Source organism: Enterovibrio makurazakiensis, assembly GCF_050336585.1.
Taxonomy (GTDB): domain Bacteria; phylum Pseudomonadota; class Gammaproteobacteria; order Enterobacterales; family Vibrionaceae; genus Enterovibrio; species Enterovibrio gelatinilyticus.
Window position 1 is genome coordinate 1 of the sequence record NZ_JAKJSE010000021.1, and the last position, 115,343, is coordinate 115,343.

At 47.0% G+C, this 115,343-nt stretch carries 99 protein-coding genes and 2 tRNA genes (1 of these 101 running past the window's edge); 49 read left to right on the forward strand and 52 right to left on the reverse strand.

The annotated features are described in order from the left end of the window. The first annotated feature begins 4 nt into the window (after window positions 1-4). From L4D06_RS16250 to L4D06_RS16295, 10 genes are all read left to right on the forward strand, one after another. Window positions 5-80 (forward strand) — tRNA-Asn (locus L4D06_RS16250). Window positions 81-725: 645 nt separating this feature from the next. Further along, window positions 726-1,307 (forward strand): electron transport complex subunit RsxA, encoded by a 582-nt coding sequence (gene rsxA, locus L4D06_RS16255; protein ID WP_274165766.1) that lies wholly within the window; start codon window positions 726-728, stop codon window positions 1,305-1,307. Continuing rightward, window positions 1,307-1,888, forward strand: a complete 582-nt coding sequence (rsxB, locus tag L4D06_RS16260) for an electron transport complex subunit RsxB (protein ID WP_274165767.1) — start codon at window positions 1,307-1,309, stop codon at window positions 1,886-1,888. The genes rsxA and rsxB overlap by 1 nt, the downstream gene beginning before the upstream one ends. Beyond that, window positions 1,885-4,539, forward strand: coding sequence for an electron transport complex subunit RsxC (gene rsxC, locus L4D06_RS16265; protein ID WP_429740433.1), 2,655 nt, complete (start codon window positions 1,885-1,887; stop codon window positions 4,537-4,539). Before rsxB ends, rsxC begins: the two co-directional genes overlap by 4 nt. Before the next feature lie 2 nt (window positions 4,540-4,541). Continuing rightward, on the forward strand, window positions 4,542-5,603 hold the full coding sequence (gene rsxD / locus L4D06_RS16270; protein WP_429740434.1) for an electron transport complex subunit RsxD: 1,062 nt from the start codon (window positions 4,542-4,544) through the stop codon (window positions 5,601-5,603). After that, the gene (gene rsxG / locus L4D06_RS16275) at window positions 5,600-6,232 is read left to right on the forward strand and encodes an electron transport complex subunit RsxG (protein WP_274165149.1); all 633 of its coding nucleotides are present in this window, start codon (window positions 5,600-5,602) and stop codon (window positions 6,230-6,232) included. The genes rsxD and rsxG overlap by 4 nt, the downstream gene beginning before the upstream one ends. After that, entirely contained in the window at window positions 6,229-6,921 is a 693-nt protein-coding gene (locus tag L4D06_RS16280) for an electron transport complex subunit E (RefSeq protein WP_274165148.1), read from the forward strand. The genes rsxG and L4D06_RS16280 overlap by 4 nt, the downstream gene beginning before the upstream one ends. Window positions 6,922-6,945: 24 nt before the next feature. Continuing rightward, window positions 6,946-7,587, forward strand: a complete 642-nt coding sequence (nth, locus tag L4D06_RS16285) for an endonuclease III (RefSeq protein WP_429740435.1) — start codon at window positions 6,946-6,948, stop codon at window positions 7,585-7,587. Between the two features lie 84 nt (window positions 7,588-7,671). Then, window positions 7,672-8,088 carry a lactoylglutathione lyase gene (gene gloA, locus L4D06_RS16290; RefSeq protein ID WP_429740436.1) on the forward strand — a complete coding sequence of 139 codons (417 nt, stop codon included), beginning with the start codon at window positions 7,672-7,674 and terminating at the stop codon, window positions 8,086-8,088. Window positions 8,089-8,341: 253 nt separating this feature from the next. Further along, a complete protein-coding gene (locus L4D06_RS16295) occupies window positions 8,342-11,242 on the forward strand; it encodes an HD domain-containing phosphohydrolase (protein ID WP_429740437.1) in 2,901 nt (966 codons plus the stop codon). A gap of 142 nt (window positions 11,243-11,384) precedes the next feature. Here L4D06_RS16295 and motY read toward each other — a convergent pair whose 3' ends face one another. Continuing rightward, entirely contained in the window at window positions 11,385-12,272 is an 888-nt protein-coding gene (motY, locus tag L4D06_RS16300) for a flagellar protein MotY (RefSeq protein ID WP_274165144.1), read from the reverse strand. 167 nt (window positions 12,273-12,439) lie between these two features. Here motY and rnt point away from each other — a divergent pair, with 167 nt between their 5' ends. The 5 genes from rnt to L4D06_RS16325 all read left to right on the forward strand — a co-directional run bounded on the left by rnt (window position 12,440) and on the right by L4D06_RS16325 (window position 20,389). Next, entirely contained in the window at window positions 12,440-13,123 is a 684-nt protein-coding gene (gene rnt, locus L4D06_RS16305) for a ribonuclease T (protein WP_274165143.1), read from the forward strand. A 273-nt stretch (window positions 13,124-13,396) separates the two neighbouring features. Beyond that, window positions 13,397-14,710: an outer membrane protein transport protein gene (locus L4D06_RS16310; protein WP_429740438.1), complete on the forward strand. Its 1,314-nt coding sequence runs from the start codon at window positions 13,397-13,399 to the stop codon at window positions 14,708-14,710. 447 nt (window positions 14,711-15,157) lie between these two features. Further along, window positions 15,158-16,405, forward strand: a complete 1,248-nt coding sequence (locus L4D06_RS16315) for an outer membrane protein transport protein (RefSeq protein WP_274165141.1) — start codon at window positions 15,158-15,160, stop codon at window positions 16,403-16,405. A 23-nt stretch (window positions 16,406-16,428) separates the two neighbouring features. Then, complete coding sequence (locus L4D06_RS16320) at window positions 16,429-18,840, forward strand: VolA/Pla-1 family phospholipase (protein ID WP_429740503.1); 2,412 nt, start codon at window positions 16,429-16,431, stop codon at window positions 18,838-18,840. Window positions 18,841-19,066: 226 nt separating this feature from the next. After that, window positions 19,067-20,389, forward strand: coding sequence for a Na+/H+ antiporter family protein (locus tag L4D06_RS16325; protein WP_429740439.1), 1,323 nt, complete (start codon window positions 19,067-19,069; stop codon window positions 20,387-20,389). Window positions 20,390-20,483: 94 nt separating this feature from the next. Here L4D06_RS16325 and grxD read toward each other — a convergent pair whose 3' ends face one another. After that, entirely contained in the window at window positions 20,484-20,822 is a 339-nt protein-coding gene (gene grxD, locus L4D06_RS16330) for a Grx4 family monothiol glutaredoxin (protein ID WP_274165139.1), read from the reverse strand. A gap of 263 nt (window positions 20,823-21,085) precedes the next feature. On the opposite strand from grxD, the gene sodB reads away from it, so the two are divergent. Next, complete coding sequence (sodB, locus tag L4D06_RS16335; protein WP_274165138.1) at window positions 21,086-21,670, forward strand: superoxide dismutase [Fe]; 585 nt, start codon at window positions 21,086-21,088, stop codon at window positions 21,668-21,670. Window positions 21,671-21,845: 175 nt separating this feature from the next. On the opposite strand, the gene asd is transcribed toward sodB, so the two are convergent. Together asd and L4D06_RS16345 are read right to left on the reverse strand one after the other, a co-directional pair. Then, window positions 21,846-22,964 (reverse strand): aspartate-semialdehyde dehydrogenase, encoded by a 1,119-nt coding sequence (gene asd, locus L4D06_RS16340; RefSeq protein WP_429740440.1) that lies wholly within the window; start codon window positions 22,962-22,964, stop codon window positions 21,846-21,848. Window positions 22,965-23,148: 184 nt separating this feature from the next. Beyond that, entirely contained in the window at window positions 23,149-23,418 is a 270-nt protein-coding gene (locus tag L4D06_RS16345) for a hypothetical protein (RefSeq protein ID WP_429740441.1), read from the reverse strand. A gap of 118 nt (window positions 23,419-23,536) precedes the next feature. Between L4D06_RS16345 and nhaC the strand changes: the two genes are divergently transcribed. The 4 genes from nhaC (at window position 23,537) to L4D06_RS16365 (ending at window position 27,646) form a co-directional block, all read left to right on the forward strand. Beyond that, the gene (gene nhaC, locus L4D06_RS16350) at window positions 23,537-24,985 is read left to right on the forward strand and encodes a Na+/H+ antiporter NhaC (protein ID WP_274165137.1); all 1,449 of its coding nucleotides are present in this window, start codon (window positions 23,537-23,539) and stop codon (window positions 24,983-24,985) included. Between the two features lie 271 nt (window positions 24,986-25,256). Beyond that, the gene (locus L4D06_RS16355; RefSeq protein ID WP_429740442.1) at window positions 25,257-25,982 is read left to right on the forward strand and encodes a nucleoside recognition domain-containing protein; all 726 of its coding nucleotides are present in this window, start codon (window positions 25,257-25,259) and stop codon (window positions 25,980-25,982) included. Then, window positions 25,982-26,443, forward strand: coding sequence for a YjiG family protein (locus tag L4D06_RS16360; protein ID WP_017007679.1), 462 nt, complete (start codon window positions 25,982-25,984; stop codon window positions 26,441-26,443). The genes L4D06_RS16355 and L4D06_RS16360 overlap by 1 nt, the downstream gene beginning before the upstream one ends. A gap of 78 nt (window positions 26,444-26,521) precedes the next feature. Continuing rightward, window positions 26,522-27,646: a M20 family metallopeptidase gene (locus L4D06_RS16365; RefSeq protein ID WP_429740443.1), complete on the forward strand. Its 1,125-nt coding sequence runs from the start codon at window positions 26,522-26,524 to the stop codon at window positions 27,644-27,646. 123 nt (window positions 27,647-27,769) lie between these two features. Here the strand turns inward: L4D06_RS16365 and L4D06_RS16370 are convergent, their stop codons facing one another. The 7 genes from L4D06_RS16370 to yejK form a co-directional block, all read right to left on the reverse strand. Next, complete coding sequence (locus L4D06_RS16370) at window positions 27,770-29,173, reverse strand: TRAP transporter large permease (protein ID WP_274165133.1); 1,404 nt, start codon at window positions 29,171-29,173, stop codon at window positions 27,770-27,772. After that, window positions 29,170-29,727 (reverse strand): TRAP transporter small permease, encoded by a 558-nt coding sequence (locus tag L4D06_RS16375; protein ID WP_274165132.1) that lies wholly within the window; start codon window positions 29,725-29,727, stop codon window positions 29,170-29,172. Before L4D06_RS16375 ends, L4D06_RS16370 begins: the two co-directional genes overlap by 4 nt. Before the next feature lie 54 nt (window positions 29,728-29,781). Beyond that, a complete protein-coding gene (locus L4D06_RS16380; protein ID WP_429740444.1) occupies window positions 29,782-30,768 on the reverse strand; it encodes a TRAP transporter substrate-binding protein in 987 nt (328 codons plus the stop codon). A 367-nt stretch (window positions 30,769-31,135) separates the two neighbouring features. Continuing rightward, window positions 31,136-31,459: a nitrous oxide-stimulated promoter family protein gene (locus L4D06_RS16385; protein ID WP_274165130.1), complete on the reverse strand. Its 324-nt coding sequence runs from the start codon at window positions 31,457-31,459 to the stop codon at window positions 31,136-31,138. A gap of 150 nt (window positions 31,460-31,609) precedes the next feature. Beyond that, the gene (locus tag L4D06_RS16390) at window positions 31,610-34,033 is read right to left on the reverse strand and encodes an ATP-binding protein (protein WP_489685846.1); all 2,424 of its coding nucleotides are present in this window, start codon (window positions 34,031-34,033) and stop codon (window positions 31,610-31,612) included. Between the two features lie 75 nt (window positions 34,034-34,108). Further along, on the reverse strand, window positions 34,109-35,389 hold the full coding sequence (locus L4D06_RS16395; protein WP_429740446.1) for an Hpt domain-containing protein: 1,281 nt from the start codon (window positions 35,387-35,389) through the stop codon (window positions 34,109-34,111). 229 nt (window positions 35,390-35,618) lie between these two features. Then, window positions 35,619-36,632, reverse strand: coding sequence for a nucleoid-associated protein YejK (gene yejK, locus L4D06_RS16400; RefSeq protein ID WP_429740447.1), 1,014 nt, complete (start codon window positions 36,630-36,632; stop codon window positions 35,619-35,621). A 76-nt stretch (window positions 36,633-36,708) separates the two neighbouring features. Here yejK and L4D06_RS16405 point away from each other — a divergent pair, with 76 nt between their 5' ends. The 5 genes from L4D06_RS16405 to L4D06_RS16425 all read left to right on the forward strand — a co-directional run bounded on the left by L4D06_RS16405 (window position 36,709) and on the right by L4D06_RS16425 (window position 41,825). Beyond that, a complete protein-coding gene (locus L4D06_RS16405) occupies window positions 36,709-36,927 on the forward strand; it encodes a YejL family protein (protein WP_028022839.1) in 219 nt (72 codons plus the stop codon). Between the two features lie 54 nt (window positions 36,928-36,981). Then, the gene (locus L4D06_RS16410) at window positions 36,982-38,856 is read left to right on the forward strand and encodes a DUF3413 domain-containing protein (RefSeq protein ID WP_429740448.1); all 1,875 of its coding nucleotides are present in this window, start codon (window positions 36,982-36,984) and stop codon (window positions 38,854-38,856) included. 235 nt (window positions 38,857-39,091) lie between these two features. After that, window positions 39,092-39,168: transfer RNA gene (locus tag L4D06_RS16415), tRNA-Pro, on the forward strand. 93 nt (window positions 39,169-39,261) lie between these two features. Continuing rightward, window positions 39,262-40,020, forward strand: coding sequence for a sulfite exporter TauE/SafE family protein (locus tag L4D06_RS16420; RefSeq protein ID WP_274165125.1), 759 nt, complete (start codon window positions 39,262-39,264; stop codon window positions 40,018-40,020). 209 nt (window positions 40,021-40,229) lie between these two features. Continuing rightward, window positions 40,230-41,825, forward strand: a complete 1,596-nt coding sequence (locus tag L4D06_RS16425; protein WP_429740449.1) for a diguanylate cyclase domain-containing protein — start codon at window positions 40,230-40,232, stop codon at window positions 41,823-41,825. Here L4D06_RS16425 and L4D06_RS16430 read toward each other — a convergent pair. The 3 genes from L4D06_RS16430 to L4D06_RS16440 all read right to left on the reverse strand — a co-directional run bounded on the left by L4D06_RS16430 (window position 41,807) and on the right by L4D06_RS16440 (window position 46,535). Beyond that, entirely contained in the window at window positions 41,807-43,741 is a 1,935-nt protein-coding gene (locus L4D06_RS16430; RefSeq protein ID WP_429740450.1) for a DNA topoisomerase III, read from the reverse strand. The genes L4D06_RS16425 and L4D06_RS16430 overlap by 19 nt on opposite strands. Window positions 43,742-43,852: 111 nt before the next feature. Beyond that, a complete protein-coding gene (locus L4D06_RS16435; RefSeq protein ID WP_429740451.1) occupies window positions 43,853-44,401 on the reverse strand; it encodes an NAD(P)H nitroreductase in 549 nt (182 codons plus the stop codon). A 124-nt stretch (window positions 44,402-44,525) separates the two neighbouring features. Beyond that, a complete protein-coding gene (locus L4D06_RS16440) occupies window positions 44,526-46,535 on the reverse strand; it encodes an FAD-dependent oxidoreductase (protein ID WP_429740452.1) in 2,010 nt (669 codons plus the stop codon). Window positions 46,536-46,697: 162 nt separating this feature from the next. Between L4D06_RS16440 and sppA the strand changes: the two genes are divergently transcribed. Further along, window positions 46,698-48,554, forward strand: a complete 1,857-nt coding sequence (gene sppA / locus L4D06_RS16445) for a signal peptide peptidase SppA (RefSeq protein WP_274165120.1) — start codon at window positions 46,698-46,700, stop codon at window positions 48,552-48,554. Window positions 48,555-48,640: 86 nt separating this feature from the next. After that, the gene (gene ansA, locus L4D06_RS16450; protein WP_274165119.1) at window positions 48,641-49,651 is read left to right on the forward strand and encodes an asparaginase; all 1,011 of its coding nucleotides are present in this window, start codon (window positions 48,641-48,643) and stop codon (window positions 49,649-49,651) included. Window positions 49,652-49,737: 86 nt separating this feature from the next. Here the strand turns inward: ansA and L4D06_RS16455 are convergent, their stop codons facing one another. Together L4D06_RS16455 and L4D06_RS16460 are read right to left on the reverse strand one after the other, a co-directional pair. Continuing rightward, window positions 49,738-50,022 (reverse strand): YeaC family protein, encoded by a 285-nt coding sequence (locus L4D06_RS16455; RefSeq protein WP_274165118.1) that lies wholly within the window; start codon window positions 50,020-50,022, stop codon window positions 49,738-49,740. Window positions 50,023-50,213: 191 nt separating this feature from the next. After that, complete coding sequence (locus L4D06_RS16460) at window positions 50,214-50,357, reverse strand: hypothetical protein (protein ID WP_429740453.1); 144 nt, start codon at window positions 50,355-50,357, stop codon at window positions 50,214-50,216. A 73-nt stretch (window positions 50,358-50,430) separates the two neighbouring features. Between L4D06_RS16460 and L4D06_RS16465 the strand changes: the two genes are divergently transcribed. Further along, window positions 50,431-52,197 (forward strand): calcium-binding protein, encoded by a 1,767-nt coding sequence (locus L4D06_RS16465; protein ID WP_429740454.1) that lies wholly within the window; start codon window positions 50,431-50,433, stop codon window positions 52,195-52,197. A gap of 159 nt (window positions 52,198-52,356) precedes the next feature. Then, entirely contained in the window at window positions 52,357-53,229 is an 873-nt protein-coding gene (locus tag L4D06_RS16470) for a DUF2989 domain-containing protein (RefSeq protein WP_429740455.1), read from the forward strand. A gap of 78 nt (window positions 53,230-53,307) precedes the next feature. On the opposite strand, the gene msrB is transcribed toward L4D06_RS16470, so the two are convergent. Beyond that, entirely contained in the window at window positions 53,308-53,697 is a 390-nt protein-coding gene (gene msrB, locus L4D06_RS16475) for a peptide-methionine (R)-S-oxide reductase MsrB (protein ID WP_274165114.1), read from the reverse strand. Window positions 53,698-54,215: 518 nt separating this feature from the next. Between msrB and gap the strand changes: the two genes are divergently transcribed. The 5 genes from gap to L4D06_RS16500 all read left to right on the forward strand — a co-directional run bounded on the left by gap (window position 54,216) and on the right by L4D06_RS16500 (window position 61,358). Continuing rightward, window positions 54,216-55,211, forward strand: coding sequence for a type I glyceraldehyde-3-phosphate dehydrogenase (gene gap, locus L4D06_RS16480; RefSeq protein WP_274165113.1), 996 nt, complete (start codon window positions 54,216-54,218; stop codon window positions 55,209-55,211). Window positions 55,212-55,306: 95 nt separating this feature from the next. Further along, window positions 55,307-56,170: a D-hexose-6-phosphate mutarotase gene (locus tag L4D06_RS16485; RefSeq protein WP_429740456.1), complete on the forward strand. Its 864-nt coding sequence runs from the start codon at window positions 55,307-55,309 to the stop codon at window positions 56,168-56,170. Window positions 56,171-56,522: 352 nt separating this feature from the next. Next, window positions 56,523-58,457: a PrkA family serine protein kinase gene (locus L4D06_RS16490; RefSeq protein WP_028022854.1), complete on the forward strand. Its 1,935-nt coding sequence runs from the start codon at window positions 56,523-56,525 to the stop codon at window positions 58,455-58,457. Between the two features lie 37 nt (window positions 58,458-58,494). Next, on the forward strand, window positions 58,495-59,766 hold the full coding sequence (locus L4D06_RS16495) for a YeaH/YhbH family protein (RefSeq protein ID WP_429740457.1): 1,272 nt from the start codon (window positions 58,495-58,497) through the stop codon (window positions 59,764-59,766). Between the two features lie 47 nt (window positions 59,767-59,813). Then, window positions 59,814-61,358 carry a SpoVR family protein gene (locus L4D06_RS16500; RefSeq protein WP_274165110.1) on the forward strand — a complete coding sequence of 515 codons (1,545 nt, stop codon included), beginning with the start codon at window positions 59,814-59,816 and terminating at the stop codon, window positions 61,356-61,358. Window positions 61,359-61,559: 201 nt separating this feature from the next. Here the strand turns inward: L4D06_RS16500 and fadR are convergent, their stop codons facing one another. Beyond that, entirely contained in the window at window positions 61,560-62,411 is an 852-nt protein-coding gene (gene fadR, locus L4D06_RS16505; RefSeq protein WP_274165109.1) for a fatty acid metabolism transcriptional regulator FadR, read from the reverse strand. A gap of 676 nt (window positions 62,412-63,087) precedes the next feature. Here fadR and nhaB point away from each other — a divergent pair. Both nhaB and dsbB read left to right on the forward strand, forming a co-directional pair. Next, window positions 63,088-64,668, forward strand: coding sequence for a Na(+)/H(+) antiporter NhaB (nhaB, locus tag L4D06_RS16510; RefSeq protein WP_274165108.1), 1,581 nt, complete (start codon window positions 63,088-63,090; stop codon window positions 64,666-64,668). Between the two features lie 87 nt (window positions 64,669-64,755). Further along, window positions 64,756-65,295 (forward strand): disulfide bond formation protein DsbB, encoded by a 540-nt coding sequence (gene dsbB / locus L4D06_RS16515; RefSeq protein WP_274165107.1) that lies wholly within the window; start codon window positions 64,756-64,758, stop codon window positions 65,293-65,295. 86 nt (window positions 65,296-65,381) lie between these two features. On the opposite strand, the gene L4D06_RS16520 is transcribed toward dsbB, so the two are convergent. Next, the gene (locus L4D06_RS16520; protein WP_274165106.1) at window positions 65,382-65,774 is read right to left on the reverse strand and encodes a (deoxy)nucleoside triphosphate pyrophosphohydrolase; all 393 of its coding nucleotides are present in this window, start codon (window positions 65,772-65,774) and stop codon (window positions 65,382-65,384) included. Continuing rightward, window positions 65,771-66,412 carry a YecA family protein gene (locus tag L4D06_RS16525; protein ID WP_429740458.1) on the reverse strand — a complete coding sequence of 214 codons (642 nt, stop codon included), beginning with the start codon at window positions 66,410-66,412 and terminating at the stop codon, window positions 65,771-65,773. Before L4D06_RS16525 ends, L4D06_RS16520 begins: the two co-directional genes overlap by 4 nt. A gap of 213 nt (window positions 66,413-66,625) precedes the next feature. On the opposite strand from L4D06_RS16525, the gene L4D06_RS16530 reads away from it, so the two are divergent. Further along, the gene (locus L4D06_RS16530; RefSeq protein WP_429740459.1) at window positions 66,626-67,303 is read left to right on the forward strand and encodes a Rossmann-fold NAD(P)-binding domain-containing protein; all 678 of its coding nucleotides are present in this window, start codon (window positions 66,626-66,628) and stop codon (window positions 67,301-67,303) included. A gap of 84 nt (window positions 67,304-67,387) precedes the next feature. Here L4D06_RS16530 and L4D06_RS16535 read toward each other — a convergent pair whose 3' ends face one another. From L4D06_RS16535 to L4D06_RS16555, 5 genes are all read right to left on the reverse strand, one after another. Then, window positions 67,388-68,113 carry a hypothetical protein gene (locus tag L4D06_RS16535; protein WP_429740460.1) on the reverse strand — a complete coding sequence of 242 codons (726 nt, stop codon included), beginning with the start codon at window positions 68,111-68,113 and terminating at the stop codon, window positions 67,388-67,390. Then, window positions 68,110-68,460 (reverse strand): hypothetical protein, encoded by a 351-nt coding sequence (locus L4D06_RS16540; RefSeq protein ID WP_429740461.1) that lies wholly within the window; start codon window positions 68,458-68,460, stop codon window positions 68,110-68,112. The genes L4D06_RS16535 and L4D06_RS16540 overlap by 4 nt, the downstream gene beginning before the upstream one ends. Before the next feature lie 440 nt (window positions 68,461-68,900). After that, window positions 68,901-69,887, reverse strand: coding sequence for a tRNA dihydrouridine(16) synthase DusC (gene dusC, locus L4D06_RS16545; protein ID WP_429740462.1), 987 nt, complete (start codon window positions 69,885-69,887; stop codon window positions 68,901-68,903). Between the two features lie 287 nt (window positions 69,888-70,174). After that, window positions 70,175-71,017, reverse strand: coding sequence for a nucleotidyl transferase AbiEii/AbiGii toxin family protein (locus L4D06_RS16550; RefSeq protein ID WP_429740463.1), 843 nt, complete (start codon window positions 71,015-71,017; stop codon window positions 70,175-70,177). Beyond that, entirely contained in the window at window positions 70,998-72,029 is a 1,032-nt protein-coding gene (locus L4D06_RS16555) for a type IV toxin-antitoxin system AbiEi family antitoxin (RefSeq protein ID WP_429740464.1), read from the reverse strand. The genes L4D06_RS16550 and L4D06_RS16555 overlap by 20 nt, the downstream gene beginning before the upstream one ends. Window positions 72,030-72,329: 300 nt before the next feature. On the opposite strand from L4D06_RS16555, the gene L4D06_RS16560 reads away from it, so the two are divergent. Both L4D06_RS16560 and L4D06_RS16565 read left to right on the forward strand, forming a co-directional pair. After that, complete coding sequence (locus tag L4D06_RS16560) at window positions 72,330-73,079, forward strand: phage integrase (RefSeq protein WP_429740465.1); 750 nt, start codon at window positions 72,330-72,332, stop codon at window positions 73,077-73,079. Window positions 73,080-73,330: 251 nt separating this feature from the next. After that, window positions 73,331-74,212: a hypothetical protein gene (locus L4D06_RS16565; RefSeq protein ID WP_429740466.1), complete on the forward strand. Its 882-nt coding sequence runs from the start codon at window positions 73,331-73,333 to the stop codon at window positions 74,210-74,212. A 165-nt stretch (window positions 74,213-74,377) separates the two neighbouring features. Here the strand turns inward: L4D06_RS16565 and L4D06_RS16570 are convergent, their stop codons facing one another. Then, window positions 74,378-74,818 carry a YcgN family cysteine cluster protein gene (locus L4D06_RS16570; RefSeq protein WP_429740467.1) on the reverse strand — a complete coding sequence of 147 codons (441 nt, stop codon included), beginning with the start codon at window positions 74,816-74,818 and terminating at the stop codon, window positions 74,378-74,380. Between the two features lie 220 nt (window positions 74,819-75,038). Between L4D06_RS16570 and L4D06_RS16575 the strand changes: the two genes are divergently transcribed. Then, window positions 75,039-75,287, forward strand: a complete 249-nt coding sequence (locus L4D06_RS16575) for a YkgJ family cysteine cluster protein (RefSeq protein ID WP_274165151.1) — start codon at window positions 75,039-75,041, stop codon at window positions 75,285-75,287. Here L4D06_RS16575 and L4D06_RS16580 read toward each other — a convergent pair. Next, a complete protein-coding gene (locus tag L4D06_RS16580; protein ID WP_274165092.1) occupies window positions 75,284-75,871 on the reverse strand; it encodes a sugar O-acetyltransferase in 588 nt (195 codons plus the stop codon). The two genes, L4D06_RS16575 and L4D06_RS16580, sit on opposite strands and share 4 nt — an antisense overlap. A gap of 63 nt (window positions 75,872-75,934) precedes the next feature. Here L4D06_RS16580 and L4D06_RS16585 point away from each other — a divergent pair, with 63 nt between their 5' ends. Beyond that, window positions 75,935-77,383, forward strand: a complete 1,449-nt coding sequence (locus tag L4D06_RS16585) for a hypothetical protein (RefSeq protein WP_429740468.1) — start codon at window positions 75,935-75,937, stop codon at window positions 77,381-77,383. Window positions 77,384-77,511: 128 nt separating this feature from the next. On the opposite strand, the gene L4D06_RS16590 is transcribed toward L4D06_RS16585, so the two are convergent. The 6 genes from L4D06_RS16590 to L4D06_RS16615 all read right to left on the reverse strand — a co-directional run bounded on the left by L4D06_RS16590 (window position 77,512) and on the right by L4D06_RS16615 (window position 86,346). After that, on the reverse strand, window positions 77,512-77,970 hold the full coding sequence (locus tag L4D06_RS16590) for an FKBP-type peptidyl-prolyl cis-trans isomerase (protein WP_429740469.1): 459 nt from the start codon (window positions 77,968-77,970) through the stop codon (window positions 77,512-77,514). Between the two features lie 207 nt (window positions 77,971-78,177). After that, a complete protein-coding gene (locus L4D06_RS16595; protein WP_429740470.1) occupies window positions 78,178-78,915 on the reverse strand; it encodes a 3'-5' exonuclease in 738 nt (245 codons plus the stop codon). 8 nt (window positions 78,916-78,923) lie between these two features. Continuing rightward, entirely contained in the window at window positions 78,924-80,807 is a 1,884-nt protein-coding gene (locus L4D06_RS16600; RefSeq protein WP_274165088.1) for a DUF294 nucleotidyltransferase-like domain-containing protein, read from the reverse strand. A 129-nt stretch (window positions 80,808-80,936) separates the two neighbouring features. Next, window positions 80,937-82,544, reverse strand: coding sequence for a BCCT family transporter (locus L4D06_RS16605; protein ID WP_420791223.1), 1,608 nt, complete (start codon window positions 82,542-82,544; stop codon window positions 80,937-80,939). A 561-nt stretch (window positions 82,545-83,105) separates the two neighbouring features. Beyond that, entirely contained in the window at window positions 83,106-84,740 is a 1,635-nt protein-coding gene (locus L4D06_RS16610; protein WP_274165086.1) for a BCCT family transporter, read from the reverse strand. A gap of 298 nt (window positions 84,741-85,038) precedes the next feature. Continuing rightward, complete coding sequence (locus L4D06_RS16615; RefSeq protein ID WP_274165085.1) at window positions 85,039-86,346, reverse strand: dicarboxylate/amino acid:cation symporter; 1,308 nt, start codon at window positions 86,344-86,346, stop codon at window positions 85,039-85,041. A 385-nt stretch (window positions 86,347-86,731) separates the two neighbouring features. On the opposite strand from L4D06_RS16615, the gene L4D06_RS16620 reads away from it, so the two are divergent. Further along, window positions 86,732-87,613: a LysR family transcriptional regulator gene (locus tag L4D06_RS16620; RefSeq protein ID WP_429740471.1), complete on the forward strand. Its 882-nt coding sequence runs from the start codon at window positions 86,732-86,734 to the stop codon at window positions 87,611-87,613. 67 nt (window positions 87,614-87,680) lie between these two features. On the opposite strand, the gene L4D06_RS16625 is transcribed toward L4D06_RS16620, so the two are convergent. The 3 genes from L4D06_RS16625 to L4D06_RS16635 form a co-directional block, all read right to left on the reverse strand. Continuing rightward, the gene (locus L4D06_RS16625; RefSeq protein WP_429740472.1) at window positions 87,681-89,306 is read right to left on the reverse strand and encodes a methyl-accepting chemotaxis protein; all 1,626 of its coding nucleotides are present in this window, start codon (window positions 89,304-89,306) and stop codon (window positions 87,681-87,683) included. Window positions 89,307-89,738: 432 nt separating this feature from the next. Then, a complete protein-coding gene (locus L4D06_RS16630) occupies window positions 89,739-90,581 on the reverse strand; it encodes a LysR family transcriptional regulator (RefSeq protein ID WP_274165082.1) in 843 nt (280 codons plus the stop codon). 174 nt (window positions 90,582-90,755) lie between these two features. Beyond that, window positions 90,756-91,079, reverse strand: a complete 324-nt coding sequence (locus L4D06_RS16635; RefSeq protein WP_274165081.1) for a hypothetical protein — start codon at window positions 91,077-91,079, stop codon at window positions 90,756-90,758. 391 nt (window positions 91,080-91,470) lie between these two features. Between L4D06_RS16635 and L4D06_RS16640 the strand changes: the two genes are divergently transcribed. Continuing rightward, the gene (locus L4D06_RS16640) at window positions 91,471-92,676 is read left to right on the forward strand and encodes a pyridoxal-phosphate-dependent aminotransferase family protein (protein WP_429740473.1); all 1,206 of its coding nucleotides are present in this window, start codon (window positions 91,471-91,473) and stop codon (window positions 92,674-92,676) included. An 18-nt stretch (window positions 92,677-92,694) separates the two neighbouring features. Here the strand turns inward: L4D06_RS16640 and L4D06_RS16645 are convergent, their stop codons facing one another. The 4 genes from L4D06_RS16645 to L4D06_RS16660 form a co-directional block, all read right to left on the reverse strand. Continuing rightward, entirely contained in the window at window positions 92,695-93,729 is a 1,035-nt protein-coding gene (locus tag L4D06_RS16645; protein WP_429740474.1) for a hypothetical protein, read from the reverse strand. Window positions 93,730-94,008: 279 nt separating this feature from the next. Next, a complete protein-coding gene (locus L4D06_RS16650) occupies window positions 94,009-95,400 on the reverse strand; it encodes an EAL domain-containing protein (protein ID WP_429740475.1) in 1,392 nt (463 codons plus the stop codon). 343 nt (window positions 95,401-95,743) lie between these two features. Continuing rightward, complete coding sequence (locus tag L4D06_RS16655; RefSeq protein WP_429740476.1) at window positions 95,744-96,820, reverse strand: hypothetical protein; 1,077 nt, start codon at window positions 96,818-96,820, stop codon at window positions 95,744-95,746. A gap of 128 nt (window positions 96,821-96,948) precedes the next feature. Continuing rightward, window positions 96,949-97,998 carry a hypothetical protein gene (locus tag L4D06_RS16660; protein ID WP_429740477.1) on the reverse strand — a complete coding sequence of 350 codons (1,050 nt, stop codon included), beginning with the start codon at window positions 97,996-97,998 and terminating at the stop codon, window positions 96,949-96,951. Window positions 97,999-98,530: 532 nt separating this feature from the next. Here L4D06_RS16660 and L4D06_RS16665 point away from each other — a divergent pair. From L4D06_RS16665 to L4D06_RS16675, 3 genes are all read left to right on the forward strand, one after another. After that, on the forward strand, window positions 98,531-99,781 hold the full coding sequence (locus tag L4D06_RS16665) for an aromatic ring-hydroxylating oxygenase subunit alpha (RefSeq protein WP_429740478.1): 1,251 nt from the start codon (window positions 98,531-98,533) through the stop codon (window positions 99,779-99,781). A gap of 210 nt (window positions 99,782-99,991) precedes the next feature. Next, window positions 99,992-101,107 carry an FAD-binding oxidoreductase gene (locus L4D06_RS16670; protein ID WP_274165074.1) on the forward strand — a complete coding sequence of 372 codons (1,116 nt, stop codon included), beginning with the start codon at window positions 99,992-99,994 and terminating at the stop codon, window positions 101,105-101,107. 463 nt (window positions 101,108-101,570) lie between these two features. Continuing rightward, the gene (locus L4D06_RS16675) at window positions 101,571-101,717 is read left to right on the forward strand and encodes a hypothetical protein (RefSeq protein WP_274165073.1); all 147 of its coding nucleotides are present in this window, start codon (window positions 101,571-101,573) and stop codon (window positions 101,715-101,717) included. Window positions 101,718-101,853: 136 nt separating this feature from the next. Here the strand turns inward: L4D06_RS16675 and focA are convergent, their stop codons facing one another. Then, a complete protein-coding gene (focA, locus tag L4D06_RS16680; protein WP_274165072.1) occupies window positions 101,854-102,696 on the reverse strand; it encodes a formate transporter FocA in 843 nt (280 codons plus the stop codon). Between the two features lie 295 nt (window positions 102,697-102,991). On the opposite strand from focA, the gene L4D06_RS16685 reads away from it, so the two are divergent. Then, entirely contained in the window at window positions 102,992-104,227 is a 1,236-nt protein-coding gene (locus L4D06_RS16685) for a DEAD/DEAH box helicase (protein ID WP_429740479.1), read from the forward strand. A 138-nt stretch (window positions 104,228-104,365) separates the two neighbouring features. Here L4D06_RS16685 and L4D06_RS16690 read toward each other — a convergent pair whose 3' ends face one another. Further along, on the reverse strand, window positions 104,366-104,848 hold the full coding sequence (locus tag L4D06_RS16690) for a YehS family protein (protein ID WP_274165070.1): 483 nt from the start codon (window positions 104,846-104,848) through the stop codon (window positions 104,366-104,368). Between the two features lie 278 nt (window positions 104,849-105,126). On the opposite strand from L4D06_RS16690, the gene L4D06_RS16695 reads away from it, so the two are divergent. Beyond that, window positions 105,127-105,465 (forward strand): hypothetical protein, encoded by a 339-nt coding sequence (locus L4D06_RS16695; RefSeq protein WP_274165069.1) that lies wholly within the window; start codon window positions 105,127-105,129, stop codon window positions 105,463-105,465. A gap of 79 nt (window positions 105,466-105,544) precedes the next feature. Here L4D06_RS16695 and L4D06_RS16700 read toward each other — a convergent pair whose 3' ends face one another. The 8 genes from L4D06_RS16700 to L4D06_RS16735 all read right to left on the reverse strand — a co-directional run bounded on the left by L4D06_RS16700 (window position 105,545) and on the right by L4D06_RS16735 (window position 113,632). Further along, window positions 105,545-106,363, reverse strand: a complete 819-nt coding sequence (locus L4D06_RS16700) for an outer membrane lipoprotein-sorting protein (protein ID WP_429740480.1) — start codon at window positions 106,361-106,363, stop codon at window positions 105,545-105,547. Window position 106,364: 1 nt separating this feature from the next. Further along, window positions 106,365-108,719: an efflux RND transporter permease subunit gene (locus L4D06_RS16705; protein ID WP_429740481.1), complete on the reverse strand. Its 2,355-nt coding sequence runs from the start codon at window positions 108,717-108,719 to the stop codon at window positions 106,365-106,367. Beyond that, window positions 108,712-109,812 (reverse strand): NAD-dependent epimerase/dehydratase family protein, encoded by a 1,101-nt coding sequence (locus tag L4D06_RS16710; RefSeq protein ID WP_429740482.1) that lies wholly within the window; start codon window positions 109,810-109,812, stop codon window positions 108,712-108,714. Before L4D06_RS16710 ends, L4D06_RS16705 begins: the two co-directional genes overlap by 8 nt. A gap of 87 nt (window positions 109,813-109,899) precedes the next feature. Next, window positions 109,900-110,706 (reverse strand): ferritin-like domain-containing protein, encoded by an 807-nt coding sequence (locus L4D06_RS16715; protein ID WP_274165065.1) that lies wholly within the window; start codon window positions 110,704-110,706, stop codon window positions 109,900-109,902. A gap of 12 nt (window positions 110,707-110,718) precedes the next feature. After that, the gene (locus tag L4D06_RS16720) at window positions 110,719-111,183 is read right to left on the reverse strand and encodes an OsmC family protein (protein ID WP_429740483.1); all 465 of its coding nucleotides are present in this window, start codon (window positions 111,181-111,183) and stop codon (window positions 110,719-110,721) included. Beyond that, the gene (locus tag L4D06_RS16725; protein WP_429740484.1) at window positions 111,174-112,064 is read right to left on the reverse strand and encodes an ATP-binding cassette domain-containing protein; all 891 of its coding nucleotides are present in this window, start codon (window positions 112,062-112,064) and stop codon (window positions 111,174-111,176) included. The genes L4D06_RS16720 and L4D06_RS16725 overlap by 10 nt, the downstream gene beginning before the upstream one ends. A gap of 19 nt (window positions 112,065-112,083) precedes the next feature. Further along, on the reverse strand, window positions 112,084-112,923 hold the full coding sequence (locus L4D06_RS16730; protein ID WP_274165062.1) for a transporter substrate-binding domain-containing protein: 840 nt from the start codon (window positions 112,921-112,923) through the stop codon (window positions 112,084-112,086). A 13-nt stretch (window positions 112,924-112,936) separates the two neighbouring features. Further along, complete coding sequence (locus L4D06_RS16735; RefSeq protein ID WP_429740485.1) at window positions 112,937-113,632, reverse strand: hypothetical protein; 696 nt, start codon at window positions 113,630-113,632, stop codon at window positions 112,937-112,939. Window positions 113,633-113,933: 301 nt separating this feature from the next. On the opposite strand from L4D06_RS16735, the gene L4D06_RS16740 reads away from it, so the two are divergent. Further along, window positions 113,934-114,278 carry an ArsR/SmtB family transcription factor gene (locus tag L4D06_RS16740; RefSeq protein WP_274165060.1) on the forward strand — a complete coding sequence of 115 codons (345 nt, stop codon included), beginning with the start codon at window positions 113,934-113,936 and terminating at the stop codon, window positions 114,276-114,278. A 15-nt stretch (window positions 114,279-114,293) separates the two neighbouring features. Here the strand turns inward: L4D06_RS16740 and L4D06_RS16745 are convergent, their stop codons facing one another. Together L4D06_RS16745 and L4D06_RS16750 are read right to left on the reverse strand one after the other, a co-directional pair. Next, window positions 114,294-114,980, reverse strand: coding sequence for a hypothetical protein (locus tag L4D06_RS16745; protein ID WP_274165059.1), 687 nt, complete (start codon window positions 114,978-114,980; stop codon window positions 114,294-114,296). Window positions 114,981-115,000: 20 nt separating this feature from the next. Continuing rightward, window positions 115,001-115,343 carry the 3' end of a permease gene (locus L4D06_RS16750; protein ID WP_274165058.1) on the reverse strand. Its footprint extends 683 nt past the window's final position, so only the last 343 of its 1,026 coding nucleotides appear in the window; its start codon lies beyond the right edge, outside the window; it ends in the stop codon at window positions 115,001-115,003.

Genomic DNA, 115,343 nt, shown 5'->3' on the forward strand with positions numbered 1-115,343 from the left:
CTGTTCCCCCTTAGTTCAGTCGGTAGAACGGCGGACTGTTAATCCGTATGTCGCAAGTTCAAGTCTTGCAGGGGGAGCCACTTTTCATGGTTTGTTCTAKKAACGAATCATGGGTTTGAGAGTATCGCTTCGCGATATGTCGCAAGCCTAGGCGGCCCCGTTCCAGTCTTCAGGGGGAGCCACATTACAAAGGCCTTGTCGAAAGACGAGGCCTTTTTCGTTTGGGATAATCGCTTCGCGATTTGTCGCAAGCCTAGGCGGCCCCGTTCCAGTCTGCAGGGGGAGCCACTTTTAGAAACCTAGTCTTCGGACTAGGTTTTTTTTCGTCTGTTATTCAGTGCGCTGCACTGATTGTCGCAACCCTAGGCGGGCCCATTCCAGTCTTGCAGGGGGAGCTACTTTGGAAACCCAGCTCTGAACTAGGTTTTTCCGCCTTTCTTTCAGTGTGTCACACTGTAGGAAAGCAAAAAATTGTTTCATAACAGCCATTCAACGAAAACTCGCTGTATAACAAGAACGCTTTTTCCTCCAGATAAACTGATCCCTTTGAAAATCACTCTACGTAACTGTTATTAATGGTTTGCTCACATGTAAATCAACATGCGTTTTTGCTCAAAGATCGCTCGCTATCGGTATTTTGCCTAAAAACCCTGCCGCCTATCTGTTGTTATAGCGGCGTCAAACGCCGATAATACAAAGATCTTTATAAATTTTCGAAGAATGGCATGACTGAGTATTTGTTGCTTCTTGTCGGCACTGTCCTTGTAAACAACTTTGTGTTGGTTAAGTTTCTTGGCCTCTGCCCATTTATGGGTGTCTCCAAGAAACTCGAAACTGCAATCGGGATGGGGCTGGCGACCACCTTTGTATTGACGCTTGCGTCAGTAAGCGCCTATTTGGTCGAGACCTATGTGTTGGCGCCATTAGGCCTTGAGTACTTGCGTACCCTTAGCTTCATTCTCGTGATTGCTGTCGTTGTGCAATTCACAGAAATGGTGGTGCACAAAACCAGCCCGACGCTCTACCGTTTACTCGGTATTTTTCTTCCGCTCATTACGACCAACTGTGCGGTATTAGGTGTTGCGCTATTGAACATCAATGAAAGGCACAACTTTATAGAATCCATCATCTATGGCTTCGGCGCAGCGGCGGGTTTCTCATTAGTACTCATTCTGTTTGCCGCGATGCGTGAACGAATTGCGGCAGCCGATGTGCCACAGCCATTCCGCGGCGCTTCTATCGCGATGATCACCGCTGGCTTGATGTCGCTAGCATTCATGGGCTTTACTGGGTTGGTGAAACTGTAATGACCGGAATTTTAATTGCGGTGCTGGCTATCGCTGTACTTGCCGCTATTTTTGGTATTTTGCTAGGGTTTGCATCTATTCGGTTTAAAGTCGAAGCCGATCCCATTGTTGAACAAATTGATGCAATCCTACCTCAGACCCAATGCGGTCAATGTGGTTATCCGGGTTGTCGACCTTATGCAGAGGCGATTGCCAACGGCGACACCATCAATAAGTGCCCTCCTGGTGGTCAAGCTACCATTGAAAAGCTCGCTAACCTCATGGGCGTTGAAGCGACAGAATCTGCACACGAAGAAGAAGCCGTTAAAACGGTTGCTTTTATTTACGAAGATGACTGTATTGGTTGCACGAAATGCATCCAAGCGTGCCCTGTCGACGCCATTATTGGTAGTACCAAAGCCATGCACACCATCATCAAAGACGAGTGTACTGGTTGCGATTTGTGTGTAGCCCCTTGCCCCACTGACTGTATTGAAATGATCCCTGTAAAAACCACACCTGAAACTTGGAAATGGCAGTTGGAGCAAATTCCTGTTGTTCAACTGTCTGATACGCCGCAGAAGGGAGCTGAGAAAGCATGAGCACCCTTATCGAACAAATAAAACAAGGCCAAGTCTGGGATTTTCATGGTGGTATTCATCCACCAGAAAACAAACGTCAGTCAAGTGAACAAGGTATATTGCCTGCAGAGATTCCGAATGAAATCGTGCTGCCGCTGAAACAACACATCGGAACGACAGGACAAGTATTAGTCAGCGTCGGTGACAAAATACTGAAAGGTCAACCACTGACAAAATCAGACATATTGCAGTGCTGCCCTGTACACGCACCGACATCAGGCGACGTGGTTGCCATAGAACCGCGCACCATCGCGCATGCCTCAGGTTTATCAGAAACCTGCATTGTGATCCGCCCTGATTTTGAAGATGCGTGGTGTGAGAAAACCAGCCTGTCTGATTTCAGCCAAGCCACGCCAGAAACGCTCATTGATCATATTCGGATGATGGGTATTGCAGGTATGGGTGGTGCGGGATTCCCTTCTGCGCGAAAACTACAAACGGCACTCGCACGCACAGAAGTGCTGATCATCAATGGCGCTGAATGTGAACCTTACATCACCGCAGATGATCGTTTGATGCAAGAACGTGCAGAAGAGATCATTCAAGGTGTTGAAGTCCTCCAGCATATTGTAACGCCTCAAATGACAGTTCTCGCGCTGGAGGACAATAAGCCCGAAGCCATTGCAGCACTCAAAACAGCGACGACGGGTAAATCAAACATTTTGGTACAAGTCGTCCCCACCAAATACCCGTCTGGTGGTGAAAAACAACTGATCAAACTCATCACAGGCAAAGAAGTTCCCGCAAAATCTATTCCAGCCGCCATTGGCGTAATGATGCAGAACGTCGGAACGGTTTTTGCGATTAAGCGTGCAGTGATTGATGGTGAGCCATTAATTGAACGTGTGGTGACACTAACTGGCACCACACTTCACGAACAGAGAAACCGCTGGGCTCTGTTAGGAACCCCCGTTCGCTTCCTATTAGACAAACACGGTTACCAACCCGACCCTAAACTCGAGCGGCTGATCATTGGTGGTCCTATGATGGGCTATACCGTTCCGCATGCTGATGTGCCTGTCACCAAAGTGACAAACTGCATTTTAGTGCCGAGCAAGAAAGAAATTGCACCTTCGCAAAGTGAAATGGCGTGTATTCGTTGCAGTGCTTGTGCAGAAGTTTGTCCTGCATCTTTATTGCCTCAGCAACTGCAGTGGTATGCCAAAGATCAAGATTTCGACAAATGCCAAGAATACGACCTCTTTGATTGTATTGAATGTGGCGCTTGCGCTTACGTCTGCCCTAGTGAAATTCCGCTGGTACAATACTACCGACAAGCCAAGGCAGAAATTCGCACGCGTGATGCTGAAAAGCTTGCGGCAGAGAGAGCCCGTGAGCGTTTTGAAGCGAAAAAAATGCGCATGGAGCGTGAAAAGCAGCAACGCGAAGAGCGCCATAAAAAAGCAGCGGAAAATCGCCGCCAAGCCATGGCAAAATCTGACGACGGTGATGCCATCGCCGCAGCTATCGCTCGCGTAAAAGCAAAATCAGAACAAGGTAATGCCGCCACTGCTGTTAAACCCGCCGTTGCTGCTGCGATAGCTAAAGCCAAAGCGAAGCAAGCGGAAGCCGCTGCACAAGGGCTGAGTGAGCCTGACAACAGCGAAATGAAGAAATTGCGTGAAGAGCGCAAACGTCTGGCACGCGAACGAAAAGCATCGGAACAATCAGAGACTGAATCGTCAGCGCCAGAACCTATCGACGCCAACGTCGATCCAAAGAAGGCCGCTGTTGCTGCTGCCATTGCTCGAGCTAAAGCACGTAAAGCGACAGAACAAACCGAAGTTGAGGCCCCAACGGAAGAAGCCTCTGAAGCGGACCCGAAAAAAGCCGCTGTCGCCGCTGCGATTGCCCGAGCCAAAGCACGTAAAGCTGCACAGCAAGCTGAAACCGAAGCACCCGTGGAACACGCACCCGCTGACCAAAGCGCGGCTTCAGAGCCTGAAGTCGCAGACGTTGATCCTAAGAAAGCCGCAGTCGCCGCTGCGATTGCCCGAGCCAAAGCGCGTAAGGCCGCACAGCAAGCTGAAACTGAAGCCCCAGTGGAAGATGTAGTCGCTGACCAAAGCGCGGCTTCAGAGCCTGAAATCACAGACGTTGATCCTAAGAAAGCTGCTGTCGCCGCTGCGATTGCCCGAGCCAAAGCGCGTAAGGCCGCACAGCAAGCTGAAACTGAAGCCCCAGTGGAAGGTGTAGTCGCTGACCAAAGCGCGGCTTCAGAGCCTGAAATCACAAACGTTGATCCTAAGAAAGCTGCTGTCGCCGCTGCTATTGCCCGAGCCAAAGCGCGTAAGGCTGCACAGCAAGCTGAAACTGAAGCCCCAGTGGAAGATGTAGTCGCTGACCAAAGCGCGGCTTCAGAGCCTGAAATCACAGACGTTGATCCTAAGAAAGCCGCTGTCGCCGCTGCTATCGCCCGAGCCAAAGCGCGTAAGGCTGCACAGCAAGCTGAAGCTGAAGCCCCAGTGGAAGATGTAGTCGCTGACCAAAGCGCGGCTTCAGAGCCTGAAATCACAGACGTTGATCCTAAGAAAGCTGCTGTCGCCGCTGCTATCGCCCGAGCCAAAGCGCGTAAGGCTGCACAGAATAATACTAATAATGAGGATGAGTAACCGTGGCCTTTTTTATTGCCAGTAGTCCACACAGCCATAACCGTAAAAGCACCAGCGATATCATGATGCTGGTGCTGCTATGCACTTTACCCGGTATTGCTGCACTCTGTTATTTCTTTGGCTGGGGCGTACTTTTTCAAGTTGCCATTGCGTCAGTGACTGCCATACTCGCCGAAGCTGCTATCGTTGCCCTTCGAAAGCGTCCTATAAAGCGTTATTTGCAAGATAACTCAGCGCTGTTGACTGGCTTGTTAATCGGTATTTCCATTCCACCCTTCGCGCCTTGGTGGATAGCGGTCATTGGTAGCTTGTTTGCCATTGTCATCGCAAAGCACCTATACGGCGGTCTAGGGCAAAACCCATTCAACCCGGCCATGGTTGCCTACGTTGTCCTATTGATTTCCTTCCCTGTTCAGATGACAACATGGTTACCACCGGTTTCCCTCATCGCACAGCCACTGGGCATCATGGACAGTGCTTCAAGCATATTTACAGGTTTGAGTACTGACGGTTTTAGCGTTAACCAACTTCGCGTTGCCGCCGATGGCATGACCATGGCAACACCTTTAGATACCGTAAAGACTGCTTTGTTGGCAGGTAATACCGTCTCAGAAGCAGTGCAACTCCCCGTTTTCGACACCTTTGCAGGTATTGGCTGGGGCTGGGTTAACCTTGCGTTCCTCGTCGGCGGACTGGCACTGATAAAGCAGCGCATTATTCAATGGCAAATCCCAACCGCCATGTTAGGTTCGCTATTAGTTTTAAGCACGATCGGGTACGCAATCAGCCCCGATGCTGTTATATCTCCTGTTCTGCATCTGTTTTCCGGTGCCACCATGTTAGGGGCATTCTTCATTGCCACCGATCCAGTATCAGCCTCTACGACAACCAAAGGTCGTTTGGTGTTTGGTGCAATGATCGGCACGCTCGTCTATTTGATCCGCACCTTCGGCGGGTTCCCAGATGGCGTGGCCTTTGCCGTTCTCATCGCCAACATGTGCGTACCGTTGATAGACTACTACACCAAACCCACCGCTTACGGCTACAAGAAGGAAAGCAAATGATCCGCGCAATGCGAAACAATGGAGCCATTCTGGCTCTGGCAGCGCTGCTTTCAACAGGCTTAGTGGCTGTAACCAACACACTGACAAAAGACACCATTGCTGAACAAGAACGCATCCAATTGTTGCAGGTTCTTAATCAAGTCATTCCCAAGGGCTTGCATGACAATGCACTCGCGAAACAATGCACCTTAGTGCAAGATACTCGCTTGGGGACAGACGCCCCAATGCCGGTTTACATCGCGACCAAAGAGGGAAAAACTACCGCGCTCGCAATCGAAGCTATTGCGCCAGACGGTTACAATGGTGCGATTAAAGTATTGGTCGGCATCGACACCAATAACACTGTGCTTGGTGTTCGTGTGCTTAAGCACGCCGAAACACCCGGTTTGGGTGACAAGATTGACCTAAATGTGTCAGATTGGATTCTGTCCCTCAGTGACAAATCGGTCGAAAGTGCTGATGATAAACGTTGGGCTGTCTACAAAGACGGTGGACAGTTTGACCAATTTACAGGGGCAACCATCACCCCCCGAGCGGTTGTCAGTGCTGCTCGAAATGCAGCGTGGTATGCCATGCAAAATATTGACACGATTACTCGTCAGCCGCTTAATTGTGGAGATGCATCATGAGCCAAAACAATGAGCTAATGAAAAATGGACTGTGGCTGAATAACCCAGCTCTGGTTCAACTGCTTGGCCTATGTCCGCTGTTGGCGGTATCGGCTACGGTGACAAACGCATTAGGACTCGGCCTTGCAACCTTACTGGTACTGGTTGGATCAAACCTAATCGTGTCATTAGTACGTGAATGGGTACCCAAAGAAGTACGCATTCCAATCTTCGTGATGATCATCGCCTCTCTGGTTACGTGTGTCCAGTTACTGATGAATGCTTATGCCTTTGGCTTATATCAATCACTGGGTATTTTCATTCCCCTTATCGTGACCAACTGCATCATTATTGGTCGTGCCGAAGCCTTTGCCTCTAAAAACACACCGTTGCCAGCAGTGCTAGATGGCTTCTGGATGGGCATGGGGATGACTGCAGCACTCGTTGTTTTAGGCGCTTTCCGTGAAATCATGGGAAACGGCACCTTATTTGACGGTGCCGATCGCTTACTCGGTGATTGGGCGGCAGGGCTTCGCATTGAGGTGTTTCACTTTGACAGCCCATTCTTGCTCGCCATGTTGCCACCGGGCGCATTTTTGACGGTTGGATTTATTATTGCAGCCAAGAATGTCATTGATGAACGCCAAGCCAAAAAGCAACCTAAAGAGAAAACGGTTATTGAACGTGCCCGCATCACGTCCGCCGACTAACTCCACCTTTTCAATGGATGAAAAATGAATAACGAAAAACGTATTCAGATTTTGGAGCGATTACGAGCAGAAAACCCGCATCCAGAAACCGAGCTCAAATGGAGTTCGCCGTTTGAACTGCTGATCGCGGTATTGCTTTCTGCTCAAGCCACGGATGTCAGCGTCAATAAAGCCACGGATAAGCTCTACCCCGTTGCAAATACGCCGCAGGCGATACTGGATCTTGGTGTGGACGGCGTGAAGTCATACATCAAGACCATCGGTTTGTTTAACTCAAAAGCCGAAAATGTCATCAAGACTTGTCGAATTTTAGTCGAGCAACACGGTGGCGAAATACCCGAGGATCGCGCGGCATTAGAAGCACTGCCCGGTGTAGGCCGAAAAACTGCAAATGTCGTATTGAACACGGCATTCGGATGGCCAACTATCGCCGTAGATACGCATATTTTCCGCGTCTCCAATCGCACCAAATTTGCGATGGGTAAAAACGTCGATCTGGTAGAAGAAAAGCTGCTGAAAGTCGTACCAAAAGAATTCAAGGTTGACGTTCATCACTGGCTGATCCTACATGGGCGCTATACCTGTGTCGCTCGAAAACCCCGCTGTGGCAGTTGTATTATCGAAGATCTTTGCGAGTTCAAAGATAAAATCTACCCCGACGAGTAGTCCGAATTTCTGTAAAATTCTATCGATTAAAATGGCAGCATCAAACTGATTCAGCCTGCCAGAAACCCCTTTAAGGAGAGCAACATGAGCAATGGTCGTATTCTGCATACTATGCTTCGCGTTGGCGATTTAGATCGTTCGATTCGTTTTTATACTGATGTTATGGGCATGGAATTGCTGCGTAAGAGCGAGAACCAGCAGTACGAATATACTCTTGCATTCGTTGGCTACGGTGATGAATCTACCGGCGCTGTGATTGAGTTAACTTACAACTGGGGAACCACTCAATACGAGCAGGGTTCTGCATTTGGCCATATTGCCATTGGTGTTGATGATATTTACACGACCTGTGATGCGCTGCGCGCTGCGGGCGCAAACATCACTCGCGAGCCAGGCCCGGTTAAAGGTGGCTCTACAGAAATCGCATTCGTTGAAGACCCTGATGGCTATAAGATTGAACTTATTCAAAATAAAAGTGCATCTGCTGGGTTAGGTAACTAATCCAGACCTTCAACAACATACCCTGTGGGCTGTTATCACTACGTACTTGCAGCCCACGATTTCTATTCTTGCCTGACTGTTTTCCTCTCTCATTGAATCTGTACATCGCACGATTCCAAAATATTGTGGCTCGACCGCGATACATCCATTTCACGATTTCGTGATGACATTCAAACGATTAAACGAATTCATCCTGTCTAAAAAATGTTCTGGTATGCTCTAGTCAATATCTCACATTTAAGACATGGCAAATATGACTAAGCGTCGCTATACGCTCCAACTGCACATCGCAGGTATTTTCTTCATCATTGTCTCTATTCTCTCAGTATTCTTGATTGTGATGAGTTATCAAAACTCTAAAGCCCTTAACGAACAACTCGCGCAGGACAGAACTGAACAGAGTGCAGAGCGTGTGAAACTGGCATTTCAAAAGTTGGTTGCTCCTGTCACAACCGCGTTAGATGCTTTAGCAGTTTCAGAATATGGTCAGAGGTTCCATGCATCAAATGACCAAGGTTGGCTTGGCACCGTTGATGCAATCATGAAAAGAAACCCCGATGTTCTCTCTATTTACCTTGGCCACCCTGACGAAAATTCTGCCTTTATAAGGTCAACCAGCGCAGCATTTATGCGCAAACAATTTGAAACGCCAGATAACAGCCACATCATGGTCGATATCAACGATGCCAGTGGCACACAGCTAAGAACGTATTACGATAGCCGCCTGAAATTTATCAGTAGAGACGTAAATTCGATTAAATATCGCCCTACTACGCGACCTTGGTTTAAAGTTGCCCCCAGAGACGGAAGCATCTACATCACGGACCCCTACTTCTACTTCTTTATACAGCGAATGGGAATCACACTATCTCGACAACTGCCTGATAATTCTGGTGTTATCGCAGCAGATATTACGCTGGCTTCTCTATCTAACTTCCTAACTGACCTCTCAGATTCAGACGACACACAACTTCTCCTGCTAGACGATAATAGAAACATCATCGCCCACAACGGCTTCTTATCAAATGCCACAGGGGATTCACAAAATGAGTTATCCAATGCACTAGAGTTATCCCCCCTTAACCAACTTTACGTGGCATCTGAACTCAATGAAATAACGACCAATGTAGAGTCATTGGACCAAACATGGATGCTTAACCTTGTTCGTATTCCGTTTACGGAGGAAAGAGGGTTGTGGTTAGCAAAAGCGATTCCAGAGCAACAACTCATTGGCAGCGCATTGGATGCAAAAAACAACCAGATCATTATCAGTGCATTAGTGTTACTTCTGGGGACACTGATGGTGCTAGGTGCTTCTGCACGAATCGCAAAACCACTAAAAGCCATAGGTAAAGAAACTCAGAAAATCAAAAACCTAGATTTTGCCAACATCACACTTCCCACATCGCCGATAGCGGAAGTCACGGCATTGTCGGAATCTATTGGTGTCATGGCTGACACCATTAGCGGTTTTTTAGAAACACTTCACCGCGTATCAAATAGTTCCAACTTCGATGAACTGCTTAAAGACATCGTCTCTCACTGCCACCAAGCTTCTGGGGCAGACTATGTATTGATGTGGACAACCTCGTCCGAGAACAACGATTCACAGTTATCACTAACGGCCAGTTACCCTGAACATGCGAACAAAGCGACCATCAACGTCTCCAAACTACTGGCAGAGTCACCGCAAATGGTAAGTGCGCTCTCTCGACAGAAGTTCTTCAGCTTTACCCCTTCATCAACTGACATTCAGCGTGGTTTGCTTCCCGTTGACCTAAAACGTGCTTGGGTATTGCCTTTAAATAACCGCGACAATGAAAACGTGGGATATGTGTTCCTTGGTTTCAATCAGCACACACCTGATCATCAAGAAGAAAAAATTCATTTTATTACCCAGTTTTTGGGATTTGCTTCCCTCATCAAAGAAAACTGGGATCAGGTGGCCGCTCAAAAGCACCTGTTCAAGTCATTTGTTGAGCTGATGGCATCCGCCATCGATACCAAATCTCCGTATACAGGCGGACATTGCCAACGTGTTCCGGAACTCACCTTCATGCTCGCTGATGCGGTGAGCAAAGATACAGAGCATTTTCCCGATTTCTCTCTCAATGAACATAATCAAGAGGCGCTGTACTTCGCTGCCTGGCTTCATGATTGCGGCAAAGTCACGACGCCTGAATATGTGGTCGACAAAGCGACGAAGCTCGAAACCATCTACAATCGCATTCACGAAGTACGAACGCGCTTCGAAGTACTCAAACGCGATGCGGAAATCAGCTATTGGAAGCAGCGTGTTGGTGGAAAAGAAGTAGAAGCTTTGGATGCTTGGTTAAGCAATGAGCAAAAAACGCTTGATGACGACTTTGCCTTTATCGCCAAATGCAATCTTGGTGGTGAATTCATGGACACCAAAAACATTACACGTTTAGAAGAGATAGCTTCTCGCACTTGGTATCGCACCATCGATGATGTTCAAGGTTTGTCTTGGGAAGAAGAAGACCGTCGAAAACAACGAGGTGATATCGCACTTCCATCAAAAGAAAGCGTGCTCTCAGATTCTGTCGATCATGAGATCCCTTGGTTGCCACAACAACTCGAGACTTTCAAAGATTGGGAGTTTAAGCTTGCAGTCCCTAAACTCCAGTACAATCGCGGTGAGTTATATAACCTTTCCATTCAGCGCGGTACATTGAACGATGAAGAACGATTCATCATCAACGATCACATCATACAAACCATTAAAATGTTAAGAAAGTTACCGTACCCTAAACATCTTGCTCATGTACCCGATATCGCAGGCGGTCATCACGAGAAATTAGATGGTAAAGGCTACCCTTATGGTTTAGATGAAACAAACCTCTCTGTTGACGCACGAATCATGGCTATCGCCGATATTTTTGAAGCACTCACCGCCAGTGACCGCCCTTACAAAAAGGCTAAAACACTGAGTGAGGCACTTAAGATTCTGGCATTTATGGCAAAAGACAAGCATGTTGATGCCAAGCTTTTCCGCCTCTTCATTGAGCAGAAAATCTACCTGCAATACGCAGAATCTTTCTTGCCAGACTCTCAGCAAGATACCGTCGACGAGCAGGCGTTACTAGCGATGATCGCACCCAAGAAAGCCACCTCCTCAGCAGAGGTTTCTTAATACCACCCTAGGTGGATACGAATAAACTGGCAGCAACAAACAAAAAGCCCCGACGTTATTACGCGGGGCTTTCTTCTATCCAGAAGCTCGTTCCCAGATGTTAATTTAATCTGTCTGCGCTTAAGTGCCTGTATTATGTTTATCAGATAATGGTTCGACCGAGAGAAATGACCACACGTCGGTTTTTATTTCTACCGATAGGGCTATCATTATCAGCAATCGGTCGACGCTCACCAAACGCTTCCACTTGAATACGATCTTTCGGCAGGCCTAAGGACATGAAGTACTCTTCGAGATTCTTAGCTCGAATCTCTGACATTCGTTGATTTGCCGCTTTCGCACCACGACCATCCGTGTAGGTGGCCATCAATACCAAATCGATATCTGGGCTATATCGAACAAACTCTGCGATTTGAGCCAACTTTGCCATTGATGGTTTGTTGAGATCGTCGCCGTTATCATTGTAATGCAAAACGGTGAAAGCAATATCTTCAAACGAATACGGTAACAAACGAGAAATGCAGCTGCTAAATTCATTGTAAGGTTGCTGGAACGAAACGGCTGATAGGGCTACATCAACGCGCTTTCCACGGCTTTGCCATTCTTGAAAATTGAAGGTAGGGAATCGTCCACCTTCTAACTCAGCCAACATACCCCATGCAGTTTGGCCATCAACGTACCCATCAAACTGCTTAAAGAACCTCAATCTATCAATGTATTCCGCCGCTTCACCCGGTCTCCAAACCGCAGGCATAGACACCAGAGATACATTTTCTGTTTTTCCCATTGGCCGACGCATTTCTAGCTCAAAATCCAAATTGATTTTTTTGCTTGCTCGCGACGTAAACGTCGCCATCCCATAGTTCGGGATCATGTGTTCAATACGACATTCAATAGGTGTATCCACGGTCACCTGCCACAAAGACTCTGTTGGTTTTGCGCCATAGAATTTGCTGGCATTCGCCGACAACGGCAACACACTTGCAGCAATGAAAAATGTCAGCAGTGGAGAGGAAGTAACTCTCTTCATGGCAGGGCAGTTTCCTGTTTCTAATGTTGGATAACGCTATTTACCATATCGGTCAGTGACGTCATATCTTTAGTGTTTATTTTAATGCCGTTGAGCCAAAGTAGAAAATGAAAATGCCTCGCGCTTCTGCCATAATGCACGCCTGATTTTTACTAGTTGCACGAGACATGACTCAAGAAACCAACCTTAACACGCTTAAAGCACGATTCCGCGGATACTTTCCAGTTGTTATCGATGTCGAAACGGCTGGATTTAACTCGAACACAGACGCCTTGCTGGAAATTTGTGCCGTCACGCTAAAAATGGACGACGATGGTTGGTTGTCTCCCGATAAAACGATCCACTTTCATGTCGCACCTTTCGAAGGCGCAAACCTAGTCAAAGAGGCACTCGAATTCAACGGTATTCGCGACCCATTTAGCCCTCTGAGAGGTGCGGTTGACGAAGAGCATGCTCTGAAAGAAATCTTCAAACTCATCAGAAAAGAGCAAAAAGCATCTGGCTGTCAGCGCTCAATCATGGTGGCGCATAATGCGACATTCGACCATAGCTTCGTCATGGCAGCAGCGGGACGCACACACTTAAAGCGTAATCCTTTCCACCCTTTTGCCACCTTTGATACCGCAGCACTAAGTGGACTGGCATTAGGCCAAACCGTACTTGCCAAAGCGTGCAAAACAGCAGGTATCGCCTTTGACAACCGCGAAGCCCACTCAGCATTGTACGACACCGAACGTACTGCCGAGTTGTTCTGTGAGATCGTAAACCGCTGGAAAAAACTTGGCGGTTGGCCTGTTCTTGAGGTTGAAACTGCAGAGGAAGATGATTCCGCACACACCGCAGAAGAATAATTCGAGCCCTACCATCGACATTCATGGCGGCGCTGCACAAATAATCCGGCAGCCCGTCATCGTTTCAACAAAGACCACGTCAATTTTGGAAAAAGCCCCCAGCTGCACCCATGCATAAATATCCGGTTTGCTCCCCCTCAAACTATTGATAACAAACCAGCTATATCTCAAGTCTGTGCCTATACTGCTTAAGACCAACCCGTTCATGCACTAAAGTGCATAAAGCAAACCAGAGGCGGGAACTTACAAGGCAGTGACAAAGAGGCAAAATAGATGAAACCAATCACCCAACGTACTCTACTTGCAACCGCTGCGGCTTTAGCCGCTTTTCAGGCACATAGCGCAGGCTTTCAGATCAGTGAACACTCCGCAAGTGGCTTAGGCCGCGCATTTGCTGGCGAAGCAGCAATTGCAGATAACGCCGCCGTAGCAGTTCGAAACCCTGCTGCCATGACCATGTTTGACTCCGCTCAGGTTTCTGGTGGTTTGTCATTTATTCAGCCTGACGTAGATGGAAAGGTAAATACTGCTTCAGGCGTTGATACTAGCAATCCCGCATTTACAGGGATGAGTGCGGATCATAAAGATGTCGCTCCAGACGCTATCGTCCCTTACCTGCATTACATACGCCCGATTGACGAAAAAATGGCAATCGGCTTTTCGACCTATTCAAATTTTGGCCTATCAACAGAGTATCCGACTGATTCAGTCGCAGGTTCAATCGCTGGGCAAACCGAACTCACTACGGTCGATTTCAATCTCAATTTTGCTTATAAAGTCGCACCGCAATGGAGCTTGGGTCTTGGGCTGAACGCCGTTTATGCCGAAGCTGAACTAAACCGACAAGCTGGCGCTGCACTCTCAACACTAAATAGTGTGGCTACATACCTCACATCACCTACAGATAACGTCGCTCATCTTAAAGGAGACGGCTGGGGGTTTGGTTGGAATGCTGGTGCGTTGTGGGAGATTGATGAAAATAATCGTTTGGGTTTAGGCTACCGTTCTGAAGTTGATATTACGCTCGAAGGCGATTATAGAGGGATTTCAACAGCCTTAACCAAGCCTCAACAAACAGTCGCTGGAGAGCTTGAACTAAATCTTCCAGATATTTTCGAGATTTCTGGCTTTCATCAATTAAACTCAAGCTGGGCGCTGCATTATAGTGCGATGAGAATTGGCTGGAGTAGCTTTGAGGAGCTAAAAGCGACAAGTTCTGATTGTACAAATTGGACAGTTTCTCCTGCTGAAACTGGAGAATGTTTGCAGAAAGATGAAAAATGGGAAGATAGCTGGCGCTATGCTGTTGGTGCTACCCATTACCTAAACAGTCAATGGACACTTAGAACTGGTGTTGCATATGATGAAAGTCCAGTAAAGGAAGAATACCGAACTCTCAGTATTCCTGACTCTGATCGTACTTGGTATAGCATTGGAGCAACATATGCGAGCTCTGACGCTTTGACTATTGACGCTGGCATTGCATACCTGAGCGGTGATAGCGTAACGGGATCTGAAGATGGCTTCACATTTGAAGCGGGCGGTGACGCTTATATCGTCTCTATCGGTGCAAACTATAACTTCTAACCATATGTTTCATATATAAGAAAAGCCGACGGTTGTTTGTCGGCTTTTTTGTCAGATATCACAAAAGTGAAATGTTACGTCCCTCCTATGTGACACAAAAAACTCTGCGCTTTCCGGCTATTTCAAACGCTCGTTCACTTATCACCCATTTCATTTCTAATTGTAAATGCCTAATAACAAGCCATGCGGGGGCGTGAGCTTCTATTTAGTGCTTTTACTTAAAACATGGGTTTTAAAACATTGTCAGAACCTCCGCCACATAACCGACCACCAGCACAATTAACAGGTATTTAACATTATTCAACAACGTGACATATTAACGATTGTAATGATCCGACCAGATTGGATTGAAGCTTGCTTTAAACTGTAATGTTTTTTTTCAAACCACTGATAATAATGGACTTTAGTTTATTAATAACTAAAAGCTCAATTTGGATGAGAGGCTGTATGTCAAAAAAACTATCAAGAAGCGCGATAGCTATCGCTGTCGCTTTATGTGCACCTAGCGCTTGGAGTGCGGGTTTTCAGGTTTCCGAACATTCTGCTAGCGGCTTAGGTCGAGCCTATGCAGGTGAAGCTGCCATGGCGGATAACGCTTCTGTCATGGCGCGTAACCCAGCATCCATGGCACTTTTCACTGAAACACAAATGTCCGGTGCCCTTCATGTCGTCAACCCTGAAATTGACATTACAGATAAAACCACAGGCCAAAAAGCTTCTGACGTTGCACCTATGCAAGTTGTTCCGGCATCGTATTATGTCAACCCATATGACGATAAATGGGCATTTGGCGTGGGTCTTTACACCACTTATGGAGTAGGTACCGATTACCCTGACGCATTTAATGCTGGCGATCTTGCTGGTGATACGTCTCTACTTTCAGTGAACTTAAATCCAGCCGCCTCGTATCGCGTTAATGAACAATTCAGTGTAGGGGCAGGCCTTAACATCGTTTATGCAATGGCTGAGTTGAATCGTCACTACGGCATCTCCTCTGTTGCGGTTTCGAACGATTTCAGCGACAAGCTTATCAGCATGGAAGGCGACACATGGGGATTCGGTTGGAACGTGGGCGCTCTATACGAAGTCGACGACAAAAATCGTTTTGGTATTGCATACCGATCTACTGTCGATCTTGAGTTTAATGGCGACTTCACTGATAACTCGGGCAATATTATCCCAGGCGGCGGCAAGACAAGTGGCGATCTTAACGTTCCTCTTCCTGCCATCGCAGAATTTTCGGGTTTTCATCAGCTTAATCAAACATGGGCAGTCCACTACAGTGTGATGTGGTCACAATGGAGTGAGTTCAAGGAGTTAAAAGCCACGGGCTCGGGCTGTTCACTCACCAATGGAATTTGTTTCCAAAAAGACGAAAAATACGATGATGCATTCCGGTACTCAGTCGGCACAACTTATACACTTGATGAAGCATGGACCCTCCGTACTGGATTCGCCTTTGATGAGCAAGGTGGCAAGTCGACACTGAGTATCCCAGACACAGATCGCTACTGGTTCTCAGGTGGGGCAACCTACCAATACTCGCCAGAACTCTCCTTCGATGCTGGTTTGACATACATCTACAGTAAGTCCAACAGCTTCAAAGAAAGCAGCAGTGTTTCAAATATCGACTTTACCTTCGATGGTAAAGGCGCTGCATATCTTGCTGCAGTTCAAGCCAACTACACCTTTTAAACATCAGTCGAGGGAGATGAATGATGTATCTACAATTAAACACAACTAAAACCCGCCTTGCCTTGATGTTATCAGCTGCTATTGGACTAACAGCATGTGGCGGCGACGCCGAATTGAGCGGCAATACCGAATCTAGCGTTTTTCAAGAAGGTTATATTCAAGAAAGCCTGAAAGCGCCAACAAAAATCAGCTTTAACCTATCCGGTAGTAACGCAACAATTCCAGGGCCAAGCTTTCTACTTATGGATACCAACGACGGTACGTTGAACATCCCAACCAGTGATGCTAGCGCGACGAAGGCAAGTCTGAGTTCTGGTAACCGAGCTTCGTTAGCCGCCAACCTTGCAGACCCAAGGGCGGCCATGGGCACAATGGACGGCTGGCCAGTTTCTATGCCAATCATCATGCCATTTACTGGAGCAGGGTTGGCAGATGGCGTGCTGACATCCGGTGTCGTCGTTGCTCAGTTGACCGAAGGGCTAACGGGCTCTCCAACTCTTAAAAAGTTATTGGCAAATGGCACGGATTACCAAGTCATTTCTGATGCAAAAAACGATCGTCTGATTGTGCAATTCGCTGACTCACTAGCGGAGAAAGGTGAGTACATTATTGCCCTCACCAACGATTTGACAGACGCTAATGGCGACACGCTCGGCATGTCTTCGTCGTATGCCACGCTAGTGACGAAGTCAGACACCATTGTTAATGATTCCATTGCAACTGCGGCGACAGTGACCAAAGGCATCAATGCAATCTTTGCTCAGCTGGGAACCGCGAACGAGGACATTATTTACAGTTCTTGGTTTACCACACAGTCTGTCGGCGACACACTATATGCAACCAAAGGAGCGATTGCGACGGGTGCAGGTTTAGGTAACTTCGGCGCAGTATGGAAAGACTCAGCTAACCCCAATGATGTGGACTTAAGCGCGGCTTACTCTATGTCCGTACCTGCCTCCGGTCAGGACTATGCCACCGCATTGCCAGCCGACACTAACTTTGCTTCATATATCGAAACAGACAATGGCAGCGATGCTGCAGCCTTGGTTGCCGCTTATGCGCCAAGTACCGTGACCGTCTCGAAAGGCACAGTCAAACTGCCATACTTCTTGGAAACCGACGCTTCAACTTGGAACACAACGCCGTTTGAATCCGGTATGCCAAGCTTGGCAATGGTATCCAATGTACTCAGTGGTGATAACGCAGATGACGCTTCTGCAATAGGTCAGCAACTGGTTGCGGCAGGTGTAGACCTCGCCACATTGGCAACAGACCCTGCCGAGCAACTCAAGCTTGTTGGTCTTACGTTAACCAAAGCAGACGGTTCACAGCTAGATTCAGAGCGTGTTATTACTCGCTATAACCCTGTCCCTCAGCTTAAATCTTTGCAAGACGTACCATTTATACTCTTCACCCCAACAGCGCTAGTTGGCTCACCAGGTGACATGGAACTGGTGATTTACCAACACGGTATTACGTCAGCGAAAGAAAATGCCTATGCATTTGCCGCGAATGTTATTAATGGCGCGAAAACTCTCACCAAAGACATTGCGATTATTGCTATTGATCAGCCATTGCACGGTGAGCGAAGCTTAGATGCCACACGCTCAGCCAATGCAGACCCTACTGCATTCTTGAATCTCACTTACCTACCCGTAGGTCGTGACAATTTAAGACAAAGTATGCTGGACAACATGGGCCTAAGGGCTGCAGCATCAATCACTCAGTCGGTTACTGCTTTCGCAGGCACACCGTTGGCACCACTAGCAAACACTGCGGTGACAAACCCGTCTCTATTTGGTCACTCTCTAGGAGGTATCACAGGGTTTGGTACTGTCGCCATGGCGAATAGTACGCTGAACGATGCGGCTGGTGATGCCATCTTTAAGTTCTCTCGTGTTGCTGCAGCCAATACTGGCGGTCAAATCGCCAACTTGTTGTTGGGTTCTAACACATTCGGCCCTGGCATTATTGCCCAAGTCACGAGTGGTGTTACAGACGAAACAAAGGCGGCAGGACTAGTTAGTAGTTTTGCTTACGCCGCGCAAACCGTGATCGATGCCGTCGACCCATTCAACTTGGTCGGTGAGAATGACATCAATGGCACCAACGTTTTAGACGCGTTGCCGATTTATATGCAGCAAGTAAAAAATGATGCGACAGTGCCAAACACGGTAACCGATGCGCCGTTTGCGGGTACAGAACCGTTAGCAACGAAGCTTCAATTAACCACTGTTGATAATGCGTCACAAACGACAAGCAATGGCAGAAACTTCACTAAGTTCAGTGATGGTGGTAAGCACAGCACAGTGATTTCTCCTCAAGAAGACAATTTCAGTGACCTTGACCACACCACAGAGATGCAAAGCCAGTTGGTACAATTCCTAACAGGCAGTTCCGATTACGCGGTGAGTGACGCCAGCGTACTAGAATAACCCTCCTAGAGCTTCCCAAAAGGCCAGCACCCGCTGGCCTTTTTCTTTATTTCTCCCTTCTCTACAAATTCCTCTCGACAACGTTACAAAAAAAAGGAAACTGTGATCTTCGCAAGGTGATACCCAAGCTACCTTTGACTCATCAGGGATGACGAGGTTGCTTGGGTATACACATTTTTGGATAAATTTTTGCTCGTATTGAGCTCAGAGAAGTAGGGAAAAACTCATGAATCCGGTCGTTATCGCGGTTTGTGTGATGTTAATGTTGGCTCTTTTGCGAGTTAACGTTGTCGTCGCACTTACCTTTAGTGCCATTCTTGGCGGCGTGGTTAGTGGTTTATCGCTAACCGATACCATTTCAGCCTTTGAAGGCGGACTTGGCGGTGGCGCAACCATCGCACTAAGTTATGCCATGTTAGGTACCTTTGCTGTTGCTATTAGCCGCTCTGGTATCACGGATTTACTTGCTCAAGCGGTTATTCGCAAACTCAATGGTAAAGACAATGCCAACGCGACAAGCGCTCTTAAGTACATGGTACTGGTTGCACTTGCATTGCTTGCAGTATCGTCGCAAAACGTCATTCCTGTTCACATTGCGTTTATCCCCATTGTTATCCCGCCACTTTTGCATGTGTTCGCAAAATTGAACCTAGACCGCCGTCTCGTTGCGTGTGTCCTGACCTTCGGTTTGATCACACCCTACATGGTGTTACCTATTGGTTTTGGCGGCATTTTCCTCAACAATATTTTGCTGAAAAACCTGCATGACAATGGTCTGGATGTTGTTGCGAGCCAGGTGCCCCAAGCCATGCTTTTACCTGCTGCGGGTATGCTGTTTGGTGTGTTAGTCGCCGCGTTTATTAGCTACCGCAAACCTCGCCACTATTCGGAAGAGAAAATCCTCGCGGCAGAGCCTGAAAAAACAGAAATTAAACCGCAACATATTGTTGTCGCAATCGTAGCAATTGCGACCACCTTGGGTGCTCAGCTTTATACCGGTTCGATGATTGTCGGTGCGCTGGCAGGCTTTATGGTGTTCACCATCGGTGGTGTGATCAAGTGGCAGGATACGAATGATGTCTTCACTCGCGGCGTGCATATGATGGCCATGATTGGCTTCATCATGATATCAGCAGCCGGTTTTGCGGCAGTAATGAAAGCGACGGGTGGCGTTGAAACCTTGGTAGCATCACTAGCCTCAAGCATCGGTGATAATAAGCCCCTTGCTGCGTTATTAATGTTGGTTGTGGGCCTATTAGTGACGATGGGGATTGGCTCGTCATTTTCCACTATCCCTATTATCGCCACTATCTATGTTCCACTCGCCTTGGCATTTGGTTTCTCACCAATGGCAACGATCGCTCTAGTGGGCACAGCCGCAGCCTTAGGTGACGCAGGCTCCCCAGCCTCTGACTCGACGCTTGGGCCTACGTCTGGCTTGAACGCTGACGGTCAGCATGAGCACATTTGGGACACGGTTGTACCCACCTTTGTCCACTACAACTTGCCATTGATCGCTTTTGGTTGGCTAGCGGCCATGACGCTGTAATTTCAAGGCATTATCATCAATTAAACGATATAAAAAAGCCGCTAATGAAAATTAGCGGCTTTCTTGTATTACGTGCACAAACTCAGCCAATGGCTTAGTCATTCGCTTCCGCATCACGGCGCGCAGCGGCAGTTTTGATCATTGGCTGAAGCTCACCTTTCTGGAACATTTCCAGAATGATGTCACAACCACCAACCAACTCACCTTCAATCCACAATTGTGGGAATGTCGGCCATTGTGCATAGATAGGCAGTTCAGCACGGATATCAGGATTTTGTAGAATATCCACGTATGCAAATTTTTCACCACACGCCATTAGCGCTTGGCTAGCCTGAGAAGAAAAGCCACAGCTAGGTAGCTTTGGCGAGCCTTTCATGTATAGCAGGATGGTATTTTCTTCAATCTGCTGTTTAATTTTATCAATCGTTTCCATTACTTCCTCGAACACCAAGTGTGATGACTACCTTGATTCTAACTGGGAAAAGGCCGGAAAAAAACGCCTAAAATCTATAGGGTCAATTTAAGTCGCTTTTTTAAAAATTCTTCTTTTAATAAAGTAAAAACTTGCTAAACTGTTTCGCAGTCAGTCTATAAGTAGATACGTCCTCTTCAGGGAGCCTTTCCTAAAGTGTAAGACAAATCTACAGGAAGCAATAATGTCAGGGGGAAACCCCGCCTATCATGGAGAATCGCGTAATGGCATTTCAACTACCAGCTCTTCCTTATGAGAAAAATGCACTTGAGCCACACATTTCTCAAGAGACTCTGGAATACCACCACGGTAAACACCACAACACTTACGTTGTTAAGCTGAATGGCCTAGTTGAAGGTACTGAGCTTGAGAACAAATCTCTAGAAGAGATCATAAAGACCTCTACTGGCGGTGTGTTCAACAATGCTGCGCAAATCTGGAACCACACGTTTTACTGGCACTGCCTGAGCCCAAATGGCGGCGGCGAGCCAACTGGCGATGTGGCTGATGCAATCGCAAAATCTTTCGGTTCATTCGAAGAATTCAAAGCGAAATTCACTGATTCAGCGATCAACAACTTCGGTTCTTCTTGGACTTGGTTGGTGAAAAAAGCTGACGGTACTCTAGATATCGTTAACACATCTAACGCAGCGACGCCTTTGACTGAAGAAGGTGTGACTCCTCTGCTGACCGTTGATCTGTGGGAACACGCTTACTACATCGATTTCCGCAACCTACGTCCAGACTACATGAATGCATTCTGGGCATTGGTTAACTGGGAGTTCGTTGCTCAAAACCTAGCAGCGTAATTTCTGGCAATCGCCTGTAAAGATGAATACCTCGCGTTTGCGGGGTATTTTTTTGTCTTCATTTTGGTGTCGCTTTTTGATGTCAAATTGTGCCTTTTCACGATGGGTCAAACCGCAGGCACAAAAAAACCGCTGATTCGCAGCGGCTTTTTATTATTTCATTTTGACCGAGTGCTTAAGCGACTTCAGACAAAATAATACGCAGTGTACGGCGAAGCGGCTCTGCAGCACCCCACAATAGCTGATCACCTACGGTGAACGCATTGAGGAAGTCATCACCCATGTTCATTTTACGCAAACGACCTACAGGGATCGACAGCGTGCCGGTCACTTTTGCTGGCGACAATTCTTGAACCGTTATGTCGCGCTCGTTCGGGATCACTTTAACCCAATCATTGTGCGATGCGATGATGCTTTCAACTTCATCCATTGGCACATTTTTCTTGAGTTTTAGCGTCAATGCTTGGCTGTGACAGCGCATTGCGCCAATACGTACACAGGTACCATCAATCGGTACTGGGCTATCTTGTATGCCAAGGATCTTGTTCGTTTCTACCGAGCCTTTCCACTCTTCTTTGCTTTGACCGTTATCTCGCTTCACATCAATCCAAGGGATCAATGAGCCCGCCAATGGCGCTCCAAATTCTGAGGTTGGGAAGCTTGAAGAACGCAGCGTTTCTGCGACTTTACGGTCGATGTCCAAAATGGATGTTGCAGGGTTTGCCAGCTCTAAACCAACAGAGTCATTAATCACACCCATTTGGCTGATTAATTCACGCATATTTTTCGCACCAGCACCTGAAGCCGCTTGATACGTTTGCGCTGTCATCCATTCAACCAAACCTTCTTGGTACAGGCCACCTACAGCCATCAGCATCAAACTTACCGTACAGTTGCCACCCACATAGGTCTTAGTGCCTTTGTGAATGCCTTCTTGAATTTGTTTAAAGTTAACCGGATCCAATGTGATGATACTGTCTTCTTTCATACGTAGCGTTGAAGCAGCATCAATCCAATAACCTTTCCATCCCGCTGCGATCAACTTTGGATATACCGCTTCGGTGTAGCTACCACCTTGACAGGTAATAACGATATCTAGCTGTTTCAAACTTTCGATATCAAATGCATCTTCCAGTAAGCCCGCATCTTTGCCATAGTTTGGCGCTGGGATACCAATTTGAGAGGTACTGTAGAAAACCGGTTCGATAACATCAAAATCGCGCTCTTCTACCATGCGCTGCATCAGTACAGATCCGACCATACCGCGCCAGCCGACTAAACCTACTCTTTTCATTCTCACTCACACTCCATGTTGTAATCTTCTGCCTCTATCTTGAAAATTAACGACACAAATAACAAGCAAAAACTGCATCTTTTTGCGTAGTTCAGGGAGGCAAATCAATGCAAACCATCCAGAACTACATCAATCAGTCAATTTATATAAGGTTGGCAGAGAAATTCTATCTCAATCTCTGTTTTCATAAGCTTTTATAAACCCGCATCATCATTGCATGCTGACACTTAGATTCAATCACTGCATTGATGGAGATTTTCAGGTCATGATCTACAAAATCTAAACTCTTAGGACATTTACCATCGTAATTTACAAATATACACACATCCATAAAACAGACAACAAACACAACCTCACCATAAAAAGCCACATCATATCCATCGTTTTGATACAGAAAACCATGAAAAATAACACCCAAGACTGCAAAGTCACATAAATGGAAATACTTGTTCACCTACTCCAGTCTCTTTCGCTAAAGTATGCATCGCCGCCAGGAAGGTAGTACTGATAGCCCCAATATGGATATTTCAACGGCAGGAGCTAATTAGCTCCACAAACGAAAGGTTTGAAATATGCAAAGACACTCGGCGCGACTCCCTTCGCTATTCCAAGTATTCGCTGCGCTTGGTCTATTTCTCTTACTCGCATTCTCTTTCACAGCGAAGCTTAATTTACCCATTCAGCTTGCGTTATATATTGGTTGGTTCTTGATCATCGGCCTCGGCATCAAGCTGGGTCATCAATACAAAGATCTCGAAAAAGCCGCCACCAACGGCATCGCAAATGGCTTAGGGGCGGTCTTGATCCTTCTGGCTGTCGGCGCACTTGTCGGTACCTGGATTGCTGGCGGTATCGTACCAACTATCATCTATTACGGCTTGAATGCCATTCACCCCTCTATCTTCCTCGCCGCCACCATGATCATTTGTTCATTGACGGCGCTGGCGACGGGTACATCATGGGGTGCAGCGGGTACTGCGGGTATCGCAATGATGGGCATTGGCCAAGGGCTTGGTGTTCCAGCACCAGTGACTGCAGGTGCTGTGTTGTCAGGCTGTTACTTTGGTGACAAGCTATCTCCGCTTTCTGATTCCGTGATCCTTGCTTCTTCTATGTCAGGTGTCGAAATCGTTGAGCACATCAAAGGCATGCTACCTATCGCCCTGATCAGTTACATCATCACGGGTATTCTGTTCACCGCCCTTGGCCTACACTACGCAGGTAACGTAGACATGGCCCAAGTGAACGACGTGATTGCCGCCATGGACAAACAATTCGTGATTTCACCTTTGTCCTTCATTCCTGTTGGCATCGTATTGTTGCTATTGGCACTGCGCTTACCGTCATTCCCAGTGATTTCTCTTGGTTCTGTATTGGGTATCGTGTGGGCTATCGTAGTTCAAGACATGAATCCACTAGCCGCAATCAACACTGCATGGGCACCCTTCTCGATTGAATCTGGCGTGAGCTTCATTGATGCCATCCTAAACCGTGGTGGTATGGAATCCATGCTGGGTTCAGTGGCTGTGATTGTGTTCGGCTTGGGCTTTGGTGGCCTGCTAGACAAAGTGGGTGTACTTGAAACCATCGCAAAGGTGTTTGAACGTAAAGTCGACTCTGCTGGCAGTCTTGCTACCTCAACCATTGGTACCGCTTTCCTTGGTAACGTGTTTGGTTCAGCCATGTACGTGTCTTTGATTCTTACACCGAAGATTTGTGCGAAAAACTATGACCGCCTTGGCTACCACCGTAAAAACCTTTCTCGTAATGCAGAATTTGGCGGCACGCTGACATCAGGAATGGTGCCTTGGAGTGATAACGGTATCTACATGGCGAGCATTTTGGGTGTGGCGACGCTCTCTTACGCTCCCTTCATGTGGCTAAGTTTCGTATGTATTATCGTGACGATTGTGACGTCTTATCTTGGTTGGTTTGTTGACCCTGTTGAGCCAAACCAACAGCACGAAGTCGCATCCGATAACGCAAGCCTAGAAGGCGCTGCAGCACTGCAAAAAGCGTAATCTCAACACCCCCTTTCTAAAGGCAGCGATAGCTGCCTTTTTTACATCTCTCGAAAGGTGTTTACATCCTTGTTTTAGCGGAAAATCTTAGCCTTCCCGACAGTGCTACTGATAGTAGATCACGATCACATATTCAACATTGCACCACGCGAATTCCCCACCATTCAGTAGCACATATTGACCCCAATCAAAGTGCGGAATCCCTCGCAGAAGAGAATGGGGGCAGATTTCATTTTGCATACGCAAACACACTTAGCCCAAAGAGGTATCTATGAGCACTCCTAGCGAGCAAACTCGCAAAGTTACTATCGGTAGTTACTTTGCCCTCGCCTTCGCCGTCGTTTTCTTTTCAGGATTACTCCAATCTAACGAATGGTATGGCGTTTTTGACTTCACCACATTGAACGGTTCTTTCGGTAGCGTTGTTTATGGCGTTAACGAAACCGCTGATGGCATCCAAGCTGCAACCACCTCTATGCGTGGTAAAGGCGGTAGCGGTGCTCGTGACGGCTTCCTATTCGCCCTAACACTGATCCCTACCGTGATGTTCGCCCTAGGTATGATCAACGTACTAGAGCACTACGGCGCGCTGGATGCTGCACGTAAACTGCTTACGCCACTGCTTCGTCCATTGATGAACATCCCTGGTAACACAGGTCTTGCATTGATTGCATCGCTGCAAAGTACCGATGCGGGTGCAGCTATGACTCGCCAGCTAAAAGACGAAGGTCACCTTACCAAGCGTGAAGCAGATATTTTCACCATGTTCCAGTTCTCTGCAGGTGCAGCGATCGTGAACTTCTTCTCATCAGGTGCGGTGCTGTTCACCCTGACACTGATGGACGGCTCTTTGGCAGTCTCTTCTTCTATCGGTCTCGCGGTTGCCGTGATGTTCGTATTCAAGTTCGTGGGTGCAAACCTGTTCCGCGTTTACTTGAACATCACTGAAGGCAAAGAAGACAAAGCCGACAAAGCGCTAACCGAGGAGAAAGCATAATGACTGAAGCAAAAAAGCCGATGGTGACGGACATTTTCGTAGAAGGCGCTAAAAAAGGCTGGAACATCGCAACCACGTCAACCGTACCAAACGTTCTGATGGCGTTCGTGATCATCAAAGCGCTTCAAATCACCGGCGCACTGGATCTGATGGGCACCTTGTTCTCTCCTGTCATGGCAGTATTCGGCCTTCCTGGTGAAGCGGCCGCTGTGCTTATCGGCGCGTGGATGTCGATGGGTGGCGCAGTGGGCGTTGTGATTAGCCTGTTTGACCAAGGCATCTTGAATGGTGAGCACATTGCCATTCTTGCTCCTGCTATTTACCTAATGGGTTCACAAGTTCAATACCTTGGCCGCATCCTAGGCCCAATCGGTACTGAAGGCCGCTACATCCCAGCCATGGTTATCATCTCAGTGATCAATGCCCTTGGCGCAATGTTGGTGATGAACATTCTGGTTTAACGCTTTTCTCTCACGCCGAGCACTTTCTTATTCAATAAAGGCTCGGCGTTGCTTTCCAAACGGATTTCCGGAGTTGCTATGAACTTTTCTCTGAACACCTATCTAGAAGAACTACGCCCCCTGATCAACTTAGATTGCGGCACATTGACTGTTGAAGGCATCGAAGTGATTGCCAACATCATGGCCGAAAAATACGAAGACATGGGCGGATGGAACATCAAACGTGTTGATTGTGGTATTGCTGGCGTGGGTCTTGAGATCCGCAACAAGCCTGAAGCAGATCACATCGATGTAATGTTGATCGGTCATATGGATACCGTATTCCCAGTGGGTACCGCGGCTGAACGCCCAATGAGCAACGATGAAAACCGTGCATACGGCCCAGGCGTTTCAGACATGAAGTCAGGCCTTCTGAACGTAGTATACGCACTGCGTGAGCTGGATTTGAGTGTTCGTGATGCGTTGTCTATCTGTGTTTGCATGAACCCAGACGAAGAGATTGGCTCACTGCACTCAGAAGAATGGCTAAAGTCAGTGGCGAAAGATGCGCGCCACGTACTGGTTGCTGAAGCAGCACGTGCTGATGGCTCATTGGTAAAAGCACGCAAAGGCATGGCACGTTACAGAATGACGTTCCACGGCAAAGCGGCACACGCAGGTAATGAACCACAAAATGGCCGCAGTGCAATCACTGAAATGGCGCATTGGATCCTAGCCTTGAACGCGATGACGGACTTCGAAACAGGCACCACCCTGAACGTAGGCGTTGTGAATGGCGGCGACGGTGCGAACATCGTTCCTCAACACGCAGAAGCAGTGGTTGATGTGCGTTTCTGGGACAACGATGAATATGCGCAAGTAGACACTAAAATCCGCGCATTGACGGAAACCCCGTTTGTTGATGGCGTCACCGTCTCTTTGGTACGCGAAGCAACCAAACCTGCCATGGCACCGACAAGCAAAACGGAAAGCCTCATGGCGATGATCGAAGAAACCGGAAAAGATCTGGGTATCGATATCACTTGGCAGGAAGTGGGCGGCGGCTCTGATGCAAACCTAACTGCCGTGCTAGGTGTACCCACTCTTGATGGTTTAGGCCCTATCGGTGCAGGCTTCCACAGTGACGCAGAATACCTTGAGCTTCACTCTATTGAACCACGCATCAAGCTACTGAAAGCAGTGCTTGAGAAGCTGGCGGAATAAGTATTCTTCGTCGGCTAGTGTGCTTACCCTGCTACAACGCAAGTCTGGCGCTGGTTAGACGTAAGCAAACGAACAAATAAAAAGGGGCGAATTCGCCCCTTTTTGTTATCTTTGGTCGTTACATCAGGATTTATAGCCACGCAACGAATCAAGATAGTTCGGCAAGAACAACGATATATCTGGAATATAAGTGATCAGTATCAGGAAAATCAGCAATAGGCTCAACCACGGCAGCGCCGCTTTAATTGCCCATCCCATACTCTCCCCAGTGATACCTGCCGTCACAAACAGATTCAACCCAACTGGTGGCGTCAGCATGCCTATTTCCATGTTCACCACCATGATGATGCCTAAATGAATGGGGTCAATGCCAAGTTGCATCGCGATAGGAAACAATATCGGCGCCATGATCAGCAGAATTGCCGAGGGCTCCATAAAGTTACCTGCAATCAACAACAGAATGTTCACCACAATCAGGAAGCCCCAAGCAGGTAATCCCCAAGCCACAATGGTTTCCGCAATAGTATGTGGAATTCGCTCTGTCGTTAATACATGAGCAAACAGCATGGCATTAGCGATGATGAACAACAGCATGATACTAACTTTCGATGCATCACGAACAACGTGGTTCACTTCTTTGTCGGTAAATGACTTCACCATGACCATTGGAAGAGACGCAAAGTTTCTCATCAGCATGCTCGCTGTTCCCTCTCCGTCACGACGCCAAGGTACGTCTTTGAGCGGGCCTATGTCGCGGTAACCCCAAACACTCACGAGCCATGCATAAACCGCAGCAACCGACGCGGCTTCTGTTGGGCTGGCTACCCCGCCATAAATTGACCCAAGCACAATGATGATAAGCATTAAGCCACCGAGTGCACGAAGCCCTGAGTGAACCAATGACATTACGCCCGGAAACGGTTGAGACGGTAACCCTTTCACGACGGCAACTATATAGATTGCCACCATCAAAATACCGCCCATCATCAAGCCAGGAATAAAGCCCGCCATAAACATACGGGAGGCTGACACTTCCGTTGCCGCGGCATAAACCAGCATCACAATGGATGGCGGGATCAAAATGCCCAAGGTTCCTGCATTGGCGATAACACCCGCGGCAAACGCTTTCGGATACCCCGCTTTTACCATGCCTACAATGACGATGGAGCCTATAGCCGCAACCGTTGCTGGTGAGCTACCAGAAACAGCAGCAAAGAGCATACAAGCCATGACAGAGGCCATTGCAAGGCCGCCACGGATGTGTCCAACACAGTCAATAGCAAAATTGATCAGTCGACGCGCAACACCACCCGTCGACAAGAACGCAGAAGACAAAATAAAGAAAGGGATCGCGAGTAAGGTGTAGTGTTCACTGGTGGCTTCAAACAACTTTAAGGCAATAGAGGCCAACGAATCGTTTGAAAAGATAAGAATGGTTGTCACACTCGATAAGCCCAATGCGATGGCGATGGGCATTCCCATGAACATGCAAAGGAACAACATCCCAAATAATGCAGCAATGGTCATTGGCCTCGCTCCTTCTTGTCATCCATTTCATTCGCCAATTCTTCTGCAAGGTGCATGCTTTCCTGCGCTTCATCAATAAGCCCGAACCCTTGCCTGTTTCCAGTCCATACTTCATACGCGATGGTACAAACGCGCAGTGCTAACAAGCCAAACCCGAGAATCAAGCAGGACATCGCCTTCCATTTTTCAATCGGCATATCTTCCATTTCAATACCGATCATTTTCATTTTGCTCAGGTAGACCCACGAACCGTAAAGAAACAAGCCGCAATAAACCAAGCACAAGGCCAAGGCCAATAAGGTGACGACTTTTTGTGAAGATGGAGGCAAGTGCTTAACCGCGGCATCCACACCGATATGTGCGCCTTCCCGAAGCCCCCAAGATGCGCCCATCAACACGAGCCATGCAGAGAGATACAAGGTAAGTTCTTGTGCCCAAAGCAAACCTTCATTGAAAAAGAAGCGCAGTATCACTTCAAAAAACACCAACAGTGTCATTGTCACCAGTAAGAGGCCGATGCCTGCCTCTTCAAAACGGTGTAATAACCGAATCATTTTCTACTCCCACGAAAAAACCCAGCGCAGAACCCCTGCGCTGGACTTCGTCACTTACTGATTAGAAGCCACAGCAGCTTCGATAATTTCAGGACCTATATCGTCTTGGAATTGGCTCCAAACGGGCTTCATTACTTCAACCCATTGTTGGCGTTCAGCGTCAGTCAACGTGATGATTTCGCTACGACCCGATTCCATGATGCTCTTACGATCTTTCATCACTTTGTCATTGGCAATTGCATTACCATGCGCCACGGATTCTGCGAGTGCTTTTTGCAGTACTTCACGGTCTTCATCAGGAAGTGTCATCCAAAACTCAGTGGATGTCGTGACCATGTAATCCAATACCCCGTGGTTTGATTCAGTAATGTAAGGCTGAACTTCAAAGAATTTTTTAGAGTAGATATTTGACCAGGTGTTTTCCTGCCCATCGATAGCGCGAGTTTGCAAAAGCGTAAAGACTTCTGAAAACGGCTTCTTCAAAGGAACGGCATCAACCGCTTCAAATTGCGCAGCCAACACGTCAGAACTCATGATGCGGAATTTTTTACCATCCGCATCACTGGGGATGCGCAGTGGATCGTTTGCAGAAAGCTGCTTGAGACCGTTGTGCAAATAGCCCAAGCCAACCAACCCCTTGCCTTTCACAGATTGAAGTAGTTCTTGTCCCGCTTCGCTTTGTTGAAAACGGTCGACCGCTTCCATGTCTTTAAAAAGGAACGGGAGATCATAAACCTGCAGTTTTTTGGTGTATTTCGAAAACTTGGACAAAGAAGGGGCAATAAACTGAATATCTCCAAGTAGCAGTGCTTCCATTTCTTTACCGTCGCCAAACAGTTGTGAGTTTGGGTAAACCTCAACCACATATTTGTCGCCGATACGCTCTGAAACCAGGTCACGGAACTTCAACGCCATTTGTCCTTTAGGCGTATTTTCAGCAACTACATGTGAAAATTTGATGGTTTCTGGTGCTGCATGGGCAAATGCCGTCATCCCCGCACAAAGCGCCACAGCTGAAAGCACCGTTTTAAGCTTGTTCATACTGAATCCTCTTTCCTTGTGTCATGCATGCCAGATACGACATGCGATGTAATAACTCCCTTTAATCTTTAGTTGAGGAAATTGACACACAGAAAAATGAAAACAATTAATTAACAATTGCAAAACAAATTTGAGATATGAAAAAGAGGAAATGGGTGAAAACCCACCCATTCGAGGAACGAGACGGCGAGTATACCCCCCGCAGTTAAGCAGCGTGTTTACGGTAGATGGTGCAAGCGGATCAATAAAAACACACGCAAACAGGTGTGTTTAGAATCATTGAGAGAGACATAAACAGGCGCGGGTGCACCTTCAGAGGCGAGAGGGATAAATTGCTGCAAGATAACCACTGCAGCTAGCTAACTGATCAGCGAAATAATGATGAAACGTAATACCTAGCAACCATAAGAGGTCTACGCCAACGCATCTTCGGCTCGGCCCAACGTACGATGTGATTTATTTCCAAGCGAGTCGCATCCGGATAACACTGTCGGTTGCATTCTCTGCAAGACGAACCACCGCCCTCTTCACAACATTGAACAACACGCTGTTCTTCAAAAGCGATTAAGGCCGTGCAATGCTGACAAAGCTGACTGCCACGGTGAATATGTTTGCAATATAGGGACGTCATGGCGCGAACAAGCCACAGAGGCTGGCGACGTTTCGCGGACGTTATCGATACAGTTTTCATAGGCGCGCTATTCTGCTCAGGTTCGAGCAAAAACCTTTGATGCGGATCAAGCTTTAGCGGATTGAACCGCCGAATATAACGTCGTAGACCCAAACAACCTCTAGATGCGCTTGCTCAGAGAACCTTGGGTAGTTAGGTATATGAATACGTTTAGGCTTCGACCTCTGAAGACAGCACTTTACTGCACGCCGTATAAATATCCGTTTCTCTTAGTGGCTTACCAATGTGTCCCTGCATTCCGTTACTAATACAACGCCAAATATCGTCTTTAAGTACGTTAGCCGTCATCGCAACAATCGGCGTTTGATGATTAAAACTATCCGAAGAACGAATTTGCCTTGTTGCCTCCAAACCATCCATGAGAGGCATTTGGATATCCATGAAAATGATGTCGTAGCCTTGCACTTTGGTCTTATCCAATGCGGCAATGCCATCTGTTGCCTTATCCACTGAGAAACCCAGCTTCATCAGCATTTTCTCAGCAATCATCAGATTAATCGCGTTGTCCTCTACTAACAGACAGTGCCTACCCGCAAAAGCATCATTGCGCTGTTTGAGTAACTCATGTCCCTTGGTATCAACACTGTCTTTTTCAATATTAAGCGGCAAGATGACCGTAAATTGACTGCCTCGGCCAACCTCACTGGTCACCGCAATTTCACCGCCCATCAAATCAACTAACTGCTTGGTTATTGCCAGCCCAAGACCTGAACCACCAAACTTACGCGTTGTTGATGTGTCAGCCTGCTGAAACTCATCAAAAATGACGCTATATTTATCCGCAGGAATACCCACACCAGTATCTGACACTTGAATACTAACGCCAGTGTATCGTCCACCGTTTTGGTTCATCGCCACTTTAAGGCGAACGATACCTGTATCGGTAAATTTGAGCGCATTCGAGACCAAATTAAGTACGATTTGCTCAATGCGGTGCGCATCCCCTAAGAAGCGCCTCGGGCAATTTTCTTCGTACACAAGATCAAACACCAATTGAGGCTTGTTGGTAATGGTGGGCAACATGAGATCTCGAACATAGTTGCTGACCTGTTCGAGATCGAAAGGTGCTTCTTCCAATTTCAGATGGCTTGACTCCATTTTGCTGAAGTCCAGAATATTGTTGATCAATGACATGAGCCCCCGAGATGAATGAGAGATCACAGAAAGATACTCGGCCTGTTTACTCGTCATAGGCTCATCTTGCATTAACGATGACGCACCTAAGATACCATTCATAGGCGTGCGGATTTCATGGCTAATATTGGCTAGGAATAACTGCTTGGCTCGCGCAGCATCCACTGCTCGCTCTCGGGTCTCTACCAGATTGGTGCTCAATTGGTTGAATTCACTCACCAACATACCGAGTTCATCACGCTCGGCATAATCGATAGGGGCGAAAGGAACATCTCCGCGCTGGCTAATCAGCGCACTTCGCACGCGAGCCATGGGGCGGACAATCTGGAGATGTATGGCCAAATATGCAATACCGACCAACACGATAGCAACCAACGCCATAGCAAAAAACAAATCGTTTTTCAGTTTGGTCGCTTCAACTTGTAAGAGGCGTTCGGGCAACGCCCCCACCAGTAACCAATCTGTATCTGGCAGCGTACGACCGAACACAACGGTCGCCTCTTGTAAGATAGGATCATTGTCAAGACGGTGAATAAACAATCGTTCTGTTGGTCGAAAAACAGAAGGGTTAGGCGCCAATTCTGTCGCAACAGATAACGCGTACCCAAGGTCAATATCAGGTGAAGAGGAAACAATAGATTCGGCAATGTCTTGAAGCTTAGGGTCACTTTGGGTGACCAATCGCTCGCCTTGAGTCGCAAGGCTAATCACTAATGCTAACTCTGCAAAATCTGGTTGCGAGTTTGCAATTTCACGCACACTCGGCAATAAAATAGGACGTTGATCAGACAGTGTCTCAGGGTACGACATAATACGACTGCTTCTATCAAACATCATCATATACCCACCAATTTTTTGCCCACTTCGTGTCAGAAAAGCCTGTAGCTCGGCAAGCCGGACGTCAATCGTCACGACGCCCGCAAATTTGCCTCCAGCAAAAATAGGCACACTGCATGTCACCATGGATTCTTGGGTAAACGGGTCTATGTATGCTCTTGACCAATATGCTTCTTCTGATGAATATCGTGCTGGCGCATACCATTCTGCAGTGTGATAAGGCGCTGCAGAGTCTGCATTGTAGTCATCGATACGAGAATATAAGCCATCTTGTCCCATTTCGATGAACACTGACGCTTTCGCTCGATTTTCATCATATAAGAAGGGTTCGGGCCAAAAGCCACCACTCGCAACAATACGTTTAATGTTTTTGTTGCTCAGCATTGCAGACAGCTTTTTCTCGATATCCGTTTCACTATCGGCAAGTGACAAGGTATTCGCCAAAGAAAATGCAATAGTTTCAACGTTATTAGATAGTTGACCCAAGCTCTGTGCAACCGTTTCGACCTGAGCTTCGACACGTTGGTTAGCGCTTTCTCGCACCATACTGTCGCCAGTGGTTTCAAGCACGTACACAATCGTAATAACAACGACAGTCAACATTAAAGCCACAATCCATAAGGCTTTAACACTCATCGTTTTATACCAAGGCAAATCCTTTACAAACACGCAAGACCCTCAAGATACAATAGCTTTATGAGATTGCTCCATCTCTTTCAGAACAGCTTGAATAGTCAAACTCAGCAGCTTTTGAAATTGCTTAACAACAAGAATATCAAGCAATTGTCCCTCTCTAAGTTTTGCATCAGCATGGGTACAAAAGTCTTGCAATGCTAACGCACCAATATTGCCCGACACGCCTTTGAGGTTATGCATCAACGAGCGAGCACGCGCAGTCTGACCTTGACTAATATGCTTTTCAAGGTGGCCCGCATCACCTTGGTGCTCAGCCACAAACATGGTCAATACGGACTCAATGGCATCTTTATCACCATCTAACTGCTCATGCAGAACGCTGGCATCAAACAATGGTTCTGACGGCTCAACATATTTAAAGGGTGCTAGGGCGTCCGCACTGCTTTCTTTGACGGATGGTTTCGCTTCCGTCTTATCAGGCCCGCTACCTTGAGCGCGATATTGAAGCAATACCTGTGCGAACAACAAACCAAACGCCCAAAATAGCATTGAAATCGTCGTATCTAATCGCTCAATCACCTGCGTTGTCCAATAGGCTTGCTGCTGCGTCATTGAGCGAACAAACTTATGATTAATGACTTCATCAACACTTTCTAATTGACGATTAATACGCTCTAAACTGGTGTATAACGCATAAAGTTGCACTTGTTCGGTGCTGTTATCTAGTGCCGCCAACTGGTCTTCAACATCCGCTAAGTACCGGTTAAAGCGTCCGATACGACCTGAATCGTCTTCGTTGTTGAAGCCATGAAGTTCAAACAACAAGTAAGTACCAATCGATTGATAGATTGAGGCCAATTCAGGGGAGGTTTGGGAGTCTATTAATTGCTTTAATTGCTCAGTCACTTTGGATACTGCATAAATTGACGCCAATAAATTGTCGACGTTTTCAACAAAAGCGTCGGCTTCAAGCAACGTATGTTGAATGTCATCCCATCGATCTTCTATCGTGTGTGACTTTGTTCTAAGCAACAAATAGCGAAAATGCTGAACTTCTTTCTCGAGATTCTTACGTTCATTATCTTGATTCAACATTGACGCTGAAACAGTTTGACGAAGTTGTTGCGCTGCATTGTTTAACTTGACGATATGCGTAGCATGACCTTTGGTATGCTTCATATCCGAATAGGAAAAAAACGCATAGGTGAACGACACAACAAAACCGCACCAAAGCAACAAAGATATCCAATTCTTTGCCGTTCTCTGACGTCCAATGAGCATGAGTCGTTTGCTAATTTGATTCAGTATTGGAAGTGGCGTCACAATGATTTCCTGTGCATTAATTTTACCGTTTACCTACTTTCTCGAAGCGACTTCCACTCCCGCTCTCCACGGGAAGCGTCATTTTTACGACACTTATAATTAATCTAGGCAATATGTCTTAGTTTGCAAACATAAAAGACAAAACTTGTAAGATAGCGCATACACCCCTTTCGCAAGTTGCGCAGTGAGGCGTATGCACGGTCTACCCAATATCGTCTATTTGTCGAATCTAATCTTCTGTGTTTAAGCGACGCATTAACTGATCACGCAAATTCGGTGGCGTGCCTTTTATCGTTAAGGTGTCAGTATCTTGGTCATAGAAAACACGCTCTCCTAGCAACATGCTGTCAAAATTAATAGACAGGCCACCTCCACCACCAACGAATTTCGTCAGTTTTCGCATAGCAGTTCTGTCGGCTGGAAAACTTTCTTCCAACTCATACCCTTGCTCGGAAGCAAACTGGTAGAAATCGACGCCTTGCTCATTCTTAGGAAGCTCACCTGCCAATTCTTTGACGATAACTTCATCGCCCGACTGAAGCTGACCATTGCAATAGTCATATACTTGCTTGCGGTATTCTTGTTTCTCTTCTTTTTCAAGACGAGAATCCGCGCAGTAATCTTCCACCGCTTGCATCAACACCAAGTTTTGTTGCTTGGTATCCATACCAACTTCTGCTTGCATGAAATCCAAGAAGAAGTCAGCCACTTTACGACCCACACGACCTTTGATGTAGGTGAGATAGCGATTCGACTGCGCGTCAGTTTCCCACGTAGACAGATCGATACGAGCAGCAATATCCATTTTGGCCACATCGAGGTAATCCGTAGAACTGATCTCCAGTTCGTCCGTGACTTTCATGCTCGCTTTGGACTCTAACAAACCAATGAACAAATACTCTGTCGCCAATGAACGGTACTCGGCAATAACCAACACCCCTTCATCAGCAAATGGATACTTAGATAATTCGGTTTTTAATCGCTCGGCGGACTGCGAAGAAAATGACAGAAAATCGAGTTCTTGCTTTCTACATGCTTTCAACCAGCTTGCAACATCGCTTTCTTCAGCAAATTGGCCAAAGCCTTTTCCAGCTTTTGCGTTATAGACGCGATGAATCTCGCTGATCAAATTTTCCGTTGAAGGTGAATGAGTTAGCATCTGATCTCTCAGGTGCACGACCAATGAATCTTCGCCATCTTTTTTAAGTTGATGAAGAATAACGTTTGAAAGCGTGAGGCTCATAATTGAAAACATTTTTCGTCAGACTAAAGTGTGAGGTATTATACGCGGCTTCTGCTGACACAAGACAAGAGTTTCTATGCCTGTTACTTCTAAATATCAAGATAAAAACGTTGAACAGATCCTGAGCGATGTGGTCAATGTACTTGAAAAGCACAAAGCTTCGACTGACCTTTCGCTGATGGTGGTGGGTAACATCGCTACTAATCTGATGAATAACAACCTGCCAGCTGCGCAGCGAAAAGTCATTGCGGAAAAATTTGCTCAAGCTCTGCTGTCTTCTATCGATACAGAGTAATAAGACCGCGTCGAAAACTTACGCGTTGCAAAATAAAGAGAAGAATTAGCCTTTATGGTAGACAGCGGAAATACGTACAAGGATAAAGTGTCACAGCTGATTAGCTGGGGACACTGGTTTAGTTTTTTCAATATTATCGCAGCCATGTTGCTGGGGACGCGCTACATAGTGCAATCCGGCTGGCCCGAGACATTGATCGGACAAACCTATCAGTTGTTGACCTGGATTGGTCACTTCGGTTTTCTGGTTTTTGCCGTCTACATTTTGGTGATCTTCCCGGCAAGCTTCCTCATTCCGTATCAACGACTGATGAGGCTGTTTGCCGTGCTCGTTTCGACAGCTGGCATGACAGTCTTGCTGCTGGACATCTACGCCTTTGAAACCCTGCATCTCCATTTAAACCCCTTAGTTTGGGAACTGCTGCTTAGCGGTGAAAAAACAGACATGAATGCTCATTGGCAGTATCTGTTTGTTGTTGTTCCTGCGATATTCCTGCTAGAAATCGCCATGTCGGAATGGGTTTGGCGTAAGCTTCGAAAACTGTCTCGCAAGCGCGTGGGCGTGCCTATCGCTAGTGTGTTTGCCGTATGCTTCATTGGAAGCCATCTTATCCATATCTGGGCAGATGCGTTCTTATACAGCCCAGTCACGGCACAACGTTCCAACTTCCCTATTTCCTATCCCATGACGGCGAAAACCTTCATGGAAAAATATGGCCTACTTGATCGCCAAGAATATCAGCGTCGTCGAGACGAGTTGGGCAATCAAGAAAGCGAAGTCATTCGCTATCCATTAGAAAAAATCTCATTTGCTGCCGATGCTTCAAACCATAATCAAAACTTATTGATTGTGATGGTTGATAGCTTGCGCTCTGACATGCTCGACCCTGTCGTGATGCCGAACTTGAGTCAATTTAGTAAAGATAACGTCACGTATTCTAATCACTACAGTTCCAGTAATGATGCGATGGCGGGTCTGTTTGGCCTATTTTACGGCTTGCCTGGCAGCTATGCACAAAGTGCACGAACAGAAGGTCTTAGCCCTCTACTCGTAGACACGCTCGAGAAGAAAGGGTATCGCTTCGGCCTCTTCAGCGCCGACAATTTTGAAAACCCAATTTATTATCAAAGCATCTTTGGCAAACACCTTAATGGCGTCAAAGATGTCGTGTCTGAAGAAACATGGGTTGCTGACCATATGGCTGCAGACAACCTCGACACATGGATCAAGCAGGGCAATAGCACAAAACCTTGGTTTGCTTATCTTGAACTAAAAAGCGTCACCGAATATGAACAAGGTGGTGATTACGATAGCCCGTTCCAGCCGTCGCTCGACAACGACTTAGCCAGCGTAGGCGAACACACAACCTTAGTTTTAAAAAACAGCTATAACAACGCCGCATACTATGTCGATGGCTTGTTAGGTGAGCTATTTGACACGCTGGAAGCCAACGGTCAACTTGATAACACCATTGTCGTTGTCACCGCCAATCACGGTACCGAATTCAATGAAACCGGATCAAACAGTTGGGGCGCAAACACCAATTACAGCAAGTACCAGTTGCAGGTTCCTATGGTTATCCATTGGCCAAACCGAGAAGCTCGTAACGTGGATGTCTACAGCTCGCATTTAGACATTGTTCCAACCTTAATGGAGTCCATGCTTGCGACAGACAGTCCGTCTGAAATGTACACTAGCGGCCGTAACCTGTTTGAATTGGCAGACAAGCCACGCAGATGGGTAATCGCCGGTGATAGCCGTGATATTGTTGTCGTTCAACCAGACAAAACCACGGTTGTCGATAAATTCGGTAACTACCGAATTTACGACAGTAACTACAAGTTACAACCAGAAGGAAAGCCTCAGTTGTCGGTTCTTATGCAAGTTATGCATGAGCTAAAAAGATTCTACCACCCCGAACAAAATTGATGCATAAGGCAGCACAAGTGGCTGCCTTTTTTTTGCCAAATGGTTGAAACACTCGCCTTTATTATAGAAAGATGATTGACACTGAAATCATGTATTCGTACCATGATTTGTATAGAGTCTGTCTATATCACGCCATCTAATCCGTTGACGTTCAAACAGAAGCTATTAAACGAGTCATTCTCGTTTGTTGCCCTCAACCTTATTTTTTAAGTGTTGCAACTCAGAGCAACAAAATCGGATATTAGCGCAGCTTGGTAGCGCACCACTCTGGGGGAGTGGGGGTCACTGGTTCGAATCCAGTATATCCGACCATTTATTGAGAGCCCGCCGCTTTTTTGCTGCGGGCTTTTTCGTTGGTACTTTCTCCGATAGTATCCTACTTCCAACATTTATCTGGATGGCGAAATGGACGTCTCTATCGAGTTTGGCGCACTACTGATCGTACTTGGCTTTGTTGCTGGCATCATCAACACTCTTGCTGGTGGAGGGTCAAACCTAACCATACCCGCCCTTATTGTGCTTGGTATGCCCGCTGAAGTTGCCAATGCGACAAATCGCGTTGGTGTACTCATGCAAAGCGTGTCTGGCGTTGCAGGGTTTCGCCACCATAAGCGCCTTGAAAGTACTGACCTCGTGGCCATTCTCATTCCAACATTCATTGGCGGTGCAACGGGTGCGATAGCGGCGGCTTGGCTTCCCTCAAGCATCATTAAGCCTCTACTTCTTGGCACCATGCTGTTGATGGCATTCATCATGCTCATCAAGCCTAGCCTCGTCAGCCCGCAGGCTGATGAACCTTTTCGTTTAGTCAAAGACACGCCTTCATCTTGGATTGGATTACTCATTGCAGGTTTCTATGGCGGATTTGTTCAAGCAGGCGTTGGTTTTGTGTTACTTGCCGCTCTCTGCGGGACATTGCGTTATGATTTAGTGCGAGGGAATGCCCTCAAACTCGTTTGTACGCTCGCCTTCACGTCAGTGTCTCTTGTCATTTTCATCTGGCACGATCTTATTCTTTGGCTGCCTGGTCTATTGCTCGCGATCGGATCAATGGTCGGTGCTTGGTTGGCGGTTAAGTTTGCTATTAAAGCTAATCCTAATACTCTTAAATGGTTCTTATTCTTGATGACATTGGTTGGCTGTATTTTTGCCTATAGTTCATAGCTTTATCTCGTGAACCTTCCAGCGTATAACGGGCAACCAGTGCATCTAGAAAAAACATTTTATCCCCATCACAACCTACAATGGTCACTTGTGACGTCTGTCGAAGATGATATAAATTCAGACAGTTATCAGTAAATTTACTGTCATACTGCCGAAAAAGAATAGAACCAAAATCACGTTTTCGTCAGTTATATAGGGAGTCGTAGAGCATGATTGCTCTGGATTACGCATTCTGCCTCACGGTAGGGCAAGCTATTTGTCCACAGAAAGATATAAATGATTTCTGTCTTGCACTTGGGCATGCGTTCACTACGCAGTTTCCTGATGCACGCTGTCAACTGATGATTCGTGACGAGCAGCAAGACGAATGGTTACAATTAGCTGATATCAAGCCAAAACACTTTCAGCTATTCACGCCAATGGCGCCTGCATGCAATCGCGATATCGATCTACTGGCTCGACTCTCAACGCTCAAAAACACGAGTGCTAATGACGACCTTTCCTATCAACTGATACCATTAAAGATTAGGGGCGGTTCTTATGGTGCCCTGATTTTGACCACGCCGTTTTCTTTTCCGGCTGACCCTCATGCCTGCGAGATGCTGTCACTGTTGCTCTCCGGCGCATTGGATAGTCACCTTCAACAACAAGCCTTTTTGTTGGAAAGGACGCAGCACCAAAAAACAGAAGAGAAACGCATTCAAGAAGTGAGTTCGCAAAAAGGATTGTTAGAACAGCTACATATTTTGCACAAAATCTCGCTACGCCTGTGGCATTCACACTCTCTCGACAACATGCTCCACACTGCAGTTTATGAGTGTATTCACGCGCTTGATTTCGACCGAATGGCCATATTTCTTATCAACACCCATACCGGGTTGATGCGTGGGACGTACGGCACTGATATCCATGGAACAGTGACGAATGAGCAATGGTATTGCACCGCGATCTACGAACACTATCATGCAAAAACAACGCTCGATAAAAAACAGCACATAACCATCAACGAAGATGTTCCTCTTTTCCACGACAGCAAAGAAGTCGGTACAGGCTGGAACGCGACCATTTCATTGTGGGATGGGGATGAGCCAATTGGGTGGATTGCCTGCGATAACCTTATCACGGGAACACCGTTGAAAAGCTACCATTGCGAGCTCTTGAAATTGCTTGGCGTGACCATGTCACAACATTTGATCCAGCGACATGCTCAAGACCAACTGAAGTCTCTCAATCAATCGCTAGAGCAGCGCGTCGCCGACCGTACCGCGCAGCTAGAAGAAGTCAATCGTCGCCTTAATCAAATCTCTCGTGAAGACAGCCTGACTAAAATCCCTAACCGTCGCATGCTTGATGAAAAGCTCGAAGAAGAGTGGCGAAGAGCCATGCGCTACCAAACGCCTCTGACCATATTGATCGTTGATATTGACCATTTCAAACAATATAACGACATGTACGGCCACGCGTTAGGTGACAAGTGCCTCGCTCAAGTGGCTGAAGCCTTGAGTCACGTTGAGCGAAGAGCCGGTGCTACCCTCGCGCGATTTGGCGGTGAAGAATTTGTATTCTTGCTTCCTGGTATTACCAAAGCGGAATCAAAAACCGTTGCAGAGCGAGCATTAAAGGCTGTCTCTTCACTACAAATCCCTCATGGTGCCTCGCCCATCGCACCCTATGTCACTATCAGCGCGGGAGGGAAAACCTGTATTCCTGACAAACCCAACAATCAGCAACAATTATTCATTGATGCTGATGTGGCGCTTTACGAAGCTAAAAGTAGCGGTAAAAATCAGGCTTTTGTTTTATAACGTTTACGTTTAGACGCTCCGCTTCCTTTTCGTTTTTTGAACGGATTTGGCTGTGAAGGTAGCGAGCGCAAACTGTCCGGCACTGGGCCTTTTCTTACCGATGCCATCAAATCCACCAGCTCCGACTCCAACGCCGCCATAAAGGGCTGATATGTCCCTTTTTTATCTGCCATATCTTGAAGCTGTCTTTCCCAATGCGCCGTCATATCGGGATACGCTGATTTTTCAGGTAACGCATCAATAAGGCCACATGCTGACGTAGTCGCCCTAATTTGCTTTCCTTCACGAGAGAGCAAACCTCGCTTAAATAACAACTCGAGAATACCTGCACGCGTCGCTTCTGTACCGAGTCCATCCGTATCTCTGAGTATTTTTTTCAGCGCCGCCTCTTTCACAAAACGGGCGATCCCCGTCATCGCTTGCAGTAATGTGGCTTCAGTAAAATGTCGTGGCGGCTCGGTCATACAATCTTTGATTTCCCCACGATGGCACGTCAGCACGGTTCCTTTATCCAGTGCGGGAACTTGGCTTTCAATATCTTCTTTTTGCGATGCGTTATCGCGTGTCAGCAGTTGACGCCACCCAGGAAGCGTCAACTGCTTTCCTTTGGCGACAAAAATGCCTCCGGCAATCTCGAAATCCAATTTCGCTTCAACATACTCTGCGGAAGGATAAAATTGCATCAGATATTGGCGAGCAATCAGTTCGTAGACATCTCTCTCTCTGCCACTCAAGACTTGGCTACTTTTCCCCGTAGGAATAATGGCATGGTGCGCTTCAACTTTGCTGTCATTCCACGCTTTTGACTTAAGCGACAAGTTGGCATTTTTTACTGCGTCGCTCAATGAGGGGGCAGTTTTACCAATTGCCGATGTCACCGCTGACGCTTCTTTTAGGTGGTCTTTTGGTAAATAGCGACTGTCTGAACGTGGGTAGGTGATCACCTTGTGTTTTTCGTACAAAGACTGACAGCAGGCCAACACATCCGCGGCGCTCATGTTAAAGCGCTTGGCCGCATCGATTTGCAGTGCAGAGAGACTGTAAGGAAGCGGAGGAGCTTGCCTTGTTCCTTTGCGTTCAGACACCACCACAGTGGCGGGTTGGTTAGCAACTCGCTGGGCAACGTTTTCAACAAGCTTTCGCGATAAAACGCGCCCCTCATCATCCTGCCACGGCTGACAAGATTCGCTGGGTTGCCAGCGCGCGAAAATCTCATTGCCCTGATAAGGAATCACTGCATCCAACTGATAAAACGGCTTTGGCACAAATGCCGCTATCTCTCGATCGCGACGAACAACTAAACCGAGTACCGGCGTTTGCACGCGTCCAACCGACAGGACGCCTTGATAACCGGCCTGTTTCCCTAGCAGAGTATAAGCCCGTGACATATTCATGCCATAAAGCCAATCAGCTCGAGAGCGAGCAAGGGCTGATACCGAAAGCGGCACGAAATCTAAGTTGCTTCGCATGACCGACAGCGCTTTCTTCACTGCTGACACATTGAGATCATTGATCAAGAGGCGTTGAATCCGCTGCTTCTTCGCTTCAGGCAATTTAGCAAAACTAAACACCTCATCCACCAGCAGTTGACCTTCTCTATCAGGGTCACCCGCGTGAACAATATCATCAAATTGCTTCAACAATTTCTTCACGACAGTCAGCTGTTTTGCCGCCGACTTTCTCGGTTTGAGAATCCAAGGTTCAGGAAGAATGGGTAAGTCGTCTAATCGCCAAGTCTTGTACTTTTCATCGTAGGCGTCAGGCTCAGCCTGCTCAAGAAGATGACCAATACACCATGTGACAGTGTCGCCATTGGCAGCTTGAACATAGCCTTCGTGATTTTTATGAGGTTTAGGCAGTGCTGCAACGATGGCGCGGCCTAGGCTGGGCTTTTCTGCAATAAAGAGTCGGGCCATGGGGAAACCAGTTTACGGATCTATTGCTGACAATTTAGCGAAAATAAAGGGGGTTAACAACAATTAACTGGATATTTATCCAGTTAATTGCGAGCTTGAATACTAACGAAATCAGAGATAGGAAACGTATTTGCTAGTATCGCGTTTCGGCGCATTTGCAGGCGTACAATCTGGCGTGCCGACATAGAGAAAACCAACGATTTGATCATCACCAGCAACATTAAACGATTCGCGAACAGCGGCATGATATGCCCATTTCCCCGTTCGCCAAAACCCTTGAAAACCTTGAGCAACGGCAGCCATCTGCATGGCTTGCGCTGCACAGCCTGCTGAAATGTGTTGTTCAATCAAAGGAACTTTGTCGTGATGCTTGGTGCGAGCAATAACAGTGATAACCATTGGGGCACGGTAAGGAGAGTTCGCCGCTTTCTCTATCACTGCGCTCTCTTCATTGTCAGCTTGCGCTGCATTTTTCAAGATAGCAGAAAGCTTATCCAGGCCCTCCCCTGCTGCCACAACAAACTCCCACGGGGTTAGCGCACCATGATCAGGTGCTCGTAGCCCAGCAGCCAGCATATTTTCCAGAGCTTCCCCTTCGGGAGCCGGTGCAGATAAACGAGGAATAGAACGACGTTGAGTCAGTAAGTGTAATGCGTCCATGAGAGCCCCAATATTGATTACGATAATTTGCGTTTGTTGCACCCAAAATAACACAAACCCGAAGGAACAACTCCATTCGGGTTATGTGGGATTAAGTGAACAGTAAGAACTCACTGAGCATAAACTACAAAGAGATAGCGAGTTCGACACCTTGACGAATAGCTCGCTTCGCATCAAGTTCGCCCGCTTTTTCTGCACCACCGATAATGTGTGCTTGCTTACCCAGCCCGTCGAGTTGCGCGACGAGCTCATTCACGGACTCTTGCCCCGCACAAATTATTACATGGTCGGCGGGCAGAATATGGTGCTGGCCTTCTAGTGTAATATGCAAACCCGCATCATCAATTTTCTCGTAACTCACCCCACCTAACAGCTCGACGCCACGCTTCTCGAGTGTTTTGCGATGTATCCACCCCGTTGTTTTACCTGGCCCTTTACCCACTTTTCCCGTCTTACGTTGCAACAACCAAACCTGACGTTGAGCAACATAATGTGGCTGCGGTAATAGCCCACCTTCGTGAGACAAACTTTGGTCGATACTCCAATCTTTCAACCAATCTTCCAAGGTGTGATCTTGTGGTTCGGTAATCATGGTCGCGACATCAATGCCTATACCACCTGCGCCAATTACAGCAACGCGGTCACCCAGTTCTGGCTTATCACGAATAAGCGTTTGGTAATCGATCGCTTTAGGATGGTCAATACCTTCAATAGCAGGCATTCGCGGTTTCACGCCTGTGGCAATTACCACTTCGTCAAACTCTTTCAAGGTGTCAGCATCGGCAGATTGATTGAGTCTTACATCAATGTTGAATTGCGACACTTTTCGTGTGAAGTAACGAATAGATTCTTGAAACTCTTCTTTGCCGGGAATTTGCATTGCCAGATTAAACTGCCCCCCAAGCACGGCATTTTTCTCAAACAGCACCACATCAAAGCCTCGTTCAGCCGCAGTCACCGCACAGGACATTCCAGCCATACCACCGCCGACGATGGCGACTCGTCGCTTATTCACTGCAGGCGAAATGACCAACTCGGTTTCGTAACATGCCTGAGGGTTAACCAAGCAGCTTGCGCGCTTACCCTTAAACACATGGTCTAAACATGCCTGATTACATGCAATGCACGTATTGATGTCATCAGCTTTATCTTGCTCTGCTTTGTTAACAAATTCCGCATCAGCCAAAAATGGACGAGCCATAGAAACCATATCAGCCTGACCACTCGACAGAATGTTTTCCGCTACGTCAGGCGTATTGATCCGGTTACACGAAACCAGAGGAATGGATACCTCGCCTTTCAATCGTTCGGTTACCCAGCTAAATGCAGCGCGCGGAACTTGTGTTGCAATCGTGGGCACACGGGCTTCGTGCCAACCAATGCCCGTGTTTAGAATGGTCACACCAGCAGCTTCAAGTGCTTTCGCCAGTTCAACCACCTCGTCATGTGTACTCCCCTGCTCAACCAGATCAAGCATTGAGAGGCGGAAAATAATAATGAAATCATGACCGACTCGCTCACGCACCGCTTTCACAATCTCGATGGGAAAACGTACACGGTTTTGGTAGCTACCACCCCAGCCGTCGTAACGGGTATTTGACCGAGCGCAGATGAACTGATTAATCAAATATCCCTCAGACCCCATAATTTCAATGCCGTCATAACCCGCCTCACGGGCCAATTCAGCACTTTTAGCGAAATCTTTTATTGTGCCTAAGATTTGTCGCTCACTCATTGCTGACGGTGCAAACTTCGAAATCGGTGATTTAGTGGCTGATGCACTCACAGCGAGAGGGTGCATGGCATAACGCCCAGCATGGAGCAATTGTAAGGCGATTTTTCCGCCATGTTGGTGCACAGAGTCCGTGATCGTGCGGTGAGCACGAGCGGCGCGACCACTACTAAATTGCGCACTCAGTGGATGTAAACGCCCTCGGAAGTTAGGTGAAAAGCCCCCAGTCACAATCAAACCCACACCACCCTTAGCCCGTTCGGCATAGAAGGCTGCTAGCTTTTTAAAACCGTCGTTCGATTCTTCTAGACCTGTGTGCATTGACCCCATGAGTACGCGATTCTTCAATTGCGTAAAACCAAGATCCAGTGGCGCGAGTAAGTGAGGGTACGGCAAGTTCATTATCTACGCTTCCATCGTCATTTTTATTCTGATGAGACAACCATAAACCCGTCAAACAGAAGTTTCAAACGTTTGTTTACATTTTTACAACATAAATCAAAGCTAGGTTATCCAAACAGGATTGGTTACGATTACAGACATGCAAAGAAGCTGGGTAAACAAATGAAAACGCTTTTTAAATTTCTAGGAAATGTTCTGAAATGGTGCTGGAAGCTTTTAGGTTTCGCACGTCAATTGGTGTTGAACCTGCTCTTCATCGCCATTTTTGTCATGATCTATTACGTCATGACGGACGATTACGTCGCAAAGCAAGAACCCGTTGAACAACCGGTTCAGGCGCTGTTGCTCGATATCTCAGGCCCCATCGTAGAAAAGCAACGTAGAATCGATCCTTACGATTTTGCTACGCGCAATCTGTTTGGTCAGCAAGTCGAGTTCGAAAATGTCCTCTTTGATATTGTTGAACAAATTCGCGACGCCGCAAAGGACGATAACATTAACGGTATGGTGCTGAGCTTGTCAGATATGTCTGAAACCAGCCTCACCAAGTTGCGCTACATCGCAAAAGCCATTAATGAATTCAAGGCCACTGGTAAGCCTGTTGTTGCCATTGGTGGTCACTACAACCAAAGTCAGTACTATCTGGCGAGCTACGCAGATGATATTTACATGGCACCTGATGGCGCCGTATTGCTACGTGGTTATGGTACTTACAATCTGTACTTTAAAGACCTATTGGAAAAGCTAGACATTACCACTCACGTATTTCGCGTTGGTACCTATAAGTCTTTCGTTGAACCTTATACCCGCACAGAAATGTCAGAAGAGGCACGAGAGTCCAACGCGGTTTGGCTAAACCAACTTTGGGGTGCTTTTGTCGAAGATGTTGCTTCCAATCGCGACATTGATGCTAATCGCTTATCGCCGAATACTGAAACCCTGCTCGAAGAGCTAAAAGCAGCCAACGGCGATTTTGCACTTCTCGCTCAACGACTAGGTTTGGTGGACGAACTGCTAACCCGTCAACAAATTCGCATGAAACTTGCGGAGAAGTTCGGCAGTGATGGAGAGGACAGCTTTAACTACGTGAGCATGTACGATTACTCTTCGTTTCAGTTCAATATGCCTAAAGCCGAACAAATTGCTGTTGTTGTTGCTAGCGGCGCTATTGTCGATGGCTTTGAATCTGAAGGCACAGTGGGTGGAGACACGACCGCTGCACTGCTTCGAGATGCACGCCTCAACGATGCAGTAAAAGCGGTCGTGCTTCGTGTTGATAGCCCTGGGGGTAGTGCTTTTGCCTCTGAAGTGATTCGCAACGAAGTAGAAGCCCTGAAAGAAGCAGGTAAACCCGTTGTTGTTTCTATGTCGAGTGTCGCAGCATCTGGCGGTTATTGGATTTCGACCAGCGCGAATCGTATTCTCGCGCAACCTACCACGATTACCGGCTCGATTGGCATCTTTGGTATTTTAACCACGTTTGAAGATGCACTCGCTAAATACGGCGTTTACAACGATGGTATCGGCACGACCCCGTTTGCCGGCGTCGGTGTTACACGAGCGCTTCCAGAGGGCGTGTCAGACATCATGCAACTGGGAATTGAGAACGGCTACCAGCGCTTTATCGGTCTTGTTGCAAGCCAGCGTAATCTCTCAATTGAAGATGTCGATAACGTGGCGCAAGGCCGAGTCTGGACAGGTTATGACGCAATGAAGCGCGGCTTAGTCGATCAGTTAGGTGACTTTGATGATGCGATTGCCGTGGCTGCAGAATTAGCGCAACTTGAAGACTATTCACTTAACTGGCTTGAAGAACCACTCACCCCAGCGCAGCAGTTCATCTATGACTTTGTCAATCAAGTCATGGTGAAGTTTGAGCTTGGCATGAACGTGAAGCTATCACCGATAGTGCAACAGTTCGCTAACACCGCCGTGAACGAAATAAACACCTTAAATAACTTCAATGACCCAAATGGACAATACGCGCTTTGTCCAAATTGCAGTTATTACGAGAACTGAGAACTCCCCGGCAAGCGCCGGGGTTTTTTTCGCGCCTCTGGTACGTATAATGCCGCCACGACCTCGGCAACATTGAATTTGTGAAGATGGAAAGAAAACACATTTATATCGCCTACACTGGCGGCACGATCGGCATGCTGAAATCAGAGCAAGGTTACATTCCCGTCTCTGGCTTCATGCAACAGCAATTGAAACAGATGCCGGAATTCCATCGTCCAGAGATGCCTGAATTCACGATTCACGAATACGCACCGCTGATTGATTCAGCAGACATGACGCCTGCAGAATGGCAGCGTATCGCTGACGACATTCGTGATAACTATGACAACTATGACGGCTTTGTGATTTTGCATGGTACCGACACCATGGCATACACTGCGTCAGCGTTGTCATTCATGCTGGAGAATTTGGACAAGCCAGTGATCGTGACAGGATCACAAATTCCACTGGCAGAATTGCGCTCCGATGGGCAAGCAAACCTATTGAACTCTCTGCATATCGCGGCTAACTACCCGATTAACGAAGTGACTCTGTTCTTCAACAACCAATTGCTTCGCGGCAACCGCAGCACCAAATCTCACGCTGATGGCTTTAATGCCTTTACATCACCTAACTTGCCTTCATTGCTTGAGGCTGGAATCAACATTCAGCTTCACGGTGCTGAAATTGATAAAAAACCAGAAGGTGAATTCAAAGTTCATACCATCACTGAGCAGCCTGTTGCCATCATCATGATGTACCCAGGAATTTCGCCAGACGTGATCAGCAATGCACTTAAACAACCCGTTAACGCCATGATATTGTTAACGTTTGGTGTGGGTAACGCCCCGCAAAACAAAGAACTGTTAGGGCTATTAAGGGAAGCCACAAACCGTGGCGTGATCGTGCTCAACCTCACGCAGTGTCTCGCCGGCAAGGTGAACATGGGAGGTTATGCAACTGGCTGTGCCTTGGCGGAAGCAGGGGTACTTAGCGGATACGACATGACCCCAGAAGCGGCATTAGCAAAATTGCACTATCTGTTGAGCCAAGACTTGCCAATGGAAAATGTCCGCAACTTGCTTCAACAAGACCTTCGCGGAGAGCTAACCCTCTAGACGCTAACCTTCTAGATGATGCTAGCTAGCATTTTGGGCACAAAAAAAACGGCATAAATGCCGTTTTTTTATATCAGTCGTTCGTACTAGTCGTTGTTGACGTTTGTTTGAACAATGGTTTCCTGATTGCTTGAGAACTCACGTTTAAGTGCTGCTTTTGACTTCAACGTAATGTCGCCCCCCGCAGCCACTGTCATGTGCTGAGGTTCCGTATTGTGGCGAGATTGATAAAGCATCACAACCTGCATGGCATGGTCACGTTGCTCCTGCGTAAGAGAAGTCCCTTCAGGCCATTTTCCTGTTTCAACGGCGTAGCTCAAACGCTCATAAGCATCAGGGGTAATGCTGGACAACAACTGTTCAATATCCATTTTCGTTCCTCGGATTCCTTGTCTGACTTTCAAGCATATTTGTCTGTTAATCCATACCATTTCAGAGTATTTAAAACAAAACGCCCAACAACTTCAAAAATAACGACCAATCTTTCATCATGCTTCAAAACATACTTTTGCCATGCTTTGGTTCGGCATCATGCAAATATACTTGTCTAATAGTACTGATTTTATAATGAATGCGCACTTTCTTGCTTGAGCAAATCCAAAGGTTTTGCCAATTTGTCACCCGATGAGGTCCAAGCCCAATCAAGTTGCAGTGAAATCGCATCAATAGCGGTACCTGCTTTTTGATAATCCAGTGAAGGCATCACGTTGCCCTCACTTTTTGAGCTCAGTATCGCTCAGTGTTTTTGATTTAAAGCCCAATCAACAAGGTAATCTATCATGTCCACCATTACAGGCGGCAATTCAGCTGACAACCTAATAGGTACAGCTGGCGATGACGAGATCTACGGCCTTCTTGGCGACGATACGCTTCGCAGCTACGACGGTGATGATATCATTTTCGGTGATTCTTCTTCCTCTGAGGTTCAAAGCCTAACATCCAATCCTGATGGCAGTTATGACATTCAAAGCGACACATTTATTTCTGTCACTCTTTCTGACTTTAATTTTGCGTCAACCGAAGAGAAGAGCCTTGGTTATGCCATAGTTGACGCATCAGGCAACGTGATCAGCAAAGATATCATTGTTAATTACGTTGACCTTGCAGAGCGCGGATCAGCGCTAGATATTAATGTGGCAGGTGGCGCCAAACTCGTTTTCTTTACCATCCCATCAACCGATCTATCATCATTCGCGTGGACACCCTTAGACCTGAATTCCGTCGATACAAACATCCCCCCTTCTAAAGTCAGCATTACAGTCAAAGAAATTGACAGCAACACAGCAACCCATGGTGACGATTCCTTGTATGGCTATGATGGTGATGATGAGCTCTACGGCGAAGGTGGAGATGACTACATCGTCGGTGGTGACGGCSATGACATCATCTCTGGTGGCGATGGGAACGATTCGGCATGGGGCGGAAACGGTGAAGACCACCTTCATGGCGGCGCTGGCGACGACAAGCTGTATGGTCAAAATGGTGACGATAAACTTGAAGGTGGGGCTGGCGATGACGAATTGTGGGGTGGAAATGGAGATGACACCTTACTAGCAGGTTCCGGTCACGATTATATCGAAGGACAAAATGGTGATGACACCATACGAGCCGGCGATGGCGACGATGAAGTCTGGGCTGGCACAGGTAACGACTTTATTCGTGGCGATCAAGGGGATGACTACATCAGTGCTGAGAGCGGCGATGATCGGGTCTTCGGTGGCTCGGGTGATGACGAGATCTATGGCGGCGATGGCAACGATGACCTGCGAGGCAATGCAGGTGACGATCAGATCTACGGTGGCGACGGAAACGACACCCTAAGAGGCCATACTGGTAATGACTACTTAGACGGTGGTGACGGTGACGATACCATCTTTGGCAATCTAGGTTCCAACACATTGCTCGGTGGTGACGGCAATGACTACCTCTTTGGAGGTTGGTTCAGTGCAGATAACTACCTTGATGGTCAAGAAGGCCAAGACAGACTCAAAGGCGGCACCCACTCCGACACGTTTGTTTTTGACAGTAACGACTTTCAAGGCCAAATAAAAACGCTGAGTGGCGGACAACAAGTTAATCTGCAAATTTACGATGCCAAAACAGGATTCGATACTTTGCACGTTTTTGGGGAGACACATGCCGATTTCACAGGTGAACTCTACCAAGGCACGCCAGGTGTCACTGGCAATGTCATTGCAGGAGTAGAGTCGGTATTGGGTGATAGTGGCGATCAAACCATCACAGTCAACGCCCATCAGATAGATGCCAAATCAGATGCTACCGACAATAGTGACTGGCAGGGATTTATTGCGTGGCTCGGTGACGGCGACGATACCTTTGATGTCACGGGTGACCGTTGGCAATATAACGCTTCCGCTCCGGTTAACGCATTTATCACGCCTGCAATGCTCGAAAAAATGGGAATCAATGCAACCCAAGCGGCTGATCTACAGTCCTATGTATTTATAGACAGCGCCACAAATGACAAAGTCACAATTTGGACAGATGCAGAAACCGTCACATATACTGGTGCCGATCTTGTGTGACGAACCCTCTTAAAAACTTAGGCCAGCTTTTATGCTGGTCTTTTTTATGTCTGTGGACTCACGCAAAACTCGAGAAATGAAGATAAACTGATAGTAGGTGTTTATGTTATAAGTCACTCGACATAAATGAGAGACAGCGACGAAAGAGCCTCAGCCATTATGAATAAAGGTCATATTACACTTCCAATCAAAGTGGCAATTGCCGCATTTAGTACCTTGCTGTTGTCTGGGTGCTTTGAAAGCAACCGAAGTAGTGCGCAGCTTTGCGAGAATTACCCTCAAATATGTGAAAAGTTAAACGTCAATGACGGCCAATGTCGCCACGAGAGAACCGACCTGATTTGGCTTCGTTTTGATGTGGTTAAGAAGCCTTCTGACCTCAATAAATTTGACGAATTACAGCTCACAAAGAAATACGCCAAGTGTATGGAGTCTGCTGCCCAAATTGAAACAACCACACTAAAATCCAAGAAGACCCTACGCACCGAAGCGCTTTTCCATGCTTATGATGAGATTGAAAGACTAGAACAAGAACTCAAAAACTCTTATCAACCATCCATCATATATTATCGATGGACCCAAGGTGACCAAGACGCTCTCGAGCAGTTTCTGAAATTGGAAGAAACCGAATACCTTGATTCGCCTGAAATGCAGCTTGGTCTGGCGACTTATTACGTTGACAAGGACAAATTACACACCATTGATTTACTCATGAAATCACTCGCTTTCTATGATGGGCGCGGTGGAAGTACGAAAGAAAAAACCATCCCTGACGTCATCAAATCACTCGCAACGGCAAATCACTCGATCGGAAAACTCGATCACGCATACATGTGGGCGTTAGTGGGCGGTGAAATGGGGCTCGCCATTGCCAAAGAACAGCAACTCAAATTGCTATACCCGATGGAAGATTCAAGAAGGCACCAAATTGCAGACATCGCGGATGACATTGCTTCCGCGGTCGAAGGGGGAGATTTCAATGCCAATATGTTGCACCAATTAGGCGCACTCCCCTCCAACGACAATTCTTAGATATCAAAGAGTAACAATAAAAAAGCGTGCAATGTGCACGCTTTTTCCACTCAACATCTTAGAGCAAGCCTTACTCACTCAATCTTCTGTTTCATCGAACGTCATGGCAACCGAGTTCACACAATAACGCTGGCCTGTCGCTGTCGGACCATCGTCGAATACATGCCCAAGATGACTTTCACAATTCACACAACGAATCTCGATTCGAACCATGCCATGCCCAGTGTCTTCCACGTATTTCACTGCACCTTCAACTGCAGCATCAAAACTAGGCCAACCACAGCCAGAATCAAATTTTGTATTCGATTCAAAAAGCAAAGCGTCGCAGCATACACAGTGATACGAGCCGTTTTTGTGTTGATGTAGAAGTTCACCCGTATATGGCGCTTCGGTGTGACCTAAACGACAAACTTTATAGGCTTCATCTGAAAGGCTTTCTTTCCAGTTTTTTTCTGAATGGGTCGTCATGACTTCCTCTAACTTGGGAGTTTTGCGTCTCACTCTTTTCTTACCGCTAAATCCTATTGAGTACCAGTTTAGTCACTTCGCATCGCCCACTTCATCACAACTTCAATACCGATAACGGCAAATATTTCATCAACCCAACGAAAATAGCCACCCCATCACGATATGCATGAACTTTCATTTTCTTTTGTCTTTTAATGACATAAAACACAACGTTCCCTATCTCCGTGTGATTCTCAATATTCGCACGCACTGAAGCACATATTCTTCCCATACTTTTTGGTTAGTATTAAACACGAATCAACAACACTATGCGCAGTCCCTCGTGTCAGTAAGTGGCACATGATTTTCAACAATCCCTGTAAAACACCAAAAATTTGTTTAGTGCTGTAGAAATAATCCGTACTGTTTTTTGATTTTAAGCAATTTAGGTGGGTTTTTTACTTGCATGGGTGATACTGATTCTGTAATTTTACTACCAGTTTCATTTTCACTAGATATCAAAGTTGTGGAGCAACATAATGACTATCAAAGTAGGTATTAACGGTTTTGGCCGTATCGGCCGTTTCGTATTCCGTGCATCTGTTGAGCGTAACGACATCGAAGTTGTAGCAATCAACGACCTGATCGACGTAGATTACATGGCGTACATGCTAAAGTACGATTCAACTCACGGTCGTTTTAACGGCACTGTTGAAGTGGTTGACGGTAACCTAGTTGTTAACGGTAAAACCGTTCGCGTAACAGCTGAGCGTAACCCAACTGAACTTCAGTGGGATGCAGTAGGTGTTGACGTAGTTGCTGAAGCAACTGGTATCTTCCTGACTGACGAAACTGCACGCCAACACATCACTGCTGGTGCTAAGAAAGTTGTTCTGACTGGTCCTTCTAAAGATGCGACCCCAATGATCGTAATGGGTGTTAACCAAGACACTTACGCGGGCCAAGACATCGTTTCTAACGCTTCTTGCACAACTAACTGCCTAGCGCCAATCGCTAAAGTACTGAACGACAACTTCGGTATTGAATCTGGCCTGATGACTACTGTTCACGCAACCACAGCAACTCAGAAGACTGTTGACGGTCCTTCTGCTAAAGACTGGCGTGGCGGTCGTGGTGCTTCTCAGAACATCATCCCATCATCAACTGGTGCAGCTAAAGCAGTAGGCGTTGTTCTTCCAGAACTAAACGGCAAACTGACTGGTATGGCGTTCCGCGTACCAACTGCAAACGTTTCTGTTGTTGACCTAACCGTTAACCTGAAGAACCCTGCAACTTACGAAGCAATCTGTGCTGCTATGAAAGCTGCTTCAGAAGGCGAGATGGCTGGCGTTCTTGGCTACACTGAAGACGAAGTTGTTTCTCAAGACTTCATCGGTGAAGTTCAAACTTCAGTATTCGATGCTAAAGCTGGTGTTGCTCTGACTGACAAATTCGTTAAAGTTGTATCTTGGTACGACAACGAAATCGGTTACTCAAACAAAGTTCTGGACCTGATTGCTCACATCTCTAAGTAATCATTCCGGATTGCCTGTTTAAGGCATGAGTGACAAAAGGCGGCTTATTGGCCGCCTTTTTTGTATCTAAATTTCAGATTCAAAAGGCAAATTTCATGGATGTTAATCAGCTTCCAACCACTGCTGTCCTGTCTGACTATGTCACCGTTTGCGAACTTGACGGCATTAAAGTGCTCCGCGTTATTCACCCTAAAGCAACGGCTGCCATTTCTCTTTTTGGTGCTCACGTACTTAGTTTCCAGCCATCGGGTAAAAAAGATGTCATTTGGATGAGTGAGAAAGCCGATTTTAGCGGTAATAAAGCCATTCGTGGCGGTATTCCCGTTTGCTGGCCTTGGTTTGGTAAAGCAGCAGAACCGTCACACGGCTTTGCACGCAGCAGCGAGTGGACACTCAACGAGCACAGAGAAAATGAAAATGGCGTGATTATCAGTCTCACGCTGGCAGATTCGCCTGATACTCATGATGTGTGGCCACATGCTTTCCATGCGGAAATCATCATGGAGGTCAGCGACACGCTGAAGGTTAGCCTCGTTTCTACCAACACAGGTAACACGCCCATTCTGGTCGGTGGCGCACTTCATACCTATCTAAATATTGGTGATATCTCAAAAACCACCGTTTCTCAACTCGGCAATGAGTACATCGCGGCTGGTGTTCGTCACCCTAGCGGCGGTAACACGGAGTTTGATCAGGAAGTTGATCGAATTTATACACACGCTGAAGAAACTGTCGTGGTTGAAGATCTTGGCTACCAACGCCGTCTTACCGTAACCAACCATGGCCATAATGCGGTCGTTGTTTGGAACCCATGGAAAGATTTGTCTATCAGCATGGGTGACATGGCAGACAACAGCTACGAAACCATGGTGTGCGTAGAATCTGCTGTCCATGACCGCAGTGTTTCATTGGAAGCAGGTGATAAACACATATTATCTACCGTTATTGCTTGCCAATAATTACAAGCTAATACTCAACACTCTAAGCCGGAACACACCCCGTTTCGGCTTTGTTACTTCCATACCCCTCCCCTATTTCGTTCCTTTCCCCCCAATAGCTTCCACAAAATAATACAGATCAGCGAGGCATTAATCGTAAGCGTGATTCACTTCGTATTGATAAGTTCATTGCGATGAGGAAGTTACAGCTTGAATACAAAGCCTTATCACAAAAGGGAAAAATATCGAAAAAACAACGAATTCAACCACGCAATTTGATCAGTTGCTACTAATCTTAAAAAGGTAAGGATATGAAAGCGACTGCGCCATTATCCTTTCTTATTGATAACAGCACGATTTAGGGGGCAGGACCATGAGTATATTCGACCACTATCGTCAACGATACGAAGAATCTAAAGACGAAGAGCTGAGCCTTCACGAATTTCTGGACCTATGCCGGGAAGATCGCAGTGTGTACGCCAATGCAGCCGAACGTTTGTTGATGGCCATTGGGGAGCCAGAAATGATCGATACCGCGCACGAGCCGCGGTTGAGCCGGCTTTTCTCAAACCGCGTCATCTCGCGATACGAAACCTTTGAAGATTTCTATGGGATGGAAGAAGCGATAGAACAAATCGTCTCCTATCTCAAGCATGCTGCACAAGGTCTAGAAGAACGTAAACAGATCCTCTATTTACTAGGCCCTGTTGGTGGCGGTAAGTCATCACTGGCCGAAAAACTCAAAAGCTTGATGCAGAAAGTGCCTATCTACATTCTCACTGCTAATGGTGAGCGTAGCCCAGTGAATGATCACCCATTCTGTCTCTTTGATGTAACAGAAGATGGCGCATTGCTAGAAAGCGAGTACGGCATTTCGCAACGTTACTTACGTTCCATCATGTCGCCTTGGGCCGCTAAACGTTTACATGAATTTGGTGGTGATATCAGCAAGTTCAAAGTCGTGAAAGTCCGTCCATCTATTCTTGATCAAGTCGGTGTTGCGAAAACGGAACCGGGTGATGAAAACAACCAAGATATCTCATCACTGGTTGGTAAAGTCGATATTCGTCAACTCGAACACTTCTCTCAAGATGACCCCGATGCATACAGCTACTCTGGCGCATTGTGTAAAGCCAACCAAGGCTTGATGGAATTCGTAGAGATGTTTAAAGCGCCCATCAAAGTGCTGCACCCGCTACTTACTGCGACGCAGGAAGGCAACTACAACGGGACAGAAGGTCTCTCTGCGCTTCCCTTTGATGGCATGATCCTCGCTCACTCAAACGAATCTGAGTGGCAAACATTCCGAAACAACAAAAACAATGAAGCCTTCCTCGATCGCGTTTACATCGTGAAAGTGCCTTACTGTTTACGTGTGTCGGAAGAAATGAAGATTTACGACAAACTACTGCAAAACAGTGAGTTGTCTTCCGCGCCTTGCTCGCCGAGCACGCTCGATATTCTTGCTAGATTCAGTATCTTGTCACGTCTAAAAGAGCCTGAAAACTCGAGTATTTTCTCGAAAATGCGTGTCTATGATGGTGAGACGCTGAAAGATACCGATCCAAAAGCCAAGTCGTACCAAGAATACAGAGACTACGCTGGTGTCGACGAAGGCATGAACGGACTTTCAACGCGTTTTGCGTTCAAAATTCTTTCTCGCGTCTTCAACTTCGACCACTCAGAAGTGGCCGCTAACCCGGTCCACTTGTTCTATGTACTCGAACAGCAAATAGAACGTGAACAGTTCCCACAAGATCTTGCAGAGAAATACCTCGAGCATCTCAAAGGGTACTTGATTCCAAAATACGTCGAGTTCATCGGCAAAGAAATTCAAACCGCGTATCTGGAGTCCTATTCTGAGTACGGCCAGAATATCTTTGACCGTTATGTCACTTATGCAGATTTCTGGATTCAAGATCAGGAATACCGTGACCCTGATACCGGTCAACTGTTTGACCGCTCCGCACTCAATAGCGAGCTGGAAAAAATAGAGAAACCGGCGGGTATCAGTAATCCGAAAGACTTCCGAAATGAAATCGTGAACTTTGTACTCCGTGCTCGCGCCAACAACGAAGGCAGAAACCCAGGTTGGACAAGCTACGAGAAACTCCGCACTGTTATTGAGAAGAAAATGTTCTCCAATACAGAAGAGTTGCTACCGGTCATTTCGTTCAATGCGAAAACCTCGACCGAGGAGCAGAAGAAACACGATGATTTTGTCGCTCGAATGATGGAAAAAGGTTACACCCGCAAGCAAGTGCGACTCTTGTCTGAATGGTACCTGCGCGTGCGTAAGTCTTCGTAATCAGGCGGTTAATGAAGTAACGAAATACGGGGGGCTTATGGGGCATTTTATTGATCGAAGGCTCAACGGGAAGAACAAGAGTACAGTGAACCGACAGCGTTTTTTACGCCGTCACAAACGACAGATCAAAGAGTCGATTGCTGACGCTGTTAATCAACGCTCTATCACTGACGTGGATAGTGGTGAGAGTATCACTATCCCTTCTCGTGACATCCGAGAGCCAACGTTCCGACAAGGTAAAGGGGGACAGCGTGATGCTGTCCACCCTGGCAATGACCAATTTATTACAGGCGATCGCATCGAACGTCCACCCGGTGGTGGCGGCGGAGGTGGTGCGGGTGAAGGTCAAGCAAGCCCTGATGGTGAGGGTCAGGATGATTTTGTTTTCCAAATCTCCAAAGACGAATACCTAGACTTGTTGTTCGAAGACCTTGAACTGCCGAACCTGAAGAAAAATCAAATCACCCAACTGGTAGAATACAAAACGCACCGATCTGGCTTTAAAGCGACCGGTGTTCCTTCCAATATCGCTATTGTTCGCTCCCTGCAAAACTCGCTGGCTCGTCGAACAGCAATGAGTGCCGGGAAACGCAGAAAACTGAAAGAACTGGAAGCAGAGCTCGAAGCGCTAAAACGCTCAGAGCCCGCCCAGCCTTTAGAAGAAAAACAACTTCAAGAAGAGATTGACCTGCTGAAAGATAAAATCGCAGCCGTCCCTTTCATTGATACGTTTGACCTAAGGTTCAAAAATTACGAGAAGCGACCACAACCGAGCAGCCAAGCGGTCATGTTTTGTCTTATGGATGTATCGGGTTCAATGGATCAAGCAACCAAAGACATCGCCAAACGCTTTTACATCTTGCTGTACCTCTTTCTCAACCGTACTTATAAAAACGTGGAAGTGGTATTTATCCGCCACCACACTCAAGCAAAAGAAGTGGATGAACATGAGTTTTTCTACTCGCAAGAAACCGGTGGCACCATCGTTTCGAGTGCCCTTCGCTTGATGAACGACATTGTTAAAGAGCGCTATCCGTCGAATGAATGGAATGTCTATGCCGCACAGGCTTCGGATGGTGATAACTGGGCCGACGATTCACCAGGTTGCCGTGAGTTGTTACAGAAACAGCTGCTCCCAGTGACTCGCTACTACGCATACATTGAAATTACACGCCGTGCTCACCAAACCCTCTGGCGCGAATATGAAGCACTTGATGAAGCCTATGAAAACTTCGCTATGCAGAATATTCGTTCAGCAGAAGACATTTTCCCCGTCTTCCGGGAGCTATTTAAGAAACAGGTAAGTTAACGCTTACCTCTCTTTTCATACGGGTTTGATATCCAAGGAGGACTTCCATGGCAGTCGCAGCAAAAAACAAAAAGAAGACGCTCAGCGATGGTCCAGATTGGACATTTGATCTTCTGGACCAGTACCACAACGAAATAAAACGAGTCGCTGAACACTATCGGCTAGACACTTACGTCAACCAAATTGAAATCATTACTGCTGAACAGATGATGGACGCATACTCCAGCGTCGGCATGCCAATCAACTACAGTCACTGGTCATTTGGTAAGAAGTTCATCGAAACAGAGCGTGGCTACAAGCACGGGCACATGGGGCTGGCGTATGAAATCGTCATCAACTCTGACCCTTGTATTGCCTATTTGATGGAAGAAAACACCATCACCATGCAAGCCTTGGTCATGGCTCATGCTTGTTACGGACATAATTCTTTCTTCAAAGGCAATTATCTGTTCCAAACATGGACAGATGCAGGCTCCATTATCGATTACCTGCTGTTTGCCAAAAAATACATCAGTGAGTGCGAAGAAAAATACGGCGTTGATGACGTCGAGAAACTGCTCGACTCTTGCCATGCGCTGATGAATTACGGTGTCGATCGTTACAAACGACCGCAAAAAATCTCCATGGCGGAGGAAAAGGCGCGTCAAAAATCACGTGAAGACTATCTACAAACCCAAGTTAACGCCCTATGGCGCACCATTCCTACCAGCGAGAAAGTGCGTGAAAAAACCGTGGAGCGATTCCCTTCTGAGCCGCAAGAGAACATTCTCTATTTCTTCGAAAAGCATTCGCCGTTGCTTGAGCCTTGGCAGCGCGAAATTGTTCGCATCGTGCGTAAAGTCAGCCAATACTTCTACCCGCAAAAACAAACGCAGGTGATGAACGAAGGTTGGGCGACCTACTGGCACTACACAATATTAAATCACCTTTATGATGAAGGGCTCGTCACTGATCGCTTTATCATGGAGTTTTTGCACAGTCACACCAATGTGGTAGCACAACCGCCATACAATAGCCGTTACTACAGTGGTATTAACCCGTACGCTCTAGGTTTTGCGATGTTTACAGATATTCGACGTATCTGTGAGTCGCCAACTGAAGAAGACAAATATTGGTTCCCCGAAATTGCTGGCTCAGATTGGTTAGAGACCATGCACTTTGCCATGCATAACTTTAAAGACGAGAGCTTCATTAGTCAGTTTCTGTCCCCCAAAGTAATGCGAGACATGAAATTCTTCGCCGTTAACGATGACGATAAACAGAATTTCATTGAAGTCACTTGCATCCACGATGAAGAAGGGTACCGACAAATTCGTGAAAAACTTTCTGCGCAATACAACCTCAGCAACCATGAACCCAACATTCAGGTGTGGGATGTGGATCTGCGTGGTAATCGCGCACTCACCCTCCGCTACGTGCCACATAACCGAATCCCTCTCGGTGACTCACATGAAGAGGTGTTAAAGCACGTACATCGCTTGTGGGGCTTTGAAGTCATATTGGAAGAAGAAACAACGGATGGAAAAGGGAAGATTATCGCGACGTGTCCAAAACGCCCGCAATTTGACCCAGATTTAATCCCGGGAACCTAGAACCTAGAACCTAGAACCTAGAACCTAGAACACGAATACCTCGAACAACCCGCCCAGTTAAAAGCGCTAGGGTACAGAAAAACAAAAACCGCCAAGTAGGCGGTTTTTTTATTCTTGCTTTGGCATCTTTGTTGGCTAAAACGCGATGGTTGGCTAAAGCGCGATGCTTAACCTGATGCTATGCATAAACTTGGAAGCCTATTACGCTTCTTCTTGTTCCATCAGTTTCGCAATGGTGTCACGGTTAACAAACCACATGGCGCCACTTTCGCGACCGTATTGCTTGATACGATCCATAACATCACCATGACGACCTTCAACCGAAATACTGAGTAGGTCACGATAAAACTGCAACGCCAACTCGCAAGCATGCTTATCCATGAAATAGTAGCCGCCAACGCGTGAGTATATTTTGCGCATCCCATTCATGGTCAACACATATACCTTGTTGCCAGAAAGTTGAGCCATACCTTGGAAGAGCATGTAGTCGTAATGGTTGAATGCACGACCACGACACACCGCTTCGCAGACTTCAGTGTCTACTTTGCCGAATGAATCAAAAATCTTTTTAACATCCTGCTGAATAGCAGGCTTTTCTTCTACCGCTTCAACAAAGCTCGAGAAGCTATCACTCGCTAGCAACGACTCGCAGCGACTGATTACTTTCTCAATCAAGGCAGCACACGCTTGCGCGTCATTTTTCACAGCATAACGCATGTATACGCCACCGATATCGGTACGCGCAGACAACAAGTTTTCAAGGACACCATGGACATCTTCACCCTCTAGCGTAACCAAAGTATCTAAGATATTCAGGCCAGAGGTATTCATGTAGTCATTAACACGAGTTGGTTTGCCGTGCTGTATCGTCAACCATCCATCACGAGCGAGGCGCTGCAACACTTCACGAAGCGTTGTACGAGTCACACCAATCAACTCTGACAATTCACGCTCTGCAGGAAGAATTGAACCTTGAGGAAAATGATTATTCCAAATGCTCTCGATAATGTATTTCTCAGCAAACGTTGCCGGGCTGTCCGCCTTTATAACCATTGAGTGTTGTTTCCAAGTTGCTTCTTATTTTGTTTAATAACTCATCATACCACTGAAGGTTACCACCTAGAAACCTATCCGTGTCTTCACGTGGGCGCATTTAGCCTTGATTTACTGTTATACATCACAGTTAGCTAAATAACCTGACGTAACATCAGCGTTCCACATAAGGAACCATATCCAACATATTTCTATCAACATTCCTTACACGGGCGGAACGTTTCCTTTACCAAACGAAGCTTAAGACCATCTTGTTAGTCTAAACGCCTGAATAAATGCCCACTAGTTACCAACGTACTGTTTAACCTTGATCCGCATCACTGTATACAACCAGACTCACGCATAGAATAAGCGCGCCCAAATGTTACAAAGTATTTCGATACGAACCGATTCGCGTTTCGTTTTTTCGTAACATACTCCAGTAATTTAATTAACATGCAAAGGATTGTTGACTGTTTGGAAAGTCGCTGTATTGTGTGCTCCGAGTTTGCCTATGCGATGGGTTTCAATGGCGATTTTTTGCCGAGTGATTGAACATTCGCATGTTTACTTTGCTTGATTCAGCAGAAATCGCAAAAGAGAAACCTGACCATCTCCAAACGCAACAGCTTGTTTACATCTTCATTTCAAGCCCCCAAGAAGACTTGCTTTTTCTAATAAGAACAGAGACACAGACATGGCCATTACGCTAAGGAATGCTTTTACCAAGAACTTTCTCGGTAAGGCGCCCAATTGGTACAAAGCGGCGATTATCGCGTTTTTGATTATCAACCCTATTGTTTTTGCAATTGACCCATTTGTCGCCGGTTGGTTGCTCGTCGTTGAATTCATCTTCACATTGGCAATGGCATTAAAATGCTACCCTCTTCAGCCCGGTGGTCTATTAGCCATCGAAGCCGTTGCCATTGGTATGACAAGCTCAGAAACCGTTAAACACGAGCTTGTTGCCAACTTTGAAGTCTTGCTATTGCTTATCTTTATGGTGGCAGGCATTTACTTCATGAAGCAGCTATTGCTATTCATGTTTACCAAAATACTGCTTGGTATCCGATCAAAGTCTCTGCTTTCTCTGGCTTTCTGCGCCGCTGCTGCACTGCTTTCTGCGTTCTTGGATGCCCTAACGGTAATCGCCGTTATCATCAGTGTTGCTGTTGGCTTCTACTCTATTTACCACCGTGTCGCTTCAGGCGGGTCTGCTGACAATGACCACACTTCTGATGACAATCTTGGTGACGATCTAAGCCGTGATGACCTTGAGCAATACCGTGCCTTTCTTCGTAGCCTGCTCATGCATGCCGGCGTCGGTACTGCACTTGGTGGTGTAATGACCATGGTTGGTGAGCCACAAAACCTTATCATTGCAGAGAAGGCAGGATGGCAGTTCGGCGAATTTATTATTCGCATGCTACCTGTCACTCTTCCTGTCCTCATTTGTGGTCTCATCACCTGTGTGGTCGTTGAGAAGTTCCGTTTGTTTGACTACGGTACAAAGCTGCCAGAAAACGTACGTAACATCTTGTTAGAGTTTGACGCTGCCGAACGCGCAAAACGCACAAACATCGATGTGGCGAAACTTGTCGCTCAAGCATGTATCGCCGTTTTCTTGGTAATCGCGCTGGCGATGCACCTTGCTGCAGTGGGCTTGATTGGCCTAACGGTTATCATTCTGGCCACCTCTTTCACTGGTGTGATTGACGAGCACCACATCGGTAAAGCGTTTGAAGAAGCTCTGCCATTCACCGCACTACTTGCCGTCTTTTTTGCGGTGGTTGCGGTTATCGTTGATCAGGAACTCTTTACCCCAGTCATTGCTGCCGTACTGCAAATGGAAGGTGGCGCACAGCTCACCATGTTCTACATTGCGAACGGATTGCTTTCTATGGTGTCTGATAACGTATTCGTAGGTACGGTTTACATCAACGAAGTAAAAGCGGCGTTGACGGAAGGCATGATTACTCGCGAACAATTTGAACTGTTGGCTGTCGCAATCAATACCGGTACTAACCTACCATCGGTAGCAACACCTAACGGTCAAGCTGCGTTCCTATTCTTGTTAACATCAACGCTTGCTCCACTGCTGCGTTTGTCTTACGGGAAGATGGTTTACATGGCTTTGCCATACACCATTGTGATGGGTTTGGTTGGCTTGGCGGGTATCGAACTACTGCTAATTCCAATGACGGATTGGTTCGACTCTGTAGGTTGGATCTCACTCGGTACAGTTGAAGCGGTTGGCGCAGTAACTACTGGTCATTAAGTATTGATTTTCTGTCCAATAAACCTTTGAATATCAAAGTCCCACAATCAAGTGGGGCTTTTTTGTTTTAAAACGGATTTGTAACCTATGTTGTCCTACTTCAATCAAATATCTCGCGGACGCGGTGCATGGTTCTTGCTGATGCTGTCTGCATTTGCTTTCGAAGCTTGTGCGCTGTACTTCCAACACATCATGAATCTCGCACCTTGTGTGATGTGTATTTATGAGCGCGTTGCCATGATAGGCGTTCTTGGAGCTGGCCTCATCGGTATGATTGCACCAAGCAACGGCATGTTCCGCTGGCTCAGCCTCGCGGCATGGGGCGTATCAGCGGGATGGGGGCTTAAGCTATCGATTGAACACGTTGGCTATCAATTCCCAGACCCAAATGATCTCTTTGGGGCGACCTGTGACATCTTCGTTTCGTTCCCGTCTTGGGCGCCACTTAACCAATGGGTTCCGTGGATGTTTGAAGCCAGCGGTGATTGCAGCAAAATCGTATGGGAATTCATGACACTCACCATGCCACAGTGGCTGGTGATCATTTACGGCGCGATGCTTGTCGTATTTGGGCTTGTTGTGCTGTCACAGTTCTTCGGTAAACCACGTGAGCGTCGCTTGTTCTAGACGCTAACCTGAATGCCTACACCAATAAAAATCCCAGCCTACGCTGGGATTTTTATTGCTCTGCTGTCTGCTATCTACAACTGCATTCAAATCCGCTGCAAATAACTAACAAGCGGTAGGTCAGCACCACTAAACGAATAACGGTCTAGTTCTGCGGGCGAAACCCATGCCATGGCTTGATGGCAATGCAAGGTAAACTCTCCAGCCACAGCCAGACAACGATAACTACGCAGTAAAATGGACTTAGTGGGATAGTGATGTAGCGTTTCAACTAAGAACTCACCAACCTCCACATTTATCGCTAACTCTTCCACCAGCTCACGCACCAAGGCTTCTTGATCCGTTTCACCCGCTTCGACTTTACCTCCTGGAAATTCCCAGAGACCCGCTTCGCCTTCAACACCGTGGCGCTGGGTAATTAACACACGCTCACCGTCGGTGATGACACCAGCAACCACAAGAACCGGAGCGGTTATCATTTACCGCAACACTTCTTGAATTTCTTCCCGCTACCGCAAGGACAAGGGTCATTTCGTCCGACTGATTTATAAGGGTTAACTGCACGAGCACCAGAACCTTGCTGTACTTCATCTGCGGCAAGAGCGACTTCGTTAATCATCAATGCCAATTGCTGATAGTATTTTTCTGGTGACGGCAACGACGCTAAGCCCGCCTCTTCCATTTGCGCCAGAGTGCCCTGTTCATCGTGAAGAAACAGCATGGTAGTCATCAGTGCTGACAACATGCGACGGCTGCCATCAGAGACAGTCACTTCCTGCCAAGCAGCTTCAATATGAGGCCAAACGGCAAGGAAACCTTCAGCAAAGGCTTGATGACCCTCGTGGCGAGCTGCATCGAGTGAAAGTAATTGCGGCAACACATATTCATGCTTCATCAGCGCCACATATTGCTGCTCAAAGCGCAGCATAATGGATTGCTTTTGCTCCGTCGTCAGAGGTTCGATGTTGTCTTCATCTACACCACCAGTCAACAAAATAGGCTGCCACAAAGCGGGATCAAGCGGTGCGGGTGAAAGGTTCGCAGCAAGCAGTGCACCTTCAATAAAAGTCGCAGGCATGCCTTCCCAGTTTTCTGACAGTTCAACCAAAGTTGTCATTACGGTTCTCGAAAATTAAAGTTGTCGATATTATACCGATTATCGCTAGATATACCCGAGCTACCCCAGTCTGCCCCTACTATTTCCACAAATTTAGCGCTGATTTTAACGTGCAATAGTTCGCGTTTTACCAAATATTCGCGCTAACATCTTGAATCTTTTTGCACAAACCGTGGTAGCCTTAGCGGCGACAGAAAACGAAAGGAAATTCTCTTGCCATCGTCTCGAAGTGTCATTCTTGCCGGAGCCACAGGCTTGGTGGGTGACGAGTTATTACATCAATTGCTGGGCGACCCAAATGTGACGCATATTCACATTGTCACGCGTCGTCCTATTGCTGTTGTATCTGAGAAAATCATTGTTCATCAGAGCCCAGACTTGTCTGTGACACACTGGCAACCCCAATGGCCTGTGCCTTTACAAGGCTACATTGCTCTTGGCACCACAAAACAACAAGCTGGATCCAAGCAAGCATTGGAAGCCGTTGATTATCAATTGGTCGTGAAAGTGGCACGCATGATGGCGGTAATGGGCGTTAAACACCTCGCTGTGGTATCTAGTCTATTTAGCCACCCTTGGTCACCGTCTCACTACCTAAGATGTAAAGGGAGAATGGAGCGCACCATCTCTGACATGGGCTTTAAACGGTTATTGATTGCGCGCCCAGGCCCTCTGCTTGGAGAGCGAGACACGCCAAGAAAAGACGAACAGATGCTTCAACGATTTATGCCAGCCCTCTCACCGTTTCTGGCTGGTCCTCTGGCTGATTTGGAGCCCGTTGAAGCCGTACGCGTTGCACGAGGCATGATCACAGCATTATTATCAGAAGAAAGCTGGTCAGCTCGAATCGATAGACGTGTTCTCTCGGGTCGAGTTCTTAATCAGTATTGAGTAATACTTCACTGAATCGTTGACATCAGTACAGCTAAATCAAACCGCCTGCTGCTTAGCAGGCAACTTTTGATGTACTAATTATCATCCCGAGATACCAATCAAATAGATGAAGTGACGTTTCTGTTCAGTTTGGTCATTACTATCAATGCTCACCAAACCATTGAATCCGATAGTTTGCTCTTTCATAAAGTCCCAGACAGCTTGTCCCGGTTGTAATGAATCCAAATCACCACTGACCCGTAACTCGCAAGTTTTAGATTTGCAATCTATACCATCGAGATTTACACCACCTTTATTGACATATAAACCAAAGAAGTCGTGAATTTTCTGCTGTGTTTCAAATTGCCACTCCGGTGCTGTATTTTCACTTCGAAACTCAATGTGCTTTTGATTAAACCTCTCAAATAAAGCATTGGTTTCAGTTGATAACAAGAGTGCATCGTAGGCATCATCTCTTTCAGAACCTTGCTTTGGTAAATGGAGATCATTAGTCACTAGAGAAGGTTCTAAGTCAACCGTTTGCCAGACTTCATTCGTGCCCTCTTCAACAAAACCCCCATCACTATTCCCAACTCGAATGTTATTAATAGTGTGAGCTTTTTCATTAAGCGGCTTATCAACCTCTTGAATTTTGGTGTCTTTTGACACTTCGATACTAGATGCTTTCTCACTAACGGGAAAATTTCGCACAATTACATTAGCTACTTCATCGGTTTCGATGTCGCCACTGAGTACTTGATAGGTAATTAGCGCACCTGATGTTGCGCCGATAAAAAATCCCACAACAGCAAAATGGAGCGGCTTCATCTTTGCGAATCTCCGATGCTATTTCTCTTGGCAACTTCATTGAAATATATTGGATAAACAAGATGATCAACTGGGTTCATCATTCGTGGGCACATTGGGGCACCTGCACCTTGAGAAGAGTTATCAATTTTCCCAAACCAACATTGTGGGGTACAAACGGTCGTGCAGTTCCCATCCTTGTCACAAAAAGTCGTACAAACCATTGTACATCCCGTTTTAACAATGGAGCTAGTGTCTTCAACGGTAGTAACCCCGATATCTACACTTATTCCTCCCTCATCCAAACAAGTAGCTGCTAAAGCAGCTATTGGAAAAAATAAGAGGATGATAGCAACAAAGTATTTCATGATTAAATATATCCATATCAAAAATGTTCCCGAACTTTAGTGTCGAAAAGAGTGATATCCAAAGTGATAGATTAAAAAGTCGAGGAGAATAGAGGATTTCTGATGAATGGATACACGACATACTGGAATTTGCGATTAGTTTTGGTATTTATTGATTCACCAAGCAAAAGTCTTGAAGCTTAATCATCTGGCGCTGCACAGAGTCGTCATCAGCAGCCACTGTCGCGGCGATGACCATGTAGCCAATTTAGTTTACGTCGATAGCTGACAATCACCGAAATACCCTACGGCGCGGGGAGCACCCATACAACGCGTTTACATTCTCTTTCGTTATGATGAACGAATAGTTCATCATAACGTCTGAGTCACACCAAGCTGGAAACACATAGCACATTGAAGAATTGATTATATTTTTCGAAGCATTTTACAAAAAGCATCAATTAAGCTGACACAACTTCTTCAGGATGGAGCGCAACCTGCCTTTCAACATCATACAGTGCTTTAGTGATGATATTCAAAATCTGCTGCTTGTCTTTCAATTGGCGAATTTCAGTAAACAGAACATTCGATTGAGGATACTGCACTTGCAAGTATCTGAACCATTGCTTCACACGGTTCGCGTAGTACAAGCCCTTATCGCCACGAATTTCAAATTCAGAGTAACGCACCAACAGCGCCAACACAGCGTGCCATGACATCATGGCTTCGCCGCGTTTTATATGAGCGCCGAGATTGGGCACATTCAACGCGCCACGGCACACCATTAAGGTGTCGCAGCCAGTCATAGCCTGACAGCGCAGTGCATCTTCTTGGTTCCAAATATCGCCGTTCGCTGTTACCGGAATACGCAAGCGCTGGGTGATATCACCGATCAAATCCCAACGTACTGTACCCGGCTTGTAAGCATCCGCTTTGCTGCGACCATGCACCACAATTTCGTCTGCACCCGCTAATTGCACTGCATCAACAATCTCACGATACGACGAGCAATCATCAAACCCTAAACGCACTTTGGCACTGACCACATTGCCAGCGGGAACGGCATTGCGTACCGCTTTCACTACTTGGAACAACAGCTCAGGTTCTTTGAGCAGCGCAGCGCCGCCTTTGCTTCCATTCACCGTTTTAGACGGGCAACCGAAATTGATATCGACCCCCGCAGAACCAAGCTCAATCACTTGGGCTGCATTCTCCGCCATGTATTGTGGAGATTGACCAAGCAATTGTACGCGAACAGGTGTCCCAGAAGCGGTTTTACCCCCCGCTTCGAGTTCCGGGCACATACGGTGATAAACACGCGGTGGAAGCAGCGCATCAACAATGCGCACAAATTCGGTAACACACAGATCGTATCCGTTAATTTCGGTCAGCATTTGACGCATCAATGCATCAAGCACACCTTCCATCGGACCAAGAACGAGCTTCACGCTTATTGGCCTCGGTTCGGATGATTCAGAATGTGGCAATCTAAAGCATGCATGGAAATATTTAATATTATCATTGAGTTATCTTAACAACTTGAATTTAATGGCGACAAAGTGGCGACGACCGATGAGTCTGGGCTCTCTTTCTACTCTAAGTTAGTGGGAATTGGTACTGAAATTTAGATTGGCTTATACCGTCGGTAACATGCACTAAAAGAAATTCGGTGACGCTGACGGCATTAAGGACAACCGTTATCGGCTATTTCACATAATCATTATATGTGGATCGTTTAAAATTGCTCCGACAGGCTTTGTAAATATGCTTCTGTATCTTCAATGTGACGAGTTGCGCTCACCATCTCCCGTGCCAGCCTTTCCATTAATTGAGGCTGTTCGAACAACTCGGCTTTGAGGTATGCCACTGTCTCTGGTGAGGCAATCGCTTTCGCATCGTGCCCAAGCTTTGCCGCAGAAGCTTTATCACCATCGAAATCATATTTATCCATCCACTCATCCGCCCATAGCAACTCCTCGACCTGAGGAATTTTTTTATAGTTCTCGATAAGATAGAGCAAGTCTACAGCATCCTTTTTCCTTTTCTGGACGTCACGATCTCGCCAAGAAATGAGCTTAAGAAGGGTAATACCTGCGGGTGAGCAAACAGGAACAACAAGCTCTGGATCATCCCTGACTTTAACTTGCATCGCATTCTCACACGCTTCAGTAAAGCCCAACACACTCATTTCAATATCGCCTCTTGGCGGCCAAGCGATGGCATTTTCTACGGCCACCCCCCCAAAAGGAACGACGTCGATTTCCCAAGGCAATTTATCACTGCAGATACGCGAAAATCTGTGCTCGATACTCCGATCACGTTCAAACCCAGAGCTTTGTAGCCTTTCAGCCAGTTGATGAAATTGCCCCCAGCTTTTAACACATATTCCAAAGTCTACATCACGGGTACCTCGTGTGATCTTCGCACCAAACCCAAATGCAAGCACCAGATCACGGGCCATAGCCCCCACAACTACATATTCAATATCGAGTTCTTTTGTCAGTCGGTCAACATCACTATATATATCGACATGCCCATCATTTAGTTTTCCAGTGATATCAATTAAGCCATTTTTCATACAACCTCTCTGCCACTTCTGCATTCCGAGCATCATTTGATGCTAAAAGCTCGGCATACACGATGAGCGGGTGAACCAAGTGACTTTTCTTTCCACGAAGCACATCGATAAATGTAAATGGGGTCACATGCTCTATCGCAGTTAGCGGATATTCACCGGGCTTGACCCTTCTCAATCTGAGAGATTTTTGTATGTCTTTGAAAGTTTGATTGTCTGCATACACCCTCGCGCTGCGTGAGTTGAGGTAGTGGGTGTATTTATCTGCAGCGAACTCTCCGCCAATCAAAGCATCATCAGCCAAAGACATGAATCGTGAGTCCCAGTCCTCATACTCTGTGGTAAAGCGTTCTTCAGTTTGGTTCCGATTGATCAAACGAGTATAATTCTTGGTCCATGCTTTGATCAAACCTCTACGATCCACGATTCCCTTGTAGTGCATGTCAATATACCCATTTGCCTCAAGGTCTTTTAGTACTGGACCAACTACCCCAAGGGATACTCCCGCCCGCTCAGACAAGTCGCGATAGGTCAAATCAAATGGAGCTGAGGCGGTCAACAGTACAAACACCACCTGCAAACCTTTATTGTTAAAAGCTCTTCCGAACGGGTTGCTAGCTTTGGTGCTAGACGCTGACTTATTTTTGTTACCGCGCACATAAATATAAAAAGGTTTTTGCTTGAGGTAGGCATTGCCGTTTTTATCTAGAAACTGAATATTATTTTGCTTGAGCGATTCTGCAAATGATGGATTTATGTAGTCTGAAACCAAAACGTATTTGTCCTCACCAAAAGCGTGACGGGTACTCATAAATAGTGGAATGGAGTGTCCCGTTGCTTTCGGGACATGATGCAGACGAAGCGTTGGATAGCCATTACGCGCCAGCTCAGCACATGTTTCGCGATCACAATGGATGTAATTGAATTTTTTATACGGTAAATCAAACTCCTCTTGCATGAGTTTGAGATAGGCCTCTACGTCAAATACATTCTTTGATTGCACTTCTGCGTACATCTGGACTCCACGAGTTCACTCATTCAATTCGTGGCTTAAATTTAGCATCTGACCATGCATTGTTCAATTTTTTGTCATGTTCATTTTTTTTGTACACTTCTATTATTTGTACAGGATATATGCTGCCTGTCCATCCGTTCATTTTTATCGTTTGTTCATTATTTTTGTACAGCGGATTTTTTTGTACACAAAGGATAAGAATGTGGGCTGCCCACTTCCCCTATGCCAAGACAGTCTAAACTGGCGTTTTCTGCCACAGATAATGCAGGAGAGCACCACGAAAGAGGTGAACGATAAACCATGGCTTTGGGCTTAGGCGATCCGCTTTACCATAAGCTCACCCCTGCCATGTATACCGACTTTCGCGCAAAGCGATTAGCCGGTGACATTGAAGACCAGCAAGGAAAATGTTCTGCCGTTAGCTTTCGGACTTGCAACAATGAGCAGGATTTAATGAATGCTGTGATTGTTGAGTTGCAGCGCATGGGTGAATGGAAATCGGAGAACCCGTTGAAGTCTGTGCGTCAGTTCCGATTGCATGAAGATGAAATGGAGTTTCTGACTACAGATGAAATTCGCCAGCTCATTGCGGCGGCTGAAGCTCATACAACGCACCCAGATTTAATGAAGGTTGTTAAGCTCTGCCTTTCAACAGGCGCTCGCTTTGGTGAGGTGGCAAAACTCACAAGTGCGCAGATAAGCAAAAACAAAGTGATATTCACGAAGACGAAAGGCAAAAAGACCAGAGCAGTGCCAATCAGCGAATCACTGTACAATGAGATCGCCCCAGAGAAAGCAGGCCCACTGTTCAGCATTGGTTATTCTACGGTATATCGTTTTATTTCCCGCACCTTCCCCCGTTTAAACGGTCAAGCCGCTCACGTTCTGCGCCACACGTTCGCCAGCCACTTTATGTTGAACGGCGGAAACATCATCGTGCTTCAGCGAATTCTAGGGCATAGCGACATCAAACAAACCATGCGTTACACGCACTTTGCCCCTGAACACCTTGATGAAGCCTTGACGAAGAATCCGCTGTCGAATTTGTAAGATGTTGGACATTGGTTCATAAGGCATCTTGTGAATGGTAGGCATGGTAAAACAAATTGAGTTAGTCCTTTTAGGAACAAAGCGTGTTAGATCAACAGGACTAAACGTTAAATTTGGTCAAAACCTAGTTAGAGCCTGCCTAGCCATTCGATGGCTAGACATCACATTTCTAGCAAAACCTTTAAATATCAATATTCTAGTTAGAGTTATAGAATTAGACTCTTTCACATCTTGATTGGGAGAGCTCGTCAATGCATCACTCCAATTTATGGACTCAGCTTCAAAAGGATGGCTACGATTTAGTTTGCGAATGCATGGATAGGAGTGTTCGCGGCTTTAAGGCGATTAAAGATCGCATCGAGTCTCCAAAACTGCTCTTTAGAACATTCATAACGATCGCTACCTCAATCTTTGCAATTGCTCTAATCTGCACATACATCGTGATGATGACTATTAAGCCTTGGCTTGATGGGGGCGGTAATTGGTCTTATGTTCAAGGGGTCTGGTCTCACTGGCAAACACTAAACGCTGCAATGATAGCCTTCGCTGCCAGCTTAGTGGCCGTCTATGCAGCAAAATACCAAGATAAACAAAAACGTGAGAGTCAGTTGTTAGCTGCCCGAGCAATGTTGCCTCAAGCTTTGTCAGACTTGACTCAAAACGCGAAAGAGCTTGCGCAGTTCTACAAAGGAACCTATGAATTTTGGCAAGCAGACCCACCGAGGCAAAGTAAAAAGCCTGCTCCACCAAAGCTAAACATTGATAGTGCAACTGTCATATTCTCAAATTGCATGCAGCATGCAAATATTGAAGTAGTAGAGGCAATGGCCGATGTCCTAAGCATGAACCAGTACATATCGGCTAGAGCACAAAGTGAGTACTCAGACATATCACTGATTCGTAAGTCAGTGTGGCGCATGAATATGGAATCCCAACTATGTGAGCTCGGTGAAATGCAAGCCAAGATAAATAGGATGTTTGACTATGGGAGAAAGTTGCAAAGCGAGCTTAAGATTACAGAACTCGCTGAAAAAGAAATTATTCAGGGCATGTTGAACATAGACATTCCTGACTATAGATACCCAAATGCATACAAACATTTAGCTAGAACATTTGGCCGCTCTTTGGAATAAGGCTTCAAATCACACTGATTAAGGTGTGCTTTACCTTACAATAACGTCGCCACTCCATCGCCATATAGTGGCGACAAAGTGGCGGCAGATTTTAAGAATATGACGGATTATTGGGTTTTATTGGCAATGCGCCATTATCTAACCGACTGAAAACCCTTTATAACCTTACTTTCGGCTTGGATGGTTCAGAATATGGTCTTCCCAATCGAGCACATCGATTTCATACACGACTTTCTCGCGAACAGATTCATCGGCGGCATGCATCGCATCTTTCGAACCCGTGATTAACGGGTGCCAAGCTGGCAGCGGTTTGTCTTCTGCTAACAAGCGGTATGCGCAGGTGTCTGGCAGCCAGTAGAATTCTTCAATTTTGTCGCGAGATAGCTTTAAGCAGTCTTCGTCATAGCTGAAACGATTGGCGTAGTCTTTACATGAACACGTTTTATCGTCCAGCAGACTGCATGCGATGTTGGTGTAATAAAGCTGCTCGGTATCTTCATCAATCAACTTATGAAGACAGCACTTCCCACAGCCGTCGCACAGCGATTCCCACTCTGCATCCGTCATATCAGTCAGTGTTTTTTGTTCCCAGAAAGGTGTCGTCATGTTCGTTTATACCGTTGATGTTGAGATAACGCTAAGAGGCGCCCGTTATACCACCCAGCTCAAAAAGTTCAAGGACTATCCCTCCTTCCCCTCATTGACCCGTACCCTGGTGCCGAATATCAGCAAGTTATAAACGCATTTTGCGAAAAGCGTGATGGAGTGATAATGTGCGCGCCTTATTGTCATTGAGTGTTGGGCGCGTTAGATGAAAGAGCAAGAAATGAGTTGCCGTTTAGGCTGCGGGGCATGTTGTATTGCGCCAAGCATTTCATCCGCCATTCCTGGAATGCCAAACGGCAAACCCGCCGGTGAGCGCTGCATTCAGCTCAATGATGACAATTTATGCAAAATATTCGGTCAGCCAGATCGCCCAGCAGTATGCAGCCAATTCAAAGCCGACCGAGATATTTGTGGTGGTAGCAATCAGTTCGCGATTGATGTGTTAACTGAGCTAGAAATGCTCACTTAACGAGAGTGGCGCTCTACCACCTCTTCTTCCGTTAGTTCACGAATAACACGCGCAGGGTTACCCACTGCAACACTGTTATCAGGTACATCTTTCGTCACCACACTCCCTGCACCAATCACGCAGTTCTTGCCTATCGTGACACCTGGCAACACGATCACGCTGCCGCCTAGCCAAACATTATCGCCAATTGTGATTGGCAAACCATACTCTTCCAAATCGAACGCCCGACGCCCAACATCCAAAGGATGGGTTGCCGTGAGTAACTGTACGTTATTTGCCATCATCACGCGGTTACCGATGCGAACCGGAGCAACATCTAAGATCGTACAGTTGAAGTTCATAAACACATTCTCACCAAACTCGGTATGAATGCCATAGTCACAAAAGAAAGGGGGCTCGATATACACGCTCTCTGGTGCATTCGGCAGCAAATCTCGCTTTGCAGTTTTCCATTCGTCACTGTCAGGAAGGCTTTGATTAAATCGACGCATGGCTTCTCGGCAGCGTATTTTATCTGCTACTAACTCAGGATCACTGGCAATATAAAGCTCGCCACTTAGCATTTTTTGCTTTTCTGTTTTCATTTTTTCCGCTTATTTGCGCACACTCCACAATAGACAGAGAACATAACCCAAACCGGAGATACCATGCTGAGATCTTGGTTCGCCTTCTTACTCTTTTTTACCGGATTAGCTGGCTGCACATCTTCGCCACCACCCAAGTCTTCTGATGGCGTCTCAGCTCAATGCGAACAGTCACTTGCTGCCTTCTACCAAACCGTAGAAGACACGCGAAGTTACGCCTTGCCTTATTACTTCGACGCGCGCTTCCCGCATCTGGCTTTTGATCGCATCAGCGCCTCTCTGACCGATTCGCTCAATGACGAGGCTTCACGTCTCGAATGGCTTGGTTATGTTTCAATGCTCGGTCAGCAGCAACTTGCCACCGTGTTGGCGTTAACACCCCATGTCGGAAATACAAAACGGATGGCACTGACCCAATGCCAACACACGCTGATGGAAGACAGTGCGAATGATCATGGCTTCTGGAAAGCCATTGAGAAGAATGCCCCTACGCCGCCCACCGCGTATCAACACTGGAAACGCGTGTTGGGCGCGTATCCGATTGCTAGCGTGATCGCCGAATCACGAATCAAGCAAGAACAAGCCCACATTCAACGTTATTTTGGCAGAGCTCTTGCCCATCCATTTCATTACAGTGAAACGCGTTCGACATTGTCACAAGAACAGATTGAGAAAATGATGAAACAGGCTCGTCAGTCATCCAAGCTTACGTGGCCGATGTTAGATGAATCACAGGCACGTCAGTTGCTCAATCACTACTCGCCCATGGTGACCGTTGAAACCTTGTCACAAGATGATTTGGTTGGTGCGTTGGCGTTCGATAATCATGGGAAGCCCATCATCAACACAAAGCTTCCGCGAATTTATCGCTCAGTTTCCTACACACGGTTTGATGAAGAGATACTGCCACAGCTCAACTATGTGCTGTGGTTTCCAGCCAGAACCGCAAAAGGCTCGTTTGACCCCTACGCGGGCGACTTTGACGCCATCAACCTTCGCCTGACTTTAGATACCAATGGCGCCCCCCTTATCTTTGATTCCATTCACCAGTGCGGGTGTTTCCACATGGTGTATGCACTGAACCCAACACTGCGTTTTACGACCAGCGATAATGAGCGCCCTATTGAGAATCACTTACCGCTCCCCACTGAAAATGCTCGCCTAGCCGTATCGTTAACTAGCGGAGATCATATGATTAGCCAAGTGAGTTTTACCGATAACATGCCCGCTACGACTGCGCTAAGCGCAATTGCACTAGAGACGAGAAACTTGGCTTCATTGATAACATTAGAAACCCCAAAAGATGAAGTAATGAGTCCCTTCGACCGTCACGGGATCATCGATGAGAGCGCACGCGGTGAGCGCTGGTTTTTATGGCCGTTTGGTGTTCGTTCGCCTGGTGCCATGAGGCAACAAGGCATGCACGCAATCGCGTTTATCGGAGAACGTCATTTCGATGATGCTTATCTTTTTGATGAATTGTTAGAGCGCATCGAGGTCGGAGCCGAATAGCCCTAAGCGAGAAGCGAGAAGCGAGAAGCGAGAAGCGAGAAGCGAGAAAAGTGTTCTTCCAATAACAAAAAAGCAAGCCATCACGGCTTGCTTTTCTCCCACCCGAACGGGTGAATCAACCATCGTGCTTAATGCACGTGGCCGTGTTCAATTTCTTCTTGAGTCGCGTCACGCACTTCACGTACCACGCCTTCAAAATGCAACACCAAGCCCGCAAGTGGGTGGTTACCATCGATAGTCACTTGGTCACCATCAATGTCTGCGATAGTGACTTGGATGTCACCTTGAGGGCCTTGAGCATTAAAGACCATACCGACTTCGATTTCTTCAACGCCTTGAAACACGCTTTTCTCGACGGTTTGAATCATCGCTTCGTTACGTGGGCCGTAAGCATCATCAGGTTGAACGACAGCGCTGAACTCATCGCCTTCCGCTTTACCCGTTAACGCATTTTCCAAGCCGGGAATAATATTGCCCGTGCCGTGCAAATATGCGAGCGGCTCTTTCCCTTCTGAAGAATCAATCACTTGGCCTGATTCGTCTTTTACCGTGTAATCGATTTTTACGACTTTGTTATCTTCAATCATCTTGCCATCCTTTGTCGGCAACGAATATATGCATCTGAAACTCTGACAGATACCGACTCCCTTTAGGCGGGACACTTTGACTCTAACACAGTGATAAAGGCACTAGGGTATCAGGCCGAAATCAATGAGGTTGGATTGAAAAAAACGTGAACTTCGGCAAATCCAAATAGGGAAATGTGCAACATTCCCCTACTGTTTTGCCTTTGCTTATCGCCAAAGTGTTTTCAAAGGATCATCAGGACTGAATCGATGTGCCACTTGTGCTTGTAGGAGTTCAGCCGTGGCGAGCGCATCCACCAACGCATTGTGTCCTTGATAAAACGGCAGGTTGTAACGACGACGACTGTCCGCCAAACGGATCGATGTCAGCGGTCTGCCAAACAGACGCGACCACAATTTGTGCCTTGGTTTACGATGAAACCACGATTCAATTTCCAGTGTATCAATCACTGGAAACAGTAACCCCTCACCCAATCGTTGCTTAATCGCTGAATCAATGAACTCTCGTTCAATACGACGATAATGTACCACGACGATCTTACCTTCCAATGCCGCCAATACTTCTTCAAGAATACGGCGTAAATCAGGGGCGTCACAGATGTCCGAGTGGGTAATACCATGAAACACAACAGAATCTTCATTCAAGGCTTTACGAGGCTTCACTATCCAGTGTTTGGCCTTACGGCAATGAATACGTGACAGAGTAAAAGGCACAAGCCCCACGCTGATGATCTCGCTTGTCTTTGGGTCGAGCCCCGTCGTCTCAAGATCTAGTGCAACAAATTCCACGTCCGAAAGCGGCATGTCTCCATTGGTGTTGGTCACGTCGTAAAAACGCTTCAACAAAGGCACTTTGGCCTTTTGTTTTAATCTACCAATCAACGTTGCCCAATCAGGGCCAACCGTCGCATGAGACGCTTTTTTAGGAGGTTCAAGATATAGCATGTTGCCTCCTAGTTACTGCGGTTTGGCTGATAGCGATATTTCAAAAACTTCTGCGCATTACTCAATATTTCAAAGGCATCTTTCAGGTTTCGGCGTTCGAATTCAGACAAATTATCCGGTTCGATATTGTTGTCTGGTTCAATATCAGATTCAACATCCAGCGCCTGATGACGAATACGCACCGTCGAAATAAACTCCATCGCATCACGCAGATCTTCACCTCTACCCTTAGGCAAAATCCCCGCTTCAATGATGTCATCAAGACGTTCAAATGAGTTCTGAGAACGTGAGTCAACCGCCAGAGCATGCACGCGAATGAGATCCGCCAGCGGCGCTGTGCCGCGACGCTTCAAATTCATCGAATTCTTGTGGCGACCGTCCTGCTCCATGACAAAATTTTTGAAGAAACCCAACGGCGGCGTACGGTTCAGCGCATTTCGCGCCATACAGGCCAAGAAGCGATTATTACGGCGAGCACGACGTCCAATGAATGCTTTGAGTGTTTCCGCCCAATTGGTCGCACCATATACCCCATCAAGATCGAAGAAAATACTGCTGTTAAGCAATGATTTCGGATTAGGGTGATCAATCCAATCAGCAAAACACGCTTCCCATTCCGTACGTGTTTTACGCCACTCAGGGTTCGTCGCCATGATGTTACCGGTACAATAGCTGTAACCACAGCGGGCTAAGCCATCACTCACAAACTTCGCCAAATTAGCAAAATATTCGTCATGCTCTTTCGGGTCGTACTTGTCATCCAAGATCATGGCATTGTCTTGGTCGGTCACGATCAACTGCTCATCACGCGCCATAGAGCCCAACGCCAAGAAGCAATACGCAACAGGCGGTGGGCCAAACTCTTCCTCGCCTAACTCAAGTAAACGCTGCTTAAAGCTGCGCCCAATCACCGCCATTGCAGAGCCAATCATGTGGGAGTTGGCATCTTCAGATACCATACGCGAGAAACACGCAGGTACGCCTTTAGCAATGACTTCGAGATCATCAACAGATTGCTGACGGTAGATACTACTCACAATAACAAGGCTGCTTTGCGATTCGTAGCGCACGATATCCGACAGCGCAATGACCCCCACCGGCTTCTGATGGCGAAGGATCGGCAAATGATGAAGATTGTTTCTTAACATGGTCAGCATCGCCTCGAACACATATGCATTGTGGTCGAGAGTGATCAATTGCGGGGTCAGTATCTCAGAGACCGGCGTTTCATAAGGCAAACCCAGAGCAATAACACGGGAACGTAAATCGCGGTCAGTAATGATCCCTACGGTTCTCGTGGTTTCTTGATTATCTTCATCCACCTCAGTGGTCATCACCAGTAGCGAAGACACACCTTCTTCGGTCATGATCTGAGCGGCTTGCTGAATGGTCGCTTCACGCTCTACGGTGACAGGGTCGCGAATGATTAGCGAGCTCACTTTAGAGGTGGTGAGATCATTACTATCGTTATGACTTTCAACCGCTTGACGCAAACGCGTCGTATCTTCCGTTTCCATGAAATCAGAAAATACTTCGAAGCGTTCAAAAAGATCGTCAAACACCGTATCAGGAATGAAATACACCAAGCTGTCTTCAATCGCTTTGGCGGCATATCGAACCCGACGGTTCATCAGCAACCCCCACTGCCCGAAGATCCCGCCTTCAGACAAACGGTTAAATAGCTCACCGTTTCGACGGTATATTTCTAATACCCCACTTCGTACCACACACAAGTCATTGATGGGCACGCCGTATTCATACAAGGGTGTTTCTGCACGGAAATAGGAGATTTCGACGTGTTTAGCAACGTCGTCGACTACCTCTTCAGGCAACGCATCAAAAGGGGGGTGTTGCTTGAGAAACGCTGCGATTTCGATTTGTTCCGCTTCCATTAATTCTCAATCTCTTGAGAGCCATACTTGGCTCATTCTTAACCAGACGAAACAGGGCAGACTTGTTCCCAAGCAACCCTTGAGGTTGCACGGGAACAAGCCTGCCCCATTACTTACACCTGATTGCGCTTAACCGCGGGGTTCAGACATCAATCCCTTGATTAGTGACACACAGGCAACTAACAAAACAATGGTGAACGGGAAGCCCGTTGATACCGCCATCGCCTGCAAGGCAACCAAACCACCACCGAGCAGAAGTACAATGGCAACTAGGCCTTCAAACGTACACCAGAACACGCGCTGAGGCATCGGCGCGTCAACTTTACCGCCCGCTGAAATGGTATCAATCACTAGCGAGCCTGAATCTGACGATGTGACAAAGAACACAACCACCAGAATAATACCAATAAACGATGTCACCTGAGCCAACGGCAGTGCATCTAACATGGTGAACAACTGAAGCGGCAATGCCGATTCCGTGACCGCCATGTAGCCGTCGTTAACCACTTGGCTTATCGCCGTCCCGCCAAATGCCGTCATCCAAAGGACACACGCCGCCGATGGGATCAGCAATACACAAATGATGAATTCACGTACCGTACGACCACGCGAAACACGCGCAATAAACATGCCGACAAATGGTGACCATGAAATCCACCACGCCCAATAGAACGCGGTCCAACCTTGGGAGAAGTTGGCATCTTCTCGACCAAACGGCATCGAAAGCGCTGGGAGGTGCTCAATGTATGAGGCCATGTTACCGAAGAAACCGGTCACAATCGCAAGGGTTGGCCCCATAATGATCACGAACAACAGCAATGCCATCGCCAACATCATGTTGATTTCAGACAAACGCTTAACGCCCGCATCCAGACCTGCTGCCACCGAGATAAGCGCCAGACCAGTGATGAGTGTGACCAAAATGATTTCTGTGGTCGTCCCCAACGGAATACCGAACAGATAATTCAGACCCGCAGCCGCTTGAGAAGCGCCGAAACCCAGCGACGTTGCCAAACCAAACAAAGTGGCGACAACAGCCAAAATATCAATAATGTGGCCAGTCCAACCCCATACACGCTCACCGAAAAGAGGGTAAAACACAGAACGCATGGTGAGTGGTAAGCCTTTGTTGAACGAGAACAGTGCTAAGCCTAATGCCAAAATAGCGTAGATCGCCCAAGGGTGAAGGCCCCAGTGATAGATAGTGGCAGCCATGGCCAAATCTGCAGCAGCGGCAGCATCGCCGGCCGCTGCACCTAATGGTGCCCAGTCAGTTCTCACACCGTTTTCAACAGATGTGCCACCGAATGAAGATGCATAGTGAGACAGCGGCTCTGATACGCCGTAGAACATCAAGCCAATGCCCATACCCGCAGCGAACAGCATGGAGAACCAACCTGGATAGCTGTAATCAGGTTTTGCTTCCGTACCGCCAAGACGCACTTTACCTAATGGGCTAACAATCAGAAACAGACAGACAACGACAAAAATATCGCCCGCAGTCAGAAAGAACCAATCAAGATTTGAGGTTAACCAACCACGAATGTCGCCAAACAATGGCGCAACGTCTTTTTGGAAAGCGAGTGTGACAAAGACAAACAGTGCGATAGCGAGACCTGAGATAAGGAATACGCGGTTATGAATGTCTAGCCCGAGCGGGCCAATTTTTAGTGCTATGTTGTCTTGACCCACCTGATAGTCGGTGTCGATGGGGCTCACCTTACCGTCAGGCTTCATTAACTCTTCATGACTTTTATCGCTCACAGTAAACTCCTTTGTCCGTTTTGCGAGTTATTCAGTCAATGATGTTGAATATGCTTGGAAGACAATTCCAACATGACATCTGTCGACATCAGGCATATTAAACGCTCACTGGCAGACCAAACACTTTAACATATCCTTAGTGTTCAATGCTTAAGTGACGAGCTTCTTAATAACAAATATCTCGTAACTTGGCGTATTCACAGTTAATACTGGCGGTAAACACGCAGTGAAGAGGAATTTCACCCCACTAGCAAGCATAGAACCCTAAACAATGAGTACGGGTGTCTAACCAATGATATTTTTATCTACTCGTCACCCAGTCAAGTTATGCAAATGCGTCTCTGACGATCGTAATTCAGTCAATGTGTCACTTTGAAGCCAAAACAAACCCACTCACTGTCAGTGCCATTGGGTAGTGTGTGAAGCGTTGTTGCGATACCTGAATCATCTGAGAAATTACAGGTCAGATCATTTAGGTATCGATACAAAAAATCCGGACGCTAGCGTCCGGATTTTTTTGATGTTACGAACGGGCTACGAACGAGGCTCTGACATCAGGCCCTTCACTAGCGAGAAAGCACAAAGAAGCAGAACAATACCGAATGGTAGACCTGTCGACACCACCATTGCTTGTAGCGCACCAAGACCACCACCCAGCAACAGAGAAATAGCCACCAAGCCAACGAACGTACACCAGAAGATACGCTGTGGAACTGGAGAGTCCACTTTACCACCCGCAGAAATGGTATCGATAACGAGCGATCCTGAATCCGAAGATGTCACAAAGAACACCACGACAAGAATAATACCAATCAGCGACGTCACGCTTGCTAGCGGCAGTCCATCCAACATGGCGAATAGCTGCAATGGCAATTCAGCATCAACAACCGCACGGTAGCCGTCTTGGACTTGCTCAATGGCAGTTGTACCGAACGCAGTCATCCACATCACACAAACTGATGTCGGGATGATCAACACACAGACAATAAATTCACGCACAGTACGTCCACGAGAAACGCGGGCAATGAACATGCCGACAAACGGAGACCAAGACATCCACCATGCCCAGTAGAAAGCGGTCCAGCCCTGAGAGTAGTTGGCATCTTCACGACCAAACGGCATAGACAGTGCAGGCAGGTTTTCAAAATACGCGCCCATGTTCGACACTAGGCTACTAAAGATGGAAAGCGTTGGACCTACTGCGATAACAAACACCATCAGCAAGGTTGCCATCAGCATGTTGAACTCAGAGAGACGCTTCACGCCCGCATCAAGTCCCGCTACCACTGAACTCAGTGCCAGGCCTGTAATACCAATGATCAACACAATCTGCGTTGGTGTGCCGTTAGGAATACCAAATAGATAGTTAAGACCCGCTGCCGCTTGTGACGCACCAAAGCCCAATGACGTCGCCAAACCAAACAAGGTCGCAACCACCGCGGTGATATCGATAATGTGACCCGGCCAGCCCCAAATACGCTCACCAAAAACAGGGTAAAACACTGAACGCATGGTCAGTGGCAAACCTTTGTTGAATGAGAACAGAGCCAAAGACAGCGCTAACAAGGCATAGATTGCCCAAGGGTGAAGACCCCAGTGGTAAATCGTTGCTGCCATACCTAGGTCTTTTGCTGCGTCAGCATTACCCAGTGCACCACCCAGTGGCGCCCAGTCGGTACGCAAACCATTCGCAGCTTCAACAACCCCGCCCATTGACGCAGAGTAGTGAGACAGAGGTTCAGACACACCATAGAACATCAAGCCAATACCCATGCCTGCTGCAAACAGCATAGAAAACCAACCTACATAGGTGTAATCAGGTTTTGCTTTCGTACCGCCAAGACGCACTTTACCAAGTGGACTGACAACCAGGAGGAGACACAGAATAACGAACACGTTACCTGCACCAATGAAGAACCAATCCATTTGTGAGGTTAAGGTGTTTCTCATCTCACTAAAAACTGGACCGACCGACTGTCGAAATAGAAGAGTGACAGCGACGAAAAGCGCTATCATTGAACCTGAAATAACAAATACGCGGTTGTGAATATCCAAACCAAAAGGTCCAATCTTCACGGCAATGTTATCTTGACCGATTTGATAATCCGTATCAATCGGGGTTACAGCACCGTCCGGTGACATCAATTCATCGTGGCTCTTATCACTCACAACGACAACTCCATTTAAAAATATAAACAACAAAGCACCAAAAATTGTGCTTCAAAATAACCACAAAATATCCACCGGAATAACCAGCGAGTAAAGTGAAAAAATATGATGGTGACAATCAGAATTGTTTCTTTACCGCACCAATAAGCGCTTTAAAAACAATAACTAGAAAACCATTTGAAACAATGTGCGTCTCGAACAACCCAGCGCACACTTACAAATCTTGGTAATAGGAGAGAATGATAAACGCCACCCATTGATGACGCTTATCGAGGTTAACTTACCGAATGACTGTCGATTACTGTACTGAAGGCTTAAAAACAATTTTCTCGTCTTCTTCGCCCGCTTTCATATCGTTGTAACGGTTCAGATCCAGAGCACCTTCACTCTTCGCCACAATACACGTCACCGCACAGTCACCGGTAATATTCACCGCGGTACGGATCATATCCAGCAAGCGGTCTACACCCATGATCAATGCGATACCTTCTAATGGAAGGCCAACTTGGTTCAATACCATCGCCAACATAACCAAACCCACGCCCGGCACGCCTGCCGTGCCGATTGAGGCCAACGTCGCCGTTAGAATCACAGTCATGTAATCCATCAAGGTCAAATCAACGTTAAATGCCTGCGCGATAAACACAGTGGCAACACCTTGCATCATCGCTGTACCATCCATATTGATGGTCGCACCCAACGGAATGGTGAACGAGGCAATTTTGTTGTCTGCGCCCATACGACGTGTCGCCGTTTCCATCGATACAGGGATTGTCGCGTTTGAAGAAGCCGTCGAGAACGCAAACATGATCGCGTCTTCCATTTTCTTCAAGAAAGTGATTGGGTTAAGGCCAGCAAACACTTTCAGCAGCGTGGTGTAAGTGACTAGGGCGTGCAAAATCAGTGCACCCGCGAGAACAAAGAAGTACTCCGCCAGGCTCAGAATTGCCGAAAGACCCAGCGAGGTGAACAACTTCGCCATCAAACAGAACACACCGTAAGGCGCAAGGTTCATCAGCAGCGCAACCAGCTTGAGGATCACCTCATTCATGTCACGGAAGAAAGCGGCGACACGCTCTCCCGGCTTACCCGATGCACTGATCGCAATGCCAAATAGCACGGCAAAGATAATGATTTGCAGCGTATTGCCTTCAGCCATAGAGCTAATTGGGTTAGTTGGGAACATGCCCACAATCACTTCACCCAAGGTTGGCGCTTCCGCCGCTTTAAAGCTTGATGCAGCCGTTAAGTCCGCGCCTTTACCTGGCCCAAACAAGAGTGCGAGGCTCATCGCGAGCGTGATCGCAAGCGCAGTGGTGCCCAAATAGAATGTAAGGGTCTTACCGCCTAAACGCCCCAAGGTTGCAATGTCCTTTAGCGCACTGGTACCGCAGACCAAAGAGACAAACACCAATGGCACTACCAGCATCTTTAAGCTGGCAACAAAGATTTGTCCGCCGACGTCAAACAGGCCATTAACAATGTATTCGTTAACGAACCCTTCGTCCGCAAAAAGAAAGCGAATCGCAAATCCCGTCGCGATACCCATGACCATACCCACCAACACGCGAGTCGTCAGGGACATCTTGTTTTTTTCTGCATTCATCGTCGAATACTCCATTTCATGTTTTACGTGCCTGTCACATACAAGGCGCAGAGAGATTAACAGCGGTTCTACAATTGGAGATACATCACGAATGCGAGACAAATCACCAAATGTGTTGCACATCACACATTTCGATGTGACCGGTAACATTTAACACTCAAACCAAAAACAAATAAGACATCATTACGTCTGTTTTTTGTACAGCAAGCATTTGATGTAACGAAAGAAATTAAAAGAAAATAACGACTTTTAATTCAACTTCGAGAGGTTTTTAACCGCCAAAACTGTGTCATCTCTTCGCCAATCTCCTTCAAAACCGATGAAAATTGACCGCGGAAATTTATCCATTATCATTAAATAAATAAGCAAAATTTATAAAGAAACCATGCTGAATCCAAAATGGCTAATCACATTCGAAACCTTGGTTAAAACCCAAAGTTTCACTAAAACCGCTGAGTGCCTGTTTATGACACAGCCAGGCGTTAGCCAACACATCAAAAAGTTGGAGAATGCGCTCGGTGAAGCACTGATTTTCAGAGAGGGTAAGCAGTTTGAATTAAGCCAAGCTGGCACGCTGCTTAACGAGTACATCGCCTCGCAAAAACAGCTTAAAGAGGCATTTCTCGCGCAACTGAAAGAAGACAATCCCAATCAAGGTCCCATTCGCATTGCCTGCTCTGGTGCCATGGCAATGAAAATCTATCCGCTGTTACTTGCTCATCAGCAACAACACCCAGAATTATCCGTTCACATTGAAGCCGCACCAGCGTCTCGCATTCATGCCCAACTCATGGAGAACGTGATCGACATAGGTATTAGTACGCAACCTATTAACCACCCCTCTATCGAAGAAACACTAATAGGTAAAGAATCGCTGTGCTTGGTGGTGCCGTCAGTCAGTCAGGTCGACCCGCAGGACTATCACACACTATCCCAACTCGGATTTATCCAACACCCTGACGCCAACCAGTACGCCGATTTGGTTCTGTCGAAGAACTACCCTAAACACTACCGAGGTTTAGAGGGTTTTCAAGATAGCGGCTATGTAAATCAACTAGCGCAAATCTTATTGCCCGTTTCGCAAGGACTTGGTTTTACCGTCTTACCGGAAAGTGTGGTTGATAGCTTCGCGGAAAGAGACAAGCTACGTTGCCTCTCCTTACGCCACCCTGTGTATCAGCAGGTTTATCTCGCGCAGAAGCGCTATCGTCAATTGCCTCAACGCTACCAGACAGTCATTGAAATCATCCAGATCGCACTGAAATAAAAAACGCCACACCCCTAGGGGCATGGCGCAATAAAATAAAGCCTAACCGCTACTACTTGGCTCAGGCTTACATGCGGAAGAATGCAAGCTCTTGCTTCTGGCTTTCTGCCAGCTTAGACAACTCCAAACTCGCCTGTGCACTTTGGCTGATACCTGTAACATTCTGGGTAATAATGTACGACATATTCGTGATATTACGGTTGATGTCTTGCGTCACCGCGGACTGTTGCTCTGCGGCAGTTGCCACCAAGGTGTTCATGTCCGTGATTTGTGCCACCGATTGTGTGATACCAATTAGCGCATCATTCGCTTGTTGGCTCAAGGTCTGCGTGCGTGCGAGAACATCCATACACATACCCATGCTGTCACCCGCTTGAGATGCCTGTCCTTGAAGCCCTTCAATGATTTGTTGGATTTCTTTCGTCGATTCTTCAGTTCGCGCCGCCAGCATACGCACTTCATCAGCAACCACCGCAAAGCCACGACCAGAATGGCCAGCACGCGCTGCTTCAATGGCTGCATTCAATGCCAGCAAGTTTGTTTGTTCTGAAATACCGCGGATCACTTCAACAACATGGCTAATACGTTCAGATTGCTCACGCAGATTAGACACAACAGACGCCGTGTTCTCAATAGATTCCACCATTTGCTCAGCGGCTTCAGAGCTTTGCTGGAACACTGCCATGCCTTGAGAAGCCAATTCATCAGTTTGACGCGCCGCATGATCCGCATTCACAGCATTGTCTGACACATTGTCCGCCGTGCTCGAAAGCTCAGTCACTGCCGATGCCACTTGCTCGATCTCACCTTGCTCTTGTTGCGCATTCGCCGAAGATTGCGTCATCACCGTCGCTAGCTCAGTTGATGCCGCAGCCACTTCATCACTGATCCCTACTAAGGTTTTCACCGTGTGGCGCAGTTGTTCGATCGTCTTGTTCGTATCGCGTCCCAGAAGCGCCAGCTCATTAGACCCTTCTTCATTCGCAGAGACATTCAAGTCACCCATCGCCACTTTACGCATAACCTCTTGTAGAACTTCAAGCGGCTTAGCGATAACGCTAGACATCCACCAGCTGAAGATCATCGCGATTAATATAGAAACAATCAGCACGATTCCCGTGGTGAAAATCGCTTCGTCACTATTCTCATCAGAGCGCTTCAAATCTTGCTCAACCAAAGGATTGATGAACGCCGATAGTTTGTTGATCGCTTCCATCATGTCGCTACCCATATGACGGTATTCGTTCACCATGGTGTTATAACGTGATACATCAACTTGACTGTTGAAATAGCCTTCAATCGTTGGCTGGGCCGTTGCGTCTGTATAGCGGACATAATCACCAATACTTTCCTCAACTTGCATAACAAGGTCACGCAGTTGCGCTGTTTGCGCCATGTTGCGAGTAATGTCGAGTGCTTCTCTACCGAGTACCGACACCTTGTTCGCCATATCCTTCGTTCTTGCTTGATCATAGATGCCATAAATTGCCTCTACACGCATCGCCCAAGTAATGTCTGCAAGTTTGGATATGTAATCTTTATCTTCAGCAGCTTGACGCGCCGTATTATTGGTCGCAAGAATGGACGATTCCACCTCACTTTTGGCAAAAAATAGAACCGAAAAAACGCAGAGAACCAAAATAATAATGGGAAACTGAATTTGGTACCGAATGGAAATGTTGTTAAGGGACATATGTCTTTTATACCTGACTGTGTTACGTGTGACGACAACGCTAAAATTTCGCGCATTATGCGAGTTAGATCACCAAAAACCAAACCATTAATCGCATTCATCAACAAATATTTTTGTACACAGTCAGGTGTGCCAAATTTCCGTCACGTTCGTCAATAAACCATGACAACCCAAAGCGTTATGGTTATTTATTCACCAAGCGTAAGCGACTAAACCATATGTTCAATATTGAACAAACACCAAAGAGTACAGTTATGGAGACAGTTGATGTCACTAGCTACGACGAGTTGACGATGAGGACGCAGAGGGCAAAGAAGATCGGTAAAGAGGAGAGCGAAGGAAAACGATGGAAGGTGTCTGGCATAGCACCCTGTTATCGTGCGTCGATAACAGGGTCAAATACAACCGAAACAAAACAGCGACAATTACCTGCTAAGCGGTCATCAACGACACAAGTTCTTCAATGTCATCATGCTTGTCATTGCCAGACAACCAGACCATAAACAATTCATTCGCCATCGAAGGGCTATCTTCAACACGATACAACTGACCCGATTCGATCCAAGGTTTTGCCACCGTTGACGGTAAAAAGCCCACGCCACCGCGTTTCAACAAAAAGGTTAAAGCAGGCTGACACCCGTGACTATGAAGCACTGGCGTGCGTTGTAGCGAAGGGATACGACTGTGTTCGACACCAAAGCGCGTTCCCCAGTCCAAATAAACAAGAGGTAATTCCGCAATACTCTCCATGTCTTGGTCAGGTTCGCTGGATACCAAGATCAGCTCAAAGTTCGTCACACGTTGTTGCTGTAAGTCCGCCAGTTTAGGGGGCTCACTGGTCAAGACCACGTCCACTAACTTTTCTAACAACGCATTAGAGATTTGCTGGCGACTCAAAGACTCTGTGCGCAATGCCCATTCAGGCTGCACTATTTGCACCTGCTCAAGCCAATCACTGCTACTTTCCAGTTCCCAAATTAGGGATGTTGCTCCAACCGTAAGTTGCTGCTGGTAAGAGTCAGTTAGCGCGACATCCTGACGCGCGCGTCCCCACGTTTGTAGAATGTTTTCAGCATAAGGAACAAAACGCTCACCCGCCGACGTCAAACGTAAATCACCACGTTTACGTGTGAAAACAGGCGTACCCAATTTAATTTCAAGCTGACGGATACGAAAACTCACTGCCGATTGCGTCAGATAGAGATTCGTCGCCGCTTTACCGAAATGGCGAGTTTTGTTCACTTCCAAAAATGTGCGTAGTAGATCAGTATCCATATCAGCGCTGTATAAAAGGTAAAATCATCTAACTGCGTTATCGAGGAAAACCCTGCTAGGGTCAAGGTCAAAAGCGACAATTTGCCAATTTTGATGTCAATTGGATGACTTCTATACCCAAACAGCTTCAATAGGCGTGGTTAAAGGCTGCAGTTTAGCCACTTTCGCGAAACATCAAACCCGTCGCTGAACATCCGGTTTGGGTTGCGAAAAACGTAGGAGATAAATGCCATAACCCAAGATCCAACCCAACACAAACAGTCCCCAACTTTCCACAAAGTGTCCGATCAACGCTGACGCTGCCATCAAAAACAGGCAAAGCACCGACAGATTAATGAAAGACCCCAAGGCTCTGTTGGTTTTAAAACTCTTTTGAACAAACACAAAGACACACAAGTGAACGGCTGTCACTTGCTTGGCATAAAATCTATCCAAATACATGGCAAGCCAGAAGCCCCATAGTAAGCCTATTACTGTGTCTAACCAGACCATTTGCATCGAGCCTCCTACCACTTAATGTCAGCGCGAGTGAACCTGCCCTCTATACCCAAACAACCTCAAGATGCAGGATTCAGGTTGTGTGGGTATAGTGTAATCAGCTCATCCTTTGACACCTGTGCTATCAAAGAGAATGCAATCAAATTCATAATGCGAAGCATCCAAGGGAAATTCACCATTTCCATGCATAATGAAGACGAAACGGGTGATGACGTCCATTTTCCACTTAATCATCTCTGCACTCCCTGCCCAACTCGCAATCCGTGAGCGGCTGTTTTAAGATGCCTTATACCCAAGCAATCTCAAGATACTTGGTGTCGATACCACTCGCTCACCAAGCTGTGTTTGCTGAAAGTGATACATGGACGTTTCATTCAACAGGAGTTACTGCGTGCGCATTTCCGCCCCAATCGTAGAATCATTAGATACCATATTGCCAGATGAACCACTGCTAATGATGGGGGCGGGCCCAGTACCCATTCCAGCCAAAGTGGCCGCCGCCAATGGCATCGTCATCAATCACCTTGGTGAAACCATGTCTCGTATCATCGAGCAGGTGAAAGCGATGTCGCGCTATGTTTTCCAAACCGAGTCATCACACATTTTAGGTGTTGCAGGCCCCGGTTCTGCCGCCATGGAAATGGCCATTGCCAATTTGGTTGCACCTGGTGATAACGTACTGTCGGTTTGTAATGGTTTTTTCAGCAACCGTTTATCCGAAATGTCTTCACGCGTTGAAGGCAATGTAACGCGTCTGATCATTGAAGAAGGGCAGGCTGCAGACCCCATTCACGTTGCCAAAGCGATTGCAGAGCATGCCCCGAAAGTCCTGACCATCGTCCAAGGTGAAACCTCAAACACCGTCTGTAATGGCGCTCTACCAGACATTTGTCGTGCAGCGAAAGCCGCGGGATGTTTAGTGATCGTCGATGCGGTATGTACGCTAAGTACCATGCCACTTTATATGGATGAATGGGGTGTTGATGCAGTCATTACCGGTGGTCAAAAAGGCTTAAGTTGTATTCCTGGTGTATCGCTTGTGGCGTTTTCCGAAGATGCATGGGACAAAATAACGGCGAGACAAGACACATTGCGTCACTGGTGTTTAGACGCCAAGCTCGCGGACCAGTTCTGGTACCAAAGCTCTTACCACTACACCGCTCCAGTTTCCGGCATCATGGCGATACATGAAGCTCTGCGTCTTGTGTGCGAAGAAACGTTACCGAGCCGATTTGACCGACACTTGAGGTGCTCCCTCGCCCTGCAGGCTGGCATCGAAGGATTAGGGTTGTCTTTGTTCGCTGACAAGCCTTCACGTTTAAATTCAGTGGTAGGTATTAACGTACCCAATGGCCTTGATCAAAAGGCGATCCTGACGCGCATCTCTCACGACTTTAAGGTAGAGATTTCCGGCTCATTTGGTTTGAATATCATCCGCGTTGGACAGATGGGAGAGCAATGTCGCGTGCATAACATATTCCGCACGATTCACGCATTGGGATCAACCATTCAAGGGCTAAATAGCGAAGCAGATTTACCTCGTGGTGTTGCGATGCTCGAAAAGGCGTTGCAAGAATACCAACCACAGTTTGTCTAGAACTCATCAGCCTATCGATCACTCGGTAGGCTTTTCCATAGACAACTTGCCCTGCTCTTGTTCAATAGAAAAAACATGTGAAGATGAGTGTGGAATTTCTTGTGAACCAAGGTTTATGTAATCACCTTCACTGAGGTAAGCATGATCAATATCGATAAGGGATACCGACATCCTTTTCATGTATCGAGAAAGGTTATTCTCAGCGTTTTTTATCATCACTGAATTTCTCACGTCTCGGCCAAGAAAATAGAGCGTGAAGCATCGGGAAAGCATCAACAGTTGATACGCATCCATCTCCAAACTCTTGTTGTTCGCATCTTCATCAGGCTCTTCCTTATCAGAGATACCATCAAAGGGTTGCTCAAAAAGACCGTCAATATTTTCATCCACAACAGCATTGCTCAACAAACTGCTTGTCGTACTCAGTTGATAGTCATTTAGGTATACCACCAAATCTTTCCCTTTCGCCTCGTACCTTTTCGCTTCATTAAAAAAGGCCGTTAGACTCTGACTCTCATCCTCTATTTCCCCCCAATATGGCGACAAGCTGCTTCCAGTCGCAATCACGTCACATTGAAACCCGAGATCAATCCCAACCGTTGAAAGAAAATCGTGCACAGACAAGGTGACGTTATCCGCCTGACTTTTCATCAAAGTCACAAAGTGAGGCTCAAGAATGATTTTTGGCCTAGGGAGATCTTTAAAGAAAAAATCGCTGAGTTTAATGGAGATTGTCACGGGTTTGGCTTTCACACCCACCAACAAATGAAACTTGGTTTTCTTGGTCAGAAAGTTGTAACTAGGTTGGCGGAAGTAATTGAAACGGACCTTTTCGCGAAGTCCGAATAGAAATACACGAGGTTTAGCAATAACGTTAACAATGTGGTTTTTTAAATTAGCACGATAATCAATAACATATTGACTCATGCTACCGGATTCGTCAGCAAATCGCTCATCATCAAGCAAGTCGGCCCAGAACATTTCTGTTCCCACCAACTCTGCTTGCCATTGATGTTCAATGGAAATGGATTCAGTTTGCTTAATTGCTTCCAAACACTATTCTCAGTTTAAATCGTTAATACCATTAAAAAGAATAGCTTATATTTCCAATAACTAAACTAAATCTCTGTGTTATTACCGATGTTAACGCGCCCTAAATTCAGTATGTGTCGAAATCCATCCCCCATCCACTGAACTGCATGTCCCCAACTAACAACATCAAGGCAGTAGGAGCACGGAAAATAAAAAAGACGAGCTATAACGCTCGTCTTCTTTTCAGTCAATCGATCAGTCCAGAACAACCTTTCAATCCGTTTAGAACAATATCAGTCGTTAACCAAAAACAAAGCGTGAACTTATGGTTTCAATCGACAAGGGTCTGTCATGCAAATAGCCTTGTTGGAACTGACAACCTCGTGCTGATAAGAAGGAGGATTGTTCAATTTTTTCAACACCTTCCGCCACAATGTTTACATTTAGGCGATGCGCGAGCTCTATGATGGATTCCAACACGGGTGCGTTAATCGAATCGACCCCCACGGTATCAACAAAGCACTTATCAATTTTCAAATAATCAAAATGCACGCGTTGCAACATAGATAATGACGTATGCCCTACCCCAAAATCATCAATCGCAACGCGAATACCAAGCTGACGAACCGCATCAATATGCCTAATCGCTTCTTCGTCCAATAACTGTCGCTCGGTCACTTCCAAGGTCAACAATAAGTTCACGCGCTGAAATGCCTCCAATGTCGACTTCAACGTTGTATCGAGTTCGTCACTGCACATAAACGACGGCGGCACATTCACCCCCAAATGATAGGGCTTGGTCAAATTAAGCGGGCCAATATCTTGTACCACACGCTCAAATACATAGCGGGTGAACAACATACTCAGTTGTTGATTTTCGATTTCCGGAATAAAGATTTCTGGGCTAACGTTACCCATCTTAGGATGCTGCCAACGCGCCAATGCTTCGAATCCATGCAGTTTATTATCATTGCCATAAATAGGCTGATATTGCAGGTAGAACTCTTTACGATCCAAGCCGCGTTTAATATCGTCTGCCAATGACAGACGTGGTGCAAAATAGCAAATCAGAAAATGAGCCATCAGCGATATCATAAGCGCAACGGGTATGCTTGATAAAACAAACATCGCCATCGTTGTATTGACGTAGGTGTCCGACGCCAGTGCACCAATACTAATATGATGATCACCTGACTCCACAGAATTGGCGATAACTTGATCAGCATGGCGTCTTCCCACGATTGCCGTGTCACCAATCCAAATAGTTAATTTGCTGTATCGCGAAGAAGGGACAAGATCAAGATACTCATGAAAAGCTTGCTCCGTCAGCACCGCAAAACCCTGACCACTGCTAGTTTTCTCAGTGACAATCATTAGAACAATATCAGCGGTACTATCTGATGACTTTTTAAGGTAATGGTGTAAGCCCGGTTCCAGTGTTTTTGCCGAAAACTTGCTGCTACCCCAATCAATTAGTGGGTTGGATTGGCACAGTATGTCGCCATCTTTGACCGTTGCGTAGTCGTCAATATAACGCCACATCGCCATTCGAGAATCAATTTCTTCACATTTCTCAGGCTGACTTAAAGCAACCCCTACTTGAGCAGACAAGACATCGGCCTTGCGTCCAAGTATCTGCAAATAGAATTGGCCAAAGTCTTTGGCATGATGGTCAACCGATAGTTTGGACAAGTATAGTCCTGATGCGACACAAAAAAATAATGGCACACAAAGCAAAACGAGGTAGTACACCACATCCTGTTTATTTGGCTTCATTGCTTTTGAAAACCTTGCGGAACTTGCTGTTATCAGCAAAAAAAAGGGGGCCAATGTCTATATCCCTTGCCACAAACACACATTACAAACGTGCTACAAAGCAAGAGCTTACTGAAACTTAAGTCAGAAAATTGGACAACAATAATTTCGACGAGATGTATATCACGCTTATTGTGAAATCACCATGAAACAAACGGATGTAACGACAATTCCCAACGGAAAGATTAACGCACACGACTGTAAATATATTTATACAGTGTCACACCTCTCCCGCGAGACTTTTTAAGAAGAGTAGTTGCTGCTGCTCTTGCTCTGACGGTTCATAGGCGTCACCCGACAAGTCCCCCGCATCAAATTCTCCCAATTCAATCACAGAAAGAACCGATACACCGTAACGGGTATCCTCTCCGGGAAATCCGGACATGCGCTCCAGTTGAAGATCTCGGAGTTGGTATTCTCCCTTCATTCCGCCAAAAACTGACTGATGAGCTTTCAAATCCATCACATTTTCCCCAAGCGTGAGCCGCTGCTTGCTGACAAGCACCGCCACCGGAATTCCATCACTTTGATATAGGTTTGCTCGAAGTCGATATAACCCCTCCTGCTTGGCATCAACATCCAATGGGAGCACCCAATCTGCGCCAGCCACATAGGAAGGTTGCAGTGACAACACATAAGCCACTGGGTTTTGATAATTGATATCCGCAGTCAAAACATCGGTTCCACTCTCAAATTCAACCACAACTCGGAGGCGAACATTGGCTGGCCAACTCTCCTTCGCAAACAGTTCTCCACGTTGATTCTCACTGGTTCCTGTCGCAACAACCGAGCGTGTTTCCGTGTCAATAAGCGAGAATGACATGCTCTCGACAGCCAACCCACTCTTTACCTTAAAAGAAAGTGGCTCAGGGAAAAAATAACGGTATTTGTCCATCACCAATGCGGCTGAATCAGTGCCATCCAACACAGGCATTTCCACGACAGAAAAGTGATTAGGCGAAAGATAGGGGCTCGCAGAATCCAAGATTGGCTGCGAATACGGAGGGAAATCCAATTCACTCTCAAAAGTTTGTGCAATACGAGAAAACTGCACCGCCATTTCTTCTGATACCACCACGTCTTCCCCCTTAGGCGCTTGCTTAGCCAAAGAAGGCGTGTCGCGGTTTGGATTAGTCGGTAAGACAGGCGTCGAAGCAGATGTCACAGTTTTTTCTTCTATGGTTTTTTCATGCACAACCGCCGCATTAGGCGAGGGTTGATCGACGAACATGAGCCACACAGCCAAACCAACAACTCCGACACTTAGCACCGCCATGAGCACCTTACTTGACTTCATTTGGAATTCCTTTGACTTAACGAGTGTTCCGCACTTAGGCGACTAGAAGCCTGACAACTAAAAGCCATGCGACTCGCCAGTGGCATGGTTACTCTGCCCAAGCACCCCTGCGGTACTTGGGCTTAACGTTAGAGTAGATCAGTCACTAATTCGGACATGGTGAGATCATCCGAGTTATTCACATAGCGATAAGTCGACCATGTCCACCACGACCATTGATCGTAGGTACCCACGGAAATCGTCTGACCATTCGCTAAGTTCAGGCTGCTTCGCGCTGTCGTCACTTTCCCTTCATGACTATCGCCAATCAGTTCACCATGACCATACCCGCTTCCCATCATCATCGGGTAATGACGCGGCATAAAACTGGATACACCATTTGACTGATAAGTCACTTTTCCATCAAACGCGACAGAGGTGGAACAACTACCAAAGCTACCAGAGCGACTCGCACCACAAGAAGAATGTGAAGACACGACGCCATCATCGTGTCCCGGTAAGAACGGTGAAGTTAACCCAAAGTATTCAGAATCATCCCCAACAAAGCGTACTCGCGGCACTCTGCCATCCGGAAACGGAGCGATCTGGCGAGCATTCGCCACTTTTAGATCGTTTAGCACACCAACATTGTTGCTATTGGGAATATCACCCAACCAAAGCGAGATAGCCAATCTTAATGATGCGTTTAAAACACCGCCACCTTCTGCAATATTTACCGCCATGTCTGCAAGTTCAGAACCACCACCAGCACCAGCAAAATCAAACGTAGAAATAATATTAATAGGTGTTAAGCCAGCGTTTAAAAGCCAGTTTTCTTGATTATCTAAAATATAACGAGCAACCAAGTCTCCTGTTGAATGCGTGACAAAAACACAACCATTAATACAGGTATTACTTTGTGCTAGTTGTTTTAATTTCGGCCAAACATAATCACTGGCTATTTCCCCAGCAATACGCTCATGAGAAGGCCAATCTATGCGCACGTCTGCATGAGCAAGCCAATACTCCTGCCAATACTCCTCGCCATCAGCCCTAACCTCTGTCGCATCAGGTCTAGACTGCAGTTGAGAAGGGTTTAAGCCATGAACCAACACAACGGGGTATTGACCAATAGCGGCAAACGTAGGCATAGAAAGAGAGGCAGCCGCGAGCGATAACATTGCGATAAACTTCTTCATTTAAAACCGTCCTTTTATTTTAGAATTCCAAATTCGCCTTTTTAAATACGCGATTCGAAAACGGGTTTGAAATAGCCTAGTCGACGCAATAAGCCAACAATGTTGATCGTGATCCCATTCATTAATTTTAAAGAGGTCAGACATGTTAAAAATATAACTTAAATACGATATTTTTATAAATGCGACACTAATGACTGAAATATTTATAGCGCAAAAAAATGAAACCACTTTCATTAATAAACAATGCAACACGCAGATTCATTTATCTGATGACTCTCGACCTCAGCACCTTGAGGCATGCGTTGCTACCTAACCGCATCTTTCAGAGCAACCAGCATTACCGTCGTAAAATGGCGCGTAAAACGTCGTAATTACATAAATACCCTTATTTCAAACGCGCCATTATTCGACGTATATGCGCCGCTAGCCCCGCGCTGATTTTGTTCCCAATGAGACCTGTAGGATTTGGGGTTTGAAAGCGATGGCAAGAAGCCGAAAAACGTTTTGTGACTGTTGAAGTAAGGAAAGGGCCATGAGTCAACTTCCCGTAAAGAATCTCGATGCTGCACCGATTGATAGAGAAATGGTGAAAACCATGCTCGAGCGACGTATTCCTGACTACACGCTAGAACAGCCCTTTTATAACAACCCAGAGCTGTTTCGCATCGACATGGAAGAGATCTTTGGTAAAGAGTGGATATTCGCTGGGATGACGTGTGAACTCCCTAAAAAAGGCAGTTTTTTCACCCTAGAGATCGGTAGCAACCCTATCTTGATCGTTCGCGACAACAAGAATGAAATTAGTGCCTTCCATAATGTCTGCCGCCATCGCGGCTCAAAGATATGCTTGGCGAGCAAAGGAAAATCACCCAAATTGGTTTGTCCATACCACCAGTGGGCATACGATTTGGATGGTTCGCTCGTGTACGCATCTGACATGGGTGATGATTTCGATAGAACACAATTCAATCTTCACCCAGTGCAATGCAAATCAGCGGGTGGCTACATCTTCGTGTGCTTGTCAGATAACCCACCGCCGATTCAAGAGTTTCTCGATGATTTAAATCACTACCTAGAACCTTTCGACATGGACAACACCAAGATAGCGGTTCAAAGCGAGATCATCGAAAAAGCCAATTGGAAATTGGTAGTCGAAAATAACCGAGAGTGTTACCACTGCGAAGGATCACACCCTGAGTTGTTAGCATCGTTACTTGAGTGGGATGACAACAACGATCCACGTTCAACACCAGAATTCAAAGCGTTAGTCGCAGAAAAACAAGCGCTTTGGGATGGTATCGACATCCCTTACCTATTTACCGGCACTTATAACAACCGCAGCCGAATTGTAAGGACACCATTGAAAGCAGGCACTCACTCCATGACATTGGACGGGCAAGTCGCGAGTAAAAAGTTACTCGGCAGAGTCCCCATTCCTGATCTTGGTGCACTGCGTATACTGCACCTGCCCAACTCATGGAATCACGGCATGAGCGACAACCTGATTGCATTTCAAATCATTCCTGTTAGCCCACAAGAGACCCGCGTCGTCACTCGTTGGCTGGTACACAAAGATGCCGTCGAAGGCGTCGATTACGATCCAGAAAACCTCAGTGCGGTTTGGACCGCCACCAATGCGCAAGACCGATCCTTAGCGGAAAATAACCAACGCGGTGTTAACTCAGTGGCTTATCGTCCCGGCCCTTATTCGAAGACCTTTGAGTTTGGCGTGATAAATTTCGTCAATTGGTACTGTGAGCGCCTAAAAGAAAACTTGGGATAGCCGTGGTCATTTAAGGCATGTCGATGTCGTGTTTGCGTAATTCGCATGGCGAAAATCAACCCAAAATCTGTTGTAGCTGACTCGCATGTTGAACGCGTGATCGTCACATTTCTATCACGTGTTCAATGACATGCTTCGATCATAGATTGAGCAGCGACAACAGATGGATGATGACTCGCGAATAGCACGCGCAACTTGGGGACGATGGCAATGAGTGAAATGGACACAAACGTAGAGAATAGCCTCAACCCAGTAAGCACCCAAACGTGGTCTAACGGGCGTCATTTGGTGCGCTGTGTCAAAATCATTCAAGAAACTCATGACGTTAAAACCTTCTGCTTTGTCAGCCAAACACCCATGCTGCTCTTCTTTAAGCCAGGACAATTTGTCACCTTAGAGTTGCTCATCGATGACGAGCAAGTCATGCGCAGTTACACCATGTCTTCGTCACCCTCTGTTCCCTATAGCTTCTCGATTACCGTAAAACGGGTCAAAAACGGGCAAGTCTCTAATTGGCTACACGACAACTTACGCGTCGACGACGAACTGGCGGTACATGGCCCTATTGGGAACTTCAACTGTATTGATTTCCCCACCGACAAGGCCTTGTTCCTTTCCGGGGGCGTAGGGATAACCCCCGTGATGTCGATGGCGCGTTGGTGGTATGACACCAACGGCGCGGTTAACATGAAGTTTGTTCACAGCGCCCAAACCCCCAAAGACATTATCTTCCTTAAAGAACTCGAATTGATAGCGTCACGCATTGATAACTTCGAACTCAGCATCATTTGCGAACGCTATGACATTGGAGAGAGCTGGCATGGCTACCGCGGCTTTCTCACCCAAGCTCTGCTGCTACTGATTGCCCCTGACGTGCTGCAACGCGAAGTGTATTGCTGTGGCCCTGAGCCTTACATGCGAGCGGTACGCACAATGCTGATCGACCTTGGTTACGACATGAGTCGCTACCATGAAGAGAGCTTCGGCGAAACACCACCAGATGCGATTGAAGATGCAGAAGAGTCCGCTGAACAAGCATTGATTGCCGATGAGCAACCTAGCACTGGGTTTGCCGTCGAATTCATTGACGAAGGTATGTCGGTCACTGTCAATGAGAGCGAAACCATTCATGCTGCCAGTGCCAAATTGGGAATTCACGTGCCCAAAGCGTGCGGCATGGGTATCTGTGGATCCTGTAAGGTTCGCTTGCTGTCTGGTGAAGTGAACATGGAGCATAACGGCGGGATCAGTGAAGAAGAAATAGAAGAAGGCTACATTCTGAGTTGCTGTAGCTCCCCCATCAAAGACGTATCTATCGAGACCTGAGCATTGAGAGCTGAGCATGGAGAGCTGAATGGCGCTCAATTGAATCACCCATCTATCCAGTGTGATATTCACTCAGCATGGCTTAAAGAGCAAAGTCGAGTGGATATCTCATGTTGCCTCGAACACTGAATCAACATTCGTTTTCCTTTCACTTACGGTCTTATCAATAGTCATCCCCGTAACCCTTTCCTGAACAACATTTTGCAACGCAGAAGCCAACCTTCATCATGCCCTCCCCCCTCACGCTACAAGTAGAAATGTTAAACACCGCTTCCAGTTTTTGTCGTCAACACCACGCCCCCTTTCGGACAGTTTATCAACGTATGTCTATTTAGTTGGACTCCATTTTCGCCTAACACAACCATTACCGAACGCTAACATTCTCCCCTTCCTATTGAACCAAAGTGTACTGGCTGCAGCAAAACACTTAACCCAAGACTCCACAGGAAAAGGAGAACGAACTATGAATATGTTGAAAACAATGATGTTAGCGTTTGCGGTTTTATTTTCAGGTATGGCTTTAGCCAGCGAAACCAAGACTGACTGCCCAGAAGGTTCAGAAGCCCCTGAGTGTCAAATGCAAAAAGACGATAGCGGCTCAAGCAACTAAAGCGCCCTATCTCTTCACTTTTGTCGCTTCGACCTCGACCTTCGAGCAACAAAAAAGGCCAATGGCAATTGCCATTGGCCTACCCCGTTCACGCCATTTAGCGCACGGTAGAAATTTGACTATCAATCCGTCGCCATTAATCGCGCAGGTAAATCATCCAATACCACATACCCACGAACAAACCGCCGCCGATAATGTTACCCAATGTCACAGGGATCAGGTTGTTAACCACAAACGTCATCATGTTCAAGTCAGCGAAATCAGCGATATTCGTGCCTGTCATCTGCCAAAAGGATTCTGGTGCAAAATACTTAATACCGATCGCCATTGGCACTTGGAACATGTTCGCAATGCAGTGCTCGAAACCCGCCGAAACAAACATGGCGACAGGTAAAATCATCACCACGATTTTGTCCGTTAGCGTGCGACCGCTATAGGTCATCCAAACCGCAATACACACCAGCACATTACACATAATGCCGAGCGCGACAGCTTGCAAGAAACCATGATGCAGCTTGTGCTCTGCAATCTTCATGGCATTAATGCCAACTTGCCCGTCATCAAACATGTACTGTTTGGCAATGAGCATACAAACCACCAGCAAAACAGCCCCCACGAGGTTGCCTGCGTAAACCACAGCCCAGTTTTTAAATAAGGCTTTCCAGGTAATCTTACCACTGGCTCGCGCCACCAAAGTGAGAACCGAACTTGTGAAAAGCTCGCCACCGGTAATGATCACTAGGATAAGGCCAAGGCTAAACGCCAACCCACCGACAAAGCGTGTCATGCCCCAAGGCATGTCACCCGCACCCGTGGTAACCGTGGTATAAAAGATAAATGCAATACCGATATGAATACCGGCAGAAATAGCCAGAAGAAAAGATTTCGCCGGATCTTTCGTTGCCTTAGCAACACCAATTTCCGCCGCTCTTTCAGCAATCTGAGGAGGGGGTAACGAATCAAACTGAGTAAAGTTCATAGTACAATAGCACTGAGTAAGAAACACGGAGGGCGCGGATAATCTCTCCTTTCCCTCCGATTTTCAAGGGCTATTTTTTTGAACAATTTATGTTTGCATCCATGCAACCTAGATCACAGATCAGAAGCTATCGAATAAACAACCATCTGCACAAAAAAGCCTCAATATTGCAACGCTGATAGATAACCCTTTTGCGACTATTTTCCTTGGTCACACTCCGCTTTTCTGTACAACTTCACGCGACACACTGGTAGACTCCGCGCCTTGAAACTTTGACTTCTAAACGTGAATGCCCATGACCTTTTCTGCGCTGAACCTGACCCCTGCTTTGCTTAGTGCAATGCCAAGCCACTTATCTACACCAACGCGAATACAGCGAGAGGCCATTCCCGTAGCGCTTGCAGGAAGCGATATGCTTGCCATGGCCCAAACGGGCAGCGGTAAGACACTGGCTTTTGGCCTACCACTGCTCCAGCGCACTGACATCGAGAACACCAACATTCAAAATGTAGTACTTGTACCCACGCGAGAGCTGGCAATGCAAGTCGCGCAATCTCTTCAAGATGTCGGCACATCACTAGGTATCAAAGTGCTTACCCTTTGTGGTGGTGTTGAGCCAGAACAGCAAATCGCCGCACTTGCCTTGCAGCCTCAAGTCATCGTTGCCACACCCGGCCGCTTGCTGGACTTCATCAATCAAAACCTTGTGACACTCTCTGGGGTAAAACATTTGGTGCTAGATGAAGCAGATCGCCTATTAGAAATGGGATTCTGGCCAGATGTGCAGCGCATCATCGCCGCCATGCCTCCCAAGCGACAAACCCTGCTGTTTTCCGCCACCCTTCCCGTTGCCCTTGAATCTGCGGCGTTGGCATTGCTATTTAAGCCTGTTCGTATCGAAGCAGACGAAAAGAACAGCGTGGTCGATGAGATTGAAGAGCGCGTGTATTTGGTTAACAAGGGCAGCAAAGCGCAGGCGCTAATTGCATTAATCAAGCAGCATGACTGGAAGCAAGTGCTGGTGTTTGTGGGTGAGCGTAATGCGGCTGATGCCTTAGCAAAAAAAGTTGCCAAAGCGGGCGTGTCCGTTGCAGCGCTGCACGGTGACAAAGACCAAGCCGCACGTGAACAAACGTTGGCTGACTTTAAAGCCGGAAATATCACCGTACTGGTCTCCACCGATTTGCTTTCACGCGGTATTCACATTGATGCCTTACCTGTGGTGATCAACGCTGATCTGCCGCCTAATGCCCCTGTTTACGTACACCGCGTAGGCCGTACCGCTCGTGCAGGTGAAAATGGTCTTGCTTTGTCATTGGTATGTCACGGCGAACAAGACGCGCTAGCAGCAATTCGTCAGCTCACAGGCCGCGAGCTTGCCTTGAATGAATTGGATGGTTTTCCTGTGACCGACAAACCCGCAGAAGCCAGCGCGACGGGCGAACGTAAACGCGCTCCGCGAGACAAAAAGGCCAATCGCCGCAGCAACAGCAAACGCAGCATCAAACAGTTTGCATCGAAGAACCGTTAACCGCACCTCCCGTATTTGTCGCTAACACTTTAGTCTCTCCCAGATACAACAAAGCCCGAACGAGTCGGGCTTTGTTTTGGCTGAACACCACGTTATACCAACGGATTACTCAGCGATTCTCATGACAAGGTCACACGATTACTCAGCGTATTCGGTCACATCGTCTGGGCGCAGTTGACGCTGAACACCCGTCAAGAAATTACGTAGAATCTGGTCTTTACATTCACGGTAATGCTTGTTGTCCGGCTTGCGGAAAAACGCACTCAGTTCATGCTTGCTAATGTTGAAGTTCACCAGCGCCAAGATGTCTAAAATATCTTCGGCTTTAAGATTCAACGCAATACGAAGCTTTTGGAACACCATGTTGTTGCTCAAACGTGCTTCTGGTTTAGGTTGTTCGCCTTCGCGCTTGCCGCGTTTTAGGTTGATCAGGCCGTTCAAGAACGAAGACAGTTCAACAGCGTTCATTTTAACGAACGCGGCGTCTTCATCTTTCTTCAACCAAGCAACCACTTGGTCTTGCGTCACGGTAACGTCAGCAAGAGCAAAAATTTCAACGACTGCTTTATCTTTAAAATCAAACGCGTAGCGAATACGACGCAAAATATCATTATTGGTCAAAACGAATCCTAGTGTTAGGTAATCCAGTGTAATCAACACGACTTACTGGAGAGGCGAGAAGTGTAACAGAAATCACATTTCTTCCCAATTGATAGTTGTGCCTACCAAGATCTGGTCGCTCCCCGATCTTGCATCGCGCTATTCACGTATCTTGCTCTGCTTACTCGCGAAGGCGCTGTGCTTGAAGCACGTGAACGATGGACAAAACCAGCATGGCTTCCGATTGTGGTTTATGCTTTTTTAAACCGTATGCACACAATCACTTTGGAGCCTTTTGTATGGGAAACACGTCTTCAGTACCTGACAACATGAAATTAAGCGTAATTTGTCGCCTTGAACCCGGCTGCTTGGGGCCACAAGGCGCAGACAAAATTGATGATTTCTGTCAGTACATTACGCAAGAGATGCAGGCACTGAATACCGACCACATCGCACTTGATGTTGTACCCCGAAATGACAAAAGTCTTCCTGAGATGCAGTTCAACGTACTCGGAAAGAAAATGACCCAAGACCAAGCCGCAAAATACCTTTCGAGCTTGGATCATAGTTTGGACGACTTTGAGACCGCACTAGAAAGCAAGCTCGAAGCACTTATCGACCAATACATGGGCCATTAAAACACCATTTTTCTGGTCGATACGCACTGCTGCAACAAAGGTCGGTTATTGCTTGTTGCTAACCATCGAATCACCAGTGCTAGCGAGACAGGGCCTGTAATCGCTGGCTTTTAAAGTCGTTCTTTTTGAGCGTTTCACCAAACTGATAATTCGACCACGTCATTACCGTTCTTCTGCCGTTTAGCGCATTTTCCATATCCAGCGTCAGTGGACGCCAACGCCCGTTATCCGGCAAAGTATAATCTGACAGCAGCAGTGTTTTTTCATGAACACCATGACGATTGTAGAAAACAACCTTCTGAGCCCGATTCTCTTCCGTGTCTACCCAAATCACGCGTTTGGTGTAGCCCGAGTTCTTGTTTTTGGGATAGGTTTCTATCACCTCACACGTCAAACCACTGTTTGGACAAGGCTCTGTCGCGAGCCATTGGTAGGTGTATTCATCCACTTCCTGTTTCGCGAGATCTTCATAAGAAAACTCAGATGACACGAATTTCCCCGAAACATTGGAGCTAGAAATACGCTTAGTACGGGACGCTGCGGGCAGATACAACCATTGGTTATCGTCAACGGGCTCGGTTCTCGCATGGGTGAGCAGCGCAATGCCTCTCATGTCACCGGGGGATTCAAACACCAGCACATTGTATTCCGAGGGAGAGTTATCTAAGTCTTCCAACGTCAGGCTACGAAACGAGCGCTTCACTTCGCGATTACCCAAATAGAGCACCATTTCTCCATCGGCACTAGAAGTGCCATAACCAGAATAGGATTGATCCATTTTCTCAGCGATTTCACGCCCTTTTTCCGCGTTATTGTCTGCCGCCATCAATGAAGACGTAAACAGCAATGGCGACGAAAACAAAAGCGCTGACAGTACAAAAGGAATTGTCTTTTCCATGCTAAACCTCCTGAGCCGTGTGTCGTTGAAATGCATGATTCACCGTAATCAGCAGCGCGGGGATAAACAGAAAATCGTAAAGCAATGCCACAATCACCACGCCAAGCGCTAACAAACCAAGGTTGGCGTTAATGGCGAAACTCGATGTCGCCATGACCGCGAAACCCAAAGCAATCACCACGGTTGTGGTGATCAGCGCAAGCCCCACGCCCGAGTACACATCGACCACCGCTTGCTCCACCGAAGCCCCCTGTTTTCGCGACTCCTGATATTTCGTCAAAATATACACAGTGTCATCAACCACGATCCCCATGACCATGGCCCCCACCACAGAGACCGCCAAGTTGATCTCGCCGACAAAATAGCCCCAAATTCCCAACACGATCATGATAGGAAGCAAATTAGGGATCAGGCTGAATATCCCCATCGTCCATGAACGCCAAGCCAGTAACAGCAAGAACGAGATGGTAACGATGGTGGTTAAATTACCCAATAGCATGGACATGCTGTTTCGTTCAGACACATATGCAAAAGCCAGCGACAGTCCCGTGCCCGACGTTCCGGCAAGTAGTGGCGCGTTCTGTTGCATCCAATCCTCTGCCGCCTTTTCTATCTCAATAGTTTCCGCTGAAGACAAGTTATCTGTCATCACTGACAATCGAGACGAGACATAATCTGGCGTGACGCGGTCAGTGAGGCTGTGCCCGTATGGCGCAGATATTTCATAGGTAGTTAAAAGCTGCGACGAGAGATACGGGTCGTCGGCAAGCGTTGGCGCATCAAGGTTATTAAAGGCTTGATTCAATCGTGCTAAATGGTCAGGCAGCGCGATAACAGCATTCACATGGGGCTGCTGACGAAGCCACTGCGCGAAGGCGTCTACTTGTTCCAAATAAGCCAAATCCGCGACGGTCTTACCGGTTGGCGCGTCAAAGGAGTATTCAATCAACCCCATGCCGCCCCAATGTTCCTGCACGCTATCTGTCTGACCACGGAACGCATTGCGATCATCAAAGTATTCAACAAAATTGTCATTGAAGGTGATCAGCTGCAAACCTAGCAAAGCAGTGACTCCAAGCGACCCAAATACAAACAAGATCCAACGCGCATTCACACAAACGCGTTCAGCCAGCCGTCCAAAATGCACATTAGGCAAACGAGGTAATGGCTTTTTACGACGAGATAACCACGCTTGCAGCACCACAGGTGTAATGGTGAGGTTAACCACCAGGCTGGTTAGCACCCCCAACGCTGCGATAGTGCCTAGTTCGCCAAACGGCACAACATCAGAAAAGTTAAGGCTGATAAAGCCCACAAACGTCGTGAGATTGGTGAGCGACAGAGGCACAACGTTGTATGCCATCGCAGCAAGAATAATGGTCTGGGGGTTTGAGTTTGGCATCGTATGGCGTAACTGATACGTCTTCGTCAGAATGTGCACCACATTGGCGACCGCCAACACAAGGATGATCAACGGTGCTGCCCCAGATGCAGTATTGAGCTGAATACCCGCCCACGCCACCGCGCCGACGGAAGCAAGAATGCTGAGAAGGATCACCATCAACGCAATCAAAGGCGGCACGAACGCGCGAAATAATGCGCCGATCAGCACTAAAACCAACACAATCATGATGGGAACCAGTGACCCCGAATCATTGTCGCTGGCTTCGTTGAGCGCATAATCCAACATCACTAAGCCTGTCAGATAGATTTGATAATCCGGGTATTTTTCAAGATACGCTTGTTGAAGTTCACGCGCATGCAGCGCCACTTTTTTTACGGCCAACAAGTCTTGGCTGGACATGGCAACCGTTAAAAATACTGTGGTGGCATTGCCCTCTTTCGCTACCAAGTTACCGATAACGTCAGGCCGTTCCTCAAAAAATCGAGACAAGGTCTCCTGCGTTTCAGCGCTCCCTTCTTCCCCAGTCATGACCAAATCGTCAACAATCATTCCGCCGCCATCTGCATCGGCAACAGGGTCAATGAAGTTCACCAAGGAGGTCACTTTTCTCGCGTAAGGGGATTGCCACAACTCATCGGTCAAAGCACGCACGAGCGACAACGTTTTGGGGCTAGTGGCGGATTCTCCCTCTGGGGGAACCACCACAAACATAACGTTTTCGTCTTTGGAATAGTTAGCTTCTAGTTCATCCAAAGCCACTTTTTCTGGAGAACCCACAGCAAGAAACACACGTGCCGAGTTATTCACTTCCAACGTTGCCAATCCCCCAGCAAGCGCGAATATCGCGCCCAACACAATGATCAGCGTGAGCTTGGGACGGGCAAGTACGGATGAAACCAACCGAATGAGAAACTGCTCAAAACTCGATACTTTGGTGGTCACATTATTCATTAAACACTCGTCCTTTGTTTTCGTTGTACAACCACATGTAATGCGCCTGACACACACCGATACTAGGCAGTAGCGCCTCGGCAAATGGCAATCCTTGAGCCTTCATTGCATTGATGGTGGAGCGATCAAAAGTCCATTTTCTGCTCGCAATTTCCAAGTTAGTGCGACAAAACGCATTAAACGCACGCACTCTCGGCGACAAACCGCGGTAATCGAGGGTGTCATTACTCGCTGCCCATTCAAGCTGTTCAGGCTGACCAATTTCTTGAAATAGCAACGACCACAAATCTTCCATGGTGGGCGCTAACGTGGAATCTGATACCAGATTGATGATGTTGTTATCGATTGGATGGCGGAGCACAAAGCGCATCACTTCAATGAGCGCATCTTGATGCAGGAAATTCATCTGCCCATCGGGGCAAGCAAGCCGCATCACATCGATTTTTTCCGGAAGTAACCGCTTGGCGCCATCCCACAGTTGGTAGATACCGTAGCGCTTTCCCGCGTAGTGTCCGGTGCGGCTATCACCAATCACAACGGAAGGGCGAATGATCAGGTAGTTGAGGCCAGATTCCGCTACCTGACGCTCAGCATTGCGTTTGGTTTTGGTATAAAGCGTTGGGTCGTCCCCTTCATCCCCATAAACTCGCTCTTCAATTTGGCCGTCGCTGACGGCTGGGGCAAAGGCGGTGGAAATGTAGATGTGTTTCTCAATCCCTTTGGCTTTCGATTGCGCCAATATCCAGCCCGTGAGTTCTACATTAACCGCTTGAAGATTTTCTTCGTTGAAGTATTCCACCGAGCCAATGCAGTTAATCACCATGTCCACACCGACAACCTCAGGTGCATCAAACAATGTGTCGTTGAAACACACGGTATCGAACAGGGCTTCCAGCTCACTGTCACTCAGTGTTAGCGCTTCCTCAGATGCTGCTAACGTATCCTTTGCGAGATGCACAATGTCCTTTTTCAACGACTCAAAGGAGTCTGGGCTTCGCGAAGCCAGAACAATTTGGTGATTCGCTTCCATTAAAATGGCCGCTGACACCAAGCGCCCCACGTAACCATTTGCACCGAGAACTAGAATACGCATGCACATTCATCCTTGTTAATGTCTTGCAAATCAATATTGGGCCAAGTTTGAGTTGGGCGAAGCATAAGCTTCGCCCGAGTTTCGCCATCAATGGCAGCAACTGATCCCTGAGATATCGTCTTTGTTTTTCGGTTGCCATTTAGAAGGGTCATCGTCCACGAGCGATGAAAACAATGGGGCAACACGATTCGGATCTAATCCAATGCGATCGATTTTCTCCATATAAGTATCAATAGCGTCGATACGCAGTTGATCCAAATCTTGCTCGATCACACCCAGCGACACCGTAGAACACTTGATTTTTAGCTGGTCACAGAGGCTAAAGCAGTTGTAATTCACCATGCTCATCATGGCTGGCATCACTGCTTTGTGTGCCATCTCAAACGCACGGTGAACGTCTTCCGCATCGTTATCGAGCATGCGATGAATTTGGTCGACACCGTGCTGCAAGTGAGCCACTTCTTCAAGGTAGATACTGGCAGCAAGACTACGCGTATGTTTGTCCGTGTTGCGTTGCAGGGCGGTGTAAGCCACGGTAGCGAAGGTTTCAACCATGATGTCCTGCGCGATGATACAGGCAGTCAAATCCCCTTCTCTGGCACGCTCTTTCACAAAACGGCCAATCTCTTTCCACTGAGGCTCAACCATGCCCTTCATGGTTGGGAAATCGACATGCGCCGCGAGTTTTGAAAGCGCATTAACATGGCCACCCTCATCTCTCGCTTGCTTAACCACATGGATTTTTTCATCCACGTCATCAATCAAGGGCACCATAGTGGTGTAATTGTTCACCGCCATGATCTCGCCAGAGATCGTATTGGTGACCACATAAGCCAGAAGATCTTTATACGCTTGGCTCTGAACGCGTTGGGTTTCAGTAAGAATGTTTGACACTTAATCTCTCCTTCATGTCCATTCAACAGTGACGTTGATAGGGAAAGCCGGAGACAAAGAAGCAGAGACAGTGCAGTGCTTTTTGAAATTCCGCTCTATGGAAGCGCGATTTTGACTGCTGAGTTTTCCGCCGTCATTCGCCCTTATCGTCACATTGATTTCACGGATGCGGGGGTATCCCTCATCGCCTTTATGCACTGTGATTTGCGCATCCGTCACGATGCAGCCTTCCTCAGTGTTTGCGCCATGAAAGCGCATATGTTCGAGCAACGACGCCGATAGACAGTGCCCAACCGCACTTCCCAGCAAGGCTGGCGTAGACGGTCCGCTGTTATTGCCAACAGGATCCGGCTCGTCACTCATATAAGGTTCGCCCGCCTGATTGCCATGCTCACTGGCGACGTTTTTAAACAGGTAATCCGTTTGATAAGTCAGTTGCACATCGAACAGCCTGACATCTTGCGACTTTAGTTCCATACACTTGCATTCCTTGTTGGTTTAAGAGCGTCAGATTTCGACATCTCTACGGTTTGAGGCAGGTCTTGCGGCAAGTCTCTTGGTGCGGAGCTTGGCGAGTCTTTTGGCAAGAAATTACACACATCCACAGAGGTCACCACGCCAGCGTCCATTTCGACTTTGGCGGAGCAGGCTTCCAAGCATTCACCCAAACGGTGAGATGCCATCAGAATCGTGGTTCCCGCTTGCTGTCGCTCCAATAGCAAGCGATTCACAATGCGGGCATTGGCTTCATCGAGCGCCGACAATGGTTCGTCCATCAACAGAAGATCAGGATCGCCCACCAAAGCGCGCGCGATAGATATGCGCTGTTGTTGACCGCCCGATAACTCACTCGGGAACCGGAGGGCAAAACGGGCTACGTCGAGCGCCTCCATCACCAGCAACGCTTTGTCGTGTTTTTCCTGCGTCGTGCATTTCTCACGGCACTCAAAGCCCATACAGACATTTTCAAGCGCCGTGAGTTGATCGAACAAAGCAGGCGTCTGAAACACGGTTCCCGTTCGCGTGCCCGGGCAGCACTCCCATTTACGCCCCCAGCAATCCACAGGAACGCCAAATTTCAACGCCTGCCCACTCGAGAGCGGCGTCAGGTTGTTCAACACGCTCAGTAAGGTGGATTTTCCGCAACCACTAGGGCCGACCAGCATGTACCACGCACCCGCAGGTACAGTGAGGTTGACGCCATTTAGCACGGACACATTTTCTTTTTCCGTATCGCGAGCAAACCATTGCCCCCAAAAATGCGTTCCGGTTGGCGGCGAGATCTCCACCTTGGCATCGGTCAGACACAAAGCGGGTTGCGACGGATCAGGGATACACAAGCTGCGATCAATCAACATACTTACTCCTCCTTTCGCCTTAGCCGCCCGGCCATACTTCGATGCGGTTATCGAGGGGCACAGGGGTGTCACTATCTGGTCCGAACCAACGGTTATAAATAGGGAGATATTCACCACTGGATTCGATCTGCTGAAGAGCATGGTTGATGGCATCACGCATTTTGCTGTCGTTCTCAATAACACCGAGACCATCTTGTTTCATGCCAATGGCTTCCCCACTTAAAACGATAAGCTCAGGGTTTGGTTTCGCATAATTCGCCAGCACTTCGGCATCTTCCGCCCAACCTGCGATCTTCCCGGAAAGCACAGCATTCATGGCAATCTGTTTGTTACCAAACTCAATGATGTCCTCTTCATTGACTTCATAGCCGTTCTTCTCAAGCCACTTTTTCCAATTGCCAATGGAGTGACTGCCTCGATTCATACCGACTTTTTTCCCCACGAGATCTTTTAGGTTTTTCGCACCGTCTTTTCGCACCAGAAATGTCTGGGCTGACCAAAAGTAGGTTTGCGAAAAATCCACCGCATCATCACGCTTCCACGTGTGACTCATGGACGCAGCAGCCATATCAATCTTGCCGTTTTGCAAATAGGTAATTCGGGTAATTTCATCAACAGGGACGCGCTTCATTTTCACGCCCAGTTTCTCAGCAACAGCGTTGGCTATATCCACATCGAAGCCAACCCAATCACCTTGTTCATTGATAAACGAATGCGGTGGGTTGTCCTGACGGATACCCACGACGAGCTCTCCACGATCCTTAACACGATCGATAACAGAGGTATTTTCTTGTGCCTGAGCAGAGGTAAAGGCACCTATTAACACTGCAAAGATGAATCCCAAAGCCATACGGAACATAAACTCTCCTTCGTTAATGCGTTACGTTGTTGATGCGTGACGTTGCTCGGTCGTGAGACCGAAAAACGGAGTGGCGCAGCCTATCTCCAACAAAATTCAGGAGCTGCACATTGAAAAAATAAAGCGCGGAGCAAATCGCGAAGATCGTCAGCCAATCAGATAGTTGGTATGCGCGGCTTGCCAACAGATTGGTGAGCGCACTGAGTTCGAGTAACCCAATAAGAATGACGATGCTGGTGTCCTTAAACAGCGAGACAAAGTGGGTGTGCATCGCCAGAAAACTCTTTTTGAACACCCAATGCGCTCGTAATCGCGCATATCTTGCGATGATCCCAATCTTAAGCACGCTTTCGACACGCTCTAAACTCTCGGGATAGAGGTGAATGTATTTGGCGAATATCGGAACAAGATGAGACATGGAATAGAGGGTAAGCGCCATGATCCCTTTCGCCGACGCGTCGAGAGGCAAAAAATAATCAATGGTAAAAATGATCACTAACGGAGGGATACCTCTCACCAGTGCAAAACATGCACCTGACGTGGAGTGCAGCACCATTTTTTTACTGCAAAGGCACACCAGCAAATAAGACAAAGGAACAGAAAAACAGAGGGTGACAAGAAACAAACACCACGTCAGAACCAGCCCGCCTGGTTGAGCGTGCGGAAGACCAAATAACATCTTTTGAGCAATATCAAAGCTGCCTTCCATCTAGCTAAACCTCCTGCCGACTACTGAATCCGTAATCAAATTAGCACTGAGTCACACGTCCATATTTTCATATATTCATTATATCAAGATATACAGATATTTTGATTTCATTTATGAGAACGTTCAGAATGGTTACTGGCATCAATGGGTTATGAAACTGTGTGTTTTCTTTGGTGGCGTGTTAATATTCAGTTATCTACACCTCCGATGTGTTTAGAAAACTGACCTACGCGGCATCAAAATAGAGCGTAAAAACAGATGCTTGAATGAACCCTTTAAAACGACACAATCTATAAAAACTATGAATTCAGAAGAATCAGCAAAAACATTCGCCGCGTTAGCGCAAGAGACAAGACTGGATGTATTCAGGCTTTTAATTAAAGCCGGAGAGAAGGGATTGTCATCAGGGGAAATTGCAGACAAACTCGGTATTCGACAGAACACGATGTCGACTAACCTGTCCATTTTGTACAATGCGAAACTGGTGCGCAGGAAGCGCGAAGGAAGAACCATTCGTTACTTTGTGAACATGGATACCATTGGGTTACTTCTTACCTTTTTGCTAGAACACTGCTGCGGTCAAGAACAAGACATGGTGACGGATCTCGTTGGCAAACTCCAAGAAGGTTTCGTCCAGTCATCTTGACATTCTGTTGTAGCGTCACCTCGTCAACAATCGCTTGGCGAGCACATTACCCGCAACGTGTATCGCCGTCCCCAACAGCACAAAAAGCAACGTCGCAAACGTCAGGTAAGGGATCACCTTGGCTGTTTCGATCACGCCGGTTCGCATTGCGGCAAAAATACCCGCAATCGGAAACATAGAAATAAATGCCGTGTTATGTAAGTGGTGAACTAGCCTCGCAGACACCGTAGGGATCAGTGCTGGTGCACACTCAAAAAAAATCAGCCTGACTTTCGCAAACGCACCAAGGTGCAGAGTTTCCATGTAATCAATAGTATCTTGTTTGATCGTAGAAATGGCCGCTTCGATGATCCTCGCCAAATGGCCTGAACTGGAAAACGCCAAACCCACGATAATAAAACTCGCTGCCAAGCCAAATCCATAAGCCACGCCAGGAATAAAGCCTTCTACATCAATCCCTGAAAAATAGGGAGCTAGGCCAAGGTTGCCCATCAAAAGCACAAACAAGACTGTTGGCACACCGCGAGAGACTTCGATAAGAAACTCAGAAATGGCCGAAAGCAGCGGATAGCCACTTCGGCTGAACAGCACATACACAATGGCAAATAGCAAACTCAACACGGCAGAGGTCGTGAAAAAGAATACCGTCGTGGCGACAGGGCTCACAAACGAGGCCAAAAATGCCATCCAATCTTCTGTCATCTCGTTATCTACTTATCTACTTATGACCAAAGTTGATAAATCACGCCCCAAGCGAACGAACCAACCAACGCGACACCCACGTAGAACATCACGATCTGAATACGCGCTACCGCTACCACCGCAATCATCGCGGGAATGGAAGTAATCCCCCCAGCGATCAAAAAGGCCATGCCCGCGCCGGGTTGCATGCCTTTGTTAATCAATTCCGCCACCAAAGGCACCGCCACATAGCCATTTACATAAGCAGGCACACCAATCACAGTGGCCCACAAAATAGGGGCTTGAGTATCACCACCAAACGACCCTGCAACCCACTCTGTTGGCACATAAGCAACCAACAAGCTCTCTAACAAGAAAGCCAAC

Coding starts and splice junctions, on each gene's coding strand:
- rsxA (WP_274165766.1), top strand. CDS start 726: ATGACTGAGTATTTGTTGCTTCTTGTCGGCACTGTCCTTGTAAACAAC.
- rsxB (WP_274165767.1), top strand. CDS start 1,307: ATGACCGGAATTTTAATTGCGGTGCTGGCTATCGCTGTACTTGCCGCT.
- rsxC (WP_429740433.1), top strand. CDS start 1,885: ATGAGCACCCTTATCGAACAAATAAAACAAGGCCAAGTCTGGGATTTT.
- rsxG (WP_274165149.1), top strand. CDS start 5,600: ATGATCCGCGCAATGCGAAACAATGGAGCCATTCTGGCTCTGGCAGCG.
- L4D06_RS16280 (WP_274165148.1), top strand. CDS start 6,229: ATGAGCCAAAACAATGAGCTAATGAAAAATGGACTGTGGCTGAATAAC.
- nth (WP_429740435.1), top strand. CDS start 6,946: ATGAATAACGAAAAACGTATTCAGATTTTGGAGCGATTACGAGCAGAA.
- gloA (WP_429740436.1), top strand. CDS start 7,672: ATGAGCAATGGTCGTATTCTGCATACTATGCTTCGCGTTGGCGATTTA.
- L4D06_RS16295 (WP_429740437.1), top strand. CDS start 8,342: ATGACTAAGCGTCGCTATACGCTCCAACTGCACATCGCAGGTATTTTC.
- motY (WP_274165144.1), bottom strand. CDS start 12,272: ATGAAGAGAGTTACTTCCTCTCCACTGCTGACATTTTTCATTGCTGCA.
- rnt (WP_274165143.1), top strand. CDS start 12,440: ATGACTCAAGAAACCAACCTTAACACGCTTAAAGCACGATTCCGCGGA.
- L4D06_RS16310 (WP_429740438.1), top strand. CDS start 13,397: ATGAAACCAATCACCCAACGTACTCTACTTGCAACCGCTGCGGCTTTA.
- L4D06_RS16315 (WP_274165141.1), top strand. CDS start 15,158: ATGTCAAAAAAACTATCAAGAAGCGCGATAGCTATCGCTGTCGCTTTA.
- L4D06_RS16320 (WP_429740503.1), top strand. CDS start 16,429: ATGTATCTACAATTAAACACAACTAAAACCCGCCTTGCCTTGATGTTA.
- L4D06_RS16325 (WP_429740439.1), top strand. CDS start 19,067: ATGAATCCGGTCGTTATCGCGGTTTGTGTGATGTTAATGTTGGCTCTT.
- grxD (WP_274165139.1), bottom strand. CDS start 20,822: ATGGAAACGATTGATAAAATTAAACAGCAGATTGAAGAAAATACCATC.
- sodB (WP_274165138.1), top strand. CDS start 21,086: ATGGCATTTCAACTACCAGCTCTTCCTTATGAGAAAAATGCACTTGAG.
- asd (WP_429740440.1), bottom strand. CDS start 22,964: ATGAAAAGAGTAGGTTTAGTCGGCTGGCGCGGTATGGTCGGATCTGTA.
- nhaC (WP_274165137.1), top strand. CDS start 23,537: ATGCAAAGACACTCGGCGCGACTCCCTTCGCTATTCCAAGTATTCGCT.
- L4D06_RS16355 (WP_429740442.1), top strand. CDS start 25,257: ATGAGCACTCCTAGCGAGCAAACTCGCAAAGTTACTATCGGTAGTTAC.
- L4D06_RS16360 (WP_017007679.1), top strand. CDS start 25,982: ATGACTGAAGCAAAAAAGCCGATGGTGACGGACATTTTCGTAGAAGGC.
- L4D06_RS16365 (WP_429740443.1), top strand. CDS start 26,522: ATGAACTTTTCTCTGAACACCTATCTAGAAGAACTACGCCCCCTGATC.
- L4D06_RS16370 (WP_274165133.1), bottom strand. CDS start 29,173: ATGACCATTGCTGCATTATTTGGGATGTTGTTCCTTTGCATGTTCATG.
- L4D06_RS16375 (WP_274165132.1), bottom strand. CDS start 29,727: ATGATTCGGTTATTACACCGTTTTGAAGAGGCAGGCATCGGCCTCTTA.
- L4D06_RS16380 (WP_429740444.1), bottom strand. CDS start 30,768: ATGAACAAGCTTAAAACGGTGCTTTCAGCTGTGGCGCTTTGTGCGGGG.
- L4D06_RS16385 (WP_274165130.1), bottom strand. CDS start 31,459: ATGAAAACTGTATCGATAACGTCCGCGAAACGTCGCCAGCCTCTGTGG.
- L4D06_RS16390 (WP_489685846.1), bottom strand. CDS start 34,033: ATGTTGACTGTCGTTGTTATTACGATTGTGTACGTGCTTGAAACCACT.
- yejK (WP_429740447.1), bottom strand. CDS start 36,632: ATGAGCCTCACGCTTTCAAACGTTATTCTTCATCAACTTAAAAAAGAT.
- L4D06_RS16405 (WP_028022839.1), top strand. CDS start 36,709: ATGCCTGTTACTTCTAAATATCAAGATAAAAACGTTGAACAGATCCTG.
- L4D06_RS16410 (WP_429740448.1), top strand. CDS start 36,982: ATGGTAGACAGCGGAAATACGTACAAGGATAAAGTGTCACAGCTGATT.
- L4D06_RS16420 (WP_274165125.1), top strand. CDS start 39,262: ATGGACGTCTCTATCGAGTTTGGCGCACTACTGATCGTACTTGGCTTT.
- L4D06_RS16425 (WP_429740449.1), top strand. CDS start 40,230: ATGATTGCTCTGGATTACGCATTCTGCCTCACGGTAGGGCAAGCTATT.
- L4D06_RS16430 (WP_429740450.1), bottom strand. CDS start 43,741: ATGGCCCGACTCTTTATTGCAGAAAAGCCCAGCCTAGGCCGCGCCATC.
- L4D06_RS16435 (WP_429740451.1), bottom strand. CDS start 44,401: ATGGACGCATTACACTTACTGACTCAACGTCGTTCTATTCCTCGTTTA.
- L4D06_RS16440 (WP_429740452.1), bottom strand. CDS start 46,535: ATGAACTTGCCGTACCCTCACTTACTCGCGCCACTGGATCTTGGTTTT.
- sppA (WP_274165120.1), top strand. CDS start 46,698: ATGAAAACGCTTTTTAAATTTCTAGGAAATGTTCTGAAATGGTGCTGG.
- ansA (WP_274165119.1), top strand. CDS start 48,641: ATGGAAAGAAAACACATTTATATCGCCTACACTGGCGGCACGATCGGC.
- L4D06_RS16455 (WP_274165118.1), bottom strand. CDS start 50,022: ATGGATATTGAACAGTTGTTGTCCAGCATTACCCCTGATGCTTATGAG.
- L4D06_RS16470 (WP_429740455.1), top strand. CDS start 52,357: ATGAATAAAGGTCATATTACACTTCCAATCAAAGTGGCAATTGCCGCA.
- msrB (WP_274165114.1), bottom strand. CDS start 53,697: ATGACGACCCATTCAGAAAAAAACTGGAAAGAAAGCCTTTCAGATGAA.
- gap (WP_274165113.1), top strand. CDS start 54,216: ATGACTATCAAAGTAGGTATTAACGGTTTTGGCCGTATCGGCCGTTTC.
- L4D06_RS16485 (WP_429740456.1), top strand. CDS start 55,307: ATGGATGTTAATCAGCTTCCAACCACTGCTGTCCTGTCTGACTATGTC.
- L4D06_RS16490 (WP_028022854.1), top strand. CDS start 56,523: ATGAGTATATTCGACCACTATCGTCAACGATACGAAGAATCTAAAGAC.
- L4D06_RS16495 (WP_429740457.1), top strand. CDS start 58,495: ATGGGGCATTTTATTGATCGAAGGCTCAACGGGAAGAACAAGAGTACA.
- L4D06_RS16500 (WP_274165110.1), top strand. CDS start 59,814: ATGGCAGTCGCAGCAAAAAACAAAAAGAAGACGCTCAGCGATGGTCCA.
- fadR (WP_274165109.1), bottom strand. CDS start 62,411: ATGGTTATAAAGGCGGACAGCCCGGCAACGTTTGCTGAGAAATACATT.
- nhaB (WP_274165108.1), top strand. CDS start 63,088: ATGGCCATTACGCTAAGGAATGCTTTTACCAAGAACTTTCTCGGTAAG.
- dsbB (WP_274165107.1), top strand. CDS start 64,756: ATGTTGTCCTACTTCAATCAAATATCTCGCGGACGCGGTGCATGGTTC.
- L4D06_RS16520 (WP_274165106.1), bottom strand. CDS start 65,774: ATGATAACCGCTCCGGTTCTTGTGGTTGCTGGTGTCATCACCGACGGT.
- L4D06_RS16525 (WP_429740458.1), bottom strand. CDS start 66,412: ATGACAACTTTGGTTGAACTGTCAGAAAACTGGGAAGGCATGCCTGCG.
- L4D06_RS16535 (WP_429740460.1), bottom strand. CDS start 68,113: ATGAAGCCGCTCCATTTTGCTGTTGTGGGATTTTTTATCGGCGCAACA.
- L4D06_RS16540 (WP_429740461.1), bottom strand. CDS start 68,460: ATGAAATACTTTGTTGCTATCATCCTCTTATTTTTTCCAATAGCTGCT.
- L4D06_RS16550 (WP_429740463.1), bottom strand. CDS start 71,017: ATGAAAAATGGCTTAATTGATATCACTGGAAAACTAAATGATGGGCAT.
- L4D06_RS16555 (WP_429740464.1), bottom strand. CDS start 72,029: ATGTACGCAGAAGTGCAATCAAAGAATGTATTTGACGTAGAGGCCTAT.
- L4D06_RS16560 (WP_429740465.1), top strand. CDS start 72,330: ATGGCTTTGGGCTTAGGCGATCCGCTTTACCATAAGCTCACCCCTGCC.
- L4D06_RS16565 (WP_429740466.1), top strand. CDS start 73,331: ATGCATCACTCCAATTTATGGACTCAGCTTCAAAAGGATGGCTACGAT.
- L4D06_RS16570 (WP_429740467.1), bottom strand. CDS start 74,818: ATGACGACACCTTTCTGGGAACAAAAAACACTGACTGATATGACGGAT.
- L4D06_RS16575 (WP_274165151.1), top strand. CDS start 75,039: ATGAGTTGCCGTTTAGGCTGCGGGGCATGTTGTATTGCGCCAAGCATT.
- L4D06_RS16580 (WP_274165092.1), bottom strand. CDS start 75,871: ATGAAAACAGAAAAGCAAAAAATGCTAAGTGGCGAGCTTTATATTGCC.
- L4D06_RS16585 (WP_429740468.1), top strand. CDS start 75,935: ATGCTGAGATCTTGGTTCGCCTTCTTACTCTTTTTTACCGGATTAGCT.
- L4D06_RS16590 (WP_429740469.1), bottom strand. CDS start 77,970: ATGATTGAAGATAACAAAGTCGTAAAAATCGATTACACGGTAAAAGAC.
- L4D06_RS16595 (WP_429740470.1), bottom strand. CDS start 78,915: ATGCTATATCTTGAACCTCCTAAAAAAGCGTCTCATGCGACGGTTGGC.
- L4D06_RS16600 (WP_274165088.1), bottom strand. CDS start 80,807: ATGGAAGCGGAACAAATCGAAATCGCAGCGTTTCTCAAGCAACACCCC.
- L4D06_RS16605 (WP_420791223.1), bottom strand. CDS start 82,544: ATGAAGCCTGACGGTAAGGTGAGCCCCATCGACACCGACTATCAGGTG.
- L4D06_RS16615 (WP_274165085.1), bottom strand. CDS start 86,346: ATGAATGCAGAAAAAAACAAGATGTCCCTGACGACTCGCGTGTTGGTG.
- L4D06_RS16620 (WP_429740471.1), top strand. CDS start 86,732: ATGCTGAATCCAAAATGGCTAATCACATTCGAAACCTTGGTTAAAACC.
- L4D06_RS16625 (WP_429740472.1), bottom strand. CDS start 89,306: ATGTCCCTTAACAACATTTCCATTCGGTACCAAATTCAGTTTCCCATT.
- L4D06_RS16630 (WP_274165082.1), bottom strand. CDS start 90,581: ATGGATACTGATCTACTACGCACATTTTTGGAAGTGAACAAAACTCGC.
- L4D06_RS16635 (WP_274165081.1), bottom strand. CDS start 91,079: ATGCAAATGGTCTGGTTAGACACAGTAATAGGCTTACTATGGGGCTTC.
- L4D06_RS16655 (WP_429740476.1), bottom strand. CDS start 96,820: ATGAAGTCAAGTAAGGTGCTCATGGCGGTGCTAAGTGTCGGAGTTGTT.
- L4D06_RS16660 (WP_429740477.1), bottom strand. CDS start 97,998: ATGAAGAAGTTTATCGCAATGTTATCGCTCGCGGCTGCCTCTCTTTCT.
- L4D06_RS16665 (WP_429740478.1), top strand. CDS start 98,531: ATGAGTCAACTTCCCGTAAAGAATCTCGATGCTGCACCGATTGATAGA.
- L4D06_RS16670 (WP_274165074.1), top strand. CDS start 99,992: ATGAGTGAAATGGACACAAACGTAGAGAATAGCCTCAACCCAGTAAGC.
- L4D06_RS16675 (WP_274165073.1), top strand. CDS start 101,571: ATGAATATGTTGAAAACAATGATGTTAGCGTTTGCGGTTTTATTTTCA.
- focA (WP_274165072.1), bottom strand. CDS start 102,696: ATGAACTTTACTCAGTTTGATTCGTTACCCCCTCCTCAGATTGCTGAA.
- L4D06_RS16685 (WP_429740479.1), top strand. CDS start 102,992: ATGACCTTTTCTGCGCTGAACCTGACCCCTGCTTTGCTTAGTGCAATG.
- L4D06_RS16695 (WP_274165069.1), top strand. CDS start 105,127: ATGGGAAACACGTCTTCAGTACCTGACAACATGAAATTAAGCGTAATT.
- L4D06_RS16700 (WP_429740480.1), bottom strand. CDS start 106,363: ATGGAAAAGACAATTCCTTTTGTACTGTCAGCGCTTTTGTTTTCGTCG.
- L4D06_RS16705 (WP_429740481.1), bottom strand. CDS start 108,719: ATGAATAATGTGACCACCAAAGTATCGAGTTTTGAGCAGTTTCTCATT.
- L4D06_RS16710 (WP_429740482.1), bottom strand. CDS start 109,812: ATGCGTATTCTAGTTCTCGGTGCAAATGGTTACGTGGGGCGCTTGGTG.
- L4D06_RS16720 (WP_429740483.1), bottom strand. CDS start 111,183: ATGGAACTAAAGTCGCAAGATGTCAGGCTGTTCGATGTGCAACTGACT.
- L4D06_RS16725 (WP_429740484.1), bottom strand. CDS start 112,064: ATGTTGATTGATCGCAGCTTGTGTATCCCTGATCCGTCGCAACCCGCT.
- L4D06_RS16730 (WP_274165062.1), bottom strand. CDS start 112,923: ATGTTCCGTATGGCTTTGGGATTCATCTTTGCAGTGTTAATAGGTGCC.
- L4D06_RS16735 (WP_429740485.1), bottom strand. CDS start 113,632: ATGGAAGGCAGCTTTGATATTGCTCAAAAGATGTTATTTGGTCTTCCG.
- L4D06_RS16740 (WP_274165060.1), top strand. CDS start 113,934: ATGAATTCAGAAGAATCAGCAAAAACATTCGCCGCGTTAGCGCAAGAG.
- L4D06_RS16745 (WP_274165059.1), bottom strand. CDS start 114,980: ATGACAGAAGATTGGATGGCATTTTTGGCCTCGTTTGTGAGCCCTGTC.